Consider the following 112,198-nt stretch of genomic DNA (forward strand, 5'->3'; position numbering starts at 1 on the left):
CGATCAGGCCACCCACGATGATCACCGATGAAATAGCGTTCGTCACCGCCATCAGCGGCGTGTGCAGCGCAGGCGTGACAGACCACACCACGTAATAGCCGACGAAACATGCCAGCACGAAGACTGACAGGATTGAGATGAAGTCCATTATGCCTCTCCCGTCAGGCGTTCGTTGACGACCTTGCCACCTTGCGTCAGTCGCACGGCATTGCCGATTTCATCGTCAAGAATGGGCCTGCCGGCCTCCTTGTCCCAGAACGCGGAAAGAAAGTTGAAGTGATTGCGGCTGAACAGCGCTGATGCGTCTGCCGCCAGATGTGCCGGCGTGTTGGAAAAGCCCATGATCTTCACGCCGTGTTTCTCCACGATCTGATCGGCCACGGACCCTTCCACATTGCCGCCCTGCGCCACCGCCAAATCGAAGATCACGCTGCCCGGTTTCATCGTGGCGATCTGCGCGTCGCTGATCAGGCGCGGTGCTGCGCGGCCAGGGATCAGCGCCGTGGTAATGACGATATCCTGCTTGGCGATATGCGCGGAAACCAGCTCTGCCTGGGCTTTCTGGTATTCCTCGCTCATTTCGGTGGCATAGCCGCCACTGCCCTCGCCCTCGATCCCGGCAACGCTTTCCACGAAGATCGGCTTTGCGCCAAGCGACTTGATCTGTTCCTTCGTGGCGCTGCGCACGTCGGTTGCGGAAACCTGCGCGCCCACGCGCTTTGCCGTGGCAATCGCCTGCAGGCCCGCCACGCCCACGCCCATGACGAAGGCTTTTGCCGCCTGCACCGTGCCGGCGGCGGTCATCATCATGGGAAATGCCTTGCCAAAGACATTGGCGGCGGAAACAACCGCCTTGTATCCGGCGAGGTTGGACTGGCTGGAAAGCACATCCATGCTCTGCGCGCGGGTGATGCGGGGCATGAACTCCATGGACAGGGCCTCGAACCCGGCCTTGGCATAGGCATCGACCCTGTCCTTCGCCATGAAGGGATCGAACAGCGCAGCCACCCATGCCCCCGGTTTCGCCCCGGCCAGATCGGCCACGTCAGGCGCCTGAATGCCCAGCAGAATGTCGGCACCTTTCACTACGGACGCGCGGTCGCCCACTTCAGCGCCTGCCTCCCGATAGGCTTCATCATCGATGGAGGCATTGGCCCCGGCGCCACTCTCCACTGCCAGTGAAGCGCCCAGACCAATGAACTTCTTCACCGTTTCCGGGGTCGCCGCAACGCGGGTTTCCCCAGGCGCATGTTCCTTGAGCACAGCAAGTCGCATATTTCGGTCCTTTGGGAGACACCCCTCGGCCTGCTCGGCAGCCATGCCGCCAAGCATCCGTGATTAAGCCAAAATATTGGCCAAAAATACAGGAGTGCGGGCGAAGATCGCCGCTAACGTGGATGGCGACCGCCGCATCGGCAGCGGTCGCCCATGCCGCGGATTTAGTTGATCGTTGCGAGAAGCTCGTCGATCTCTTTCTTGGCTGCATCCTTACAAGCCTGCTTCAGCTCAAGGAACGATGTTCCTTCTGCAGAAATGTAGTGGATGCGGTCTGCGGGGATGCCGCAGATTTCGAAAACCGCCGTCATGTTGGTTTTCATCGTGTCGAGGTGCGCCAGCGGGGAGCCCGTGAACGGGATGCCATAGGCGGCGGTGATGAAGATGCGTTTCTCTGGCGAGAGCAGAGGCACGATTTCACCGTGGTCATCCTGGCCGAAGAACACTTCCTTGCGCACGATGCTGTCCATCCAGGACTTGTAGCTGGCAGGCGGGCCGAAGTTGTACATCGGCACAGTCACCAACAGGACATCGGAATCGATATATTCCTGCGTCAGCTCTTCTGCAAATTCCAGGGTCTCGTGCTGATCTTCGGTAAGCTCACCTTTCGCGGCAGCGAAGTGGGCCTTGATCAGATCATCCTTCGGGATTGGCGGCGGATTCACGCCCAGGTCACGGCGAACCACCGTGTAATCGGGGAATTTCTTCAGCCACTGCTGTTCCAGATGGTCACCAACGTCGCGGGAATGCGATCCCTTAGAGCGGGGGCTGGTATCAAGTCTCAGTAACGTCGGCATAACATCTCCACTGTTTTTTACGTGAGGCCCATAATCGCAATTTTCTCGTCGGCCCTGCGGAGTGTTCTCCGCCAGCACCAGAACCTCATTGCCTTACGGTATAGTTCATCGTCGTATTCTGCAACATAGTTAGCAAGCGTACGTTACTCTTGGCAACCCTATGTGGCTTGAACAATCACGCTGTGGACAGGAACATTCGGCTGCAAAGATCAAAAAGGTTCAAATTCGCGGGGAACCCTGCCCGCGCCCGTGGCTCAGAGCGTGACGACGATCTTCCCGAACAGGTCGGGCGCATCCAGGGTTTCGTAAGCTGACTTGATATCGTCCACACCAAACCGCTTGTAGATCGGCGGGCGAATATCATTCGCTTCGATCGCAGCCTTCATGTCGCGGTACATGTCCAGGCTGCCCACGGCCACGCCGCGGATGTTTGCGCCCTTGCCGTGCAGCAGCATGACATCGAGGCCTTCCGCCGGGCCTGCCAGCATGCCGACAAGAGCGATCTCGCCGCCGAACCCAACAGCCATCAGCGATTGCGCCATGGTGCCAAGGCCGCCCAGCTCGACGATCTTGTCCACCCCGCCCGTGGCTTGCAGAACCTGTGCGCCCCATTCGGCATTCTCGCGGTAATTGATCACCTCGCTTGCGCCCAGTTTCCTGATGTCATCCGCCTTGGCGTCATGCCCCGTGGTGGCGATCACCTGCGCCCCGGCGGTGCGCGCGAAAAGCAGGGAGAACAACGATACGCCGCCGCTGCCCATCACCAGCACCTTACTCGTCTCGTCAATCGGGTGGCCGCTGCGGACCGCGTTCCACGCCGTCACCCCGGCGCAAGGCAATGTCGCGGCTTCCTCAAAATCATAGCCTTCGGGCATGGCCACCACGCGTTCGGCGGGCAGCACGACATATTCGGCCAGCATGCCGTCCTCATGAAACGCGCCAAGCCCAGCGCCGATTTCCGGATTGGCCGGGCCGCTGACCCAATTGGCGAAGAATAGCGAAGCCACGCGGTCCCCCACCTGCCAATCAGTGACACCGGGGCCGACGGCATCGATTTCTCCCGCACCATCGGACAATGGCACCACATCGCGATCGGGCAGGCGGCCAAGCGCACCCGCCATCACCAGCTGATCACGCCGGTTCAGCGACACGGCGCGAACCCGCATGCGAACTTCGCCCTGCTGCGGTTCAGGTATATCCACGGTCTCCTCTACGAGACCGTCCATTCCCGTGACTCCCTGCTTTAGCACCCAGCGTCGCATATCCACTCCTGATCTCTATCTGAAAAACTTCTTGGCGCGCCCCTGGCGTTCTGCGGTTATGGCAGCTGGATGTAATTGTAGGACGGGTCCGTCTCGTCCCGGCTTCCGCGCGCGATCCCGGCAGTCCATTCATCCACCTGGGCATTGGTCAGCACGTCCGGCACGCGGTAGCTATCCAGCACGGAGAAGCGATGGCCGATCTTCCAGCGCCCATCACGGCGTTCCCACCGATCGAAATACCGGCCAAGCACCAGCATCTCTCGCGGGCCATCCGCATCGGTAAAGCGGACCCGGCAATCCACGCCCGCCTCGCTGGTGGCGCGGTCGCCGTCGATATCGATCAGCACGTTGAAGATGATGTGCCGCGTGCTCTCGAAATCGGCGGCATGCTGCGTCGCAATGCCTTGCAGGAAATCGCCGCAGGGCACTTCACCGGGGCCGTAATTGATTGTGGCATCGGCATGGAAGGCCGATTGCATCGTGGCGAGATCAACCCGGTCCGCACCGCGCGCCCAGCGATAGATCCCCTCGGTAATCTCCTGCTTCGCCAAGAGCTGATCAACATTCGAATCCACATCGCCCAGCAGCACCATTTTTCTCCCGATTACATGCCATAGGTGTCCCTCCTCAGACGGAGGGATCTTGCACCGGGATGCATAAGGCCTGGGGTAGTTGGCTGGCTTGGATATTCCATTTGCACGGTGCAAATCGTGCTGAAACATCATGGCCCTTGCGCCGGATCAGATCATCCGGTCCAGCCCTGACCAGTATCGTTCGCGCAGCTGCTTTTTCAGCAGTTTTCCCATCGGGCTGCGCGGGAGGCTGTCCCCGAAATCGATCGAATGCGGGCGGTTATAGGCAGACAGGTTGTGGCGGCAGAATTCCATGATCTCATCCGCCACCGCGGCATCGCGGGTGACATGAGGGTGGAGCTGGATGACGGCCTTGATCCGTTCGCCCAAATCTTCGTCAGGCACACCGATGACCGCGGCATCTTCCACTGCGGGATGGCGCAGCAGCGCGTTTTCTATTTCCTGCGGATAGACGTTCACACCGCCCACGATGATCATGTGGCTTTCACGGTCCGTCAGGTAGAGATAGCCGTCCTCGTCCAGATAGCCGATATCGCCCAGAGAGGCGTAGCCATCCTCATCATAAAGCGCGGCCGATTTCGCGGCGTCACCATGATAGGCGATTTTCAGCCCATTGGTCATCATGATGCGCCCCGCCTGCCCCTGCGGCAAAGTGCGCCCGTCTTCATCCACGATCTTCAGCCGACATCCCTTTGCCGGTCTTCCCACCGATCCGACATGATCCAGCCATTCGGCAGAGGTGATGAAGGTGTGGCCGAAAGCCTCGGTCCCGGCATAAAGTTCGTCAATCACCGGGCCCCACCAATCGATCATGGCCTGCTTTAAGGGAACGGGGCACGGCGCTGCTGCATGGATGGCGTGGCGCAGAGACTTCGTGTCGACCGCATTCCTGATGTCATCCGGCAGGGCGAGCATTCGGCTGAACATGGTGGGCACGAAGAAGCCGTGGGTCACACCGTGTTCCTCTATCGCGCGTAACGTCGCTTCAGGTGAAAATCGGCTGAGGCCGATCACCGTGCCGCCGGCGCGCAGAACGGACATCATGAAGCGGTTTGGGCCCGCGTGATAGAAGGGGCCGGGGTTGAGGAAGACGGTATCCGGGCCAAGGCCGTACTGCTTTTGCAGCATCGCAAAGCGTTGCGGCGGTTCGTGTGGCGGCGCATCGGGAATGCTGGTGCGAACGCCCTTCGGTCTGCCCGTGGTGCCGGAGGAATAGAGCATGGACGGCCCGCGTCGCCGCTGGCCCTGCAAAGGCTGCGCCGAGCACTCGCGCGCGATTGCGTCAAGATCGCGAAATGGGGGCTCACTCCCGCCGATCATGAACAGCGCAGGGCCGTTATCGAGCAAGGCGGCGGCTTGGCCGGCAAGATCGCGCAGGCCGAAGCTGGCGACAAGCATCCGCGCACCGCTATCGCGCACGATATAGGCGGCGTCATCCGCAGTCAGATGCGTTGAAATGCAGACATAGCGCATGCCGCTGTTCTTCGCGGCCCACATCAGTTCCGGATAGGCACAGCTGTTTTCCAGCAAGAAGGCGACGGTGTCCCCCTCCCTCAACCCCGCATCGGCGAATGCGTGGGCGAGGCGATTGGATTGGTCCACCAGCTGCCGGTAATCGGTGGCCTGGCCAAGATCCGCCATTACCATCGCACGCTTGCGGGGCGTGTGCTGCGCGACCGTCGCGGGGTGATAATCTGTCATAGCAGCGGGTCACTCTCCTGAACGTATGGTGCGACAGTTGCGATGGCAGCGGCAGATATACCGCCGGAGTGCATCAGCCAAATCAGCAATTCCGGGCGACAGAAACGTCTCTCAAAGAAACTAATTGAAAATTATGTATGCTGCCATACTTTATTAATGTGTACCTTATCAATCCCAGGGTGTTATGGTAGCACCCTGCTTGAGAACAATAATGAGGACGTCCGATGGAATACGATTATCGCACCGGCTTCGTGGCCTATCCCGATGCAGAGCCCGGCAGCCCCGCGGCAAAGGCCGACTTCGTCGACATGGGCACCGGACCCATCGATCCCTCACGCTACTGGACGAAGGAAGAGGCGGATCTGGAATGGGACAATATGTGGACCAAGGCCTGGTGGTTTGCCGGCCTGGCTCACGACATTCCGGAAGTGGGCGATTATTTCAAGGTCGATCACGGGCGCGAATCGTTCATCGTCGTTCGAACTGGCGAAGGCCCGGATGATATTGCCGCGCATTACAACGTCTGCCCGCACCGCGGAAACCGCATTGCGCACAGCGATTTCGGATCGGTATCAGACGACGGATGCTTCCGCTGTGATTTCCATGGCTGGCGGTTCGGCATCGATGGATCGAACAAGGAAATCCGTGACGAGATCATTTTCCGGCCAGAGGTCATCGCCCATCGCCCCGGCCTGAAATCGGTGCGCTGCGGCGTATGGAACAGCCTGGTGTTCATCAGCATGGCCGAGGATGGCCCCTCGCTGCTGGAACAGCTGGACGTGATGCCGGAGCATCTGAAGAACTATCCCTTCGATAAGTACCGCGTGCTGCGAGACATCCAGGTGTGCTGGGATGCCAACTGGAAAACCGCGCTGGATGCCTTCGTGGAATTCTACCACGCCGACGATGTGCATCCGCAGGTCCTGCCGTTCTCTGAAACGCTGGAGTGCCAGTATGACCTTTATGACCAGGGCCTCAGCCGGATGGTCATCCCGCTGGGCTATGTCACGAGTCGCTTCGAAGACCGGGAAACGGTGCCGGAGGGATTGAAGATGTTCCTCGCCTTCTTCGGCGGCAATCCCGCCGATTTCGAAGGGCTTTCGGGCAAGGAGTATGACCAGGCACTGGCCAAGGTGAAGCGTGACTGGGCCAAGCGCCACGGTTACGATCATTTTGACAACCTCTCGGACGAGCAGGTGACCGATGACTGGAACTATTTCGTGTTCCCCAACATCACGCTCAACGTGTTCAGCGATGCAATCCTGATCCAGGTTTTCCGCCCGCATCCCACCGATCCGGAAAAGAGCATGTACCGCGCGATTTCCATGAACCTTCCCGTGGCCGGGACGGAGGAAATGGTGATGGACGCAGGCTCCTTCGGTCCCGAAGCGATTTCGGAGCCGGGTTGGGACGGCGCGGTTCGTCCGCCGATTGAAACGCCCACCGATATCGAGGATTTTGGATCGGTCCTGTCGCAGGATGCACGGCGCGTTCCGGAAGTGCAGAAGGGCCTGCGCTCACGCTCTTTCGACGGGTACGTGCTGTCCGAATCAGAAGTGCGCATCCGCCATTACCTGGCAGAGATTGACCGCTATATCGGGCGGCCTTCGCGCTGACCGAGAGGCTCGATGCGAATGAATTTTAGGCGGTCTTGGCTTTGTGTCGAGGCCGCCTGAATTTCATCCGGCGCCCCTCCCCACCCCAACAATGCGGATGACCTTTCGCCATGCCTGACACCACCCAGCCCAGCGCGGCGCTGATCGTGATCGCCAGCGAAGTTCTATCCGGCCGAACGACGGACAGCCACATCGCCCGGCTCGCCAAGTGGACGCGGGAACTGGGTATTGCGCTGCGCCATGCATGCGTCGTCCCGGACGATCGGCAGGAGATCGTTGCCGCCATACGCGGGGTGCGCGACACGCATGATCATATCTTCACCGCAGGCGGCCTTGGCGCCACCCATGATGATATCACCGTGCACGCCGTTGCCGAAGCGCTGGACCGGCCCATCGTCCACAACGCCGAGGTCGAAGCGCGCATGCGCGAACATTACGGAGATCGCCTTCGGGAGGCGCATCTGAAGCTGGCATTTCTTCCCAGCGGGGCAGAAATTTTCATGGCCGAAGATCGCTCGATGGGTGTGATCCGCGTGGGCCACGTCGTAATGCTGGCCGGCATACCGGACATGGCCGATGCCATGCTGGAATTGATGCGATCACACACATCCGGTGGCCCGATCACAAGGCAGCTGGTGCTGGGCACCGATCTTGCGGAAGAGGCCTTTGCCGATGATCTGGCGAATATCCAGGATCGCTTTGCCGATTGCGCCCTCGCCTCCTATCCGCTCTGGCGCAAGGGCCAGAGCGGCACGAACATCGTGCTGGAGAGCCTTGATCCAGAACAGCTAGATCAATGTGCTGCGGACCTGCGCGATTGCCTCGTCCGCCTGGGCGGCACCGCTATAGAAGGCGGGCTGGATCGCGAGGCGCGGCAGCAGGCCTAGCCGCCTAATCCTGGTCTTCGGCGAAAAGCGAGATCAATTCGAACTTCTGGATCTTGCCGGATGGCGTGCGCGGAAAGTCTTTCACCACGCGCCATTTCTTCGGCACCTTGTGGCGAGCAATCGTCTCCCGCAGTTCATCGGTAATCCGATCAATGTCGAGATCGGCACCGGCGGCAGGGCGCAGCACGGCGACCAGTTCCTCTCCCCATTTCGGATCGGGAACGCCCAGCACGGCACACTCCGCCACCTCGGCAAATTCGTTCAGCGCATCCTCGACCTCGCGCGGGTAGATGTTTTCCCCGCCGCGGATGACCATTTCCTTGAGCCTGCCGGTGACGCGGACATAGCCATCGTCATCCACGCGCCCCAGATCGCCCGTGCGCAGGAAGCCGTCCTCGTCAAACGCGCTCTGATCCGCTTCGACGTTGTCGAAATAGCCGGCCATCATGAAGGGGCTCTTGATCCGGATCTCACCGATATCGCCCGTCTCACACAGACCCGCCCCGTCCAGCGCGGCGATTTTCAGCGCGGTGTGCGGATAGGGCCTGCCCACGGTTTCGGCGATGCGCTGCTCAGGATCGCTGCGGAAGGTCTTGCACATGGCCCCGCCCGCCTCTGTCTGCCCGAACATCACCTGCACATCGGCGCCCAGCTTCTGCTTTGCCATGCGCACGAAATCGGGCGCGATCACGGTGCCGCCGGTCAGCAGCAGTTCCAGCGCGGAGAGATCCGTTTTCGCAAAATCCTCATGCTCTATCATCGCGATCAGCATGGTCGGCACCACTGGCAGCATTGCGATGCGGTTCTCCTGGCACAGCTTCAGCGTGATGCCGCCATCGAATGCACGCAGGATCACCGATGTGCTGACCATGGCGATGCAGCCCAGCGTCATGGTGACAGACCCGCCAACATGGAACATCGGCAGCGTGTGCAGCCAAGCTGAACCTTCCGACAGTTCATACCGCTGGGAGCCAAGCGCCGCGTTGTTAACGATGCCCCTGTGGCGCAGGCGAACGGCCTTTGGCTTGCCCGTCGTGCCGGAAGTGTAAAGGATCAGCGCAACATCATCGGGCCGCGCATGGTTCAGCGGTTCATCGCCCCCCTGCCCCGCTTGCAAATGCGATTCGAAATCGCTGATCGGCAGCACGTGCTGCAAATGCGGGAGGTCCGGGCGAAGCTCGTCCACAATGGCAATCAGGTCTACGCCGCGATGTTCCTTGTCCATGATGACGCCCACTGCTTTCGAGTGGGAAAGCAGGTAGGAAATTTCTGTCGATCGAAGCGCAGGATTGGCCGTGACGAGGATCAGCCCGGCCTGCGCAGCCGCCAGTTGATAGATGGCCCATTGCGCGCTGTTCGCCCCCCAGATCGCCACGTGATCGCCGGGGCTGAAAATGGTGAGCAGGTAATTGGCGAGCTGGTGGCTATCATGCAGCAATTGCGCATAGGTCCAGCTGAGGTCTTCTTCGCCTTCCGACTGCGCAGGTTGGAGGATGGCGACCCTTTCCGGTGCCTGTTCTGCCGCGTGCTCCAGAAGATTGCCAACGGTCCAATCGTGAAGGTCCAGACTTTCGTCGGCCGTAATGAAGGATTCCATACCTCTCCGCCCATACCCAATGTTGCAGCGGCAATTTGATGCGCCGCCTTTATAGTACGCTTGCAAACTAACAAGCGATGCAGTGATGGTCAAATTAGAACATGCGGAGCAGGTGCTAAGCCGCCAAGTGAGAGTGGCAGCAGCGCTGACGCACCCACACACCGCGCGGTTTTCGGATATGTGAAGACCGGGACGCTGTGAAAAACTGCGCATTTTCGCCCCTTGTAAATTCTCTCAATCCATATAATACGCTAGCACACAATATGGTTGAGAACGGTGGAGCGGGATGGATTTCTCCCTTAGTGAAGAACAAGAGGCAATCCGCGACGGAGTGAAGCGGGTCACCGATTCCTTCGACGATGAATACTGGAGTCGGTGCGATCAGGAAAAGACGTTCCCGACCGAGTTTCACAAGGCCATGGCCGATGGCGGGTGGCTGGGCATCACCATGCCGGAGGAACTGGGCGGCGCCAATCTGGGCGTGACCGAGGCCGCGATCATGATGAACACCGTCTCGCGCAGCGCGGGCGGCTATTCCGCGGCAAGCACCATCCACCTCAACCTGTTCGGTCCGCACGCCGTGGTCGTGTTCGGTAATGACGAGCAGAAGGAGCGGATGCTCGAGCCGCTTATCGCGGGCACGGACCGCGCCTGTTTCGGCGTGACGGAGCCTGATGCCGGGCTAGACACCACCAGCATCACCACCTTTGCAACCAAGGTGCCCGGCGGTTACCGCGTGACCGGCCGCAAGATCTGGACCTCCTCCGGGCAAGTGGCCAACAAGATCGTGCTGCTCACGCGCACCACGCCAAAGGATCAGTGCAAGAAGCCGACCGACGGCATGACACTGTTCTACACCGATCTCGACAAGTCGCAGATCGAGGTGCGCCGCATCCCCAAGATGGGCCGCAATGCGGTGGATTCGAACGCCACCTTCATCGATGATTACTTCATCCCGGACGAGGATCGGATCGGAGAAGAAGGCAAGGGTTTCCATTACATCCTGCACAGCCTCAACCCGGAACGCATCCTTGTGGGGATCGAAGCGGTTGGCCTGGGCCAGGGCGCGCTGGAGCGTGCCGCGCAATATGCCCGCGAACGCAAGGTCTTTGGCCGTTACATCGGTGCCAATCAGGGCATTCAGCATCCGCTGGCGGAAAGCTGGGCGCAGCTGGAATCGGCCTATTGGATGATCATGCGCGCCGCCAGCCTCTATGATCAGGGCAAGCCGTGCGGGGCGGAGGCCAATGCGGGCAAGTTCCTTGGCGGGCGTGCTGCATTCGATTCCTGCACGCGCGCCGTGATGACTTTTGGCGGCATGGGCTATTCCACGGAATATCAGGTGGAGCGCCTGTTCCGCGAATCCATCCTCCTTCGCATCGCCCCGATTACGGAGCAGCTGATTTTGTCCTTCATCGCGGAAAAGGTACTCGACCTTCCGAAGTCTTACTGAAGAGAGACATATGACCGAATATGGTATCACCGGCTACGGCGCCTATGTTCCCCGCCTGCGCCTGGAACGCGCCGCAATCGCAGCCGCGCACAAGTGGATGGCGCCCAATCTGCGGGGGCTGGCGAAGGGAGAGCGCGCCTTCTGTTCATGGGATGAAGACAGCATCACCATGGCGGTGGAAGCCGCAAGGGATGCGCTGGGCACGGATTCGCGCGAAGGCATCGGCGCGCTGACGCTGGCATCCACCACCCTGCCCTACGCCGATTTGCAGAACAGCGTGATCGCCATCGGCGCGCTGGCCCTTGGCCACCTTGTCAGCGGCACCGATGTTGCCGGATCGCAGCGCGCCGGGCTTTCCGGCCTTGCCCGCGCGATGGAAATGAGCGGATCGAACCAGCTGATGCTGGCGGCGGACCGTCCCCGTGCGAAACCCGCTGGCACGCTGGAAATGGCATACGGCGCTGGCGCAGCGGCGTTTCGCCTGGGCAGCGAGGGCGTAATCGCCCGCAAGATCGGCAGCGCCACAATTGCAGAGCAATTCATCGATCACTTCCGCTCTGCCGATCATGACCACGATTATTTCTGGGAAGAGCGTTGGATCCGTGACGAGGGCTACGCCAAGATCATCCCGCGCGTCGTCAGCGCCGCGCTGGATCAGGCGGGCATTGCGGCAGGCGATCTCTCCACGCTCGTCATGGCCTCCCCCCTGAAGGGCAGTGCCGAGATGATTGCGCGCAAGATCGGCTTTGACGGCAAGGTGTCGGATTCGCTGAATGACGATGTCGGCTACGCCGGCACCGCCCACCCCCTGCTAATGCTGGCGAGCGAGCTGGAACAGGCAAAGCCGGGTGACCGCATTCTGGTGATCGCCTTCGGCCAGGGTGCCGAGGCGCTGATCCTGGAAGTGACGGACGCGATTGCAGACTTCAAACCGCAGCGCGGTTTTTCAGGCGCGGTTGCGGACAAGGTTTCTACCACCGATTACCTGCGCATGCTGTCCTTCTACGGAGAGCTGGATGCCGAGTGGGGCATGCGGTCCGAGAAGACCGGCAAGGCCGCGCTCACCAATCTTTATCGCGAGGCCGATCAGCTTTCGGCATTTGTCGCGGGCAAATGCGGATCATGCGGCACTGTGCAGTTTCCGCAGCTTGCCTATTGTGTGAACCCGGAATGCAAGGCGCCCGCTGCGGGTTTCACGCAAGTGTCGCTGAGCGATGAGCCGGCCAAGGTGCTGACCTTCACGCCGGACTGGCTTTCTTACTATCCATCACCCCCGCTCTACGTCGGCTTTGTGCAGTTCGACATCGGCGCGCGTCTGCTGATGGAGATCGTGGATGTCGGCCCCGATGGGCTGGACGAGGGAACGCCGCTGCGCATGGCCTATCGCATCAAGGAGCCGGACACGCAGCGCGGCTTTAACCGCTATTTCTGGAAAGCGACCCCGGTCGCGACGGGAGCCTGACATGGCCAAGGGTATCAAGGACAAGGTCGCCATTCTGGGCATGGGTTGCTCAAAATTCGGTGAACATTGGGACAAGGGCACAGAAGACCTGATGTCCGAAGCGTTTGAGGAAGCATTGGCCGACGCGGGCATCGAACGCGATCAGATCGACGCTGCATGGTATGGCTCTGCGCTCGACAATGTGAATGTCGGCAACTCCGCCATTCCCGCCTCCACCGCGCTGCGGCTGGATGGCATTCCGGTCACGCGGCTGGAGAACATGTGCGCCACCGGCACCGAAGCCCTGCGCGGTGCGGCCTATGCCGTGGCATCGGGCGCCGTGGATATCGCGCTGGCCATCGGTGCGGAAAAACTGAAGGACACGGGCTATGGCGGCCTGCCCGCCCCGTTCAAGGGCACGTTCAACGATCTGTGGCTGCCACTTGGCTCTGCTCCTGCAGGCTTTGCCCAGCTGGCGGGCGGATATCGCCATCGCTATGGCACTTCAAAGGAAGACCTGAAGAAGGCCATCGCCCACGTTTCCTGGAAAAGTCACGTCAACGGCGTGCACAGCCCCAAGGCGCATTTCCGCAAGGAAGTGCCGATGGAGAAGATCCTCAACGCGCCGATGATCGCCGATCCGCTTGGCATCTTCGATTGCAGCGGCGTGTCCGACGGTTCGGCCTGCGCCATCGTGACAACACCGGAAATCGCCCGCGCGCTGGGCAAGAAAGATCTGGTGACGATCAAGGCGATCCAGCTTTCGATCAGTTCGGGCGTTGAATCCACCATGTCCGACTGGGATGGCAGCCATGTGCGCAACACCCGCAACGCGGCAAAACGCGCTTACGAGGAAGCGGGCATCACCGATCCGCGCAGTCAGATCAGCCTGGCGGAGGTGCATGATTGCTTCTCCATCACGGAACTGGTGACGATGGAAGACCTCGGCATTTCCGAAGATGGCGGTGCGGTGAAGGATTACCTCGACGGGTTTTATGATCGTGACGGGCCGGTGCCGTGCCAGATCGATGGCGGCCTGAAATGCTTTGGCCATCCCATCGCCGCATCGGGCCTGCGCATGGCGTATGAGAATTACCTGCAACTGCTGGGCCGTGCCGGTCCACGCCAGCTGGAATCACCGTCCATTGGCCTGTCGCATAATCTGGGCGGCGTGCCCTATCTTGGCATTGCGGCCATCTCCATCCTGGGGCTGGCATAATGGCCGGGGTATGGTTTGATGAATTGACGGTGGGGCAGACGTTTCACCACCCGATCCGGCGCACGCTGACGGAAACGGACAATGTGCTGTTCACCGCGATGACGCACAATCCCGCCCTGCTCCATCTGGACGAGGAATATTGCCGGGAACATACCGAGTTTGGCCAGCGCATCGTCAACAGCGCCTTCACGCTGGGCCTGATGGTGGGCATTTCTGTGGGTGACACCACTCTCGGCACGGCCGTAGCCAATCTTGGCTGGGACGAAGTGCGCTTTCCCAAACCGCTGTTTCATGGAGACACTTTGCGTGTGGAGACAGAGGTGCTGGAACTGCGCGAAAGCAAGTCCCGCCCGGATCAGGGCATCGTCACCTTCATGCACCGCGGCTATAACCAGCACGACGATCTCGTCGCGCAATGCAAGCGCAGCGGCCTGCAACGCAAGAAGCCGAAAGACACATGACCGGCGGCACCTTCCGATCGCTCCTTTTCGCGCCCGGCGACAGCGAGAAGAAGCTGGCAAAGGCTGCCGAGGCAGGCGCCGATGTGATGATTCTGGATCTGGAGGATTCGGTCGCGCCCGGTCGCAAGGCAGAAGGCCGCGAAATCACCGCAGCGTTTTTGCAGGCGCACGCGCCCGGTAATCGCCAGTGCCGCTACTGCGTGCGGATCAATGCGCTGGATAGCGCCGCTGCGTTGCAGGATCTGGCGGCAGTCGTGCCGTTTCAGCCCGATCTCATCATGCTGCCCAAGGCCAATGGCCCACTGGATGTCGCTCGCCTGTCAAACTATCTCGATGCGCTGGAAGCGGCGCGTGGTGGCGACGGTGTGAAAGCGGGTATCATCCCCGTCGCGACAGAGACGGCCGCCGCGCCCTTCACCCTTGGCGATTATGCCGGTGCGGGGTTGGAACGGCTGGCCGCGCTGACCTGGGGAGCGGAAGATCTTTCTACAGCGCTGGGCGCGACAACCAATCTTGGTGCGGACGGGCAATGGGCGCTGACCTTCCGGCTTGTGCGCTCGCTAACGCTGATGGCAGCGCGCGCCGCAGGGGTTGCCGCGATCGAGACTTTATATGTCGACTATCGCAATGATGATGGCCTGCGCAGCACCAGCCTGTCAGCCTATGCCGAAGGGTTCGATGGCCGCATCGCCATTCACCCTGCGCAAGTGGCGGGCATCAATGAAAGTTTCACGCCCAGCGCGTCGCAAATAGAGGAGGCCCGCCGGGTCGTCCAGGCCTTTGCCACAGCCGGAGACACCGGCACCGTGGGGCTGGACGGCAAGATGCTGGATCTGCCCCATCTGGAGCAGGCGCGGCGACTGTTGGCCAATGCGGATAAGGATCTGCCATGACTATTTCCCGTCCCTTCTTCACCGAAGAGCACGAGGCGTTTCGCGAAACTGTGCGGCGCTTTATTGAGGAAGAGATCCTTCCCCACCACGAAGCGTGGGAAGAAGCGCAGATCGTACCGCGAGAGCTGTGGCTGAAGGCGGGCGAGATGGGCCTGCTGTGCCCCAATGCGCCTGAGGAATATGGCGGCATGGGCGTGGACTGGCTGTTCAATGTCGTGATCATCGAAGAGATGGCACGAGCTGGCGCATCGGGGCCGGGATCGGGCTTCATGGTCCATTCCGAAATGGCCGCGCCCTACATCCTGGCTGGCGGATCGGACGAGTTGAAAGCCAAGTGGCTGCCCCGCATGATCGAGGGCAAAGCGATTGGCGCACTTGCGATTACGGAGCCCGGCGCGGGCAGCGATGCCAAGGCCATTCGCACCCGCGCGGTGCGCGATGGCGATGATTACGTCATCAGCGGCCAGAAAACCTATATTTCCAACGGGCAGAACGCCGATCTGTTTATCGTTGCCTGCAAGACCGATCCCGATGCAGGCGCCAAGGGCGTTTCGCTGGTGCTGGTGGATGGCAATGCGCCGGGGCTGGAGCGTGGCCGCAACCTCAAGAAGATTGGGCTGAAGGCGCAGGACACGTCGGAAATTTTCTTCAACGATGTGCGCGTGCCGGTGGCCAACAGGCTTGGCCCTGAAGGCGGCGGTTTCGGCATGATGATGTCAAAACTGGCGCAGGAGCGATTGTCACAGGCCGTGCGCAGCATCTGCGTGGCGGAAGTCTCTCTTGAGCAGACGGTGGAATACACCTCCGAACGGCAGATGTTCGGAAAGACCGTGGCCGATTTTCAGAATACGCAATTCGTGCTGGCGCAGCTGGATGCAGAGACCACCGCGCTGCGCGTATTCACGGACTGGTGCATCACGCGCTTCATGGACGGCGATCTGACGCCGGTTGAAGCGGCAAAGGCAAAATTGCTTGTCACCGATCTGCACTGCAAGGTCGTGGACCATTGCCTGCAGTTCTTCGGCGGCTATGGCTACATGCTCGAATACCCGATTGCGCGGGCTTACACCGATGCCCGCATCACCCGCATCGCCGGAGGGGCGAGCGAAGTGATGAAGCAGATCATCGGGCGCGATATTTTCAAAAAACAATAAGAAAACAAGGCGTTTTACGCTGAAGTCTCGAAATGTGTAAATATACCATATGCTAGCATACTGTTCTTATGTATGCTTTATGTGATTCGAGGGAGGGGTTCTGGTGAATCTGGCTGAACTTAAAGATTTTCGTCTGAAACCAATCGTCCACCGGTATGACGCGAAGGACAGCATGCTGTACGCGCTGGGCCTGGGATATGGCGACGATCCTACCGATCCCCGGCAGGTGCAGTTCGTGTATGAGCAGGGGCTGAAATCGGTTCCCTCGATCTGCGTCGTGCTCGCCCATCCTGGTTTCTGGATCAACACCCCCAATCTTGAGATTGACTGGGTCAAGGTGTTGCATGGCGAACAGGCCTTTACGCTTCACAGCCCCCTGCCCGCCGAAGGCGTGGTGCGCGGCGAGTATGATGTTGTGGCGGTGGAGGACAAGGGGCCGAAGGGCGCCGTGATGCACGTCACCAAACGGCTTTACGATGATGAGAGCGACGCCCTGCTTTCCGAAGTCACCAGCGTTTACATGCTGCGCGGCGATGGCGGATGCGGCGATTACGGCACCGTGCCCACCCCTCCCCAGCCGTTGCCGGACCGTGATCCGGATATGACGGTGGAGATCTCCACGCTGCCGCAGTCTGCGCTGATCTATCGCCTGTCCGGCGATCGCAATCCCATTCACGCCGATCCGGAAGCCGCCAGGAAGGCCGGTTTCGATCGCCCGATCCTGCACGGATTGTGCAGCATGGGCATCGCCACACGCGCCATTATCGATGCCGTGGCCGACGGCGACCCCGATCGCCTGAAGGCGCTTTCACTGCGCTTCAGCAAGCCGGTCTACCCCGGTGAAACCCTGCAGATTTCCATCTTTCGGGATGGCGCGGATTACCGCTTCTCAGCACGTGCCATGGAGCGGGACCTCGTTGTCCTCGACCGCGGCACCGCAGTGCTCAACAATTAGAATATAGAGGAAAAGCAATGGATAAGTCGTTGGAAGGTAGAGTCGTCATCGTCACCGGTGCCGGTGGGGGCGTGGGTGAAGGCATCGCCAAGCTGGCCGCATCGCGCGGGGCACACGTGGTGGTGAACGATCTTGGCGGCAGCCCCACGGGCGAAGGCGCCGATGCCGGACCCGCGCAGCGCGTGGCCGACGAGATCAAGGCCGACGGCGGCAGTGCCATTGCGAACACGCAATCCGTGGCCGAGTGGGACAGCGCGCATGAAATCGTGCAGTCCGCCATCGATGAATTCGGCCGTCTCGATTGTGTCGTCAACAATGCCGGCGTCTTGCGCGATGTGATCTTTCACAAGATGTCGAAGGAAGACTGGGACATTGTATGCCAGGTCAACCTGGACGGCCCGTTCTTCATGTCCCGCGCGGCTGCCCCGCATTTCAAGGCGCAGGAAAGCGGCTGCTTCGTGCATCTTACCTCCACCAGCGGCCTGATCGGCAATCTGGCGCAGGCCAACTATTCCGCCGCAAAGATGGGCGTCGTGGGCCTGTCGAAAAGCATCGCGCTTGATATGCAGCGTTTCAACGTGCGTTCCAACTGCATCGCGCCGTTCGCCTTCACCCGCATGGTGGGCACCATTCCCGCGAATGACGAACGCAACCGCGAACGCCTGGAAATCGCCAAGCGCATGACGCCGGACAAGATCGCACCGCTGGCCGTGGGCCTTATGCTGGACGATGCGAAGGACGTCACCGGCCAGGTCTTCGCCTCGCGCATGAACGAGGTGATGCTGTTTAGCCTCAACCGCCCCATCCGCACCGCGCAGACGAGCGATGGATGGACGCCGGAGAGCGTGGTAAGCCATGCAATCCCGGCGATGCGACCCAGTTTCTACCCGCTTGATCGTTCGTCCGACGTGTTCACCTGGGATCCGTTCTGAGACGCTTATGACCGTGCAACCAGCAGAGGGAACGCTGACCGAGCTGGTCAATGGCGTTCTCACCATCTCGCTTAATCGCCCCGATCACGGCAATTCGATACCTGCGAATACCGTGCCGGACGTGGTGCGCATGATCCGCTCTGCTGGGCAGTCCCCGGAAGTGCGCTGCGTCGTCCTGCAGGGCGTTGGCAAGCACTTCTGCACGGGCGGAGACCTGCGCGCCTATTCGCAAGAGCTGGCGGACGGACCGGAGGCGTTGCAGCGCAGCTTCAAACAGCGGCTGGACAATGTGTCCGATCTGATCATGGCGCTGGTGGCGCTGGACAGGCCCGTCATCGCGCGGTGTCGCGGCGTGGTTGCCGGCGCCGGGCTGATGTTCGCACTCACTTCGGACTGGGTGATAGCAGACGACAGCGCGACATTCATGTTCGCCCATCGCCGCGCCGGGCTTAGCCCCGATGGCGGCGTGAGCTATTTCCTGCCGCGCATCGTGGGGGAGCGCACTGCGGCGCAGCTGATCCTTGGCGGCCAGCTGGTGAAAGCGGACCGCGCGAAGGAGCTGGGCCTGGTGACGGAACTGGTTGCCGCCGATGCGCTGGACGAAACTGTCTTCCGCCTTGCAGGGGAATTGGCCGGGGCGCCGCAACTGGCCATGCGCACGGCAAAGCGGCTGATCTATTCTTCTTCCGCAGACAATCTCCAAGCGCATCTGGCGGCTGAAACGCAGGGCATTGTCGAGGCCGTTGGCCATCCCGATTTCGCAGAAGGCGTCACCGCTTTCCTGGAAAAACGACGGCCCGATTTCAGCTAGCGAAACGCGGATCGCAGCTATGGGGCTGCGAGACTATCTCGCGCCGAACCGCGTTAAACCATTCTGATTACACGGGTTTTTTAAGCCCAGCCCTTCTTGCAGCCCGCACACCGGGACGCTGCAACGCCGCCCGTTTTACATCTTTAAACTAATAGTACACTTGCATACCTTGTGTTAGCATTGTACTGAAGATTCGAGGGGTCAAGCTGTTGGCCCGATCAAAAATCGATCTGGTTGAGAGGAATGAATATGCGCGATCCATATAAGGTAGTTGTTTGGGGTCCGGGTGGTTTGGGCACTGCCTGCATCTATGAAATCGCGCAGCGCGAGGATATCGAACTGGTCGGTGTTCGCTGCTTCAATCCTGAAAAATCCGGCACGGATGCAGGAACGCTGATCGGTATCGATCCCATGGGCGTCACCGCCTCTGACGATAAGGAAGCGGTTGCCGCCATCGAGTGCGATGCCATCATCTTCACTCCGCGCGATCTTGGCAATTACAACAATGATGAAGAATTGCTGTGGCTGCTGCGTTCGGGCCGCAACATCATCACCGTGCTGCCCTATCAGCATGTGCGCCTCACCCGTGACGAGGATTTCGTCAAACAGCTGGAGGCAGCATGCGAGGAAGGCGGCTCCGTTTTCCATGCGACCGGCGTCGATCCCGATGTGATCAGCGATCGCGTGCTGGCCGGGCTGACAGGGTTCTGCAACGACATAACCCGCATCAAACTGCAGGAAAACTGGGATTTCCAGTTCACCCCGCCAGAAACCATGGCCCTGTGCGGCTTTGCCAAGACCCCGGAAGAGGCACGCGCGATGCCTGTGGCGGCAATCATCGCGGACAACTTCCTTACCCAGGTATGCCGCGGTGTCGGCCACTCCCTTGGCGTGGAATATTCGCGGGTGGAGAACACCAATGATTACATCACCACCGACAAGGAAATCGTGCAGGAAAGCATGAACATCCCCGCCGGAACGGTGGGCCGCGTAACGCACCGTTGCAAGGGCTATGTCGGCGATGCGACCGAACCGTTCTTCGAGGTTGAGGTGAACTGGCATTCCGGCGCCGACATGCTGCCCGAAGGCACGGAGCCTGATCAGTACTGGGTTATCGACATCGAAGGCCGTCCGTCGATCAAGACGACAGTCGATATCAAGGCCTCGCTGGAAACACGCTCTCGCTTCATCCCGATCGGGGATATGAATTCCGAACCCGGCTATCACGCAACCATCGCGCCCTGCCTGCAGGCATTGCCGGTTGTGGCCAATGCCAAGCCCGGTATCCTGCCGGTCACCCTGCCGCAGATGCGCTGGATGCCAGACTATCGTCAGGCCGAAGCCAACTGATCCGCCCAAGTGTGTATCGTCTGACTAGGAACAAGCTATGGTCGAGATATTGAGCAGCTGGGGGTGGGATGTAAGCTTCCCCACCGCCGTATTCATTTTTTGCAGCCTCTACGTCTTCACAGTCGTCACCATAATCTGGGTGATCGGGCTGTTCCAGAAGAACCATTCCATGATGGATGGCTATTATGGCTGGGGCTATGCCTCGGTCGGCTGGATCGCCTATCTGGCGGCGCAGCCGACTTCGGCAATTGCGGCGTTGCTGTTGATCATGTCGTCACTGCATGGCGCAAGGTTGGGCTATTACCTGTCCAGACGCTGGGTTGGCTATCGTGCCATTGGCACTGGCGATGCGCGCTATGCAGGTTTCTACAAGCAGCTTCAGCCGGGCTATTGGTGGAAGAGCTTTCTTCTGGTGATGCACCCGCAGACCATCGTGATCATGGTGATCTCGCTGCCCACGATCTATGGCATCACCACCGATCCCGATCAGTCGAAAACCATGCCGATCCTGGGCTTCGTGGGCATGGCGATCTTCGGCATCGGCCTGTATTACGAATGGCTTGCCGATGGCCAGTTGCAGGCGTTCAAGGCTGACAAGATCAACAAGGGTCGCTTCGATTCCGAAGGACGCTGGATCATCTCCGGCACGCCCGCCGATGTCGGCACCAATGCCGGAACGGGCAAGCGCTATCTGGAAACCGGCGTATGGGCCTTGACGCGCCACCCCAACTATTTCGGCAACACCACCGTTTGGTGGGGCCTGTGGCTGACGTGCTATGCATATCATCCCGATCTGTGGTGGACCGTGGCCGGCCCTGCCTTCAACACGCTGATGTTGACCAAGATCCTTGGCACGGCCTTCCAGGACAAGTTCATGGGCGATCGCCCGGAGTACAAGGAACTGATGTCCAAGCGGGGAGGCTTCTTCCCCCGCTTCTGGTAACAGGAGATATTGGCGCGAACGCATTGTATGCATAGTTATCATTCGCTATTGGGTGTAATTCCCACTGATCGGAATTGATATGACTGCTACTGAAACCGAGAAATCTGCCTCGAAACGCGTTCGCGCCACTGCTCCTAATCTTCGCATTGGCTTTCTGGTCCATGATGTTTCCCGCATGCGACGAACTCTGTTCGATCAGGAAGTGAAACAACTTGGTATTACTAGGGCGCAGTGGTGGGCGCTGGCCAACCTTTCCCGTCACGAACAGGAAGGCATGATCCAGAGCGATCTGGCTCGCCTGCTGGATGTCGGCAAGGTGACTGTCGGCGGTTTGATTGATCGCCTGGAAGACAGCGGCCATGTCGTGCGCCAGGCCGATGAGCATGATCGCCGGATCAAGCGCATCTTCATCACCGAACTTGGTGATGAGGTGATTGAGCGCATGGCTGAAGTCGGGCGGAAGCTGAACAGTGTTATCATGCGCGGCATCACGCTGGACAATATTCACATCGCGGAAGACGTGATGCAATCCATGAAGGATAATCTGCGCGCTGCCCTGTCATCCGATGGCGCTGACAGCGGCACGTCGGAAGACATTCTGCTGGAGAAGGAATAACCGGGCTGCGGTTGCACGCTGTGCGCCGCGCCTTCATCTGAAACTCAACGGCCTGCGCGTTTTCATGACGCGCAGGCCGTTTGATTCTCAAGTCTTAAAGCTGCATCCCGCCATCCACGGCGAGGGATTGGCCGGTCACATAACGCGCCTTGTCCGACAGCAGGAAGGATATGGCATTCGCAATATCCTCCGCCTCGCCAAAGCGTTTCAGCGGCAGGCCATTACGCAGGCCGTCGACGAATTTCTCCAGGCCCGGCTTGCCCAGCAACTCTGCCCCCAGCCCTGCGTCAATAAAGCCGGGACCAACGCAATTGGCGCGAATGCCAAAGCGCCCTTCTTCCAGCGCAACGCCTCTGAACAGCATCTCGATCGCCGCCTTCGGTGCTGCGGAACAGATATCGCGCGATGGCACGCGCTCAACAGCCGCAGTGATCACTGCGACCATGGAGCCGCCCTTGTCACGCAAGTGCGGCAGCGTGGCCCACACGAGGTTGAAGGCCCCGTTCACATCGGCATCAAATACCGATTTCCACTCCTGCGGCGTGATGGCGCTGATAAATTTCAGGGGCAGATGCGGCCCCGCGGCATAAACCAGCGAATCGATCCCGCCGTGCGTTGCTGCCGCCGTATCGACAAAATCCTTCACGGCATCGGCGTCTGAGTGATCCATCTGATGGCAGCTGGCGCTGACGCCCAGCCCCTCAAGCTCTTCTTTCAGCGCCTGGGCAACATCCCCCTTGGACCGATAGGTGAAGGCTACGGGCCGCCCCTCTGCCGCCAGCACCTTGCAAATTTCGCGGCCAATGCCCCCTGCCCCCCCTGCGATCAAGGTGGCGCCAACTGTCTTCTTCGTCATCCTGCTTCCCTTTGCATGTCTTGCGTAATCAACCACAACCGGGGTTGCCGGAAGCGTATAAGCAGTTATAGTACGCCTGCGAACGAAAAAGGGAAGAGGGATGGCTCAAGGCAAATTCGAAATAGAGCAGCGGGACGCCATCCTGATTGCCACGATCAACCGGCCGGAGAAGCTCAATGCCTTCGATCTCGAGATCTGGGAAGGCCTGTGGGCGGCCACGCGGCAATTGGCATCGGACGATTCTGTCCAGGTCCTGCTGGTGAAGGCGGAAGGCAAATATTTCTCCTCCGGCATCGATCTTACCAGCGAACTGGCGCCCGCGGCAGACCTTACCGACCCTTCCAAATTCCGGCAGTGGTATCGCGCGGGCACCGGCAGCCTGCACGCGCTGGGCGATGAATGGGAAGCCATCGGCAAGCCTATCGTCGTCGCGCACCAGGGCCCATGCCTTGGCGGTGCGCTTGAGCTTTCACTGTGCGCGGACTTTCGCCTCGCATCGCGCGATGCCCGCTATGGCCTGCCTGAAATCGCCTTTGGCGGCATTCCGGGATCTGGCGGCACAAGCCGCCTTGTACGCCTTGCCGGGCCGCACTGGGCGCGCTGGTTGAACCTGGCCAACAAGCAGGTGGATGCAGAGCTGGCGCGCACCATCGGCATTGTGCACGACATCTACGATCCCGAAAATTTCACCGCAGAGGTGGATAGCTTCTGCGATGCCATGGCCGCCATCCCGCCCGAAGCCTTTGCCGCGGGCAAGCTGGCCATCGAACTGTCCGCCGATCTCGACAAGGCGCAGGCGCGCAATGTGGAGCGTCTGGCGGTGAGCGCCCTGATCGGCGGCAAGGAACTGCGCGAGATGATGAGCGCGATGAAAAAGCGCCTTTCGGGCGAGCGTTGAGGATTTCATGACCGACCAATCCGAGAACATCTTCGGCAATCTTGAGGAGCTGGAGGTCAAGCTATCGCGCACCAAAAGCTGGGGCGGTATCGAGACCGAGAACAGCTATGGCCCCGCCGATACCAGCGATGCCGACTATGCGGAGAAGCTGGGCGATCCGGGCACCTTCCCCTTCACTCGCGGCGCCTACCCCAAGATGTATCGCAGCCGGATGTGGACCCTGCGCAACATCGTTGGCTACGGCGCGCCGGAAGATACGCGCGACGGGCTGGAAAAGGTGCTGGCGTCCGGCGGCACGGGCATCAACATCGTGGTTGATCCGCTCACCACGCAAAGCATCGATCCCGATCACCCATCCTTCGGCCCGGAAGTTGGCTTGGAAGGATGCTCTCTGCCGACGGCGAATGACATTGATCGGCTGCTGGACGGGGTGGACCTCAGCAAGATTGACACCGCCTGGCACTGGGCCGCGATGGCATATCCGATGGTGGCGGCAGTCCATGTAAAGCGCGGGCAACCGCTTGAAACTCTTCAGGGCTCCAGCATGCCCGATATGCTGCAGGAAACCCTTTCTGGCTGGGGCGAACGGCTGGTGCCCACGGTGCTGGGCCACAAGACCACCGTGGATGAGATTGAATACAGCGTGCAAAACAGCCCGCGCTGGGCGCTGGGCATGCCGCAGGCCTACGACTTGCGCGAACGCGGCCTGACGCCTGCGGGCGAAATTGCGCTGGGCATGGCGTTCATAAACAAGACGCTGGAAGACCTGGTGGAACGCGGCCTGCATGTTGATCAGATCGCGCCATCGCTGGCGTGGGTCTCCACATCAGACATCGATTTCTTCGAAGAGGTGGCGAAATTCCGTGCGCTCAGGCGTTTCTGGGCGACCACCATGAAAGACCGCTTCGGTGCCCAGGACGTGCGATCGATGCGGCTCCGCGTGGCGTGCCACACCTCCGGCAAATCGCTGGTGTACAAGCAGCCGCTGAACAACCTCACCCGCACGGCGATAGAAGGTTTTGCCGCCCTGTGCGGCGGGGTCCAGTCATTGGAAGTGTGCACGTTTGACGAACCGGTGGGCGTGCCAACGCACGAGGCGCGCGACCTTGCCATTCGTCAGCAGCAGATCCTTGCCAATGAAGTGGGCGCGGCCCGCGTGGCCGATCCGCTGGGCGGCAGCTGGTATGTCGAGGCGTTGACCGATGCGGTGGAAACAGAGGCCAAGGCCATGCTGGACCAGATCGAGAAGATCGGGCTGCTGAAGGCAATTTCTGACGGCACGATCGAACAGATGATGGACGATCACAATCTGAAAATTCAGCGAGAATTGGATGACGGAGAGCGGATCGTGGTGGGCGGCAACCGCTTCATGCCGGAGGAGGAGCCTGCCCCGCAGCGCTTCACTTTCGACAGGACGAACACCGAAAATCACATCCGCCGCTTTATCGCGCTGAAGGGATCACGCGATCAGGATCGTTGGCGCGATGCGCTGCGCACCGTTCACAGCGTCGCCAAATCGGGCGGCAATCCGATCGGCCCGATGATTGATGCCTTTGTGGCCGATGCCAGTGTTGGCGAAGTCTGGGGCTCCATCCGGGTCGCCCATGGCCTCTCCTACGATCCATACGATACACTGGAAGCACCACTCGATTATGCAGACTGAAACAGAAATCCAATCCGGCGGGGGCCAGCCCGTTCGCTGCCTGCTGGGGATGCTGGGCACCGATGTCCATTCCAAGGGCATCCGAACCATTGCGCAATTGCTGCGCGATGCCGGGATCGAGGTGATCTATCTGGGCGAACACAACAGCGTGAAAGGCATGGCCAGCGCCGCGGTGGACGAGGATGCAGACCTTGTTGGCCTGAGTTTTTCTTCCGCCGCATATGTCACCTACACCCGCCAATTGGTGGAAGAGATGAAGCGTATCGGCGCGCAGGATATCCCCATCATGCTGGGCGGCATCATCCACCCGGATGATCATGCTGAACTGCGCGAAATGGGCGTGCGCGGCATTTTTGGCGCTGGGTCCACCACCGAAGAAATCGTGGAATTCGTGCGATCCATGGGCAGGAGCCAGTAGCCCGGCATGGGCGAGCTGGCAGACAGTATTCTCGCAGGTGATCGCAGGGCAGCCGGCAGGCTGATCTCCCAGGCAGAGCGCCGGGATCCGCAGGCGGTGGAAGACCTTGGCATCCTTTACCGGCATGGCGGGCATGCCCGCACCATCGGCATCACCGGCCCGCCGGGCGCTGGGAAAAGCACGGTGGCAGATGCGCTGATCACGCGCTTCCGCAAGCTTGGCCAGACCGTTGCCATCATCGCCGTCGATCCCAGCAGCCCCATTTCCAGTGGCGCCGTATTGGGAGACAGGGTGCGCATGATGCGCCATTGCGATGATGAAGGCGTGCTGGTGCGATCAATGGCAACGCGCGGCGCGCTGGGCGGCCTCTCCGCTGCCACGGGCGACGCGATCACTGTTTTCGATGCTATGGGCTTTGACATCATCATTATCGAGACAGTCGGCGTGGGCCAGAGCGAGACCGATATCGTCGGCCATAGCGAAGCGGTGATCCTGCTGCAGACGGCATTGGGCGGGGACGGTGTTCAGGCGATCAAGGCCGGCGTTCTGGAAATTGCCGACCTGATCGTGGTCAACAAGAAATCGACATCAGGATCGGACAAGATGGCGCGCTTCCTGCGCGAAAGCCTGCATGATCGCCCCATGCGCGCCGATGGCTGGGATGTTCCGGTTCTGCTGACAGAGGCATCGGAAGATATCGGCATCGACAAGCTTACCGATACGCTGGTGCAGCGCTTCTATCACAATTCCACGCAGGATCGCGTTTCCGTAACGCGGCGGCGGCAGGTGGCCGCACACCTGACGGCGCTGGCCGATGTGGAGGTTCGCAGCTTGACGAAGAGGCTGGTTGCAGGGGATGCGACGCCAGAGGCATGGCAGGCCGTGCTGGAAAGGCGATCCGATCCCTGGACGCTTTCCGCCCAGCTATTCGAGAAGTTGAGATGACCGATTACGTGCGCGTCTGCGAAACAGGCGAGATACCCAATGGCAGCCATCGCGCCTTCGATGTGGGGGACATTTCCGTGCTGATCCTGCGGGTGAACCGCGAATTTCACGCGGTGCGCAATCGCTGCACCCATCTGGATTTTCCGCTGGAGGGCGGACGGCAGATGGGGTGCGAAATCATCTGCCGAAAGCACGGCGCGCGTTTCGATACGAGCAACGGCCGAGCCTTGACGGGCCCGGCCGTGGATCGCCTGGCGGTCTATCCCACCCGCATCGTGGAAGGGTGGATAGAAGTTGCCGTGCCCCGGCCCGCCGCCGATTGATCAATCAGTCGATAGTGCCCAGCACATCACCGACCTGATAGGTTTCGCCGGGCTCTGCCTTGATGTGCAGCGTGCCCGATGCGGGGCTTTCTACTTCCTGCGTCGATTTGTCGCTCTCGATCGAATAAAGCGGCTCGCCCTCTTTCACGGTGGCGCCATCGGCACAAAGCCATTCGGCAAAAACCGCCTCGTTCATGGAAAAACCGATCTTGGGTAACAGAATTTCATAAGCCATCGACTTGTCTCCTTAGTCCACCGGATCGAGCGACAGCATCGATCGTACTTCCGCCGCGATGCCCTGCGCATTGGGCGCAAAGGCATCTTCCAGCGGTTTTGAAAATGGCACGGCGCAAAACGCCCCGCCGAGCCGTTTTACAGGCGCCTTCAGATCACCAAAAAGCGCTTCGTTCACGACGGCGGCAATCTCGCTGCCAACGCCGAAGGGCTTCGTCGCCTCATGCACGGTGAGCAGTCGGCCGGTTTTCTTCACAGAGGCGATCACCGTGTCCTGATCCCAGGGCGCAATGGTGCGCAGGTCGATCACCTCCGTGTCCACCCCGTCCTCTGCCAAGGCTTCCGCAGCGGCCAGGGCCTCGTTTGCCATGCGGGAATAGCTGACGATGGTGAGGTCCTTGCCCTCCCGCGCGATCCGGGCCTTGCCCAGAGGGATACGCTCCCCACGGGTCGGGGCAGGGCCCGGCGTCCAGTAACTCGGCATGTTTTCGATAAACAGCACGGGATCGGGATCGTCGATGGAGGAAAGGAGCAGGCCGTAAGCCTCTGCCGCATTGGCCGGTGCCACCACCTTGATGCCGGCGGTGTGGGCGAACCAGGCCTCCAGATAATCGCTGTGCTGGCCGCCAACGGAAAAGCCCGCGCCCGTCATCGTGCGGATCACGATGGGCACATGCGTCTGCCCGCCTGACATGAAGCGCAGCTTTGCCGCGTGATTCACGATCATGTCCATCGCCACGGTGGTGAAGTTCATCAGCATGATCTCTGCCACGGGTTTGTAACCCACCAGCGAGGCACCGATCGCTGCGCCCATGATCGCCTGCTCGGAGATCGGGGTGGAGCGCACGCGTTTTCCATATTTGGTGGACAGCCCCTTGGTGACGCCCATCACGCCGCCCTCTTCATTGTCGGCCAGGTCTTCACCCAGCATCACGACCTTGGGGTCCTCCGCCATTGCATCGTCCAGCGCCAGGTTCAGAGCCTGCGCAATCGTCATCTTCTCAGTCATCGGACCCTCACGCCAGTTCGGTGGCAAAGACATCGCGCCGGAGTTCGTCCAGCGTCGGGAAATCGGAATCGAGCGCGAAAGCAATCGCCTCGTCCAGCTGCGCAGTGATGTCGGCGCTGATCTTGTCGGCGTCCGCTTCACTCAGCACGCCATCGGAAATCAGGCGGGCACGCAGGCGAGCGACCGGATCGGCATCAATGGCCTTCTGCCGCTCTTCCTTGTCCATGTAATGGCCGTCATCACCCAGAAGGTGGCCGTTGAAGCGGTAGGTCATCGCCTCGATCAGCGTCGGCCCCTCACCCGCCTTGGCGCGATCGATGGCGATCTTGGCCGCGCCGTACATGGCTTCGGGATCGTTACCGTCAACGGTGATGCCAGGCATGGCATAGCTTGCCGCGCGGTCCCCGATGCGATCCACCGCCGTGCTGTTGGCAAAGGTGGTATGTTCGGCATAGCGGTTGTTCTGACACACGAACACCACGGGCAATTTCCACAATGCCGCCAGGTTCAGCGATTCATGGAATGCGCCGATATTGGCCGCGCCATCACCGAAATTGGCGATGGTAACGCGGTCATCCCCGGACAATTGGGAAGCCCATGCAAGGCCATTGGCAATCGGCATGCTGCTGCCCACCACGCCGGTGGTAACCATCACGCCTGTTTCCGGGTGGGTGATATGCATCGGCCCGCCCTTTCCCTTGCACGTGCCGGTTACACGGCCAGCGAGTTCCGCCCACAAAAGCTTGGGCGGCACACCCTTGGCCAGCATGTCATGCGTGCCGCGATAGATGGTGCAAATGTAGTCCTCCTCCGTCAGATTGACGGAGATCGCAGAGGGGATCACCTCCTGCCCGCGCGGACTATAATAGGGCATCACGATCCGACCGGTCTTCACGACCTTGTGGGCTCGTTCGTCATTCAGGCGGATCAGTTCCATCTTCTCGTACATGCGTACAAGTGTCGCCGAATCCGGGATGGGATAATTGCTCATCAGTCCTCTCTCGGTGTGTAACGCCGGCTCGGTTCTCGGCCCGCCTTGTTATTTGGCACTAAGCATATTTTTTGCTAGCGTACAAGTTTCCAGTTGCACTATGCACTGACCCGATTGGAGAGGCTGATGTTCCGCGAAGGCGAGCGCGTGTTTATGGTGGGTGCCGCCGGCGAACCGACCTGTTTGGTGGACAATGCCCTTTCCGCAGGGGTTCACCTGATTACCAGCTTCGTGCCCGGTATCAATCGCATCGATCCCGATGTGATGGCGGACAAAACGCAGGTTTCCGCCCTCTTCGCACATCCCCAAGTCATGCGCGCGCGGCCGCAGCAATTTAAGCGTTTGCCGATCAGCTATGGCCAATTCACGCGCCTGCTGCGCGATAGTTTCCCGATTGATACAGCCGTGGTGCAGCTATCCCCTCCCGATGCAGACGGGCGGTGCTCGCTTGGCCCGATGGTCGAATTTGCGCTGCTGGCCGCGCGCAATGCAAACCGCGTGATCGGCGTGCTCAACAATCGCACACCCCGCCTGCCAGGCACGCCCACCCTTTGGGCCAGCGATCTGAACGAGGTGGTGGAGGCAGACACGGCGCTGCCCAATTACGCAGTGGAGCCGGATGATGTGGCCCGCCGGATTGCAAACCTGGTGCTGGACATCATCCCGCCCCGCCCCACCATCCAGCTTGGCCTGGGCAAAATACCCAATGCGCTGACCCAGGGCCTCTCCACATTGCGCGACCTCACCTTTCATTCCGGCATGTTGTCGGATGGGATCATGCAATTGCAGAATGCTGGCGCGCTTCTGCCCGGCGCAACGCATAGCACCACGGCTCTGCTGGGGTCTGACGGGTTTTACGAATGGGCGCAGGAGCAGCCAGAAATCCGCATCGCTGGCTGCGATGAAATTCACAGCGCCCGCATTCTGGGCGGGTATGAGCGACTGGTGGCAATCAACTCCGCACTGGAAGTGGACCTTAACGGGCAGTGCGATCTTGAACACGCAGGCGGCCGCGCCATCAGCGGACCCGGCGGCGCGCCCGATTTCGCCCGCTCCGCGGCGCTCAGCGAAGGGGGATGCAGCATCATCGCCCTTCCCGCCTCCGTAAAAGATGCCTCGCGTATCGTGCCGCGCCTTTCGTCGGGCGTCGCCTCCCTTGGTCGCAGCGATGTGGATGTCGTGGTGACGGAGCACGGCCTGGCCGATCTGCGCGGGCTCGACACGCCAGCAAGACGCAAGGCGCTGATCGCGATTGCCGCCCCCGAACATCGTGCCGCGCTGGAAGCGGCCCCCTGAACATCGAATTGAGGAGAGAAACATGAAGCAATCCAACAAGGTCATCATCACCTGCGCGGTGACAGGCTCCATCCACACGCCATCCATGTCCGATGCGCTGCCGATCACGCCGGATCAGATCGCGGAACAGGCCATCGCTGCGGCAGAGGCCGGGGCCGCCATGCTGCACCTGCATGCCCGCAACCCGGAAACGGGTCAGCCGGATCAGAACCCGGAACTCTTCAAGCAATTCCTGCCGCGCATCAAACAGTCGACCGATGCAATCATCAACATCACCACCGGCGGCGGCCTCGGCATGTCTCTGGATGACAGGTTGGCAGCCGCGAAATGGGCGCAGCCTGAAATCGCTTCGATGAACATGGGGTCCGTCAACTTCAACATCTCCGCCGCGGGCGCGAAGATAGACCAGTGGCAGCATGACTGGGAAAAACCCTATCTGGACATGACGAAGGACTTCATCCTGTCCAACACCTTCGCCCAGATCGAGCGCGGCATTTCAGAACTAAGCGCGCAAGGCACGCGGTTCGAATTCGAATGTTATGATATCGCCCATCTCTACAATCTTGCCCATTTCGCAGACCGCAAGATCATAGAGCCGCCCTTCTTCATCCAGGGCGTGTTCGGCATCTTGGGCGGCATCGGTGCAGAGCCGGAAAACCTGATGCACATGAAGTCCACGGCAGATCGTCTGTTCGGCAATGATTACCACTTCTCCGCCCTGGCGGCAGGCCGCCACCAGATGTCCATGGTAACGCTGTCGGCCCTGCTGGGCGGGTCTGTCCGCGTGGGCCTGGAGGACAGCCTTTACGCAGGAAAGGGCAAGCTGGCTGCTTCCAATGCGGAGCAGGTGGCGAAAATCCGCCGCATTCTGGAGGAGTTGAGCCTGGAGATCGCAACGCCGCAGGAAGCGCGCGAGATGATGGCCACCAAGGGTGCCGATCAGGTCGCCTTCTGATAGTGATGCCAGACATGAGATCGATCCTCGTAACCGGTGCTGCAGGCGGTGTAGGCCGCGCGCTGGCGGTACGCCTGGCCGCGCGCGGTGACAGGGTGTTCGCCTGCGCGCGCTCCACCGCGCAGATTGCCGAGCTGGAGAGTGATCGCATCACGGCCATCGCCATGGATGTGTCTGACACCAAGTCCGTTGAGCAAGGCTTTGCCACGCTGGATCATCGCATCGGCGATGCTGCGCTGGATGCCGTTGTGCACTGCGCCGCGATGGCGCCGCTGGGCACGGTGGAATTCACTTCGCCAGATGATTACGCCCATGTGCACAACGTCAACACGCTGGGCGCGTTGCGCGTGTCGCAGGCGTCCTTCGCACGCATGCGGCAGGGCGGTGACAAGCGGCTGATCCTGCTGAGTTCGCTTTGGGGCCGGCTGTCCGGGCCGCTCGTCTCGAACTATGCGGCATCAAAGCACGCGCTCGAAGCCATCGTGGACTCCCTTCGGCGCGAAACGGAATCGTCCGGCATCCGCATCTCGGTTGTGGAGCCGGGCGTGATCAAGACGAAGATGTTCACCAATCAGACCGCCGAGATCCTCAACAAGATCGTAGATCTGAGCGAGGACGAGAGAGAGCACTACCTGCCGCTTTATCAAAGCTATCTGAAACTGTTTGAGCAGAGCGCGAAGACGGCGATTACCGCAGACCAGTGCGTGGACCGCGTGATCGAGGTGCTCGATGCGAAAAAGCCACGCACCCGCTACCTGGTGGGTGCGGACGCAAAGCTGCTTGTGCGTCTTGCCAGCTGGATGTCCGACAGCGCGCTGGACAAGCTGTTCTTCCGCATGACGCGCTGAAACGGCGCCGCTTTCGCAGCGCCCCCTCCCTCAGCCTGCCGAGGCGAAGGCCACCTTGGCGATGATGTTGCGCTGAATCTCGTTCGTGCCGCCAAAGATCGTCCAGCACCGACCGTAAAGATATTGATGCGCCATGGCGCTGGCCATCTCGGCCGCGCTATCCTCACCCTCACCCGTCACATCCGCGTGCAGGTCAACAGGATCATGCGTGGCGGCGTAGGGGCCTTGCAGATCGACGGCCAATTCGCTCAGCGCCTGGAGGATTTCCGTGCCGCGCACCTTCAGGATGGATGCATCCGCCCCTGCCGGACGGCCCTTGGCCCATCCTTCCACGAAGTAATGTTCCAGCGCGCGCAGCGTCTCGATCTGCACGCTGGCATCCACCATGCGCTGCGCCAGAATAGCTTTCAGTCCCGCGCTCACTGAGGGATCCTTCTGCACCTTCGCGTTCATGGCGCGCAGGCGGCCCATCAGGCGCAGCTTTGGCCCGGTGTCGGAGATGGAAAGGCGTTCGTGTGACAGCAGGAACTTGGCGATTGACCAACCGGCACCTTCTTCTCCGACGAGGTTCTCTGCCGGGACCATCACGTCATCGAAAAACACCTGGTTCGTGTGATGCTGGCCATCGATCGTCACGATCGGGCGGATGGTGATACCGGGCGTTTCCATGTCGATCAGCAGGAAGCTGATCCCGTCCTGTTTTCGGCCAGAGGAATCGGTGCGGACAAGGCAATGCATCCAGTCCGCCCAATGCGCCTCTGTCGTCCACATCTTCGATCCGTTGACGCGGTAATGATCGCCCTCGCGCACCGCCATCGTCTTCAGGCTGGCAAGGTCCGATCCGGCGCCCGGTTCGGAATAGCCCTGGCACCACCATACATCGGAAGAGATGATGCCGGGCAGATGCCGTTCCTTCTGCGCATCGGTGCCGAACTTGTTCAGCACCGGACCGATCATGGACACGCCATACGGGATGACCATCGGCGCGCCTGCCTCACCGCTCTCCTGCAGGAATGCCAGCTGCTGCACGGGGTCCCACCCCTCCCCGCCCCAGTCTTTCGACCATGAACCGAGGAACCAGCCACGATCCTGCAGGATCTTCTGCCAGCGCACGTAATCGCTTTTCTCAAGGTCGCGATACCGGCGCACTTTTTCGCGAATGTCATCGGGCAGCGACTGCGCGATGAAGTTGCGTACTTCTGCGCGAAATTCGGCGATGCTGTCATCACTCATGACCAAAACCCTCAATCTGTGCGAGGCGCGCGGCGCGCGCATCCGTTGTTCCGAATTGTGCCCTCATCGCGGCAAAACGGCGTGCATAATGGCTGACGGGCGTCTCATCGCTCACCCCCATGCCGCCGAACAATTGCACCGCCGCGTGGCCGACCGCCCGGCCACCCGCATCGCAGGCAAGGCTGGCGACGAGGATGGCGCGATTACGTTCTGCTGATGCCTTGCGACCCAGCGCGACAACCGCGGTGTGGGCCTGCGCCGCCACTTCCTCCGCCGCGATGGCCATGTCGGCGGCCATGTGCTGCAGCGCCTGGAACTGGGCCAACTTCGTGCCGAACTGTTCGCGCAAGCCTAGATACTCGAACGTATCGCGGTTCGTCGCACGCGCCAGCGAGGCTGCCTCTGCGGCAATTGCGACAAGGCCGTGGAGCAGCGCATCTTCAATCACCGCCTCCGCGTCACAATCGAGGTGATCTTTCTTTGCCACCCGCACTCCCTCGAAGTGCAGATCTGCAGAGCCTGCGGCGTCAATCTGCCGGGAGGGGGTGACAGTCAGGCCTGCCGCATCTTTCGCCAAGTCAAACAGAATGGTTCCATCCGGCCCATTCGCCGACACAATCAGACGATCGGCAACATCGGCATGGCGCACCGCAGGCTTCAGCCCGTTGAGGACAAAAACATCACCGTCTGCATCCGCCTTCATCTGCGGCGCGTTGAAGGGATCGAAGCCTTCCTGATGGGCAAATGCATAAACCACTTCACCCGCAGCCACTGCCTCTACCGAGCGCCCCGCGGCATCCAGCATACGTCCGCACAGGCCGACGCTCACCAAGATCGGTTCCACCAGCAGGCCGGGTGCCAGTGCATATTGCACCACGGCTAGGTCTTCTGGCGCGCCACCAAAGCCGCCCGCCTCTGGAGAGAGCAGCGCGGATGGCACGCCCAACTCGCAGAGCTCTTCCCACAGTGCCATGCGCCGGGGCGGGTTGGCGTGCAAATTGGCCGCCCGCGCCTCTATATCGCAGCGTTCCGAAACGAACCGGCTCAGCATTTCATGCAGCATCGTCTGCTCTTCGGAGAGCGGCAATTGCAAGGTCATGATCGTGTCTCTTTCAGGAATTGCATAGTCGTCACCAATGGGAAAAGCCCACGGACAACGGGATATCGAAATCATCGAACATGCGGATCGCGGTTGCGCGGCCGCCCAGCGTCACCGTGCCGCCCGGATGCATGGTGCAGCCCGCCAGATACAGTCCGTCCACACCCGGCACGCGGTAGTTCGAAAGTTCCGGCGTGGGCCGCGCGCCCAGCAATTGATCGGATGTCATCGCGATGCCCATGATGTCTCCCTTGCGCATGATGCGGCTGTGCCGATCGTGATCCGCCGGAGATTCGATAAGGCGCGCGGTGATGCTGGATTGATCGATATTGGTGGTGAAGGATGCGAACCAGTCGAACACCGCATCGGCCGCTTCCTGCTTCATCGCGTCCCAGCCACCCTGCACTTCGAATGGCGCAAACTGGTAAAGATACATCGCGGCCTGGCCCGCCGGTGCGCGGCTGGGATCAATGTTGCTTTGCACGTTCACCAGCGGCCCCAGATGATCCAGCGGCATCAAATTGTTACGGAAATCTTCAAACGGCTTGATGAAGGATTCCCAGTCCGCCGAAAGGCATTCCACCAGCGTAGGCTCGGCAAATTCGTCACCCTGCTTCCATTTCGGTGCCTCGGTCAGGGCGATCTGCTGATTGAGGGCGCCGAATTCGCTCAGCTTTACCGCCTTCGCGCGCGCCGCCACATCGGTAGGCACTTCGGGCACCATATCACCCAGGTCCCACGGGTGGATATTGGCCACCACTGCCTTGCTTGCGCGCATCTCCTCGCCATCTTCCAGGCGCACGCCGACACAGCGCCCGCCCTCTACGATCAGCTTGTCCACCGTGCGGTTCAGCTCAAGCTGGCCGCCGTGGTGATAGAGGCAATCCACCAGAGCCTTCGTCAGGTTTTTGGAGCCGCCCACCACCGTGCCCATCTCGAACGTGTGGGACAGGCCCAGCAACATATACATGGCAAGGCCGGTGCCGGGAGTATCCGGCCCGGTCATCATCTCACCCGCCCATTTGGCGAAGTGAATTTTCACCTGCGGCGATTCAAAGCGAGCGTTCAGGAAGTCCAGCACGCTGCCGCCCATGGCCGCAGCGATGCCCCTGCCCTTTTCGCTGGATGCGAGCAGCTTGTTGAATCCTGCCGCCGGCATTGGCGGGGCGTAGAATGCGGTGGTGAGTACCGGCAGCAACTCAAACGCTTCTTCCACCAGCTGCGCATAGGCAATGGCATCGCGTTCGCTGAACTGTCGAATGGCATCGATCGTCTTGTCGATATCGCGATACGAGATGAGTCCCGTGCCATCATCGAAGATGGAGGCGAAGGGCGCGCGGGTATAGGCCCAGCGCAGGCCGAAACGTTTCTCCAGCTCCAGCTCGTCATGCCGCACGATGGGGTTGGCAAGACAGGTCATGTAACCCATCGCGTGGGTATCATGGACGAAGCCTGGCGCGATCTCGACAGAGACTACACCGCCGCCCGCCACCGCGTTCCGCTCCAGCGCAACGACGGACATGCCCGCCTTTGCAAGGTAGCACGCGGTCGCAAGCGAATTGCTGCCCGCACCTACCACGATCACATCAATCGTCATGCATCTCACCAGTTATTTTCTTGAGCGAAGCATAGCCCAAGAACCAATTAGTTTGCAAGCGTACGAATATGCTTGCGCAAGGATTATTGCCCCGTTGGCAGGCAATTGCGCGTGCCAACGGGACGAATGAGTGCATCGCGCGATCCAAAGAAAAAGCGCTCCCGACAATGGCCGGGCGCGCTCCTTCAATCATTGGCAAAAGACGAGAATTTAGAAATTCTTCGTCACTGTCACGCCGAAGGTTTGCGGTGCTGCTTCATTGGCCGATACCGCAAGCGATGTCGTGGTGATCGTGTTGAAGTAGTACTCGTCAAACGCGTTCTTCATCCATGCCCGAACGGACCAGTCGCCCGGTTCATTTACATAGGTAACGGCGAAGTTCACCAGGTTGTAGCTTTCCTGCCGCGTCTGGTTTGAGGGATCCCAGAAGAAGCCATCGTTATAATACCAGTCTGCGTTGAACCGCAGCGTATGATCAACAGACAGTTCGGCCACATACTGCGCCCCGGCAGAAACGACGAACTCAGGCGAGCGAGCCAGTTCATTGCCGGTTACATCGAGGTTGACCGGACGGTTCACCGCGGGCGGCGGGCCAGCGGTAGGCTCCCCGATGATATTCGCAGCGAAAGCCGGGAAGGAATCGAACTCGGTATGCAGATAGGCCACATTGGCATTCACGCTGAACGCAGGCGTTACCTGCGCAATCGCGCTGACTTCTGCACCATAGGACGTTGCCGAAGCACCGTTCTGAAGGATCGTGGCGCCACCCTGCCCAGGAGCCAGCGACTGCACCTGGATATCGGTGAAGTCATAGTAGAAGAAGCTGGTGTTCACTCGCAGGTCGCCATTCAGGAAGTCTGACTTGCTGCCCACTTCGTAAGACGTCAGCTTTTCCGGATCGATCGGGCCGGGATTGCTTGGCCCTGCCGCGTTGTAAACGCCGGGCTTATACCCCTTGGAATAGGTGGCATACAGCAGCGTCGATCCAAGATCGTAATCCAGCGTTACCTTCGGCGTGAAAGCGTCCCAGCTTTCCTCCGAATCCGGATATTGCGCAATGACGGTGATCGGCCCTGTCAGTTCGCCATTCGCAATCATGCGGGTGGCATCGTAGGCAGAGAATTCCTTCTTGTCCTTGCTGTAACGCGCACCAACCGTCAGGTTCAGGGCATCGGTGATCGGAACCGTAGCCTGACCGAACACGGCCCAGGACGTGGTCTTGATATCGGTATAGCTCAGGATGGGTGTGCCGAACACGGCAAGGCCGGTGGGGTCAAACGCTCCATCTTCGTAGAAGCCGTAAACGCCCACGGTCCAGGTGATGTCGCTGCTGCTGGGCGATTGCAGCTGGAATTCCTGCGAGTAATCGTCCGTCTGGCTGTCAGCGAACACGCTGAAGATCGGCACCGGGCCACCATCGATATCCGTACCGCCCTGGAAATCCACACGGCGATAGCTGCTGATGCTGACGAAGCGGGCGAAGTCCAGATCCACGTCAGCACGCAGGATACCAAGCGTTGCCTTGGGCCGCGCGGCTCCCCTGCCGTCTGAGGAATCGAAGAACTTGTCATCCGGATCGAAATTGGGCTGCAGCGTCACAGGGTCCTGGATGTTGCGGAACACGTTGCCATCGGCCTGCGCCAGCTCGGAATGTTCCAGCGAAGCTTCCAGCCTCACCGTGTCCAGATCCAGCACCAGCTTGCCGCGTACACCCCACAGCCATTCGTCCTCCGGCGTGCCGTTCAACTGCCGCTGATCTTCAGGGATCAGGAAATCATAATAATGATCGCGCCGCTGGCCGACTGCGTAAACACCGGCATACAGATTATCGGTGATGGGCCCGGAGACATAGGCATTGCCCTCCAACCGGTCATAATTGCCGGCGGTCAGCTGAACCTGCCCCTCCAGCTCTGACGTCGGCGTGCGGGTTACCACGTTAATTGCGCCGCCCAGCGCGTTCTTGCCGTACAGCGTGCCTTGCGGGCCAAGCAGAACTTCGATGCGCTCCACACCCAGCAGCGAAACCACTGTACTGGCGTTGTTCGCAAGATAGACGCCGTCGATATAGGTCGCGACGCTGGGATCGGAGTTGATCGAGGCGATGTCACTACCGATGCCGCGCAGATATGGGGTCGCGAAGCCGGACTGGTTGCCGTAGTTCAGCGAGGGAATGCTCAATTGCAGGTCCTGCGTCGTGATGACCTGCTTTTCGCTCAGCGCCTCACCTGTGATAGCGGTCACAGCGATCGGAACATCCTGCAGACGCTCGGAACGACGCTGCGCCGTCACGATGATATCCTGGATTGCACCGCCGCTCTGCGTGGCCTGCTGATCGGCGGGCTGCGCCGCCGTATCCGTGGAAGCCTGCGCATAGGCAGTCCCACTGACCGTAGTGAGAAAACATGCCAACGCGGCACGATGCAATTTATGTAAAACCTTGCACTTAGACATTTCTGCCCTCCCATCCTCTCAGAATTTTTTCTGATTACTTTTTGCAGTACTTATAAAATCGGCAGTCATGGCGGGCCAATTAAAGCAACTCGCCGCACTGCTGCTTCATCGCGCCGATCAATTGCCAAGAGCAACGCTGTCGCGATCAAAGCGATATTTCAGATCGTTTCGTCGATACCTTCCTCTTCAGACCCTGCGTATCCCCACACACATGCCGCATCGCCTATTGTATAATGCAGCATATCGTCTGCTAGCATACTATCTACTACGCAACAATAGTGAAATAAAAATTCGCCGCCGGTTTGAACAGTCCGCCGCGGCATTCACACGCCTTGCGGCGACCGGGCGTTCGACCACGTAAAAAAGGCGCCGGACATCGCACAGTCCGGCACCAAAGGTATTGCTGAGAAATGAGTTGAAGCGGCCGCGTCAGTGCTATGCCGAAACCGCAGGCACTGCACAGTGGAACTGCCCCGCCGTCACAGATCGCAGCGAGTCATCCGCATGGGTCCCCGCCGGCCCTGGCACTTGCGACAGCACCGGCGCAGCTATTCATGCTATTTCGAAAGTTCGAGGATAATCGCGGAGAAATCCAGATCGCCGTGATCCTCGGCAAAGGCTTCGTACAGTTCGCGGGCGCGCTGCCCCATCTGCGTGTCGACACCGGCAGTCTCAGCCGCGGCCATCGCCAGCTTCAGATCCTTCAGCATCAGGCCGGTGGCAAAGCCGCCCTTGTAATCATTGTCCGCAGGCGATTGCGGACCTACCCCCGGCAGCGGGCAATAGCTTGTCATGGACCAGCACTGGCCGGATGAGACGCTGGAAATGTCATAGAAGGTTTGCGGGTCCAGCCCCAGCTTCTTCGCCGTGGCAAATGCCTCGCAAGTGCCGATCATGTGAATGCCCAGCAGCATGTTGTTGCAGATCTTGGCGGCTTGCCCATTGCCCGCGTCGCCTGCATGGATCACGTTCTTGCCCATCGCATCCAGGATAGGTTGCGCACGCGAGAATGCCGTTTGCGAGCCGCCAACCATGAAGGTGAGCGTGCCGCCAGCAGCCGCGGCGATCCCGCCGGATACCGGCGCATCCACCATGTCATAACCCGCATCCTGCGCCATCGCGATCACCTCTCTTGCGGTGGCAACATCGATGGTGGAGCAATCGAGCAGCACCGCGCCCGCTGGCGCACCACCGATCACGTCATCGGAATAGACCGACTTCACGATGGCGCCATTGGGCAACATGGAGACGACAGCCTCCACCCCTTCCACCGCTTCCTTCGCGGTGCCAAAAACGGTGCAGCCACTTTCCTTGGCCGCATTCAGCGCATCTTCGGAAAGATCGAATGCGCGCACATCATGCCCCGCCTTTACGAGGTTTGCGGCCATGCCGCCGCCCATATTGCCAAGGCCGATGAATGCGATTTTCATATTAACGTCCCTTCCATTCGCCATCGCGTTTCTCGATGAACGCGGCCATTCCTTCGGCCTTGTCTTCCGTTGCCGCCAGGATCTGGAACAGGCGCCGTTCGTGCAAAATGCCCTGATCGAGAAATGTCTCGAAAGCCGCGTTGACCATTTCCTTGTTCACCTTGGCTGCCATCGGAGGCATCGCGGCGATTGCTGCAGCGGTTTTCACCGCATCTTCCAGCAGTTGGTCATGCGGCACCACGCGGGCCACCAGCCCGCTGCGCTCGGCCTCTTCGGCGTCCATCATCCGGCCCGTCAGGCACATTTCCATGGCCTTCGCCTTGCCCACCGCGCGCGTCAGGCGCTGCGATCCGCCCATGCCCGGCGCAACGCCCAGCTTGATCTCCGGCTGGCCGAACTTCGCCTTTTCGGAAGCAAGGATGAAGTCCGCCATCATCGCCACTTCACACCCGCCTCCCAACGCGAAACCATTGACCGCCGCGATCCAGGGTTTGCGCGTCGTGCGCACCAGGTTGCTGGTCCAGCGGGCAAAGAAATCCTCGTTGTAAAACTCGGCAGCGGGCTTGTCGGCCATCTCCTTGATATCGGCGCCGGCAGCAAATGCCTTGTCGCCTGAGCCGGTGAGGACGAGGCAGCCTTGCGTATCGTCCTTTTCGAAAGCGGCAAATGCGGCGATCAGATCTTCCAGCACCTGCGTGTTGAGCGCATTCAGCGCCTGCGGGCGATTGATGGTGACCAGCGTAACCTTGTCGCGGCTTTCTACGGTGATGGTGTCATAGCTCATAGCGGTTTCCATTCTTCATCAGCGGGCAGCGGCGCGAAAATTGCGTCCAGCATTTCGTCCGTCACGCCTTCTGGCGTGGCCGGGTTCCAGGCCGGGTCATTGGATTTGTCGACGATCACGGCGCGCACCCCCTCGGCAAAATCCGGACGGGTGAGCACGCGAGACGCGGCGCGATATTCATTGCGCATTTCCTGCGCAAAATCGGTGAAGCCCTCGGCCGCGGCAAGTTCATGCAGAGAAACCTTGCACGCCTGCGGGCTCTTGCTTCTCAGCGTGGCCAGTTCCTTTGCCGCCCAATCGCTCTCATCCGCTTCCAGGCTGGCGAGAATATCTTCAAATCGATCGGAGGCGAAATGCCTGGCAATGCGATCCGCATTTGCTGCGATGCGCGCTTCGGGCGGTGTGGCGGACAGTTCGGAGAGGATGCCGCCAGCCCGCGCCGGGTTTTCGATAATCCGCGCCTTTGCCTCGGCAAGCTTGTCACTCGGCAGGTAATGCGTCGCGATCCCGGCCCAGACACATTCCGCCCCATCGAGCCGCGCCCCGGTAAGTGCGATAAACTGGCCAAGGCGGCTGCCAAGCCGCGCCAGATACCAGCCACCGCCCACATCCGGGAACAGGCCAATGCCCGTTTCAGGCATGGCAAAACGCGTGTTTTCAGTAGCGATGCGGAACTTTGCGGGCATGGCAATGCCAACGCCGCCGCCCATGGTGATGCCGTCCATGAAGGCCACCACGGGCTTTTCATAGGTGAACATCTGGTGGTTCAGCCGATACTCGTCATAAAAGAACTTTCGGCCCGACACGCCGCCATCGTTCAGTGCCGAATGGCGCAGCAGATTGATATCACCACCGGCGCAGAACCCGCGCCCCTCCGCATGATCAAGGATTACCGCTTCCACGGCATTGTCTGCTGACCATTGAGTGAGAGCCGCGCTCATCGCGTGACACATATCGATCGTCAGCGCGTGAATTGCCTTGGGCCGGTTAAGCGACAAATGCCCCACGGCACCGTGTGTGTGAATCAGCACATCGTCCGTCATGGCCGCAGCATCTCCCGCCCGATAATCATGCGCATCACCTGGTTGGTGCCCTCCAGAATGGAGTGCACGCGCAGATCGCGCCAGAAGCGTTCGATGGGGTAGTCTTTCAGATAGCCATAGCCGCCCAGCAGCTGCAGCGCGTTGTTTACAACATTGCTACCGCTGTCGGTGGCAAGGCGCTTGGCCATGGCGGAGAACTTGCTCTTGTCAGGCGCGCCGCCCGTTACCTTGGCGGCGGCGAGGTACAGCAGCGCGCGCGCTGCCTCCAGCTCTGTGGCCATGTCGGCTAGCATGAACTGCGTGTTCTGGAACTCGGCAATAGGCTGGCCGAACTGCTGGCGATCCTTGGTGTAGGCCACCGCTTCGTCCAGGCATCGCTGCGCCCCGCCAAGTGAACAGGCCCCGATGTTCAGCCGTCCGCCGTCCAGCCCGGCCATGGCGAACTTGAAACCGTCGCCCTCGTCACCGATGCGATTGGCCACTGGCACGCGCGCATCCTCGAAGATCAGCTGCGCTGTCGGGCTGGCGTTCCAGCCCAGCTTCTTTTCCGGCGCGCCGAAGCTGAGGCCGGGGGTATCCTTGTCCACCACGATGGCAGAGATGCCCCGGCTCTTGTGCTCGCCCGTGCGCACCATCACCACATAGACATCGTTCACCCCGCCGCCGGAGATGAACTGCTTGGTGCCGCTCAGCACATAGTGATCGCCGTCCAGCTTTGCCGAGGTCTTCAGCGCTGCCGCATCGGAGCCGGAGCCCGGCTCGGTCAGCGCATAGCTGGCGAGCTTTTCCATGGTGACCAAATCGGGAAGGTAGCGATCCTTCAGATCCTGACCGCCGTAAGTGTCGATCATCCAGGCGGCCATATTGTGGATGGAAATAAAGGCGCTGGTGGTGGGACAGCCATAGGCCATCGCCTCCATGATCAGCGCAGCCTCCAGCCTGCCCAGCGCAATGCCGCCCGAAGCCTCCGACACGTAAATCGCGCCGAAGCCCAGCTCTCCGGTCTGCTTTATCACGTCCACCGGGAAGTGGTGCTTCTCATCCCACTCGGCTGCGTGCGGCGTGATGTTGTCCGCAGTGAAGCGCCGCGCCATCTCCTGGATGGCGAGCTGGTCTTCGGTGAGGGCAAACTGGCTGTCCATCGCCTTAGCCCATAGTGGGGATGACGAAGGCGTTGGAGCCGTCTCCACCACCATCGGGCCAGCGCTGGGTTACCTTCTTGTTCTTCGTCCAGAACCGCAGGCCTTCCATGCCGTACTGATCAATATCGCCAAAGCCGGAACGCTTCCATCCGCCAAAGCTGTGGTAGCTGACCGGCACGGGGATCGGCACGTTGATACCCACCATGCCCACGTTCACGCGGTTGGCGAATTCGCGCGCGGCGTGCCCGTTGCGGGTGAAGATTGCCACGCCATTGCCATACTGGTGTTCGCTGGGAAGCCGCACGGCATCCTCGAAATCCTTGGCGCGCACGATTTGCAGCACGGGCCCGAAGATTTCTTCCTGATAGCTTTTCATTTCCGGCGTGACGCGGTCGATCAGGGTCGGGCCTACAAAGAAGCCGTTCTCATGACCTTGCAGGGTGAAGCCGCGACCGTCGATCACGATTTCGCCGCCCTCGTCCTCTGCCGTGGTGATCCATTCCTCAACCCGTGCCTTGTGCTCTGGCGTCACTACGGGGCCGTAATGAGCATCGGGATCGTTGGACACGCCGACGCGCAGCGCATTGATCGCCGGGATCAGCTTCTCGCGCAGCCTGTCCGCCGTGTCCTCGCCCACTGGCACCACCACGGGCAGCGCCATGCAGCGTTCGCCCGCAGAGCCGAAGGCTGCGCCGGCAAGATCGTTCACCACCTGATCCAGATCAGCGTCAGGCATCACGATGCCGTGGTTCTTCGCGCCGCCAAACGCCTGCACGCGCTTCGCATTCGCGGTGCCGCGTGAATAGATATATTGCGCGATGTCGGATGATCCGACGAAGCTGATCGCGGGGATTTCGGGATGGTCGAGAATGGCGTCCACCATCTCCTTGTCGCCATGGATAACCTGCAGCAGTCCCTCTGGCGCGCCGGCCTCCACGAACAGTTCGGCAAGGCGAATGGGGACGGAGGGATCGCGCTCGCTGGGCTTCAGGATGAAGGCATTGCCCGCCGCGATGGCCATGCCGAACATCCACATCGGGATCATCGCAGGAAAGTTGAACGGGGTGATGCCCGCGCACACGCCAAGCGGTTGGCGCATGGAATAGACGTCGATACCGGGGCCCGCGCCCTGCGTATATTCGCCCTTCAGCGCCTGCGGAATGCTGCATGCGAATTCGATGACTTCAAGGCCGCGCTGCACATCGCCCTTGGCATCGTCGATCACCTTGCCATGCTCGCTCGAAAGCAGCTCAGCGAGGCTCTGCATATTCGCCTCGATCAGTTCCTTGAACTTGAACATCACGCGGGCGCGGCGCTGCGGATTGGTGGCCGCCCATTCCGGCTGCACCTTCTTGGCTGCCTGAACTGCGCGATCCAGCAGGGCGCTGTCGCCCAGCCCCACTTCGGCCTGAATCTCACCCGTCGAAGGGTTCCAGATTTTGTGGGTACGCGCGGGCTTACCCGCATCAACACCGGTGGCGATGAAATGATTGATCTGTCGCACTATGGCCTCTCCATTGTTTGGGGGAGAGGTTAGAACTGATTTTTTTACACACAACAGCAAAGAATGCAGCTATAACCTGCAATTATGCAGCATATGGACTGGAACGATCTCAGGGCCTTTATCGCGGTGGCCCAATCGGGCAGCCTGGCCAACGCGGGGCGCGTGATGGGCACCGATCCCACCACTGTAGGTCGGCGGATTAAGCGGCTTGAAAACGATCTCGGCATCATCGCCTTCGAACGCACCCGCAACGGGCAGGTCATTACCGAGGCCGGGGAAGCCTTGCTGGCAAAAGCGGAATCCATGGCGGCCGCGGTCCGCCGGATCGAGGAGACGACCGATCCATCCAAGGGCATCTCGGGCAGCTTGAGGATCAGCGTTTCCGAAGGATTCGGCAGCCAGTTCCTGACGCGGCACCTGTCTCAACTCAGCAATGCCCACCCCAATTTGACGATAGACCTTATTGCCAACAGTGGCTTTCTAAGCCCGTCCCGGCGCGAGGCCGATATCTCTGTAATGCTGTCCAGGCCGCGCAGCGGGCCGGTGATATGCCAGCAGCTTGCCGATTACCGGCTAGGCCTGTTTGCCAGCGGCGATTATCTGGAACGGTACGGCACGCCCACATCCGCCACCCAATTGGCGCAGCATCACGTGCTGGTGGGATATGTGCCCGATCTAATCTACGCCCCGGAACTGAATTACCTGGACGAGATCCAGCCCGGCCTGACAGCCAGCATTCGCTCACCCAGCATCGTGGCGCAGCAGCGCCTGCTGTCGGAAGGCGTGGGCATTGGCGTGCTGCCTTGCTTCATGGCGGAAACCAAGCCGGAACTTGTGCGCATCGTACCGGAACAATCGATCATCCGCCGCTTCTGGATCGTGACACATCGCGATACGCATAATCTTGCCAAGGTGAAGCTGGTGCGCCGATGGCTGGTCAATTGCGTGCGCGGCAGTAAGGACGCGTTGATGCCCGATCAGTGACGGAGTTGCGGGAGCGCCCGCTGGGCTGCACCGACTCAACAAGACTGAAATTTTGAGGATGGTAGCGGAGGAGGGACTCGAACCCCCGACACCAGGATTATGATTCCCGTGCTCTAACCACCTGAGCTACTCCGCCATCCGGCATCGCCAACCGGCCACATGGGCGGAGGCGAGGCGCGCCATTTAGGTGGGCTTTGCGATGCGGTCAACCTGCCATTTTGCACTTACCGGAATCAATTTGATTACGCCTGCGCGCCCGCGTTCTTTGATGCTTTCGGCGCAAGCCCTTGGCGTTCTCTCACCGCGCGGATTCCGGCCAGCTAATGCCGCACGAATTGGTCGCTCACTTCGCGCCTACCTAGCGTCGCCTGGCCCCGTTTCCGCGGAAAGCAAAACGCCCCAATTCTTCCCACGGGCCGCCGCGATAGGCGTGCAATTGCAGCCCCGTGAAAGCGAAATCGCGCGGCTCCACGCGCGGCGCCAGATCGGCCTGCAAGGCCTTGGCAGCCTCAATGCTCACCTTGTTCTGCACGGTGACATGCAGGCGCGGCTTGTGCTCGTCCTGCGGGGTCAGCATGCCGTGGAAGCGATCCGCCAGATCCTGCCAGATGGCGATCATCGCCTCGCTCTCCAGCTTCAGGGCCGTGCCCTTCCCCAGCTTCATGATACCGACAAGGCGCGCCGGGACCGGCGGGTTATCGCGCGCAAGATCCTTCAGGCAATCGCGCAATTCGCCTTCGCAACTGGGCGGCAGGGCGTGGAACAGCGTGACATGCGCCTTCAGGTAATTGCGCTCAGGCGGGAAGTGATCGACGCGAAGCTGGTTCGCCCAACTGAACAGGTCCGGCGGCATTTCCGCCGTGACGATCAGCGGCGCCGGTCCACCCTCACCTGTCACATTTCTCCCCGCTCGCGGCGCAGCGCGAACCACCGTTCAACGGCTTCATTATGCTCTGCCAGCGTGTCGTTGAACTCGTGCCCGCCCGAGCCATCGGCAACCATGAAGATCGCATCCGTCTCGGCAGGATTGAGCACGGCCTCTATACTGGCGCGGCCCGGATTGGTGATCGGACCGGCAGGCAGCCCCGCCATCTGATAGGTGTTGTAATCGTTGATATCCGCGATTTCGGACTGGCGGATACGGCGGCCCAGCGGGCGACCCTTCGTGATCGGATAGATGATGGTCGGATCGGCCTGCAGGAAAATGCCCTGCCGCACGCGGTTGGAATAAAGGCCCGCCACCATGCGCCGTTCTTCCGGAACGCCGGTTTCTTTTTCGACAATAGAGGCCAGCGTCACGGCTTCTTCCGGGGTCTTCGCCACTGTGCGATCGCTGCGCTGCGGCCAGAGTTCGGCAATGGTATCGTCCATGGCGCGCTGCATCCGGGCCAGCACGGCCACGCGCTCCTCCCCGCGTTCGAAATCATAGCTTTCGGGGAGGACGCTGCCCTCTTCCGGCACCGGAATGTCGCCCACCAGCAATTCTTCTGCCATCAGCAGATCATGCACGATGGCGGACGGCGTTCCTTCGGGAATGGTGACGAACCGGCGGATTACGTCTCCGTGCTGAAGGTGATCCAGAATGCCGGCATTGCTGATGCCCTCAGCCAGCAAGAACTCACCTGCCTTGATGGGATCGCCGCTGCCCAGCACCTTTGCGCGCAGCAGGAAGCCGTCGGCAGAGGCGATGTGCCCCTCCTCCTCCAGCTTGGCCGCAACGGAGGTTAGCGAAGCGCCGGAGGGGACGATGAAAGCCGTCTCCTCGTCCACCTGCGATCCGCCGTACCAACCCAGCGCAAACCAGCCACCCACGGCCGCCACCGCCAGGATTCCCAGCGCCACCACGACCGCGAGCAGTTTTTTCATGTCAGTCCTCGACGCGCTTCATCACCAGCGAGGCATTGGTGCCACCAAAGCCAAAGCTGTTGTTGAGCACTGCGTTCACTTCCCGCTTTTTCGCGGTCAGCGGCACCAAGTCAACGTCCTCTGTCCCCTCATCGGGGTTATGCAGGTTGAGCGTGGGAGGCACGATCTGATCGCGCATGGCGAGGATGCAGAAAATGCTCTCCACCGCGCCTGCGCCGCCCAGAAGGTGACCGATGGCCGATTTGGTGCTGCTCATCGAAGCACCGCCAAGATCATCGCCCAGCACGCGCTTCACCGCTGCCAGCTCGATGGTGTCCGCCATGGTGGATGTGCCGTGCGCGTTGACATAATCGATATCCGATGCGTCGAGCCCGGATTTTCGAATGGCCATGCGCATCGCGTTTTCCGCGCCCTTGCCTTCAGGGTGCGGCGCGGTGACGTGATAGGCATCGCCGGACAGGCCATAGCCCACCACTTCGGCGTAGATCTTCGCGCCGCGTGCCTTGGCGTGTTCGTATTCTTCCAGCACAACGACGCCTGCGCCTTCGCCCATCACGAAACCGTCGCGGTCCTTGTCGTAAGGGCGGCTGGCTTCGGTGGGGCGGTCGTTCATGCTGCAATTGAGCGCGCGTGCCTGCGCAAAACCGGCAACGCCCAGCGGGTTGATTGTGCTTTCCGCACCGCCTGCCAGCATGATGTCAGCATCGTCATCCCTGATCATGCGCGCTGCATCACCAATGGAGTGGGCGCCGGTGGAGCATGCGGTAACGACAGCGTGGTTCGGACCCATCAGGCCATAGGCAATCGATACCTGTCCGGAGATGAGATTGATCAGGCGGCCGTGAACGAAGTGGGGAGAAACCCGGCCCGGCCCGCGCTTGTGCAGATTGACCGATTCCAGCTCTATGCCCGGCAGCCCGCCAATGCCCGAACCGATCGAGCAGCCAGCGCGTAGCTTCGTCTCTTCATCCAATTCGGTGAGGCCGGCATCTTCCAGCGCTTGGCCAGCGGCGTCGATGCCATAGACGATGAACGGATCGACCTGGCGCTGGATCTTGCTGTCCACGCGCTTGTTCGGATCGAAACCCCATTCATGATCGGCGGGCTTTACCTCGCCCGCGATCAGACATTTCTGCCCCTCGGTATCGAAGCGGGTGATCGTGCCGATTCCGCTTTCGCCCGCGATAAGGTTTTTCCAGACCGTTTCGACATCGGCTCCCAAGGGGGTGACAAGGCCCAGTCCCGTAACGACGACACGCCGCATAAATCTTCTCCAATCAAGAAAGGCCCAGCCTCAACGGCCGAGCCTTCCAACCCCGTCCGCGTCCGGGGAGACCATTCGCGAACGAGGCCAGTGGTCGTTTAAGAGACGTGCTCTTCAATGTACTTGTTAGCGTCGCCGACCGTGTTGATCTTTTCGGCAGCATCGTCCGGGATTTCCACGCCGAACTCTTCTTCGAACGCCATGACCAGCTCGACGATGTCGAGGCTGTCGGCGCCCAGGTCGTCGATGAAGCTGGCTTCCGGAGTCACCTTCTCTTCTTCAACGCCGAGATGCTCGACAACGATCTTTTTAACGCGTGCAGCGATATCGCTCATGTATGCTCTCTCACTTAGGGTTTTGAATAATGCATTCGCCCTAATGAACGCTGGCTAGCAAAGCAAGTGCCGGAAATCTCCCGTGCGGCAGGTATTTTCCGGCGGCGCGCGGAAACCGCCACCCGCCCTCGTCCATTTAGCCCGTATGATACTGGAAAAGATAAAGACGCCCGGCCTCTCGCACCTGTCCTACATCGTGGGCTCCGGCGGCAAGGCTGCCGTGATCGATCCGCGGCGCGATTGCGAGATCTACGTCGAAAAAGCGCGCGCCGAAGGGCTGACGATTACCCATATTCTGGAGACCCATCGGAACGAGGATCTGGTGTCGGGCTCTCCCGTCCTCGCCGAATGGACGGGCGCAACGGTTCTCCACGGGCCAAACGCCGGCGGCGATGTGGCCTTCGCCAAAACCGCACGCGAAGGCGACACGGTAGAGATCGGCCAGTTGAAGATCGAGGTGCTGGAAACACCCGGCCACACGGACGACAGCCTTTCCTTCGTGCTGCATGACACCGCCTATCCCGATGGACCGGTGGGCGTGTTCACAGGCGATGCCCTGTTCGTTGGCGATGTGGGCCGGACGGATTTCTATCCCGACCGCGCGCGTGAGGTGGCCGGCGCCCTTTATGATAGCCTGCAAAAGCTCCTGGAGCTGGGCGATCAGACGCTGCTTTATCCCGCGCATGGCGCAGGCTCCGTTTGCGGATCCGGCATGGCGGAGCGGGAGTTTTCCACGATTGGCCATGAACGGCGAAACAATCCGCGCCTCCAGATCAAGAGCCGGGACGAGTTTATCGAGGCCAAGCTGGCCGAAGTGCATTAGCAGCCGCCCTATTTCCGCCTGATGGAACGGCTGAATGTCGAGGGCGGTAATGCCCCACCGAGGGTGATGCGCCCGCGCATGCTGAGCCTGAAACAGCTTGAAGATTGCGGCGCAGATCACCTTATCGACGTGCGCGAACCCGGCGCGTGGTGCGCAGCACATCTGCTGGGCAGCTATTGCATCCCTGTGTCAATGATCCCCGCCTTTGCCGGGTGGTTCGTCGGCGAAGGGGAAAGCGTGGCGTTGGTGGCGGCAGACGAGGACGCGCTCGAAACCGCGAAGACCCATCTCGCTCGTATCGGGCTCGACAATATCGTTGGTGCTTACACCGGAGTGATCCCCGCAGCCGCACAGGGCCGTGATCTTGGACAGGTTCCGATGATCAAGACGCAAGAGGTAAAGCGCAGGATCGAAGCCGCAGACAATGGCTGGACCCTGATCGACGTGCGCGCCGCAGATGAACGGGAACAAGCGAAGATCGATGGCTCGACCCACATCTATGCCGGTCATCTGAACGAGAAATGGCAGGATCTCGATCCGCTGGCTTCCTATACGCTGATGTGCGCCAGCGGCATGCGCGCCACCGTTGCCGCCAGCTGGCTGTCCAGCAAGGGGTTTGCCAATGTTGATGTATATCTGGGTTCGATGGGCGCTTGGAATGCCAATCAAGGTTGAGCGGATAGTGCCTTGCGCCCTTCACAAAGCGACGACGTGTTTCTTTTGTACGACAACCGCGTGAACCTATCGCCGCCTGCTCCGTTGGTTAGGTAAGAAACTGATCAAAGGAGATTTTTTATGTCTGCCAATTCCGTGCTCAAGACCCTTACCGACACCGCTTTCGATTCGGTCGAGGGCTATCGCAAGGCTGCAGAAAAGGCCAACAGCCCTCAGCTCAAACAGGCTCTGAACCGTCGCCTTGAACAGCGCGAACAGACCGTCGGCAAGTTGAATGCTGAAATCTCGCGCCAGGGTGGTGAGCTTATCACCAAGGGCACCGTCACCGGTGCAGCGCATCGCACCTGGATGAGCATCGCCGACGCCTTTGAAAACGGTGACGAAGCCGCCGCAGAGCGCGTTGAAGAAGGTGAAGATTACCTGAAGGGTAAATTCGAAAGCGCGCTGGAAGACGACGATCTCGATCCGCAGTCACGCGCCGTGATCCAGCAGTGCTATGCCGAGATCAGCGAAGGCGAGCGCTTTGGCGATATGATTGACAAACAGTTCGACTAAGCCGGACTGACATAACAACCTTGAGTAGGGCGCGATTTCCAATCGGGAATCGCGCCCTTTCTCATGCGATCAGCTGTCTTTCGGCGTCACGTCGTTGTTGGCTGCATTGCTATTCATATCGGTTTTCTCCGCAGCAGAGGCAGCCTTGCTGGCCTCCACGGCTTCACCCGACAGACGAATGTGGACATCGCGCAACTGCCGCGCGCTAACGGCCGATGGTGCTCCCATCATCAGGTCCTGCGCGCGCTGGTTGAGCGGGAAGGCGATCACTTCGCGAATATTCGGCTCATCCGCCAGCAGCATCACGATCCGGTCAATCCCCGGTGCCGAGCCACCATGCGGCGGTGCGCCCAGCTTGAATGCCTCGATCATGCCGGAGAAGTTGGCGTCCACCTCTTCCTGCGAGTATCCGGCAATCTCGAACGCCTTGTACATGATATCCGGGCGATGGTTACGGATCGCGCCACTGGAAAGCTCGTAACCGTTGCAGACGATGTCATACTGCCACGCCTTGATATCCAGCGGGTCCTGCGTTTCCAGCGCCTCCATCTCGCCCTGCGGCATGGAGAACGGGTTGTGGCTGAAATCGACCTTTTTCAGCTCCTCATCATATTCGAACATGGGGAAATCCACGATCCAGCAGAACTTGAAGCAGCCCTGCTCTATGATCTCCAGCTTCTCACCCGTGCGTGTGCGGGCAGCACCGGCCAGCTTTACCGCGTCTTTTTCCTTGCCGGCGGCAAAGAACAGGCCGTCATTCTCGCCGAGGCCAAGCTCGTCATACAGCTTGGCCATTTCTTCCGGGCCGTGGTTCTTGGCGATGGGGCCGCCAAATTCGCCGCCCTTGCGAGTAACATAGCCAAGGCCGGAGAAGCCTTCCTTGCGCGCCCAGTCGTTCATCTCGTCGAAGAACTTACGGCTTTTTTCATTGGTGTTTGGCGCAGGGATAGCCCGCACCACGCCGCCGCCGCCCACGATCTTTTCAAAGATGCCGAAGCCCGACTTTTCGAAGTGATGGCTGACATCAGAGATGATGATTGGGTTGCGCAGGTCGGGCTTGTCCGTGCCGTATTTCAGCATCGATTCGGCATAGGGAATGCGCGGAAATTCGCCCGCTGGCGTCACGCTCTTGCCGCCGGAGAATTCTTCGAACACACCGGCCAGCACGGGCTCGATCGCCTGGAACACGTCTTCCTGCGTCACAAAGCTCATTTCGAAATCGAGCTGGTAGAATTCGGGTGAGCGATCAGCGCGAAGGTCTTCGTCGCGGAAGCACGGCGCAATCTGGAAATACCGATCGAAGCCAGCCACCATCAGCAGCTGCTTGAACATCTGCGGCGCCTGCGGCAGCGCGTAGAAGCGGCCCGGATGCAGGCGGCTGGGCACCAGATAATCGCGCGCGCCTTCCGGGCTGGATGCGCCAAGGATCGGCGTCTGGAATTCAGAGAAGCCCTGGTCCGTCATGCGGCGGCGCAGCGAGGTAATCACCTGGTTGCGCAGCATGATATTGTTGTGCACCCGCTCCCGGCGAAGGTCGATAAAGCGATATTTCAGGCGCGTATCTTCGGGATAATCTTCGCCCGAATTCACGATCAGCGGCAATTCGTTGGCGTGGCTCTGCACGGTGACAGAGCGGGCAAACACCTCGATCTCACCAGTCGGCAGGTTCTTGTTCACCGCCTCCGCATCGCGGGCCTTCACCTCGCCATCGATGGTGATGACGCTTTCCAGCTTCAGCGAATCCAGCAGTTGCAGGGCGGGCGAATCCTCGTCTGCCACCACCTGCGTGATGCCGTAATGATCGCGCAGATCGACGAACAAAACGCCGCCATGATCGCGCTTGCGGTGGATCCAGCCGGACAGGCGAACGGTATCGCCGACATTTTCTTTCGTCAGCTGTGCGCAGTTGTGGGTACGATAGGCGTGCATGGGGACTCTTTTCATTTGGCAGGTTATGGCGCTAAAGGCGCGCGGACGATGCGCTGACATACGCCACTTTGTATGCGCGCGCTAACAGGCGAAGCAGGGCCTTTTGTCAAGGTGACACCACCTTGCACGGGCAATCCGGCAACGCCGCAGGGCGGTGAACCGCCCAGACAGAAAAGAAGACGAATGCAAATCCATCCCCTGATTACCAAGACCGAAGAGCTGGCCGAACTTTGCGAGAGGCTGGCAAAACACGATTTCGTGTGCGTCGACACCGAATTCATGCGCGAAAACACCTATTACCCGCTGCTATGCCTGATCCAGATCGGCAACGAGGAAGAGGCCGCCGCCATCGATCCGCTGGCCAAGGGCATGGACATGACCCCGTTGCTGGACCTGATGTGCGATAATGAGGACGTGCTGAAGATCTTCCACGCTGGCGGGCAGGACGTGGAAATCATCTACAACCTCACCGGCAAGACGCCCCACCCCATCTTCGACACGCAGATTGCGATGATGGCGATCAGCCAGTCCGAACAGATCGGCTATGCCAACCTTGTTGAAAGCTGGTTGAACAAGACGATCGACAAGGGCGCCCGCTTCACCGACTGGAGCCGCCGCCCGCTGACCGAACGGCAGATCGAATACGCCATCGGCGATGTGACATACCTCGCCAAGATTTTCCCCAAGATCCTGAACCGCCTGGTAAAAACGGATCGCGGCCACTGGCTGAATGCGGAGATGGAAAAGCTGGCCGATCCGTCCAATTACGCCAATGATCTGGACGTTGCGTGGAAACGCATCCGCTCTCCCGGTCGCAATCCCGCTGTGCTGGGCCGTCTGAAAGCCCTTGCCGCGTGGCGCGAGAAAGAGGCGCAGGACAAGGATATTCCGCGCGGCCGCATTATCCGCGACGAAACGCTGGCCGATCTCGCCAGCCATCCGCCGAAGAAGCAGGCAGACCTTGCCAAGGTCCGCGGCCTTTCCAACGCCTGGAAAGAGAATGACATCGGCAAGCGCCTGATGCGCGTCCTCGAAACTGCCGAACCGATGGACAAGAGCGAGATGCCGGAAAAGGCCAAGCGCGGTGCTCCGCTGGGCAAGGAAGGCGCATTGGTTGCCGACCTTTTGAAGCTGCTGCTGAAAATCCGCTCTCGCGAAATTGACGTGGCATCGCGCCTGCTCACCCGGTCTGACGAGATGGAAGCACTGGCCGCTGGTCTGCGCAATCTGCCCATCCTTGAAGGCTGGCGCTACGAGGTATTCGGCAAGGATGCGCTGGATCTGGTGGAGGGCAAGCTGGCCTTCGCTGTCGAGAAGGGTCGCCTGAAGATGACCCATATCGATGATGTGCCAGCATCGGCCGCGACTGGCGATGCTGAGCAAACAGAAACCAGCGCAGATACAGCCGCCGAGTGAGCACTTACCTCCCCACGATCAAGCAGCTGCAATATCTCGTCGCGCTGCACGAGCAGCAGCATTTCGGCCGCGCGGCGGAGGCGAGCTTCGTTTCGCAGTCCACCCTGTCTGCCGGTATTCGCGAGCTGGAATCGCTGCTGGGCGTAACGCTGGTGGAGCGTAGCCGCCGTGTCGTGCGGTTCACCCCGCTGGGCAATGCGGTGGTGGCCAAGGCGCACCGCGTGCTGCGAGAGACAGAAGAGCTGGCAGAGATCGTGCAGGCCGCCGGAAAGCCTCTGTCGGGCGAATTGCGCATGAGCGTGATCCCCACGATCGCCCCATTCCTGCTGCCGCGCATACTGCCACGGCTGCGCCAGGAACGCCCGCAGTTGAAGCTGTTCCTGCGTGAGGAGACAAGCGACCAAGCACTGGAATCGCTGCACCATGGGCGTGCCGATTGCGTGCTGCTGGCCCTGCCCTATGCCACTGGCGAGGTGGACAGCGCGAAGATCTGCGAAGACGAATTGTTCGTCGCCTTCCCTAAGAACGATCCCCGCGATCCCCCGGCAGAAATCGCGCCTGCCATGATCGACGAAGGTCGGCTGCTGATGCTGGAAGACGGGCATTGCCTGAAAGAGCACGCGCTGGCCGCCTGCAACCGCCCGGAACTGCGCGCCAGTGCCACGATGATCGGCACCAGCCTGCACACGCTGGTGCAGATGGTGGACAATGGTCTGGGACTTACGATGCTTCCCAAGATGGCCATCGATGCGGGCATCCTGCACGAGACGGACGTCGTCGCGCGCCCCCTCAAAGGTTCGCACACCAGCCGCGAAATTGCGCTGGTGTGGCGCGCCAACAGTCCGCGTAGCGATGAGTTTCGCCTGCTGGCAGAGGAGTTGCGCGCTGGCTGATCCTGTGCGCAAGTTCCCAAAAAGACTGCGCAAACCGGCGGAAATATCGGCGTGCTGAATCGTTGCATGAGCATGATCAGAACCACAGCCGCGCTATTATCCTCCACCATCCTCCTTACCGCATGCGGCACTGCCGATGACCCGCAGCCGCCCTATGGCGTGGAATGGGGTGACGAGATTCGCGAGGCGAAGGTGAAAACCGCGGTGGCCGCAACGCCCACCCCCACCCCAACGCCAACACCCGATCCGCAAGTGGTGGAGGCGCGCGATGCGTTGTCTGCCACGTTTGATCGCATCGGGCAGGAATTTGGCGGTTCCTTGGGTATTGCCGTGGTGGATGTGGATACCGGCTGGAGCACCGGGTTCAATCAGAATGCCCTTCTGCCGCAGCAAAGCGTCAGCAAGACATGGGTCACGCTGACAGCACTCGAAATGGCCGAGAAGGGTCAGCTTGATCTGGACAGTCCGATCCGCGTCAGCCGCGAAGATCTGACCTTGTTTCACCAGCCGATCCGCAAGGAGATCTTGCGAATGGGCGCTGTGGAAACAACCATCGGCGAACTGATCGAGCGCGCGATCCAGAAAAGTGACAACACGGCGAATAACGCCATCCTGCAACGCGTTGGCGGCCCCGCCGCCGTGCGCGCAATGCTGGCCCGCAACGGGCTGGAGGGCATTCGCTTCGGACCGGGCGAAAAGCCGATGCAAAGTGCCATCGCCGGGCTGGAATGGCGAGACAGCTATTCATACGAAAACAACTTCTTCGATGCGCGGGACAAGGTGCCCGATGCAAAGCGCAGGCTCGCGTTTGAAAACTATCTGGCCGATCCGGTGGACGGTGCCACCCCTATCGGCATCGCGCGCGCGCTGGCCAGGATAGAGCGCGGCGAGGTCCTGTCTGAAAAGAGGGCCGAAGAATTCCTCACCATCATGTCCAACACCAGCAGCGGCCCGCGTCGCCTGAAGGGCGGCCGCGCCGATGGCTGGGTCATTTCGCACAAGACGGGCACGGGGCAATTCTGGAACGGCCAGCAATCAGGATATAACGACGTTGGCGTGCTATTTGCGCCGGACTCGTCTGCCTATGCCGTGGCCGTGATGATCGGCGTGACGGAGCGCCCGACGATCCAGCGTATGGACATGATGCAATCGGTAACGCGCGCAGTCATCGCCTTTCACGAGGCACTTGCGGCTGCGAGCGAGGTTAAGAGCGGCTCAGAGACGGACGACAGTTAAGAGCCTGCCCTGCCTTCAGTCCATGTGTTTCAGGCCAACGCGCAGGTAATCCCAGCCGGTAATGACCGTCAGGATAGCAGCGCCCCACAGGGTGATAAGGCCCACGGTGTGCGGCACGTTGGCATCGATTGCGCCCACATCCACAGTCCAGCCCGGCAGGCCCTGCCCCAGTATCAGTGATCCCAATGCGATCAGCTGAAATGTCGTCTTCCATTTCGCCAGCTTGCTCACCGGCATGCTGACCTGCAATCCGCCAAGAAATTCCCGCAAGCCCGATACGGCGATCTCGCGGATCAGGATGATGAGGCCTGCAATCACGTGCGCATCGCCCACATAGGGGCCGCGCAATATGCCCTGTGCCGCCAGCACCAGGATGACGGTGGCCACCATGATCTTGTCCGCAATGGGATCAAGAAAGATGCCCAGCTTGCTGACCGCGCCGCTGGATCTTGCCAGCATGCCATCGAAATAGTCGGTAATGCCCATCGCGGTGTAGAGCGCGAAGGCGAGCAGGAAGCCAAGCTCCCACCCCGGCCACCACAGCAGGAAGCCAAGCAGCGGCAAGGCGCAGATGCGGCTAAGGGTGAGGATATTGGGCAAGGTCCACATGGTGGAACTGCCCCTAGCCGCTATTCGCTTCAGGAAAAAGTAGGCTTGGTGCTGCTATTCGACGGAAAAGTGGTTAAGCCCCTGCCCACCAGCCCGATCGGCGCCGCACGAAGGCCTTATGTTCACCTCCACCCACCTGCTCAAGCAACGCCGGTTCGTCCCGCTGTTCTGCACCCAGCTGCTGAATGCTTTCAACGATAATCTCTACAAGACGACGATGGTGCTGTTCGTCGTCTACAGCGTATATAACTCCGCCGATAGCGAGACGGTGTTCTCCGGCGTGGCATCGGCCGTGTTCATCCTGCCGTTCTTCCTGCTTTCCGCCATTGCCGGCCAATTGGCAGATTTGCGCGACAAGGCCGCAATCATTCGCAAGGTGAAGGCCGCGGAAATCGGCATCATGGCCGTGGGTGCATTCGGCCTGTATCTCACCTGGGAAGGCATAGCGGTGGAGGCGGTGGCTATCCCGCTGCTGATGCTGGCACTGTTTGCCATGGGCGTGCATTCCACCTTCTTTGGCCCCATCAAATACGCAATCCTGCCACAGCATCTGAAAAAGGAAGAGGTGCTTGCTGGCACCGGGCTTGTGGAGGCAGGCACCTATATCGCCATCATGACAGGCACGATCCTGGCAGGCTTCTTGGCCGACCACGTGGAGATCGCGGCGATCGCCATCATGGGTTTTGCCGTCATCGGCTATTTCACCAGCCGCCAGGTGCCCCCCGCCCCGCCTACGGGGGAGCCGGAGAAGATCGACTACAACCCGTTCACTTCATCGTGGAAGATGATCCGCGAATGCACCGCCAATCGGGAGGTGTTTTACGCCATCCTGGCCATCAGCTTTTTCTGGACCATCGGCAGCGTGCTGTTCATCCAGTTTCCGCCGTTGGCAAAGAACGTTCTGCTGGCAGACCCCACGGTGGCCAGCCTGTTCCTGGTGTTCTTTTCCATTGGCGTGGCGCTGGGTTCGGTGGCGGTAAACCTGCTGCTGAAGGGCGTGGTTTCTGCGCGCTATTCGCCGATCTCGGTTCTGTTGATGGCCGTGATGGTCGCGATATTCTATTTCGTGTGCAAGGCGTGGAACGCGGGCCTCCGCGATACGCAGCTGATGGATGTCGCCACGTTCCTGTCCTACCCCATGGCATGGGCCGTGCTGGGCAGCCTGCTGCTGATCGCAATTTTCGGCGGCATGTTCGTGGTGCCGCTCTACGCCTTTCTCACCACCAAGGTTGCGCCTTCGCAGGCCAGCCGCGCGGTGGCGGCGAACAATATCGTGAATTCTGGCGCGATGGTGTTCGGGTCGCTGCTGGCGCTGGGCCTCAGCGCGGTGGGCGTGCCATTGGCAGAGCAGGTTCTGCTGAGTGCCGGCATGTGCCTTGTATCGGTGTGGCTGGGCGCGCGCCTTTACAAGGCAGAAAAGGACGCGGCATTGATGGCGAGCGAGCCCGCCGCCACTATGTGATCAGGCGAAAAAGGTGATGGTGGCGATAAAGCCCGCCGCATAGGTTGCCGCGACGCTCTCCAGATCATGCCGGGAAAGGCCCAGCGCAATCCGTTTGCGCCATGGCGCCATCGGTTCAACCTCATTGGCGCGCGCCAGTGCATGTGGCGGCAGGGAGGCCCGGAAAGGGTGGCGGGCCGACTCGGTCGTTAGAACAAGGGAGCGTCTCATGATGCCGTCTTAACGATATGGTAACTATTTGGCTCCCCACCCTGTGGACATGTGCCTGCACGGGACGGTTGGTAACTTCGGCAACTGGTTGCGGCGCAAACGGCCGGGGGCTACCGCAGCAGCTATGACCAAGACCGCTGCACGCCTGCTTGTCGATTGCCTTGTCGAACAGGGCGCCAGCCGCGCCTTCACAGTTCCGGGCGAGAGTTTCCTTCCGGTTCTGGATGCGCTTTCCGATTGTGACGCGATCCAAACCATTACCTGCAGACAGGAAGGCGGCGTTGCCTTCATGGCCTGCGCCGATGGCGCGATGAGCGCCGCAAGCACAATGCAGCCCGGCATCGCCTTCGTCACCCGCGGCCCCGGTGCCACCAACGCCAGCATCGGTGTGCATGTGGCCATGCAGGACAGCCAGCCGATGATCCTGTTCATCGGCGATGTCGATCGTGCCATGCGCGACCGGGAGGGGTTTCAGGAAATAGACTTTCCCGCCTTTTTTGCACCGATCGCCAAATGGTCTGCCCGCATAGACGATGCCAGCCGCATTCCGGAATATATCGCGCGCGCATGGTCCACCGCCATATCGGGCCGTCCCGGCCCCGTGGTCCTCGCCCTACCGGAAGATATGCTGCACGAGGAAGGTATCGAGGCGCCTGTTCGCCCCGCCCTAGTGCGCCCCGCACAGGCGCCCTGCCCCGATGTTATGGCAACCATGATGCAGATGATCGGCGATGCCGCAGCCCCGATAGCCATCGTGGGCGGCGCGGGATGGAACGCGCGTACGCGCCATTACTTCACCGGGTTTGCAGAACGTATCGGCCTGCCTGTGGCCACCGCGTTCCGCCGACAGGATGCCTTGCCGCCCGAATCGAAGGTTTATGCAGGCAATTTGGGCTATGGGCCCAACCCCAAGCTGACAGCGCGAATCAGGGATGCCGACCTAGTGTTGGTGGTGGGCGCGCGCCTGGGTGAAGCGACCACCGATGGCTACAGCCTCATCACGCCCGATCATCCCGATCAGCAGATGATCCACGTCCACCCTGACCCGAACGAACTGAACAGAGTGTATCGCGCAGACCTTGCCATCTGTGCCGATACTGCGGAATTCGCCGAAAGCGCCGCCCTGTGGGACGATAGCGACGTGATCGATTTCGATTGCGGTGCGCAGGCACATGCCGATTGGCTGGAATGGAACACGCCGCGCGATGAAGCCAAGTTCGATCTGGATCTTGCCCTCGTCATGGCAAGCTGCCGACGTCTGCTGCCCAATGATGCGATTATCTGTAACGGCGCCGGAAACTTTGCCGGCTGGTGGCATCGTTACTGGCCTTACGCTGGCTTCCCGTCCCAGCTTGCCCCCACGGCAGGGGCGATGGGATATGGCGTGCCCGCCGCAGTGGCCGCCGCCTTGCGCTGTCCGGAACGCTGCGTGGTTGCGGCGGCGGGCGATGGTGATTTCCTGATGAACGGGCAGGAGCTTGCCACCGCAGCGCAATATGGCCTGGATCTGCTGGTGATCATTTTCGACAATTCCACCTACGGCACGATCCGCATGCATCAGGAGCGGGAATATCCCGGCCGTGAGGCGTCTACTCATCTGGCCAATCCTGATTTTGCCAAGATGGCGGAAAGCTTCGGCGGATGGGGCGTAACCGTGCGCGACAATGCGGAATTTGATGCCGCGCTGGAACAGGCCATGTCACGCAAAGGCATTCGCCTGCTGCACTGCCTTACCGATATTGAACAACTCAACGCCGCGGGTGCGACCGTCAGCTCCCTTCGCAGGAACTGACGCCAAAGAAAAAGGCCGCCCCAAACGGAGCGGCCTTTTTCGTATAAGCGCTGATCCTCGGATCAGATGTCGTTGCCAAGCTTGCCTTCGATTTCGCCCTTGAACTGTTGGGCTTCGCCCTTCTTTTCCTGGGCACGGCCTTCGGCGCGAGTTTCGGGATTGCCCGATTCCTGCTTTACGTTACCGACGGCTTCGTTGACGTTGCCCTTAACCTTTTCGGTGAATTCACCCATGATGATCTCCTTTGTCTGGTCGGGCTTCGCACCATCGCTTGCCCTTTGACCATACAACGGGTGGACTCAGTTAATCGTTCCCGCTTAACCTTCTGACATCTCAAGAATAATATCCCACTCTTCTGGCCGTATTTCAGCAACGGACAGGCGCGACAGGCGGACCAATTCTATACCTTCAAGCGTTGGTTCGGCCTTGATCGCTTTCAGCGTCACAAAATGCTTCAGCGGGCGCACCGGCTTTATTTTCACGGTTGGCCATTTGCCTTCCGGATCGGTGGGATCGATGAGGCCCGCCTCGCTCACTTTGGCAATGCCGACGATCTCCAGCCCCTTGTTCGAATGGTAGAAGAACACAGGGTCTCCCACCTTCATCGCCTTCATATTGTTGGCCGCGCGATGATTTCGCACGCCATCCCAGGTGGTTTCGCCATCCTCCACCAGCTGATCCCACGAATATTTGAAGGGTTCCGATTTCATGAGCCAGTGATTGAGCAATGTTCTCTCCTGTGTGCGGTGAAGCTGCGTCCTAGCGATACGCAGCCAGCGGAGCAATTAACCCGATATTGAATATGTTGCGCAATAAACGCCCTAGCTGAGACAGGGACTATCGCGTTTGAAAAAGGCGCCAGACAACAGGGCCACGCCCGCCGACAAGAAGATTCGCAATGCCGAGCGCGACATGATCGCGCTTGGCATCGCCATTGCGGCTATCATCCTGTTCGTTGGAACTGGCGGCTCCCTTATGCCGCAAATCGTGAAAGCCTGGTTCTTTGGCGGCAAGAGCCCCGATCTGCTGCTGACCAATGCCGTGCTCCTCAACATTGCCCTGCTGATTTTCGGCTGGCGTCGCTACAAGGATCTTCACGCAGAAGTACAGGTGCGCCGCGAGGCTGAAGAGCGCGCGCGTGAACTGGCAGAACGCGATCCGCTGACGGGCAGCTTGAACCGGCGCAGCGGCCCGCCCGCGCTTGAGGCGCTGCGCACAGAACTGGCAGGCACTCATCGAGAGATCGCGGTGATGATGATCGATCTCGACAACTTCAAGCAGATCAACGATCTGAACGGCCACCAGTTGGGTGACCGTGTGTTGACCACGATAGCCCGCCGCATTGCCGATTCGCTGCCCAGGGAGGGCGTGATGGCCCGCATCGGCGGAGACGAATTCGTCTGCGGCATTCCTTTTGAAAGCACGGCGCGTGACAAGGTGGACAATCTGGTCGCCAATATGATCCGCAGCACGTCTGCCCCGATTGAATCCAATCACATGTCCGTGGAGGCCACAGTTTCCATCGGCATCGCAGAATCGGGCGGACAATATGCCCGTGGCGGCAATATGAATGCAGAGGCGCTGATCCACCGCGCCGATATCGCCATGTATCACGCAAAGAAACGTGGCCGAAATCGCTACTACTGGTTCGAACCGCAGATGGAGGACGAACTGCGGTTCCGCAACGAACTGGAAGCAGGCATTCGCCAGGGCATTCCTGCCGGTGAATTCGTGCCTTATTACGAACAGCAGATCGATCTTGCGACGGGCAAGCTTTCGGGTTTCGAGATGCTGGCGCGCTGGGAAAGCCCGCGGTACGGCACCGTCAGCCCTGAAATTTTCATCCCCATCGCCGAAGAGATCGAACTGATCGGCGAAATGTCCGAAATGCTGATCCGGCAGGCGCTGGAAGATGCGAAGGACTGGGATCCCAGCCTCACGCTTTCGGTGAATATCTCTCCCATCCAGCTGCGCGATCCTTGGTTTGCACAAAAACTGCTGCACCTGCTGGTGGAAAGTGGTTTTCCGCCCACGCGCATGGAAATAGAGATCACCGAAAGATGCCTGCATGAAAACATGGGCGCGGTGCGATCGATCGTCACCAGCCTGAAGAACCAGGGCATTCACATCAGCCTGGATGATTTCGGCACCGGCCATTCCAGCCTGTCGCAATTGCAATCCCTCCCATTCGATCGGCTGAAGATCGATCGCAGCTTCGTGTCCGAACTTGCCGGTGAGGGCGATGGGAAAGCCTTGGTGGAGGCGATCGTCTCCTTGGGCAAAGGCCTCTCGTTGCCGGTCACCGCCGAAGGGGTGGAGAACAGCGAAGTGCTGAACCAGTTGCAGGGCATGGGAGATATGACGGGGCAAGGCTATCTGTACGGCAAGCCCGAAAACGCCGCCGCCACGCGCAGACGGCTGGCCGCGATCAACATGCTCAACAAGGATTTTCCCGCACCGCTTTCCGCCCCGCTTTCCGGCCCACTCTCGGACAAGGCCACTTTATCCTCGGATCGACGCCAGGCAGGCTGATCCCCTTCCTCGCACCATTGCGAACTGGGACAACCCGCCCTAGGTGGCGCTGATGCGTATTGCTTTCACCAAGATGCACGGTCTCGGCAACGATTTCGTCGTGCTCGACACGCGCGAAAATGCCATGCCTGCCATGGGCGCCGACACGGTGCGCGCACTGGCCGATCGCACGCGTGGCATCGGTTGCGATCAGTTGATCGTGCTGGAGAATGATGCGCAGGCCACCGTGCGCATGCGCATCTACAATGCCGATGGAGGCGAAGTGGAGGCTTGCGGCAATGCCGCGCGCGCCATTGGCCTGCTGCTGAAAGAACGCGCCACCATCGCCACCGCAGGCGGCCTGATCGCCACCCAGCCCGATGCAAAGGGCATCGCTGTCGATATGGGAGAGCCTCGCTTCGATTGGGACGCCATTCCCCTCGCCTACCCGATGGATACCGCAGCCATGCCCGTGGGCTGGGATGTGCTGGAGCGGCCACTGGCGGTGAACGTGGGCAATCCGCATGTGATATTCTTCGTGGACGATGCCGATGCCGTGCCGCTGGAAACGCTGGGCGCGCAGATCGAAACCGATCCTCTGTTTCCCGATCGGATCAATGTAAATGTCGCCAGCGTAGCTGACCGTCAAACGCTTCACCTGCGCGTGTGGGAACGCGGCGTCGGCCTGACCAGAGCCTGCGGCACCGGTGCCTGCGCAACGGCGGTTGCTGCCATGCGGAGCGGGCTGACAGAGCGCGAGGTGACCGTACATCTGCCCGGCGGCCCGCTTTTCATCACCTGGGGTGAAGACAACCGCATCACCATGACAGGCCCCGCGACAGAGGCATTTCGCGGAAGTTTCGATTGGGGCGATTACGCGTGAGCCAGACTGACGTCGTGACGCCAGAAGTAATCTCGCTAGGCTGCCGCCTGAATATCGCCGAGAGTGAGCGTATCCGCAACCTGATCGCCGCCGAGGGTGACGTCGTGGTGGTGAACAGCTGTGCCGTGACGACAGAGGCGGTGCGTCAGACGCGCCAGGCCATCCGCCGCGCCCGCCGCGCAAGGCCGGATGCGCGATTGCTAGTCACCGGATGCGCCGCGGATATAGAGCGGGATCAGCTTGCCGCCATGCCCGAAGTGGATGGGCTGGTGCCGAACACGCAGAAACTGGATGCTCGCGCGTGGAATGTGGGCGAGACTGCACAGCCCGCCCCCATCAGCCACACCCGCGCCTTCATCGCCGTGCAAAACGGCTGCGATCATGCCTGCACCTTCTGCGTAATCCCACAAGGCCGCGGGCCAAGCCGTTCGCTAAGCGTGCCGCAGGTTCTGCACGAGGTTGAGCGTCATCTCGATAAGGGCGCACCCGAAATCGTGCTGACGGGGGTGGATGTCACCAGCTGGGGGCATGACCTGCCCGGAAAACCGCCGCTGGGCGATCTGGTGCTGGCCATCCTCGATGAATTTCCGCAATTGCAGCGGCTGCGCATGTCTTCGCTGGACGGGGCGGAAATCGATCCGCTGCTGTTCGAACTGTTCGCGGGCGAGGCACGGATAATGCCGCACCTGCACCTGTCGATGCAGCACGGGGCAGACCTGATCCTGAAACGCATGAAGCGCCGCCATCTGCGCCGCGATGCAGTGGACCTTGTGCAGCGGCTGAAAGCGCGACGTCCCGATCTCACCGTCGGAGCAGACCTGATCGCCGGTTTCCCGACGGAGAGCGAGGCGCATCATGCCGACAATTGCTCCATCATCGCAGAGCTTCCCATCGTGCACGGCCATATCTTTCCCTACTCGCCCCGCCCCAACACGCCCGCAGCGCGCATGCCGCAGCTGGACAAGGCCGTTATCAAGGCCCGCGCCGCCCAATTGCGCAGCGCCGTGGCGAAGGTGCGTGCCGCATGGCTGGATAGTCTTGTGGGCCAAACGCAGCGCGTGCTTACGGAAAGCGACGGAACGGGCTATGCCGAAAACTTCGCACGGGTGGCCCTGCCCAATGGCACGGCAAGAGGGACGATCCTTTCCGTCACCCCGCAATCACATGAGGAAGGCCTGCTAAAGTGAGCGAAACCAGCTGGTCTGAAAAACTGTTCGGAGGTTTTCGCAAAACCTCGGATCGTCTGTCCGAAAACCTGACGGGCGTTGTCGGCACGGCAAAGCTGGACGATGCCACGCTGGACGATGTCGAAGATGCGCTGATCATGACGGATCTTGGCCCCAGCGCTGCGGCTCGCATTCGTGCAAAGCTGGCAGAGAAGCGCTTCGGCCTCTCCATCACGGAGCGTGAGCTGAAGGAAGCGGTGGCCGAAGAAATCGCCGCCATCCTGCGCCCCGTGGCCGTGCCGCTGGAAGTCACCGCATTTCCGCGCCCGCAAGTGATCCTGGTGATCGGCGTGAACGGCAGCGGCAAGACCACCACGATCGCCAAGCTGGGCCATTGGCTGCAGGAAGACGATTACGAAGTGATGCTGGCCGCAGGCGACACCTTCCGCGCGGCCGCGATCGGTCAGCTGAAAGTGTGGGCAGAACGGATCGGCGCGCCAATCGTGACGGGCCCGGAAGGCGGCGATCCTGCCAGCATCGTGTTCGACGCGGTGAAGAAGGCCACCGATATCGGCACCGATGCGCTGATCGTGGACACCGCGGGCCGATTGCAGAACAAGCGCGAATTGATGGATGAACTGGCCAAGATCCGAAAGGTGCTGGGCCGCTTGAATCCAGAGGCCCCGCATGACGTGATCCTGGTGCTGGATGCCACCAATGGGCAGAACGCCTTGGGCCAGATCGAGATTTTCAAGGAGGTGGCAGGCGTCACCGGCCTTATCATGACGAAGCTGGACGGTACGGCGCGCGGCGGCGTGCTGGTGGCAGCGGCAGAACAATATGGACTGCCAATCCATGCCATCGGCGTGGGCGAAACGCTGGACGATCTGCGCCCCTTCGATCCAGACCTTGTGGCGCGCGTAATCGCCGGAGTTGCCTGATGACCACCGAAGCCCCCAAGCAAGCGACCACCAGCAGCAAGCCCAAATCAGGCTGGCTGAATGTCGCCGTGGATTACGGCCCGCTGCTCGTCTTCTTCCTGGTGTACAAATATTATTCTCCGGCAAACGCTGGAGAGGACACGGGCGGCGAGATCTTCGCTGTGATCCGGGGCACCGGCGCCTTCATCATCGCAGCCATCGCCGCGCTGGCCATCAGCAAGTGGCGCCTCGGCAAAATCAGCCCGATGCTGTGGCTGTCGACGGCGATGATCGTGGGTTTCGGCGCGCTGACCATCTATTTCCAGGATGAACGTTTCATCCAGTGGAAGCCGACGCTGGTCTATGAGCTTTTCAGCATCGTCCTGCTGATCGGATATGCCAAGGGCAAATCCATGCTGAAAATCCTGCTGGAAGCTGCATTTGAAGGGCTTTCCGATGAAGGCTGGCTGAAACTCTCGCGCAACTGGGGCATTTTCTTCCAGGTGCTGGCCGTGCTCAACCTCGTGCTGGCCTATGCCGTCAGCTTTGAGACATGGCTGGCGGCAAAGCTCTGGCTGTTCCTGCCTTTGACCTTCGTCTTCACCTTCACGCAGGTGCCCATGCTGCTGCGGCACGGGCTGAGCGTGGATGACAAGGACGAGGTGGTGAAAGATCCGCCGCGCACGGAATAGCCGGTCAGGCTATCCCCTCTGCCGGCACGCGCACGGCAGAGCGCCTGCAGTACCAGCGCAACGCGAGGCCGATGGCCAAGAGGGCAAATACCCACAGCCCGACCTCAAGGCCCGATCCGTAGATCGCCAGTCCGGTGAAGGCGATGCCGATCGCCATGACCGGCCAACGGGCAACTGTCCTGTTCTCCTTTATCGCCGCGACAATCGCGAGAAAATAGAAGACAAGAATGCCCCCCGTGGTCAAAAGCGCGAGAAAGGTGAACATCGCCGATAGCCCGCGCGAGGTGTTGCCGATGATGAAGAGCGCCACGATCACGCTTTGCACGATCACGCCCCAGTAACGCACGCCATCCCTGCTGGTGCGGGCGAAAAGCTGCGGCATCTCGTTGCGCAAGGCCATTGAATATGTGCAGTCCGCGCCGATCAGCACCAGGCCATTGGCGCAGCCCGTCACGCTGACGAGGATGCACAGAGCCACCAGTCCGCCCGCAACCGGGCCAAGCACGGTGGCCAGCGCATCGGAGACGGGCGAGGTTGAGCTGGCAATATCCTGCCAGGGTATCAACAGCATCAAGCCCAGGCTCACCAGCAGATAAAGCACCAGCACCAGCGATGTCCCCCCGATCAGCGCGATGGGAATGTTCCGTTCTGGATTGCGGATCTTGTTGACCGGTACACTGGCTGTCTCAAATCCCAGAAAGGCGAACAACGTCAGCGCCACAGCACCGGAAATTCCGTCAATCTCTACAGGTGCAGGTGCCATTGGCTGCACCGGCTTCGATCCCAGCATGAACCACGTCAGCGCGCCTATCACCAACAGCAGCGGAATGATCTTGATCGCCACGGACAGCACCTGCATCCGGCCGGCGGAACGCGTGCCGATGAGGTTGATTGCGGTGATGAGGCCGAGCAGGATGAAGGCCATCACCACGCCAGAACTGGTCGAAGGCTCCTCAAACAGGAAGTCTGCCAGGATTGAACCGCCTGCGATCACCAGTGCGGCGATGGAGGCAAAGCCCGCCGCCCAGTAGGAAAACATGGCAAGGAACCCGGGCACTTCGCCCGTGATCCTTTCGATATTATGCTGGATGCCCTCACCCGTGCCATCCATTAGGAAACGGAAAGTGATTGCAAGGCACAGCGCGCCCAGGCCACTGATCAACCAGCCTATCACCATGTTCCAGCCCAGCGGGGCCAAGGCCGATGGCTGGAAATAGATACCACTGCCGATCATCGTGCCGATGACAAGCGATATGCTCATCATCAGCCCAAGCGGCCTTTGCGCTTTGCCTGTTTCCATCGATGCCCCCCATGCCGGGCGTTGGAAAACGCACCGGACGCAGGGAGGCTATGTTAACGAGAGGCTTCGGTCAAATCTCGACCTGGCTGCCCAGCTCAACCACGCGGTTTGTGGGCAGGCGGAAAAATTCCATCGGCGTGGCCGCGTTGCGCATCATCCATGCAAACAGCTTCTCTCTCCAAACCAACATACCGGGATTTTCCGCTGTCAGCAGTGTTTGGCGGCTGAGGAAGAAGCTGGTCTTCATCATATCGAAGGGTCCGCCGCACATCTCGTGCCGCTGTAACGCGGCGGGAACATCGGTTTCCTGCATGAAGCCATAGTTCAGAACCACGCGGAAGAAACCGTCGCCCAGCTCCTCTATATGGCATCGCTCATCTTCGCCGACGTAAGGCACGTCCGCGATGTTGACGGTCAGCACGACGACGCGTTCATGCAGCACCTTGTTGTGCTTGATATTGTGCAGCAGCGCGGACGGGGTGCCCTTGCTGCCGGAATTCATGAAGATCGCCGTACCCGGCACGCGCGCCGTGCTGCCGCGGGCGGACTTGGCAAAGATATCCAGCGGCAGCCCGGCCTCCGTCATGCGTTGGCGCATCAACTGGCGGCCCTTGGCCCACGTGGTCAGCAAGGTGAAGGCAATGGCCCCCACCAGCAGCGGGAACCAGCCACCATCGGGCACCTTGGTCAAGTTCGCGGCGAAGTAGGCACCGTCAACGATCAGGAACAGCAGCACCACGGGTATCGCGATCCATTTCTTCCATTTCCACACGCCGATGAACAGCACGCCCATCAACAGCGTATCGATCGTCACCGCACCCGTCACCGCGATGCCATATGCGCTGGCGAGATTGGAAGAGTTCTGGAACGTCAAAACCAGCAGGATCACGGCGCACATCAGCGCCCAGTTGATCACCGGAATGTAGATCTGGCCGGAATGCTCGTCACTCGTATGGCGGATCGAAAGGCGCGGAATGAAGCCCAGCTGGATGGCCTGGTGGGTGATGGAAAACGCGCCCGAAATCACTGCCTGGCTGGCGATGAAGGTGGCACAGGTTGCCAGGATAACCAGCGGGAGGCGATATGCCTCCGGCGCCAGGAAGAAGAACGGGTTCAGAATAGCCTCCTCCGCCGCCGCATCGGGCAGGCCGATGATCATCGCACCCTGCCCAAAATAATTGAGCAGCAGGCACGGCATGACAAAGCCGAACCACGAAAGCTTCATCGGGCCGCGGCCGAAATGGCCCATATCCGAATACAGCGCCTCTGCACCCGTAACGGCCAGCACGACTGAGCCGAGCGCGAGGAAGGCAAACCACTTGTCGGTGATGAAGAACTGTATCGCGTAATACGGGTTCAGGGCGGCCAGAATTTCCGGTGACCCGAAGATCTGCACAATGCCGAGAACCGCGATGGTGGTGAAATAGATGATCATCACCGGCGCAAACAGCGCCCCCACCTTTTCCGTCCCGCGTTTTTGCAGGACGAACAGCCCCACCAGCAGCACCAGCGCGATGGGTATCACGAATTGATCGAGGCGATGATCCACCACGGTCAAACCCTCCACAGAGGAGAGCACCGAAATCGCAGGCGTAATCATCGAGTCGCCATAAAACAGCGCAGTGGCGAACACGCCCAGAAGCACGACCAGCCAGCTGTAACTGGATTTGCCGACGCTGCGGGAAAGCAGCGCCACCAGGGCCAGGCTGCCGCCCTGCCCGTTGTTATCGGCGCGCATCAGGATGGTGACGTACTGGATCGCCACGACCAGCGTCATCGACCAGAAAATCAGGCTGACCACGCCGAATATGTGCAGATCGTCAATCGGCAGATCATGCGCCCCGCGAAAGGTTTCGCGGAAAGCGTAAAGTGGAGATGTACCAATATCGCCGAAAACGATGCCGATTGCACCGGCGGCGAGTTTCAGCTTGGCAGTATCCCGGTCTTGTCCGGTGGCGCTCATCTGATTTTTCAACCCATCCGACCAATGGTGTACGGCAAAGCGGGCGCGTTAGCAGCAGTGCGGGCAGGCTGCAACATGATGCAGCGCAGCATTATTGCGCGTCTTGTGGCGGAACAGAAACTTGTTCCGGCGCGGCGGGTGCAGGAATGGGTTGCTGCCCTGCCTGCAATGCCACCAGCAGCGAATCGAGTCGGGCAAGGCGGTTCTCCAGCCCTTCGCGCCCCTCCGCATCCTCTGCACCGTTCTGCAATGTCTCCAGCCACACCTGCCGCGCCTCCAGCAGCCGCCCTTGCCGCACCAGCGATACGCCCAGGAAATAGCCCGGGGCAAGATTGGCAGGCTTCAGGTTCGATGCCTGCTGAAAGGCGTAAACCGACGCAGGCGTCAGGGCTCCATCGGCATGCTCCGCCAACGCGATACCTTGCGCCAGCCAGGCCTCGAAATCCTTGGGATCTGCGCGGGTTATACCGGCCAGCATCTGCGCCGCTTCTGCATAACGACCGCGCCGCGCCCAGGCATCGGCGGTAATCAGGATGTTGCTGCCGGACTTGTCCGCCTGGCTGACAAATTCCTGCCGGGCATCAACCACGTTGATTTCCTGCGATTGCGCCGTGTTTGATGCCGACGTGGGGGAGGATGGCATATCGGGGCTGGCCTGCAGGGCATATCCTGCCAGCCCAAACCCCAGCGCGGCGGCAAGGCTGGTCCACAATCCGCGCGCAAGGCCAAAGCCAAAGGCTGCGATGGCAAAGGCGATCAGCGCCAGAACGATAACGGCAATCCACGTCATGCGGCATCATCCACGGCATCATCGCCCTTGCGCCTGCCAATGCGCCGCATCAGCACCGTTCCTGCCAGCACCAGCAGCACGATGGGCAAGACGAACAGCGGCCACGTGGTGGCGCTCACCTGCGGTTCGTAGCTAACGTAATCGCCATAGCGGGAAATCAGCCATTCGCGCACCTGGTCCGGGCTTTCACCCGCCGCGATGCGCGTACGCACCTGGTGGCGCATATCGCCTGCCATGGGGGCGTCACTGTCCGCGATGGACTGGCTCTGGCATTTCAGACAGCGCAACGTGTGCATCAGCTCTCGCGCCTGTTCTTCCAGCGCGGGATCGTCCAGCTGGGTATAGGCGTAGGGCGCGGGCGGCATGCGATCCTGCGCGGAGACAGGTTGGATGAACGCCAGCGCTGCCAGCATGGGTATCAGCCAGCGAATCATGATCCCGCCTTTCGCAATTCTTCCAGCAGCATCGGCACATCGTCTGCACGAATGTCTCCGATATGCTGATAGGTGATCACGCCATTGCCATCGATCACGAAGGTTTCCGGCACGCCGGAGGATCCGATGGCCAGCTGCACTTCGGAAATGTCATCCTTCCCAATGCGGGTGAAAGGATTGCCATAGGCGGCAAGGAACCGGTCAACGTCTTCCGTCCGGTCACGAATGGCGACGGCGACGATATTGGCGCCTGCCCTTTCCAGCGCATCCAGCTGCGGCGCTTCTGCCGCGCAAGGGATGCACCAGCTGGCAAAAACATTCAGCAGCTTTGGCTCACCATCGGCCAGATCGGCGCGCGAAAGACCAGGTCGGCTTTCCACGGCGGGCGGCAGATCGAAAGCGGGCATCGGCTGTCCCACCATTGCCGACTCGACGAAATCGTCCTTGGGTTGCGACAGCTGGTAGGCAAACAGGCCAAACAACGCGGCGGCAAAGCCCACGACGATCCAGAGCGTGTAACGCAGGCGTTTCATGATGCTGCCAACTCCGCCTCATCGGCGCGGCGTCGATCTTCACGTAGTTCGGCAGAGCGGCGGCGCACATCGCCGATCACGCGGCCCAGCAGAGCCAGCATACCGCCAAATGCAATCAGCAATCCGCCATACCAGATGTAAGTGACAAACGGCTTCCACCACAGGCGCAGCTGCCAGCGCCCATCATCGGCCATATTGCCAAGCGCGACATACAGCTGCCCATTCCAGCGGGTGAGCAGCGCCACCTCGCTCGTCTCGCCCTGCGGCGCCCAGAAGCTGCGCGCTTGCGGATGCGCATCGCGCACGGGGCCGCCTTCATAGGAAACCAGCAGATCGCCCTGCATAGCGGTCCAGTTAGGACCGGCGACGGGGCTGACTGACGTCATCCTTGCTTCCCACGGACCAATCTCGATCACGTCACCGGGCGATGCGGCCACCAGTCGCTCCTGCTGGAAAGCCGTGTCTGCCGCCACTCCGAACAGCGCCACTGCCACACCGAAATGGGCAACGCACATGCCCCAGATCGGCAATGGCGTGCGCAGGATGTTGCGCCCGCGCAGAGGCATGAAGCTGGCAATCGCTATGCCCACGGACATCGCTAGGCCTAACAAGGGCAGAATGCCGATCTCTGTCAGCGCCAGCACCAATGCCAGCACTGCGATCGTCACCACGGCGATGATGATGACCGGCAACCGGATGCGGCGAAACGAATCCGTGCGCCAGCGCAGCAGCGGCCCGACGGCGAGAATAGCCAGCATCGGCAGGAAGAATATCGCGCTGACAGGATTGAAATAAGGAGGACCCACGGAAACCCGCACGTCAAAAGCCTCCGTCAACAAGGGATACAGCGTGCCCAGCAGCACGATTCCCAGGATGGAGGACAGCGCCACGTTGTTCACCACCAGCGCGCCCTCACGGCTGAACAGCGCAAACCGCTCCCCTTCCGCAATCGTGCTGGCGCGCAAGGCAAATAGCACCAGTGCGCCGCCGATATACAGCGCCAACAGGATCAGGATGAAGCTTCCGCGCTCAGGATCGACGGCAAAGGCGTGAACCGAGGTAAGGATGCCGGACCGTACAAGGAAGGTGCCCAGCATACTCATGGAAAAGGCGATCACGCCCAGCATGATCGTCCAGGTACGCAAGGCATCGCGCGCGGCCAGCACGCTGGCTGAATGCAGCAGCGCGGTTGCCGCCAGCCATGGCATCAGGCTGGCATTCTCCACCGGATCCCAGAACCACCAGCCGCCCCAGCCCAGCTCGTAATAAGCCCAGTAGGACCCGGCCGCGATGCCAATGGTCAGGAAAATCCAGGAGCCCAGCACCCACGGGCGCATCACGCGGGCAAATTCCGGCGTCACATTGCGCGTCAGCAGCGCACCCACCGCAAAGCTGAAGGCCACCGACAGGCCGACATAGCCGATATAGAGCGTGGGCGGATGGAACGATACGCCCATATCCTGCAACAGCGGGTTCAACCCATTGCCATCGGCGGGCACGGGCGAAAGCCGCTTGAACGGGTTGGAGGACAGCAGGATGAACAGGTAGAAACCCACGGCCACAAAGGCCTGCGCGCCCAGCGTTGCCATCATCATGCGGCTGGGCAAGCGATGTTCGATCAGCGCGATCAGGCCGCCTGCCAGTGCCATCACGGTAATCCACAACAGCATGGACCCTTCGTGATTGGCCCATGCGCCAGACAGCTTGAACGCCAGCGGCTTCATCGAATGTGAGTGGGTGGCAACCAGTTCCACGGAAAGGTCGGTAACGGCAAAGGCATATACCAGCGCGCCGAAAGATACCGCGCACAGCAGCGCCTGCAGCATGGCAGCGGGGCGCACCAGCGGCGTCAGCTCACTGCCCTGCTCCCGCGCGCCAAGAAAACCGCCCAGCAATTGCAGCACGGCAAGGGCAGCACCAAGCCACAGGGCAGCAAGACCGATCTCGGCAATCATTCGCCGGCGCCCGCCACGCTTTCCTGCAGCTCTTCGCGAAGTTCCGCAGTGCTCATGCCCTCCAGCTCTCGCGGCATGTAATTCTCGTCATGCTTGGCCAGCAAATTATCGGCCACGAAGGTGCCGTCTGCGCCCATGCTGCCTTCGGCAACCACGCCCGATCCTTCCACGAACAGGGCGGGCACGATACCGGCGTATGTCACGGGCACGCGGGCCACGCCGTCCTGCACCACGAATTCCACCGTCACACCATCTGCCGCCGTTGTGATGGAGCCGTTTTCCACCATGCCGCCAAGGCGGATGGCCTGCCCCGGCGCGGGCGGACTGGCGGCGATATCGGCGGGCACATAGAAATAGCTGGCCTGGTTGCGCAGGGCATAGGCCGCCAGCAGGCCGGCGCCCACCAGTGCCACCAGTGCGACAATCACCAGCACCAGCCTCTGATGCTTGGGCTTCAGCCCGCGATCCGTCTTGGCATTCATTTCCTGCGTGACTCCTCGCGCCGTTTTTCCGCCCGGCGCATGGCCAGAAGGCTGGAGGCCACCAGCACCAGCGTGCCCACCAGGGTGACGCCCACCGCCGCATAGACGAACAGCCATTGGTCCAGCGCTTCTCTCAACGCACTATATCCTCTGCCTGCAACGCCTTCCGGCGCAGCCGCGCCTCTGCCTGCATATCGGCAAGAATGGCACGCATCCGGGTCAGCACCACGCCGCCAAACAACAGAGAGAAGCCCAGGGTGGCAATCAACAGCGGCCAGAGAAATACCGGATCGATCGAACTTTCGCCCATGGTGATGCTGGGTGGCTGGTGCAGACTGTTCCACCACACGACTGAACGATTGATGATCGGAATATTGATCGCGCCCACCAGGCCGAAGATGGCGGCAATGCGGCTGGATTGCCCTTCCCGCGCCAGCGAGGACGACAGGGCGATATAACCAAAATACAGGAACAATAGCACCAGCATGGAAGTGAGTCGCCCGTCCCACACCCACCACGTGCCCCAGGTAGGGCGACCCCAGATGGAGCCGGTGATGAGGCACAATGCAGTAAAGGCTGCGCCGGGCACCGCAGCAGCGCGCGCGGCAATGGCGGCCAGCGGATGCCGCCACACCAGTTCCATCAGGCTGGCAATGGCAATGGCAGACCATCCGCCCATGCCCAGCCATGCGGCGGGAACATGCACGAACAGGATACGCACCGTATCGCCCATCAGCCGATCGGGCGGAACCTGCGTCAGCCCCCAGGCGACGGCCCCGAACGACAGCAGCAGGCCACTCACCAGAAGCGGCGCGGTAAGCCACTTGGCGATTCTCAGGAAACGGGCGGGATTGGCAAAACCGTGCATGTTGTGGACAAAGTCACTCTCTTGCGCGGCCTTTTACAGCCCTCGCTCACACGGACAAGGAAAACCGGACCTTTTCGCCCGCTTCCCTTCAGCTATCCTCAGGCGCGACCGATCAATCTTTGCGCCATGGCATCGGCCACTTCATTTGACGGTCTGCCAGTGCTGTCGCTCTCGTTCCAGATCTCGGCCAGACGTGCGGGGATCTGCGCGATGCGCTTGCGCACCTCATTGATGTCACAAGGGGTGCCCTCGCGCCGGCAAAGATATTCATAGCTGACGTTGATGATGCCGCCCGCGTTGATCACATAATCCGGCGCATACAGGATGCCGCGGTCATGCAATTGCTGGCCATGCTCTGGCCGGGCGAGCTGATTGTTCGCGCCGCCTGCAACGATGGCGCAATCGAGTCGCGCAATGCCTTCATCATCAAGGATGGCGCCAAGGGCATTGGGGCTGAACACATCGCATTCCACGCCCATCACCTGATCGGCAGCCACGGCCTTTCCGCCCAGCTCATGCGCCATGGTCTCGGCCCGCTTGTCGTCGATGTCGGACAGGGTGAGCCTTGCGCCGTCCTTGGCCAGCAATCGCGCCACGCCGCCGCCAACAGAGCCGCAGCCCTGCACGGCAACGCGCACGCCCTGCATCGAATCCTTGCCCATCTTGTGCGCAACGGCGGCCTTGATGCCGTGATAGATGCCCATGGCGGTGAACGGGCCGGGATCGCCGCCTGCATCACCTTCTTCGGCGGGCAGGCCGCAGACATGCTGCGTGCGCGTGGCGATGGTGACCATGTCGGCCTCCGTCGCGCCAACGTCTTCTGCGGTGACATAGCGGCCATCCAGTGCCTCCACCGCTGCGCCAAAGGCGTGCAGCATGGCTTCGGTTTTCTTGCCGTTCTTGTCGAGGAGGACAACGGCCTTGCCACCGCCCATCGGCAATCCGGCCATGGCGTTCTTGTAACTCATGCCGCGGGACAGGCGCAGCGCATCGCGCATCGCATCGGCGGGATCTTCGTAATGCCAGAAACGCGTGCCGCCCGCTGCCGGGCCAAGGTGGGTGGAATGCAGAGCGATGATGGCGGTAAGGCCCGATGCGCGATCATGCACGACCTCAACTCGCTCGTGCTCGTCCCAGTCGGGTTCACTCCAGAATGCCGGCATTGGCCGTCCCCTCTCTCAATCCACAAGTGGCAGGGATGCTGGAGAAAAATGGGGCGATCGACGGGGTTTGAACCCGCGACCTCCGGTACCACAAACCGGCGCTCTAACCAACTGAGCTACGATCGCCACAACAACCAGGCACACATGCCGAAAGGCGGCCTGTTAGGGGTATGCGCCGGTCGGTCAAGCCGCATTCGGCGCGGGCGCGAGCCTGTTGCACAACTCATCGTCCAAGCAAAGTGAAAAGTGCTTCAAAATCGCCCAGACGCAAGAAAATTTCGCAGGTTGAATGGGGGCCATGCGCGGTTAAACAGGAAATCATGACGACTCCGGGCGAGACCACTCCAGAAATCCTCCTTCAGGACCAGCGGGTTCGCCGCGTTCCCACCCCTCGCCTCTCCCTGCTGGATTGCCCGCGCTTCCTGTCGCCTGAATTATGCGCCGACCTGATCGGCCTGATCGACAAGGACCGCCGCCCCTCCACTATCGCCGATGCCAATGGCGATGATTATTTCCGCACCAGCGAAACCTGCGATCTGGATGCGAGTGAGCGGGCGGTGCAGACTCTGGAGGATCTGCTGTACGAGCTGAACGGTATCGATCGCGATCACGGGGAGCCCGTGCAAGGGCAGCGATACGACGTGGGGCAGGAGTTCAAGCCGCACACCGATTATTTCGAGCCGAACGGAGCGGACTTCGACAAATTCTGCAGCGTCGCCGGGAATCGCACCTGGACCTTCATGGTTTATCTGAACGCGGTGGAGGCAGGCGGCGGCACGCGGTTCAAGGTGATCGGAAAAACCTTTCAGCCCGAAACCGGCAAATTGGTGTGTTGGGACAACAAGCGGCCCGATGGCAGCTGCAATGCCGCCACGCTTCACCACGGTATGAAAGTGCGCAAGGGCGTGAAATACGTCATCACGAAATGGTATCGCGAAAGGCCGTGGGGATGAGTGTGAAGCGCAAGGGAAGCTGCCATTGCGGCACTGTGAGGTTCGAAGCGGATTTCCCGGACGATCGGCTTGTCCCCTCCCGCTGCAATTGCTCCATCTGCGCGATGAAGGGTTCGGTTGCCGTCTATGTCCCTACTGCCGCGCTGACGGTGACCGCGGGCGAGGAATCGCTATCCTGCTACAGCTTCAACACCATGGCGGCGAAGCATCACTTCTGCGCGAAATGCGGCATCCACTGCTTCCACCAGGCCCGATCGGACCCGGACAAATTCGCTATTAACGCAGCGACACTTGAAGGCGTGTTGCCTTACGAAGACTTTGCCGAGGTGCCCGTGTTCAACGGGCAGAGGCATGTCGATGATTTCGGCGGAGAGCGAACGCAGGCCGGGTGGCTGCGTTTTGAGGCAACGCCGGGCAAGGTATGGCCCAAAGGCGTGATCTGACCCTGACGCGAAAAGGGCGGCCCGATCGGACCGCCCTTCCCTGATTTCATGCCCTGACTTCAAGGCAAGTTGCGAGGGCGCGCTTACTTCTTCTTGAGCGAGAGACCACCGAAACGCTTGTTGAACTGAGCAACGCGGCCGCCATCCTGCAGGCGCTGCGGGCCGCCGGTCCATGCCGGGTGGCTGGTGGGGTCGATCTCGAGGTTCATCGTATCGCCTTCCGAACCCCAGGTGGAGCGCGTCTGGAATTCGGTACCATCCGTCATCTTGACGGTGATCATGTGGTATTCGGGGTGAATATCTGCCTTCATGGCCTTGGTCTCCATAGCTTCGGAACGGTTCCGACCGATCCAGCTGTTGGGTGGGAAAGCGCGCCGGATAGTGGGGATTGGCGCAGGTTGCAACCTGTTTGTTCTTCCGATCCCGCCTGCGCCGGACAGGAACTTAAATCAGGCAATCATCGCCGTGATGCTGGTTTCGCAAGTCACCTTGCCATCTACGCTCGCCTTGCAATCGAACTTGCAAACCTTGCTGCGCTGCTGCGTGAACGTGCTTTCCAGCGTGAGCAGGCAGCCGGGCGTTACAGGCGCGCGGAACTTCGCGTTCTCGATAGCCATGAAGTAAACCAGCTTGCCGGTGCCTGCCAGTTCCAGCGTCTCGATCCCCAAAATGCCGCTGGCCTGTGCCAGCGCCTCTATCTGCAGGACGCCCGGCATGATCGGACGGCCGGGGAAATGGCCCTGGAAGAACTGTTCGTTCATGGTCACGCCCTTGATGGCCGTGATCCGATCGCCCTTCACCAGCTCGCTGACGCGGTCCACCAGCAGGAGTGGATAACGATGCGGCAGAGCCTCAAGGATACGGACGACGTCGTAGTCTTGCGTTTCACTCATGGCCCTGCCCCTTCGTTTTGTGTCTTAGCGCCCGGTGGATGCAGGAGCAGCCGTGCCCTGAGCCGCGGTTGCCTGCTGCTGGCGTGCAGCGATCATCAGGATCTGCTGAATCTGCTGGAACAGGCCCACTGCGGCTTCGCTGGGCTGCCAGTCAGCTGGCGGGGTAACCTGCACGCTGGGCACGCGGGTGTTCAGCGCGGTCACGATGCTGTTGGTCACGTCGGCCGCCTCTGGCGCGTAGACGATCGATTCGGGCGTCAGCACGAACTGGATGTTCTGATCGCTGATCACCTGCTGCAAAGCGGCGGAATACTGCTGCGCCACCTGCTGCACCACGTAAACGCGGGCACGGTTGATCGGCTGCTGCAGAGTGGCGATTTCTTGGTCGATCGCCTGGATCTGCTGAACGCTGGTGTTGTTCGGATCCTGCGTGGCGGCCTGCTCGGCCTGATCCAGCTGACCGTCACCATTGGTGTCGAACGTCAAGACCAGTTGCTGGCGCTGCTGCGTGCGCTGCTCGATGGTGGTGCGCTGCGCCTGATACTGCGTGGCAATCTGCTGGTACCCGGTCTGGAATGCCTGCGAATTGGCCACTGCGAAGCCGATATCGGCGGTGGCAATGCCGTTCACCTGAGCGACGGCGGGAATGGCGAAGCTGGCACCGGCAACGGCACATGCGGCGCCCAGCGCCGACTTTGCGAAAATGTTCATTAGAATTGCGTTCCTACGTTGAAGGAGAATGTTTTGGTTTCGTCCCCGCGCTCCGATAGCAGATCGTAAGCGACATCAATCCTGAACGGACCGAATGGGGAGTTCCAGTTCACGCCGATACCGGCGGTAACGCGCGGCTTGGGCGTGTCGCCGAGGAATTCCTCGGTGAAGGGAGGCAGGCGCTGCCCGATCGGCTGATTGGCCGAACCATCAGGTGCCAGAGGGTTGACGGTCTGGACCACGACGGGCTGACCGTCAGCGTTCAAGCTTTCCTGAAGGAATAGGGGATTACCGTCGCCGTCACGCTGCGCGATGAACAGGCCATCGGGAAGCGGGCTTTGCGTCAGCTGCGGCGTATCGACACCGAACACCGAGCCTACATCGACGAAGATCGAGGGACGCAGGCCGAGCTCGCGCGCGCCGGAACCCAGCGGAATTTCCACTTCGGCGCGGGCGAGGTAGAATGCCTCGCCGCCCAGCGCGTCATCCTGGTTACGGTCATCGCCAAGCGGAACGAGAATCTGATTACCGTCCTCATCCGGCTGATAAAAGCGGCGGACGACGCGGGGGCCAACGCCGCGAATATCAAATCCGCGGATCTGGCCTTCACCAAGGAAGAACCGGTCCGTCAGCAACACATCGTCACCAAGGCCGTTGATATAACCGCCTTCCACTGAGAGCGAGCCGATGAAGCCTGCACCAAGCGACCAGTATTTCGACGCGTTCACACGGGCGCGAACGTATCGCGTATCGCCACCTGCACCGGCAAACTGCACGGTGGTGACAACCCGCTCACCACTCGTCGGGCGGATATTGCTGTTGAGCGTGCTGTAATTCAGCGTCAGGCCAAGGATGGATTGCAGGCGATTGCCAAGGGCATCACAAAGATAGCGGCCAGCCAGCAATGGCTCACACTGGCTAACCCCGTCACCGTCGAAATCGGCAAAGAACTGTCGCTCTGCCACGGTCACTTCCTGGTAGTTCAGCGTATAGCTGCCCAGCAGGCTCATATACTCGGTCAGCGGAACGCCCACGCGCAGGGAAATACCCGTCGTGGTTTGTTCATAGGTGGCATTATCGCGGTCGAAATAGCCGTTGTTGTAATCCTGGCGATAGATGTCAAAGCCAAGAGCAATATCGCGGTCGAACACCTTCGGCTCGGTGAAGCTGATATTGGCGGAGCGCGAATAACGCGAATAGTTGATGCCAAGGCCGATGGTCTGGCCACGCCCGCGGAAGTTGTTCTGCTGGATGGACCCGTTGAAGATGAAGCTCTCCAGCGAGGAGAAGCCTGCCGAAAGCGACAGCTGGCCGGTCGGCTCTTCCTGCACATTGGCCTGCAGGATGATGCGATCGGGGCTGCTGCCCTCCACCTGCTCAACCTCGAAATTCTCCTGGAAATAGCCCAGCGAATTGATGCGAGCTGATGAACGCGCCACTTGCAGCGTGCTGAAGGCGTCGCCTTCCGCGATGCGGAATTCGCGACGGATCACCTTGTCCTGCGTCAGCGTGTTGCCGTTGATCTCGATGGCTTCCACGTAAACGCGCGGAGCGTCCGAAACCGTGAAGGTCACGTCCATCGTGCGGGTTTCGGGGTTGCGCTGGATGCGCGGGCGCACATCGGCAAAGGCATAGCCGAAGGCACCGGCAGTTTCGGTCAGACGTTCAATCGTCTGGTCGACCTGCTCTGCATTGTACCAGTCGCCCGTCTTCATGGAGAGGCCGGCCGACAGGCGTTCGGAGGAGAAATCGCGCAGCTGGCTGACGACTTCGACATCGCCGAATTCGTAGCGGTCGCCCTCTTCCACCACATAGGTGATGATGAAGTCGCGCTTGTCCGGCGTCAGTTCTGCCACGGCGGATACGACGCGGAAATCGGCATAGCCTTCCGTCAGATAGAACTGGCGCAGCTTCTGCTGGTCGAACGCCAGGCGATCGGGGTCATAGCTGGTGTTGGAGCTGAACAGCGCGAACAGGCTGTCTTCGCGCGTGACCATCTCGTCACGCAGGTCACCGTCGGAGAACACCTCGTTACCGATGATGTTGATGCGGCGAACCTTGGACTTGGGACCTTCGGAAATCTCGAAGATCACGTCCACGCGGTTCTGATCCAGCATCACCATCTGCGGTTCTACCGTGGCGGCAAAGCGGCCCTGGCGCTTGTACAGCTCGATAATGCGGGCCACGTCGGCACGCACGCGGCTGCGGGTGAAGATCTGGCGCGGCGAGAGGTTGATCTCGGGGATGATCTTCTCGTTATCGATCCGGCGGTTGCCCTCCAGGATGATACGGTTGATGATCGGGTTTTCCTCTACCGCGATCACCACATTGCCGTTGTTGTTGGCGATGGAGAAATCGGAGAAGAGTTCCGTGTTGGCCAGATCGATCAGCGCCTGGTCGGCTGCGGCAGGCGTATAGACCATGCCGGGGCGAAGCTGGATGTAGGAAACGATCGTCTCCGGCTCCAGCCGCTGCGCACCTGACACGGCGATGGAGCGGATGACATCGCCCTGTTCCTGCGGCGCGGGTGCAGGCGTCTGCTGACTGACATCGACCCGCTGCTGCGCCGGTGCCTGAGAAGTAGGCGCCGGATCGCTGTCCAGCGTCTCCATCGCATCTTCAAGAGCCTGCTCTTCCTGCGGCGTAACGTCGCCATCCTGCGCCAGCGCGTGGGCTGGCAATCCGGCAAGCATGGTGCAACCCAGAAGGGTGGCCACATAATGCTGGGAAATTATCGTCCTGGCTTTGGAACCCATTATCCGTCCACTCTTTGTCGACATTAGCGCACTGGCGAAATTGCAAGCCGCGTTTCCGCCTTGGGCGGGTATCAGCTTAACCATCTCTCACGCGAAACGCGCCCTTGCCCGATGCCAGTCTGGCAATCAAGCGAAGTTGCCCCGTTACGCGTGATTAAGGTCGTCCTTTCCCCACCTAAAACTGTTCAGCCTAGCTGCCGAAAAACGGCAGTTTGGCTAAATCGATCACAGTCACGAACAGCATCAGTGCCAGCACGAGGGCCATGCCGGTGCGAAACGCCCATTCCTGACTGCGCGGGCTGGCTGGCTTGCGACGGATCGCTTCGACCGCATAGAAAGCCAGATGCCCACCGTCGAGCGCGGGGATTGGCAGCAGGTTAATGAATGCCAAATTAAGCGAGATGAGCGCGGCGAAGCTGGTGAATTCCAGCCAGCCCAGGCTCAACTGCTCGCCAGAGACCTTGGCAATGGTGATCGGCCCGCCCAGCTCTTTTACGGAGCGTTCGCCGGTGAAAATCTGGCTGATTCCCGTCACCATCAGGTCCACCGTTTCGATGCATTCCTGCCACGCCATGCCGATGGCTGCGATGGGACCAACCGGTTCAAAAACGCGTTCGCCCAGATTTCCCTGAACGCCGATCCGGCCAATCACGGTCTTGTTGCCGAACTGGTCGCTCACTTCCACACGGTCTGCCACCACGGGAACGGTGAAGGTGGAGCCATCGCGTTCGATGGTGATATCCAGTTCGCGCCCCGGATACAGCATGATGGACTGGGATATGTCGCGGAAGTCACGAGTTTCCTCGCCCTCAACGGCAACGATCCGGTCACCCAGTTGCACGCCAGCCTCTCTCGCGGGCGAATCCTCGGCAAATGCCGCAACAACGGTTTCTTCTGCGGGGTCTGCGGCAACGGGATTGCCGAAGATCATGAAGAAAGCGGCAAAAATACCGATGGCGATCAACACGTTGGCCGCCGGACCTGCCGCCACGATCAGGGCGCGCTGCCACAGCGTTGCAGCCTGGAAGTCACCCTTGCGCACGGGCGCCTCTGCATTGGGCTGGCTGGCGGGGTTCATATCGCCCTGGAACTGCACATAGCCACCCAGCGGGAGCGCCGACAGCTTCCAGCGGGTGCCGCGCTTATCCGTAAAACCGGCGATTTCCTTGCCGAAACCAACCGAGAAAGCCTCCGCCCCGACGCCGAACATGCGGCCGACCAGATAATGGCCAAGCTCGTGCAGAACCACCAGGGGGCCAAGCATCAGCAGAAAGCCAAGGGGGTAAACCCAGAATGGCAGCGTTTCGAACATGGGTCAGGCGATCTCCAGCATCTCTCCGGCGCGCACCCTCGCCTCTGCATCAACGGCTAGCACTTCGTCGAGCGAGTTGGGCGCAGGCGGCGCGTAATTATCGAGGGTTCTGGCAACAATTGCCGAAATTTGCGTGAACTTTAGCTGACCGGCGAGAAAAGCGGCTACCGCCACCTCGTTCGCGGCGTTGAGAACGGCGGGCGCCCCGCCCCCTGCATGGGCCGCCTCGCGCGCCAGTTTCGTGGCGGGGAAGCGCTCCTCATCAGGTGCGAAAAAGCTTAAGTTTCCGATGGTTGCAAGGTCCAGTGGCTTGCAATTGGTATCCATCCGCGCAGGGTATGCCAGAGTGGAAGCAATGGGCACGCGCATGTCACTGGGGCCAAGCTGCGCCAGCGTGGAGCCGTCGCGGTATTCCACCATGGAGTGAATGACGCTTTGCGGATGGACGATGATGCGCAGACGATCCAGCCGAACGGGGAAGAGGTGGAATGCCTCGATAAATTCCAGCCCCTTGTTCATCATCGTGGCCGAATCGACGCTGATCTTGGCACCCATGTCCCAATTGGGGTGGGCAACGGCCTGGGAAGGGGTGGCAGCGTCCAGTTCTGCCATGGTCTTGGTGCGGAACGGCCCGCCGCTGGCCGTCAGCGTGATCCAGCGCACATCATCCAGCTTGCCGCCTTCCAGACACTGGAAAATCGCGTTGTGTTCGGAATCGACCGGCAGCAGAACCGTGCCGTGTTTCTCGACAAGGCGCGTCATCACATCGCCTGCAGAAACCAGCGCTTCCTTATTGGCGAGCGCGACAGTGTTGCCCTGCTCTATCGCTGCCATGGTGGGTGCAAGGCCCGCGCAGCCAACGATGGCGGCGACGGTAATGTCCGCCGGGCGCGATGCTGCATCGCACAGCGCCTGCGCGCCGCCAGCGGCCTCTATCGACGTGCCGGACAAATGCTGCCGCAATTCGGGCAGGCAGGCTTCCTCGCCAACAACCGCGATTTGCGCATCGAATTCGATGGCCAGCTTTGCCAGCTTTTCTGCCGAGCAATTCGCCGTCAGCGCGACGACTTGCCAATTGGCGCGATCGTTACGGATCAGGTCGAGCGTGGAATCGCCGATGGAGCCGGTGGCGCCGAGGAGGGAAATGGTGCGGGTCATCAAAGGGAGAATACCATCAAACTGCCCACAACGATAACCACGGGAATCAAGCCGTCTATCCTGTCAAAAACGCCGCCATGGCCGGGGATGAGATTGGACGAATCCTTCATCGCGGCCTTGCGCTTCAGCCAGCTTTCAAAGAAATCGCCAGCCTGCGCCACCACCGCCAGCAGCGGGGCAAAAAGGAGGAGCGAGGGCATGGCGTCCGGCCCGGCAAACGGCGGCCAGTTCAGCGCGAGCGGAAGGCCGACAGCCAGCGTGGCGCCCACGGCACCGCCAAACAATCCGGCCCAGGTTTTTGAAGGACTGATGCGCGGCGCAATCTTTGGGCCGCCGATGCTTCTGCCGAAGAAATAGGCGAATGTATCGACCATGATGACCACGCCGATCAGCAGCAGCAATACCGGCATGGAATTGATCTGCATCAGCAGCCACACGGCATATCCGATATACACCGCGCCAAGGGTGATGCCGACGATCCTGCCCAGCGCATTGCGCGTTCCGCGCCAGATCAGCCGCACCAGTTCGGCAAAGCAGATGAGCCCGATAGCCGCAAAAAACAGATCGCGGATCAATCCGCCCGCAAAAATCGCCGATCCCGCCACCACCAGCATCACCAGACCGCTGGCTGCGCGCTTGGGCAAATCGCTGGTCCGTACCGACAGTGGCACGGTGGCATAGCGTTTCGCCAATGCCCTTATCTTGTCGCGGCGTCGCTCTGGGGTGAGGTTGTCAACGTCCTCCAAAGCGGCGCTCCCGTCGGGCAAATTCCTCGCAGGCCTGGCGCAAATGATCTTCGCCAAAATCTGGCCATAGCACGTCCATGAAGAGCATTTCGGCATAGGCTGATTGCCACAGCAGGAAGTTTGACAGGCGCACCTCTCCGCTGGTGCGGATCAGCAGATCGAGCGGGGGCAGATCGCTGGTGTAGAGATGGCGATCCATCGCCTCCGGCGTTACTTCGCCCTCTTCTGCCGCAAGCCGCGCGGCGCGGGCGATTTCCTGCTGCGCACCGTAATTCAGAGCGACGGCCAGCGTGCGCTCGCCATGCTTCGTGCGCTCCAGCGCATCTTCCAGCTTTTCGACAATATCGGGCGCAAAGGCCTTGTAATCGCCGATGATTTTCAGCGTCAGGCCGTTCCTGATGAAAGCGTCCAGTTCCTTCTCGATAAACCTGCGCATCAGGTTCATAAGGTCGGATATCTCACTCTCGTCACGCTTCCAGTTCTCGGATGAGAAGGCGTAGAGCGTAAGGCATTCCAGCCCCAGGGTCTTCGCCGCCTCCACCGTGCGGCGCACCGCTTCCCCGCCCTGTTTATGACCAAGCGCGCGCGGAAACCCGCGCTTCTTCGCCCAGCGGCCATTGCCGTCCATGATGATCGCTACGTGGCGGGGAAGGTTGGAATCAGATGTCACGGTCAAGATCCGTCTGTGCCAGGCGGGCGCATGTCCCGCCCGCGCACCTACTGCGTCATGATTTCCTTTTCCTTGGCATCTGCTGCCGTATCCGCATCCGCAACAGCCTTGTCGGTCATCTTCTGGACTTCATCTTCCAGACGCTTGCGATCGTCCTCGGAGATTTCCTTTTTCTTCTCGTCTTCCTTCAACGCCTCGTTCGCGTCGCGGCGCACATTGCGGATGGCGATCTTGGCTTTCTCGGCATAGGTGCCCGCCAGCTTCGCCAGTTCCTTGCGGCGTTCCTCGTTCAGGTCCGGCATGGGCAGGCGCACGTTCTGGCCATCGCTCATGGGGTTGAGACCCAGATTGGCCTTGGAAATACCCTTTTCCACGGCGCTGACATTGGCCTTGTCCCACACCTGCACGCTCAGCATGCGCGGCTCTGGTGCAGAAACGGTGGCCACCTGGTTCAGCGGCATCATGGAGCCATAGACTTCCACCACCACGGGATCCAGCAGCGCGGTGTTGGCGCGCCCTGTGCGCAGGCCCGAAAGATCACCCTTCAGGCTTTCGATTGCGCCCTGCATGCGGCGTTCCACATCGGCCTTGTCATACTTCATGTTCAGTCATCCTTCCTGACGATCGTCTGCACGCCCTCGCCCGCCAGCACGCGCGCGACATTGCCCTTTTCGCGGATCGAGAAGACCACGATGGGAATATCGTTTTCGCGGCACAGCGAGACTGCGGCGGCATCCATGACCTTGAGGTTATCACTCAAGACCTTGGAATAGGTAATTGTTTCGTGACGCTCTGCATCATCGAAACGCTTGGGGTCCTTGTTATAAACCCCGTCGACGCTGGTGCCTTTCAGCAGCGCGTCGCACTTCATTTCCGCAGCACGCAGCGCGGCGCCGGTGTCGGTGGTGAAGAAGGGGTTGCCGGTTCCGGCCGCAAAAATGACGATGCGGCCCTTTTCCAGGTGACGCTCCGCCCGGCGGCGAATGTAGGGCTCGCACACGGCGTTCATCGGGATGGCGCTCTGCACGCGGGTGGCAACGCCGATCTTTTCCAATGCGGACTGCATGGCCAGCGCGTTCATCACGGTAGCCAGCATGCCCATGTAATCGCCCGTGGTCCGCTCCAGCCCCTTGGCCGCGCCGGCTATGCCGCGGAAGATATTGCCGCCGCCGATCACCAGGCAGACTTCCAGCCCGCTGTCCTTCGCCTGCTTCACTTCCTCCGCAAGGCGCGCGACATATTCAGGGTCAATCCCGAAGCCCTCGTTGCCCATCAGCACCTCTCCTGAAAGTTTCAGCAGGATACGCTTGGAGTCGGGCAGCAGCATGGTGGGATAGTTTCCTCTGGAAGCGGGGTTGGCAGGCTTCCTAGAGCGAGCGGGTGAAACTGCCAAGGGTTCCGATGCGCTTTTGCGCGAAGGGGAGCGGCGCCGTGGCCCATGGAGCCTTGTGGCCGCGGATTTCAAAGCGCCCTGCCCCGGCTTAGTCCACCAGATTGGCTGGCGTATAGCATTCGATCACAAGGCTGATCGGGAGCGAGTCCGCTCGCCTCAGCACAGCGCGATGCGACAGCACCGTATCAGGAGGACAGCTTTCGGAAGCACCGACCACAGCCGCCAGGCGTTCGCGCGTAAAATTCAACTCTTCGACGACCTTGCCGAACGGCGTATCGGTGGTGTCCAACTGCGCGTTCATGGCAGGGGTCAGCCGGGCCGGAACATAGAAGTTATGCGCGACTGACATAACCACGCCGCCGCAAAGCAACTCCACATGGCGATAGCCAAGCGGATCGTCGGGACCGACTTCAAGCAAACGGCGAATTTCGGCAGTGGGTTGCGCAGCCTCCCCGCCAGCGTGCGAAACGCGGATCACGGCAGGGTCGGCCATATCACGACGATCGCACCACTCTGCCAGCGCGCGCGTGGCGCTGTCATGGCTTGCGAGGACATTCTCGAATTCATCGAACCGCGTCGATTGCGTGGAGATGCATGCCGACAGCGTGAAGGCACATCCGGCAGCGATTCCTGCGCGAAGGATGAGCAGGAGCCTTCCACGGATTGAGCTAGGCATTTGACGCATCATTGATTGCCCCCGGATCGAAAGCACTGGCAAGCGACCAATGCCGGAAACGAAATCAGCCGCCGAACGCGAAGTCCGACGGCTGATTGCATTGCATTGGTGAAAGCGATCAGCCGCCAACGGCAGCCGCAACTTCTGCTGCGAAGTCGCTTTCTTCCTTTTCGATGCCTTCACCCAGCTGGAAGCGGACATAGTCCGTCAGGGTGATTTCCTTGCCGGCTTCCTTGCCGGCAGCAGCCACGACGTCAGCGATGGGCGTCTTGTTGTCCATCACGAACAGCTGGCTGAGGAGAGCGTTCTCCTTGGCGTATTTTTTGATCGCACCGTCGACCATCTTTTCCTGCACGTTCTCAGGCTTGCCGCTTTCTGCAGCCTTTTCCGCGGCGATCTTGCGCTCACGCTCGATCACTTCGGCGTCCAGGCCTTCTGCGGTCAGCGCCAGCGGGAAAGCGGCGGCGATGTGCATGGCCAGCTGCTTGCCCAGGGGCTCCAGAACGTCAGCACCAGCTTCGGATTCCAGAGCGACCAGCACGCCGATCTTGCCGAGGTTGGGAGCCTGTGCGTTGTGCATGTAGGGAACGACCACGCCGTTTGACACAGAAACGCTCTTCATGCGGCGAACCTGCTGGTTCTCACCGATGGTGGCGACATTGTCGGTCAGCTTGTCAGAAACGGTGCCGCCGTCGGGGTAGGACGCGGCCTTCAGCGCGTCCACGTCATCGCTGTCCATGCCGAGCGCGACCTGCGTGGTCTTGCGCACGAAATCCTGGAACTGCTCGTTCTTGGCGACGAAGTCGGTTTCGGAGTTCACTTCGACGGCAACGCCCTTGGTGCCTTCAACGGCCACGCCGACAAGGCCCTCTGCCGCGGTGCGGCTGGACTTCTTCTGCGCGGTGGCCAGGCCCTTGGCGCGCAGTGCGTCGATTGCAGCTTCGATATCGCCATCGGCAGCTTCAAGCGCCTTCTTGGCGTCCATCATGCCCGCGCCGGTCTTCTCGCGCAGGGCTTTCACGTCGGATGCGGAAAATGCAGCCATGTGGGTTTCCTTCAGATTGAATTTGGAGGCCGGTCCATCAAGCGAATGACGAACCGGCCTGGTAAGTTTAGAATGTGACGTGCAGATTTCGCCGCGCGATCACACGAATGATCAGGCTTCGGCCTTGGCTTCTGCAGCCGGAGCTTCGGCAGCAGGAGCAGCCTCGGCAACAGCGGCTTCAGCCGGAGGGGCATCCATCGCGCCGATGTCAGCGCCGGAGTCCACAACGCCTTCGGTCGAACCGGTGCTGGCGGCCTTGGCCACTGCATCGCAATAAAGGCGCACAGCGCGGCTGGCGTCGTCATTGCCGGGGATCGGGAAAGCGATGCCGGAAGGATCGACATTGGTGTCGAGCACGCCGATCACGGGGATGCCGAGAACGCCGGCTTCCTTGATGGCAAGGTCTTCCTTGTTGGCGTCGATCACGAACATCACGTCCGGAATGCCGCCCATGTCGCGGATGCCACCAAGCGAGAGTTCCAGCTTGTCACGCTCACGCGTCAGCTGAAGGACTTCCTTCTTGGTGATCAGCGAAGTGTCGCCGGCCAGCTGCTCTTCCAGAGCCTTCAGGCGCTTGATCGACTGCGAAATCGTCTTCCAGTTGGTGAGCATGCCGCCCAGCCAGCGGTGGTTGACGAAGTGCTGGCCGCACGAACGCGCTGCCTGTGCAATCGGCTCCTGCGCCTGGCGCTTGGTGCCGACGAACAGAACCTTGCCGCCTGCACGCACGGTGGAGGAGACGAAGTCCAGAGCGCGCGCCATCAGGGGCACAGTCTGCGACAGGTCGATGATGTGAACACCGTTGCGGCTGCCGAAGATATACGGCTTCATGCGCGGGTTCCAGCGGTGGGTCTGGTGGCCGAAGTGTGCGCCGGCCTCGATCAATTCCTGCATCGTGACGGTAGGAGCCGCCATAAGTAAATTCCTTTCCGGTTGAGCCTCTGGAAGACGGGGAACCGGCCCTTGGGAGATGTCTTGCGACTTTGGCCCGCGGGCGGCACCGGTATGTCAGTGCCTTCCATGTGGATTTGCCTGGGCGGGCGGAAACGGGAATCGCTTCTGCCGTACAGACGGTCGCGCCACTAGCCGAGGTGGACGGGGAAATCCAGTCTCAAATTATCTGGACCGCCCACAGGTAGACACAAGCGGAACACATGCAGAACAAACTGCTTGACCCAGCGGAACGAAAGTGGAACAAAGAACGCAACAGGAACAAAACCCGCATTCAGAGAGTTGGGCTTGATACTATGACAATAGCAATCGCCATTTCGGTGTTCTTCGGCCTTGTAGCAGCGGTGTCGCTGCTATCCTGCCATGCTTCCATCCGCTACGGCCTGCTGCGCTGGCGCGAGATACGCCGCGAACTGGCCGTTATTGATCGCGTGGTCGAGACAGCGCCTCGTCCACTTCGTCAACCGCAAGAGGCTTTCTCTCTGCTGGCCGCGTGATCTCCGCATCCCCATCGGTTGAAGCAGAGGCATTTTTCGCCCGCTTCACCTTGGAATAGCCGGCCACAGACCAGGCGATCAGCCCCATATAGACGACGCCGATCAGCACCAGCGTCCACCACGTTTCGATCAGCAAACCGCCCACCAGCAAACCTGCCAGCGCGATGAAGGCCAGCTTGAAATCGCCGGACGGGCTGACCGATTTCCAGCTTGGCGTGGCAAGATTGGACACCATCAGCACGGCAATGGCGATAACCCACGGCCCCACCAGCCACGGATCGCGGAACAATTGCTCTCCCGTTGCCAGCCACAGATACATCGGCATGAAGGCAAAGCCTGCGCCCATGGGGGCAGGAACGCCGGTGAGATAACCGGCAGACTTGTGCGGTTGATCCTCCACATCGATCTGCGCGTTGAAGCGCGCCAGGCGCAGCGCGCAGCAGATGGCGTAGGCCAAAGCCGCCAGCCAACCAAAGCGCGGCAGTTCCTCCAAAGACCAGATATACAATACCAGCGCCGGAGCGATGCCGAAGCTGGCCGAATCGGAAAGGCTGTCCAACTCCGCTCCAAAGCGCGATTGCGCCTTCAGCAGCCGCGCAATGCGCCCGTCCATCATATCCAGAATGCCCGCCAGGATCATGGCGAACACCGATTGCTCCCAATGCCCGCCAATGGCGAACAGGATGCTGGTGAGGCCGGAACACAGCGCCGCAGCGGTGATGGCGTTGGGCAGCACCGCACGCAGCGAAAGCCCCTTCCCCGCGCGGGAGCGAGTTACATGTTCATCCTCGCTGGCTTTCGGGCCAAGCCATGCAGGCCCAGCCGGGGCCGTCTGGTTGCTGTCGAAATCCTGCGTGTCGTCTTCACCTGGCCTCATTGGCTCACTCCTTCGAGCAGGCCAGCCGTTCCAATTTCGGCCAGCACGGTTTCGCCTGCAATCACGCGCTGCCCCAGCAGCACCTTGGGTTCTGTTCCGACGGGCAAATACACATCCACCCGGCTGCCAAAGCGGATCAGGCCCACCCGCTGTCCGGCGGCCACGATATCGCCCGGCTTGATGAATGGCACGATGCGCCGCGCAACAAGGCCGGCGATCTGGGTGAAGCCGATGGTTTTGCCATCAGTACTTTGGATCAGCACATGCTGCCGCTCGTTTTCTTCACTCGCCTTGTCCAGATCCGCATTCATGAAACGGCCGGGCATATAGACGATGCGCCGGATCGTTCCGGCAATCGGAGAGCGATTGATATGGACATCGAACACCGACATGAAAATGGAGATGCGCATCACCGGCTCTGTCCCCAGGCCAGGGCCGCCATCTTCCGTCGCATGCTGCATTTCGGCGGGCGGCGGCACCAGCGCGATCAAGGATACAAGCCCATCGGCAGGTGACACCAGCAGGCGATCGCCCTGCGGCACGACGCGTTCGGGATCGCGGAAGAAGGCAAACACGCCAGCGGAAAGGGCCAGCAGGGGCCAGCCCAGCAATTCCCAATCGAAAATCAGCAGCACCACCAGGGCGATAGCCACCGCGATAATGCCGTATTTGCGGCCTTCGGGATGGATCGGGGGAAGCCCCCATTCCGCATCACCGCGACCACGATTGTCTCTAAGTTCTCCGGACATCGCGCTTCCCTATTCGTTCGCAGCCTTGGCGACAAGCAATACAGACCTTTGTTCGCGCTGGCCTTATCGCAGGGCGCACCCCATCTGGTTGCATATGTCACAGAACGACGATGAAAAGAACTCGCGCGTGGTTCCCGGCACACGCCGCGGAAGGCTGGGCCAATTCGGGCGACTTGCAGGTGGGCTGGCGGGCGGCATGCTGTCCGAAGGGGCGCGGCGATTGGCAGGCGGAGAGCGCCCGCGCATGCAGGAGCTACTACTGACGCCTGCCAATATCGGCCGCGTGGCAGACCGGCTGTCCCACCTTCGCGGTGCGGCCATGAAACTGGGGCAGATGGTGTCGATGGATGCGGGCGATATCCTGCCGCCGGAACTTTCCCAGATCATGGCCCGCCTGCGAGAGAACGCGCACGCCATGCCGCCAAAGCAGCTGGAGGCGGTTCTGGCGCAGGACTGGGGACAGGGATGGCGGCGCAATTTCCGCTATTTCAACCCGCGTCCGCTGGCCGCGGCATCCATCGGCCAGGTTCACCGCGCCACCACGCGCGACGGGCGCGATCTTGCGATCAAGGTACAATATCCCGGCGTGCGCGAATCCATCAATGCCGATGTAGACAATGTCGCCACCCTGCTGCGCGTATCTGGCCTGCTACCTCAGCAGCTGGATATCACCCCCCTGCTGAGCGCCGCGAAGGATCAGTTGCGGGAGGAAGCGGATTACCAGCGAGAGGCGCAGCAATTGTCTGCCTATGCCAAGCTGCTGCAAGGAAACGATGATTACATCGTGCCGGGCCTGCACGAAGACCTGACGACGACCAATGTGCTGGCGATGGATTTCGTACCGGGTCGCCCCATCGAATCGCTGGAGGAAGAGCCGCAGGACGTGCGTGACGCCATGATGGAACGGCTGATCGACCTTGTGCTGCGCGAATTGTTCGAATTCCGCCTGATGCAGACCGATCCCAACTTCGCCAATTACCGCGTTGCCGAGGATGGCAAGCGGCTGGTGCTGCTGGATTTCGGCGCCGCGCGGCCTGTGTCTCCTGCCATATCAGACAATTACAGGCGTTTATTCCTCGCCGGTCTGGCAGAGGATCAGGACGCTATCGCCGCTGCCGCCATAGAGGCAGGCTTTATCTCGCACCATGCCGCCACGGCGCATGCGGACAGCTTCAACACCATCATCCGCGTGATCCTGGCAGAACTGGCCAAGCCCGGCCCGTTCGATTTTGGGGACAGGGCTTTCGTGCACACCATCAGGGAAGAAGGCATGGCGATGGCGCAGGATCGCGCCACGTGGCATCTTCCACCGGCGGAAATCCTGTTCGTACAGCGCAAGATCAGCGGCACCGCCCTGCTGGCGGCACGGTTGAAAGCGCGCGTGGATGTGCGCGCGATGGCAGAGGCGAAGCTGGCCGCGACGTCCTCCGCGACTTCCACCTAATCGGCAGAGAAATCGAACGGAACGCCGCTGTCGCGAAATCGGCTGGGGATGAGTTCGCGGCCCATCGGCGGGGCGGAGCGCGCGATGCAGCGCGGGCGATGGCACAGGCGGCAGGCCACGCCAATCGGCGTCGGCTCCGCGCCCTTGATGGCGCGCGCGTAGGCAAGCCGGTCCAGATGCTGTGCGGAACAGGTTAATGCCACGGCGCGTAATATGCTGCGCTCTCCAAAGCGCCCGCCCCCTGCCCGCACGGTGCGCGCGATGGAGACATAGCGTTCCCCATCGGGCAATTCGATAAGCTGCGCGTCCACCTTACCCGGTGATGCAAAAACCTCGTGAATATTCCACAGCGGGCAGGCCCCGCCGTGGCGCGCCAGTGGGAAGCCCGCCCCGTCCAAGCGCTTTGACACATTGCCAGCACGGTCCACCCGCAGGAAAAAGAAGGGCACGCCTTCCTCGCCGGGGCGCTGCAATGTGGTGAGGCGGTGGGCCACCTGTTCGAAACTGACGGAGAAGCGCGCCGTCAGCGCCTCCACATCGTAATGGAGATCCTCCGCAGCTTTGCGAAATGCGTGGTACGGCATCAGCAGCGCGGCGGCCCAGTATGATTGCAGCGCGCGGCGCACCAGCCGCTCGCTATCCTCCCCGGAAAAACGCCCCTCCGCCAGCAGCGCGTCTATCGTGACGTCCTGCTCCATGATGGCGATCTGCAAGGCTGCCTGAAAGCGCCGCCCGGCCTGATCCAGCCGTTCTGCAATATGCACGCGGCGGCGGTGGTAATCGTGCCAGCGCAATCCTCCACGCAGCAGGCCATCGTCGGACAGGCGCAGGTCCAGCCCGTGCTCGGCGGCGATATGGGCCTTCATCTGGTCAAAAGACGACAGCGTGCGGGCCGCTGCGCTGGCGCTGTCGTCCAGTGCGGGGAAGCAGTTGCGCCGGGCCGCCAGAAATGCGCGCGCCTCTGCCACGGGATCGGGCGCCGCATCGCCTGCCCCGCCCTGCTGTACCTCCCGCTTTTCCGCCAGCGCCAGCTGTTCCTCGCCAAAGGCGGTGTGCAGGCGCAGCAGCGCCTCTGCCATGCCGGGGTAGCTGGTGGCGATATCATCGATATCCAGCGGCTCTATGGCGATGTCGGAGAACATGGGATCACGCAGCGCCGATTGCAGGCGGGCGACGGTTTCATCCGCATCCTCATCCGCCAGATCTGCAACGTTGATGCGATATGTGGTGGCCAGCTTCAGCAGCATCTCTGCCGTCACGGGCCGCTGGTTACGCTCCATCAGCGCGATATAGCTGGCGGAGATATCCAGATCGGTGGCCATATTGGCCTGCGTAAGGCCCAGCTCGCGCCGCAATTTCTTGAGGCGCGGCCCGAGGTAGAGCGTTTTTGCGGCCAAGTTTACATCCCTCCGTGTCTCGAGTTTACAACTGTACACGCAAAACTTGTAAAGTTCGACAACATTACACCGGACGGCGCGACGGCGGGGATCGGGCGTGGCAGAAATGCCGCAAGCCAATCACTTCCAAGGACGCGAATTTTCCATGACCTATTTTGAAGAAATCCACCGCCAATCCTCCATCAAGCATCGCCTGGGCGGAGACTGGCAGGGTGTCGATCCCGAATTCGCAGCACGCCTGCGCACGCAGAACCGCTTCCAGACCGGGCTGGATATCGCGAAGTACACAGCCAAGATCATGCGCGCCGATATGGACGCTTATGACGCCGATCCCGCCGCCTACACGCAGTCGCTGGGTTGCTGGCACGGCTTCATCGGCCAGCAGAAGATGATCTCCATCAAGAAGCATTTCGGCAGCACCAAGGGCCGCTACCTCTACCTGTCAGGCTGGATGATCGCCGCCCTGCGCAGCGAATTCGGGCCCCTGCCCGATCAGTCCATGCATGAAAAAACCAGCGTGCCTGCCCTGATCGAAGAGTTGTACACCTTCTTGCGCCAGGCCGATGCCCGCGAACTGGGCGGCCTGTTCCGCGATCTGGACGAAGCCCGCGAAAATGGTGATGAGGCCGCTGCCGCCGCGGCGCAGAAGGCCATCGACAACCACGAAACGCACGTCGTGCCGATCATCGCCGATATCGATGCTGGCTTCGGCAATGCCGAGGCGACATACCTCCTCGCCCGCAAGATGATCGAGGCCGGTGCCTGCGCCCTGCAGATCGAGAACCAGGTTTCGGACGAGAAGCAGTGCGGACACCAGGACGGCAAGGTTACGGTTCCGCACGAGGACTTCCTCCAGAAGATCCGCGCCATCCGCTACGCCTTCCTTGAACTGGGCGTGCCCGAAGGCATCATCGTTGCCCGTACGGACAGCCTTGGCGCTGGCCTGACCAAGCAGATCGCCTTCACCCGCGAACCGGGCGATCTGGGTGACCAGTACAACCGCTTCCTGGATTGCGAGCCGGTGGAAGGCGTTGGCGAGAAGGGCGACGTCCTGATCAACCGCGATGGCCTGCTGGTGCGCCCCAAGCGCCTGCCGTCCAACCTGTTCCAGTTCCGCCCCGGCACCGGAGAGGACCGCTGCGTTCTCGACTGCATCACCGCTCTGCAGAACGGTGCAGACCTGCTGTGGATCGAGACAGAGAAGCCGCATGTGGAGCAGATCGCCGGCATGGTGGACCGCATCCGCGAAGTCTGCCCCAAGGCCAAGCTGGTGTACAACAACTCGCCCAGCTTCAACTGGACGCTGAACTTCCGCCAGCAGGTGTATGATGCCTGGGAAGCCGAGGGCCGCGACCTGTCGATGTACGAGCGAACCCAGCTGATGAGCCAGCATTACGACGACAGCGAACTGGCGCAGGAAGCAGACGAGAAGATCCGCACCTTCCAGCGCGATGGCGCCAAGCGGGCGGGCATCTTCCACCACCTGATCACCCTGCCCACCTATCACACCGCGGCTCTCAGCACGGATAACCTCGCCAAGCGGTACTTCGGTGAAGAAGGCATGCTGGGCTACGTCAAGCAGGTGCAGCGCGAGGAAATTCGCCAGGGCATCGCCTGCGTGAAGCATCAGAACATGGCCGGATCCGACATCGGGGACGACCACAAGGAAGCCTTCGCCGGCGAGGCCGCTTTGAAAGCCGGCGGCAAAGACAACACCATGAACCAGTTTGCCGCCTGAACCGGCAAGAACCCAAGGAGAAATACAATGGCACAACCGACAATCGCCCGCCCCGTTTTCTCGACCGAGGATTTCGGCCTGATCCGCAACGCGCTGGCAACCGCCATCCGCAACGGTGAAGACACTGCAGAAACCCGCAAGCTGGTGAACCTGCACCACCGCATGGGACGTTTCGCCCGATGACCACCACTGCCCTTCGAGAACCCTCGCAAGGCAACGACGCAGCCCCGCGCGATGGATATGTCCAGCGCGCGGGGTTGGCCGTGGCAGAGGAACTGGCGCGCTTCGTCGAGACAGAGGCGCTGCCCGGCACCGGCATCGATGCCAATCGCTTCTGGTCTGGCCTGGCGCAGTTGTGCGAGGAATTTACGCCGCAGAACCGCGCCCTGCTGCAACGGCGGGAGGGTCTGCAACAGACCATCGACCAGTGGCACCGCGATCATCCGCAGTCCGGCGATGGCATGCCGCCACGCGAATTGCGCGAAATCGGCTATCTCGTGCCGGAACCTGCGCCTTTCACGATTGGCACCACCGGCGTAGACAGCGAAATCTCCTCCGTCGCCGGTCCGCAACTGGTTGTGCCTGCGCTGAACGCGCGCTTTGTGCTGAACGCGGTGAACGCGCGCTGGGGCAGTCTGTATGATGCGCTGTATGGAACGGACGCGCTGAACGGCACCACGCCAACCGGTTCCGGTTATGATGCAAAGCGCGGCGCGCGGGTTATTTCCTGGGCCAAGGCATTCCTTGATAAATACACCCCGCTGGCAAACGGCAGCTGGGCCGACTGGACGGGCGGTGTGCCCGTATTGTCAGATCCAGATCATCTCGTCGGCACCATCGGCGATAATCTGCTGCTGCGCCGCAATGGGCTGCATATCGAGATCGTGATCGATCCGCAGTCGGAGATCGGCCTGAACGATCCGGCAGGCATTGCCGATATTCGCCTGGAATCCGCCCTTTCCACTATCGTGGACCTGGAAGATTCTGTCGCCGCGGTGGACGCAGAGGACAAGGTTGCCGCCTATCGCAACTGGCTGGGCGCGCTGCGCGGCGATCTGGTCGCCAGCTTTACCAAGGGCGACCAGAAGGTTGTGCGCACCGCCAACCCTGATCGCACCTATCAGACGCTGGATGGCGACAGCATGGCCTTGCGCAGCCGCAGCCTGCTGCTGGTGCGCAATGTTGGCCACCTGATGACGACGCCCGCCGTGCGCCTGCCCGATGGAACAGAAGCCTACGAAGGCCTGCTGGATGCCGCCATGACGGCGCTGATCGGCATGCACGATCTGAAAGGCCTAGGCCGGCTGCGCAACAGCCTGACGGGATCGATCTACATCGTGAAGCCCAAAATGCACGGGCCGGACGAATGCGCATTCACCAATGACGTGTTCAATGCCGTGGAAGATATGCTGGGCCTGCCGCGTCACACGCTGAAAGTGGGCGTGATGGACGAGGAGCGCCGCACCAGCGCCAATCTGGCCGCCTGTATCCACGCCGTGAAGGATCGCGTGTTCTTCATCAACACCGGCTTTCTTGATCGTACGGGTGATGAAATTCACACCTCGATGCTGGCCGGGCCGATGCAGCGCAAGGCCGATATCAAGAAGGCGGAATGGATCGCCGCCTATGAGGATCGCAATGTCCAGATCGGGCTTGCCTGCGGTTTCACCGGCCGGGCACAGATCGGCAAGGGCATGTGGGCCGCGCCCGATGCGATGCAGGATATGCTGGACCAGAAGATCGGCCACCCGATGAGCGGGGCCAGCACCGCCTGGGTCCCCTCACCCACGGCGGCCACCCTGCACGCCGCACATTACCAGGCCTGCAATGTGGCAGAACGCCAGCAGCAGCGTCTGGCCGAACCCATCGTGCCGGTCGCAAAACTGCTCACCGTGCCGCTGGCAGAATCGCCGGACTGGTCTGCCGAGGAGATCGCGGCTGAGCTGGACAACAATATCCAGAGCATCCTTGGCTACATGGTTCGCTGGATCGACGCCGGTATCGGTTGTTCGAAAGTGCCCGATATCCACGATGTCGGCCTGATGGAGGATCGCGCCACGCTGCGTATCTCCAGCCAGCATATTGCCAACTGGCTGCAACACGGCATCATCGATCATGCAATAGTGGACGAGGCGCTGCACCGCATGGCGGCAAAGGTGGATGCGCAGAACGCAGGCGATCCGTCCTACCGCCCGATGGCCGGTGAAGACCGCCAGTCCATCGCGCTGAACGCCGCAAGGGAACTGATCGTGGAAGGTGCACAGCAACCATCTGGCTACACCGAACCGGTGCTGCACCGCGCCAGGGCGCTGGCCAAGCAACGCATTTAAGAGCCGGAGAGGGAGATAGCCGTCGCAGCATGTTCTGCGGCGGCTATTTTTATGCCTGTCTTGAGGGAATGCTTCAATCGAGAGGCTCGGTGGTGGACAGGGCTGGATTCGAACCAGCGTACGCTTGCGCGGGCAGATTTACAGTCTGCTGCCTTTAACCACTCGGCCACCTGTCCACACCAGAGCCGGGAAGCAGGATTTCGCCTGCCTTGGTCTGCTCCTGCTAACAGGAGCGATCCAGCCGAGAGGCGGCTCTTTGGCGAAGCGCCGCTTGCCTGTCAATGGGCGTGCTGGCACAGGGCGCCAAAGATTGAGGAAAGCGAGACATTATGGCCAAGGGCAAGGACAAGAAAGCGCTGCGCGGCCGCGCCGGGCGCATGCAGGGTGGCCGTGGATCGGGCAGAGCTGCAAAGGGCCACGTGCGCCTGTGGGGCCGGCATGCCGTGCAGGCCGCACTGATGAACCCGCGCCGCCAGCATCGCAAGCTGTGGGCCACGCGCGAAGGCATCGATTCGCTTGATGGAGAGCTGCCCGCCGATTTCCCCCTCGAATATGCCGAGGTAACCGATCTGGCGCGGCTGGTGGCAAAGGACGCTCCGCACCAGGGGCTGGTGCTGGAATGCTATCCGCTGGAAGACCTGCTGCTGGCCGACGTGATGGATGGCGATGCGTCGCGGCCCATCGTGGTGCTGGACCAGGTGACCGATCCGCATAATGTCGGCGCGCTGCTGCGCTCGGCCGCGGCCTTCAATGCCGCTGCCATCGTCACGCAGGATCGCCATGCCCCGCCCGAAGGCGGTGTGATCGGCAAATCCGCTTCCGGCGCGCTGGAAGTGGTGCCGTGGATCCGCGTGGTGAACCTGTCGCGCGCGTTGGAGGATATGGCGGAGGCCGGATACTGGCGCCTTGGCCTTGCTGGCGAAGCGGAAGCCACCTTTGCCGAGGCTCTGCCTGCAGGACCGGTGGCGATCGTGCTGGGTGCAGAAGGCGAAGGCATGCGCCACAATGTTGCCCAGCATTGCGATGCGCTGGCCCGCCTGCCCATCAGCAGCGACATGGAAAGCCTGAATGTATCCAATGCAGGCGCCATTGCGCTATATGCCGTGGCGACACGAACAATGGGGGAATAATTGCAATGACGAAATTGAAACGCCTCGCCGCCGGTGCCGTGCTGCTGGCATCCACCGCGATGCTGTCAGGCTGCCTGTTCCAGCCGGGACGTTTCGATTCGACATTGCACATCATGGCGGATCGGCAATTCACCTTCTCCTACCAAGGAGAGATCGTGATGGCCGGCCTGACGGACCTCGCCGCGATGGCAGAGGCTTCCAGCGAGGCAGAACCCTGCACCGATGGAGACAGCGGCAAGGAAAGGACCTGTACCGAGGAAGAGCTTGCGCAGCAGGCGCGCGACGATGCGATGGCCCGCCAGATGCTGGAAGGCATGATCGGCGGTGCCAATATGACCGACGAGGAAGAAATCGCCAAGATGGCCGATATGCTGGAACGCCAGCGCGGCTGGAACAGCGTGGAATTTATCGGTGACGGCGTGTTCATGGTGGACTTCGCCATCGCCAGCGCGCTGGGCCATGATTTCGATTTCCCCACCTTCGAAGACATGCCGATGGCCAATTCCTTCGTCAGCATCCGCCTTCGTGATGACAGCAAGGCGCGCATTTCGGCACCTGGCTTTGCGCCCACCGCCGGCAACCCCATGGGCGCCATGATGGGCATGTTCGGCGCGATGGCCGCAGCGGAGGGAGACGATGCCGATAGCATCGCCATGGAACCCCGCCCCATTGACGGCACGTTCCGCATCGTCACCGACGCGCGCATCCTTGCCAATAACACCGATGAAGGGCCGGTGGCAGACCAGCGAGGACAGATGCTGGTGTGGGATATCGATGCAGGCACCACGGCCGCGCCAACGGCTCTGATCGAATTTGCCGACTGATCGATCGCCAGGCTGATCCGCACATCATCAGCGTGGCCATCAGCTTGGCCGCAAAGAAAAAGGCCGCCCAATCGGACGACCTCTTTCTTCCCGCATTGCTGCAGGAAACAGGTTCGGCGTGAATTAGTTCACGGCGTCCTTCAGACCCTTGCCAGCCTTGAACTTGGGCTGGGTGGAAGCCTTGATCGTCATCGGCTCACCCGTGCGCGGGTTACGGCCCGTGGAAGCCTTGCGCTTGGCCACGGAGAAGGTGCCAAAACCGACCAGGCGGACTTCATCACCCTTGGACAGCGTGCTGGTGATGGTGTCAAAAACAGCCTCTACCGCTTTGGTTGCATCGTTGCGCGAAAGGCCGCTTGCATCTGCTACTGCGCCGATCATTTCATTCTTATTCATGTTCTGGAGAACCCCCTCAAAAATTCATTTGCTCGAGACGAAAGATGTGAATCGCTCTGCGATGGCGGGAATTGAGCGAGTTTTGGCCGCTCTGTCAAAGGCAAAGCCGCTCCACTGGCAGCATTTTTGAGGCAGGACGTAGCTTTATCACCTCTAACTAGGCAAAAGTTACGTATTGCTACCGTTATGCGCGGCCAATGGCGCGAATCTACAAAGCCGCGATCTTGCCCTTAATGCGCTGTTGAGACGGGCAATTCGCCCCCACCCATTCCGTGGGGCTGGCTGGCAAGATCGTCAGCTTCAGTCCATTCGATGGGCGCCGGAATGGCCGTCAACGCATTGGCGAGCACCTCGTCAACATGGCTGACCGGGATGATCTTCAGCCCTTCCTTCACATTGTCAGGAATCTCGGCCAGATCCTTCTCGTTCTCTTCCGGGATCAACACCGTCTTGATGCCGCCCCGCAGCGCCGCGAGCAGCTTTTCCTTCAAGCCGCCGATGGGCAGCACGCGGCCACGCAAGGTAACCTCGCCCGTCATCGCCACTTCGGGCCGGACGGGAATGCCCGTCAGCGTGGAAACGATGGAGGTGACCATGCCGATACCGGCACTAGGGCCATCCTTTGGCACCGCGCCTTCGGGAAGGTGGATGTGGATGTTCTTGCGCTGGAAGATGCTGGGCTTGATGCCATAGGCAGGCGCCCTCGCCTTCACGAAGCTGAAGGCCGCGGCGACGGATTCGTTCATAACATCGCCCAGCTTGCCCGTGGTCTTGGCCTCACCCTTGCCGGGCGTGGTGACGCTTTCGATTGTCAGCAGTTCACCGCCCACCGATGTCCAGGCCAGCCCGGTAACAGCGCCAACCTGCGCCTCTTCCTCTGACATGCCGTGCTTGAACTTGCGCACGCCCATGAAATCACCAAGGTTTTCGGGCGTGATCGTCACGCTCTCCACCTCTTTCTCCAGGATCTTGCGCAGTGATTTGCGGCACAGCTTGGCAATCTCGCGCTCCAGCGTGCGGACACCGGCTTCGCGCGTGTAATACCGGATCAAGTCGCGCAGGCCGCCTTCGGTCAGCTCGAACTCGCCATCCTTCAGGCCGTGGTCGCTCACCTGCTTTGCAATCAGGTGACGCTGCGCGATTTCAACCTTCTCATCCTCCGTATAGCCTTCCAGCCGGATGATCTCCATCCGGTCCAGCAGTGGCTGCGGAAGGTTCAGGCTGTTCGCCGTCGTCACGAACATGATGTCCGACAGGTCGATATCCAGCTCCAGATAGTGATCCTGGAACTTGTTGTTCTGTTCGGGGTCCAGCACTTCCAGCAGGGCCGACGCGGGATCGCCGCGGAAGTCCTGTCCCAGCTTGTCAATCTCATCCAGCAGGAACAGCGGATTGCTGGTGCCCGCCTTCTTCAAATTGGAGACGATCTTGCCCGGCAGAGAGCCGATGTAAGTGCGCCGATGGCCGCGGATCTCGGCTTCATCCCGCACGCCGCCCAGCGACTGGCGGATGAACTCGCGTCCGGTCGCCTTGGCGATGGACTTGCCGAGGCTGGTCTTGCCCACGCCCGGAGGGCCGACAAGGCACAGGATCGGCCCTTTCAGCTTGTTGGTGCGCGCCTGCACGGCGAGGTATTCGACGATGCGATCCTTCACCTTTTCCAGCGCGTAGTGATCGGCATCCAGCACTTCCTGCGCCTTGCCGATATCCTTCTTCAGCTTGGATTTCTTGCCCCACGGCAGACCAAGCAACACCTCCAGGTAATTGCGCACCACGGTCGCTTCGGCGCTCATCGGCTGCATGGCGCGCAGCTTCTTCAGCTCGCCCTCAGCTTTGGCCTTGGCTTCCTTGGAAAGCTTGGTTTCCTCGATCTGCTTGGCCAACACGGCCAGCTCGTCGCCATCCTCGCCCTCGCCGCCCAGCTCGCTCTGGATCGCTTTGAGCTGTTCATTGAGGTAATATTCGCGCTGCGTCTTCTCCATCTGCCGCTTCACACGGCCACGGATCTTCTTTTCCACCTGCAGGACAGAAAGCTCGCCCTCCATCACGGAGAACACCATTTCCAGCCGCTTCAGCGCGTCGCCCTCTGCCAGCAATTGCTGCTTGGTATCCACCTTGGCCGTGAGGTTGGCTGCGATGGCATCGGCGAGCTTTCCGGCATCGTCGATCGCGTTCAATTCATCCTCAAGCTCGTCGGACATCTTCTTGTTCGACTTGGCATATTCGGTGAACTGGCCAAGCGCGCTGCGCATCATGGCGGCCACTTCGGTGCCGCTTGCGGTCACCTCTTCCACCTGCACAGTTTGCGCCATCACGAAATCATCGGACAGGCGCATCTCGCTCATCGTGGCACGATATTGCCCCTCCACCAGCACGCGCACAGTTCCATCGGGCAGTTTCAGCATCTGCAACACCTGCGCCACCACGCCCAGGTCATACAGATCCTCCGCCTCCGGATCGTCACACGCCGGATCAAGTTGGGCGACAAGGAAGATATCCTTGCCGTTTTCCATAGCCGCTTCCAGCGCCGCCACGGATTTGTCTCGCCCCACGAACAGGGGCACGACCATGCCGGGAAAAACAACGATGTCGCGCAAGGGAAGAAGGGGGAATGCAGTCATTTCAATGTCCATATCTTGGTTTGAACCAGAATATGGGCATGACCCCGCGCGGCTGCAACGTCAGTGTTGGGTTAAGGGGTGGAAATGTGGGAGTGTCTCGTTTCAAAGAAAGGCGCTGACAGAATGGCGAAACGGCACGCCGCGCTGCAACCGCGGAATTTGGCCCGCGTTCGCCCCGCCCCGCATCAGTATTTCGCTCAGTTCATCGCGTAAATGACGTTTGTGATCCAGACGCTGTCAATCGGATCGCCATTGCTATCAATCGCCGGCTCAAACTCGGCATACTTCATCAACTTCGCGCACGATGTTCTGTCGAACACCGGATTGCTCATCGGCAACTGGATTGTGCAATCGGTCGGCTTTCCTTCGGCAGAGACATTGAGTCTGACATGCACGACGGCCTGCTCCCCATTGCGCAACATTTCGTGCGGGTAATTCTGGATGATCGGACGAACCCAACGTTCCTGATTCAGCGGCCTTACCTTGCGGAGCAAAGAGCGGTGCGCTTCTGCATCGATACCCCAATGGCCGAGCAAGTCGTCCATGCACGTGCGCATGATTTTGAAGGGATCGTGCATGGGGCCCGTTTCCAGAACGATATCGTCACTGTAAGCCAGCTGAATCGCAATGCCGTCAATCTCGCTTTCGCGCGCGTTGCGTTGTTCGTCTGTCCAGACGTGGCTTACCGATTGCGCATCCCGCAATTCTTCCGCAAGCTTGCGCAGGTCTTCGGTGTACGGGGTGATATGGTCGAGAACCCCCTCGCCATAGCCGTCGATGTCGATTGCCATGGCGCGTTGATGCTCTTGTATTTGCGTATCCGGCACAAAACCCAGTCGGACACCTCGAAACTTTTTGCGGTCCATGTCGCTAGCGACGATGATCTGCATTCCGGTCTGCGGCTGGAATTGCCTGAGTTCGAGCAGGAAGCGCCTTTCGCCATCCTCGAACGTTCGCCGCAGGGCGCAACTGTCTTCAGCGAAATCGGCAATCCAGCGCGATGACGGCGGCACGCGGACCCATTCGTCATTCTCTTGCGCGGCTGCAACCGTAACCGGCGCCAAAGCCATTGCAGCAGCTGCCGCCGCAAGCGAGGAATGCCTGATTGTCATCATTAAACCCCATGCCACCCGTTGCGCCGAGTGTGGCGCAATGGGCGACAAGTGGCAAGTTTACCCCATGCCCGGCAGGTTGAACCCCGGCGGCAGGCCAAGTCCCTGCTGCATTTCCGCCATGTGTTCGCCCGCCTTGCGATCGGCCTTGTCGCGCGCGTCGTTGAAGGCGGCGGTGACGAGGTCTTCCAGGATCGACTTTTCCTCTTCCTTGAACAGGCTGTCGTCGATGGAGACACCGATAATCCGGCCACGTGCGCTGGCGCGAACCTTCACCAGTCCGCCGCCAGAAGTGCCCTCCACCTCGATCTCGTCCAGCTTCACCTGCGCATCGTTCATCTGCTGCTGGATCTTCTGTGCCGCTTCTTGCGCGGCTTTCATCATTTCTTCCATGTTTTCCATGTGCGTCATCCCTTGATTCTTGGGGGTTTGGGAAATTTCAAAGGCCCGATGGTTCGGGCAAATTGCGTCAACCGGTGCGAGACCAATCCTTGCGACCACGCACCTGTTCCACAGGCTCTACCAATTGTGCATCTGGAAAATGGGTGCGCACGGCCTCCATCATCGGATGCGATTCCAGCCGCTGCTTCTGCGCCCGGCGCAGCGCCTCGTCCTGCTCCACCAAGGTTGGCGCGCCCTCGCCTTCGGTACGCTGGATGTCCCACCGCTCTCCGGTCAGTTCCAGCAGCGCCTGCTTGATCTCCGGCACGATGTTCTCTTCAAACCCATCCGGTTGAGCGAAGACCAGCTTGCCGGGGGCCAGTTCGATCACGCGCACCTGCATCCGCAGCTTGGTGGATAGCGACATGGCGTTGTGGAGGTGAGATTTATCCACCCGCTCCACCAGTTCCAGCCAGTTCAGCGCTTGCGGCGCGCCGCCCGATGGCGCGGCATTGCTGCCGCCTCCTCCAGTGCCGCCGCTGGCAATGCCGCCCACAAGCGCCGCGTCTTTCAACTGTTTTGCCAGCTTGCCGGGATCGGGCATGTCGGCTGCATGCAGCACGCGCAGCAGCGCCATCTGCGCCGCCACCAGGGGATCGGGTGCGGTGCGTACCTCGTCATGCCCCTTGATCAGCAATTGCCACAGGCGGTGGACCTGGCCGGGGGACAGCTTCTGCGCCCACTCGCCCAGCGCCTCGCGCTCCTCCGCCGTGGAGGCATCCGCCTCCCCGCCGCCAACCTGTGTCACCGCGATACGGTGGGTGAATTCCATCAGCGCGCGGATCAGCGCGAGCGGTTCAACGCCCAGTGCATATTGCTGATCGACGGCAGCCAGCAGGCCCTGAGGATTGCCTTCCAGCAAGTGCTGGAACAGCCTGCGCTGCGCGCCCTTGTCCGCAAGGCCCAGCATATCGCGCACCTTGGCCGCGCGCACGGTGGTGCCCGCCTCGCCCGCATCCAGATCCGCATGGGCAATCGCCTGGTCAAGGATGGAAAGCCCGTCGCGCACAGAGCCTTCGGCAGCATTGGCGATCATCGCCAGCGCCTCATCCTCTGCCTCCACGCCCTCTTTCCGGCAGATGCTGGCAAAGTGATCCTGCAGCATATCGCGCGGGATGCGCCTGAGATCGAACCGTTGCGTGCGGCTGAGCACGGTGACGGGAAGCTTATCCACCTCCGTCGTGGCGAACAGGAATTTCACATGCGCCGGCGGTTCTTCCAGTGTCTTCAGCAGCGCGTTGAAGGCGTTGCGGGACAGCATGTGAACTTCGTCGATGATATAGATCTTGTAGCGCGCCGAAACGGCGGAATAACGCACCGCCTCGATAATTTCGCGCACGTCGTCCACGCCTGTGTGGCTGGCGGCGTCCATCTCGATCACGTCAATATGCCGGCCTTCTGCGATGGCCACGCAAGGCTCGCACACGCCGCAGGAATTGATCGTGGGGCCACCCTGCCCATCCGGGCCAATGCAATTGAGCGCCTTGGCGATCAGCCGCGCGGTGGAGGTTTTGCCCACCCCGCGGACGCCAGTCATCAAGAAGGCGTGGGCCAGCCGATCACGCTCTATCGCATTGCCCAGCGTGCGCACCATCGGTTCCTGCCCGATCAGTTCGCTGAAAGTCTGCGGACGGTATTTGCGCGCCAGCACGCGGTATGGCTGCGCTGCTGCGGGCTCTTCCGGCGCAGGCGTTGCTGGCACCGAAGGCTGCTCCACCGAAGGCGCCGGTGCCGGTTCCGGTGCTGGTTCTGTTGCTGGTGTTAATGCGGGCGCCGGTGCCGGTTCAGGATCGCCGAACATGGAGTTCTGGCCAGCCGCCTCCAGCTCTGTAGCGGAGGGCTTGGCGTTGTCCGCCTCGTCGTCACCCGCCCATGGGGGGGTATCCGGATTTTCCGGTGAATCACTCATGCCGACAAAGGTAGGGCTTCACGCCGCGAATGTCATCGCAACAATGTGGTGGATAAAGGAGCCGAGCGACCCGCTGCCATTTACCTGGGCTGCTACCTTCCGGTCCTGACCCGGTGAGCAAACGCGAACGTCCACCCGACTCCCGGTGGGCCATATGGCGAAGGTATCGGATTAGTTCAACAGCGAAGTGGCAATCCGCCACCCCTCGCTACAATTCCTACCTGAAGTTGTCGGCGTAGGCCTGAATCTTCAGCGTCTTGGGCGGAACCGAGTGGACGCGGGCGGAAATACCGTATTTCTCGGCATAGGCCTGCGCAGCCTCTGCCGAGGGGAATTTCAACTGCACCTGCTGGCGCGTGTCACCACTGCCGGCCCAGCCCATCAGGGGATCGGGTCGCTTGGCTTCGGCGGGGACGAAATCCAGCACCCACTGGTCAACCAGTGCCTTGCCGGATTGCATGGCGCTTTTCGGGCGCTTGTAGATACGGGCTTCCATAGTCACGGGCAGATAATTCAACCGCTGCCTTTTGAAAAGGCGTTCTTGGTCTTCAGGCTCGGTTTTTCGGCCCATGGTTCATCCGGCCAGCGATGTTTGGGGTAGCGGCCCTTCATATCCTTGCGCACATCGTCCCAGCTTCCGCGCCAGAATGCAGGCAGATCGCGGGTGGATTGAATTGGACGGCCCGCCGGGCTGGTAAGCTTCAGCAGCAGCGGCGTTGTGCCGATCATCGGATGGCGTTCCAGCCCGAACAGCGCCTGCACGCGCACCTCCACCGATGGCGCATCATCGCCTGCATAATCAATTGGGTGGGTCGATCCTGCCGGACTGGTGAAATGGCGCGGCGCGGCCTTGTCCAGCATCTGCCTTTCATCCCAGGACAGCAGGTTCAGCGCAGCTTCGGCAAAGCGCGAGGCCGGGATATCGAGATTGCGCCGCCCTTCCAGCAATGGCACCAGCCACTCGTCCGCGCGGTCTGCTAATTTGCTTTGCGAAAGCGCTTCGACCCCCGCAAAGCGCGCCCTTGCCAACAGATCCTTCGGCAGCAATGTCCCCAATTGCTCCACAGCCTTTTCCACAAGGATGTCCACAATCGCCTCAGGATCTGGATCGGGGTCCGGCCCGGTGGAAAGCGTGATTGCACCAAGTCGCCTTTCCCGCCGCGCCTCTACGCGCTTTTCGCTGGCATTCCAGCGGGCTACGGTCCGCTCTTCAATCAAATGCGCAAGGTGCTGTTCCACATCGGTGCGAGACAATTGCGCGGCGGCCGTGATCCGCGCGCCCTTGGCTTGCCCGGTTGCATCGGCAATCACCATCCATTCCGCGCGGGCCAGCGGTGATGCCGCATCCAGCATGAAGCCGCGCCCGCCTGCCGAAGCCCATTGCTCCCCCGACTGGCCGCGCCGCCGCGCAATAAAATCAGGCCGTGCGAAGGCGAGGAACAGCGCCGGGTCCTGCGCCCTGTCCTCCGCCCTTCCCTCTGGCCGGCCCACCAGCCTTTCTGCTGCCCGCGCCCACCGCTGCGCCAGCGTGCGCGAAGTATCCGCTCGCTTGCCCCGATCGGCGTTCCAGCGGGAGAGGCGCTGCAACAAATCTTCGCCGCGGCCACCCAGCCCGCGTTCCTGTGCCAGCAACACCAGCCTTGCCGCATCCTCTGCCTGACCGGCCTGAGCGCCAAACAGCACGGCAGCCCCGCCTTCGGGATCAAGCGGAAGCGCGGCAATTTTCTCCCCCCAAGGCGTGATGGCACCGGAAGCATTCAGCGCGCCCAGCTTTGCCAGCCGCTCTCTGGCGGAAGCGACTGAGGCTGCTGGCGGCATGTCCAGCCATTGCAGGCTGGCAGGATCGGCCACGCCCCACCGCGCCAGGTTGAGCACCAGTGGCGCAAGATCGGATGTCAGCATTTCCGGCGCATCGAATTCCGGCCTGCCCGCATGGCCTGCCTCTTCCCACAATCGATAGGCGACACCCGGACCCGTGCGCGCGGCGCGCCCTGCCCTTTGCGCCGCCGCGGCCTGACTGGCGCGCTGGGTAAGAAGGTGCGTCGTGCCTGCGGCCTTGTCGAACTCTGCCCGCCGCGCCAGGCCGCTGTCCACCACCACCGATACGCCTTCCAGCGTCAGCGATGTTTCGGCAATGCTGGTGGCCAGAACGATGCGGCGGTGGCCGTCGGGATCGCGGCGGATGGCAGCGCGCTGATCCTGCGGCTGCACCTGCCCGTGCAAGGGCAGGATCGGGACGCCGAAAAGCTTTTCCGCCAACCGCTCCCGCGTGCGCGCTATCTCTCCCACACCGGGAAGGAAGGCCAGGATATCGCCCTCCTCCTGCCGCCATGCCTGCAATACGGCAGAGGTCATCGCCGCCTCTATCCGTTGTTCAGGCCGAGCACCAAGCCACTCTATTCGCAGGGGAAACGCCTTTCCCTCGCTTTCTATTACAGGTGTGCCTTCGCCCATCAGGCGGGCAAATCGCGCACCATCGATCGTGGCAGACATCACGCAAATGCGCAGGTCTTCTCGCAGCACCTGCTGGCTTTCCAGCGCCAGCGCCAGGCCAAGGTCGCTATCGAGGTGCCGCTCATGCGCCTCGTCAAACAGGATCGCGGAAATGCCCTCCAGCTCCTGGTCTTCCAGCAGGCGGTTCACCAGGATCGCCTCTGTCACCACCAAGATGCGCGTGGCCTTGCTCTGCTTGCTGTCCAGCCGGGTGAGGTAGCCGACCCGCTCGCCCGGTTTCTCTCCCAGCATGGCGGCAATCCGCTCTGCCGCGGCGCGCGCGGCAACGCGGCGTGGGGATGTCAGGATGATCTGGCCGCTGCACCATGCTTCACCCAGCAGCGCGGGCGCGACCGCAGTGGTCTTGCCCGCACCCGGCGGCGCCACCAGCACCGCGCTGCTGCACGCGCGCAAGCTGCTGAGCAGATCGGGCAGGACGGCGTGGATGGGAAGGCTATCGGACACGCGCATCCCATCGCACAACTGCGCGGCCCATGCAGCCCCGAAACCGCCCCTGAAGCATGAATTGGCGCAAGGATGGTTAACTGATATACCCCGCAGCAGGGGCGCAAAACCAGATGCTTCGCAGGCCGGAATACCGGCGGCGAGCTGTAGTTTTGTTTTGAAGGGGAAAAACATGAAAAAGATGATGACGGCGCTTGCCGCAATTGCACTGCCCATGGGCCTGGTGGCCTGCGGCGATGCCGATGATACCGATGTAACGGCCGAGGCGCCGGCTTCGGACGGCACGATCAGCGGCGAATGGATGGCCGATGTGGATTCCGCACAGTTCGAGAATGACAATCGCGACTACGTCCTCTCGAACGGCACGTTTTCGTGCAACAGTTGCAACCCGCCTTATGAAGTGACGGCCAATGGCGAATGGCAGACGGTGGATCGGCCAGGCGTCGATTCGATGATGGTGGAACAGGTGGACGACAACACGGTGCGCGCCGCATTTCGCTATGGTGACAAGGATCTTGGCTCCTCCACATGGACCGTCAGCGATGACGGGCAGACATTGACGAGCGAATTCAACGATACTTCAGGCGATGAAGCCGTCACCGGAAGCGAAACATTCACCCGCACTGCAGACGGGCCCGATGGGTCTCACGCCATGTCCGGCCAGTGGGCCTTCTCCGACATCGGCGACATGAGCGATGCGGGCCTGCGCTTCTCATACAATGTGGAGGGTGATCAGTTCACCAGCTCTGGCAATGGCAGCAGCTACACGGCCACATTGGGCGGTGATCCGGTTCCGGTCGAGGGCAGCAATTCCAACGTCATGGTTGCCGTGGAGCAGACCGGAGACAATTCATATCGCGAAACCTATTCACGCGATGGTGAAGCGCTTTCGGTCGTCGAAGTTTCGGTTGATGGCGATACGCTGTCCGCAGTCAGCACCGATCAACGCGATGACAGTGTCCTGCGCTACACGGCGCAGCGCCAGTAACAGCGCTAGTAACAGCGGCGAACGCTAAGGAAATGAACCCCGGCTCTTTTCGAAGGGTCGGGGTTTTTTCTGGCTAGTAGCCGCGCGCTACGGCGAATTGGGCGGCTTCCACCATCGCCCGCCGTGCAGCAGAATCAGGGAAGATCGACAGCGCATCGCAGGCACGCTGCGCGTAATGGCGCGCACGGTCCCGCGTGGCGGTGACGCAATCGTGCTTGCGGATCAGGTCCACCGCATGGGCCAGATCCTCATCCTCGATACTGAAACCGGCGATGGCATCCTGCCAGAAGCGGCGCTCTTCCTCATTACCGCGCGCATAGGCCAGGATGACGGGCAGCGTCATCTTGCCTTCGCGGAAATCGTCCCCGCGATCCTTGCCCATTTCGGCTGCCTCGGAATCATAATCGATCGCATCGTCCACCAGCTGGAAGGCGATGCCCAGGTTCCGGCCATAGGAATCGAGCGCCAGTTCCTCTTCCTCGCTCTTTTCCGCGACAACGGCGGAAATCCGGCTGGCGGCGGCGAACAAGGCTGCGGTCTTCGCGCCGATAATGGTGAGGTAGCGTTCCTCGCTCGTCTCGATCTTGCGCTGCGCGGTCAACTGGTCAACCTCGCCCTGCGCGATGATGGCACTGGCGCCTGAAAGGATTTTCAGAACCTTCAGGCTGCCGTCTTCCACCATGAGTTCGAAAGCGC

108 protein-coding genes, 3 tRNA genes and 1 other RNA gene (1 of these 112 cut by a window edge) are annotated in these 112,198 nt (G+C 60.9%); 45 read left to right on the forward strand and 67 right to left on the reverse strand.

Going from position 1 to position 112,198, the window contains the following annotated elements:
* The 6 genes from GRF63_RS15290 to GRF63_RS15315 all read right to left on the reverse strand — a co-directional run.
* Positions 1-148, reverse strand: a 148-nt coding sequence (locus GRF63_RS15290) for a proton-translocating transhydrogenase family protein (RefSeq protein WP_202131784.1), incomplete at its 3' end; no start/stop codon positions are given.
* Positions 148-1,275 (reverse strand): NAD(P) transhydrogenase subunit alpha, encoded by a 1,128-nt coding sequence (locus GRF63_RS15295; protein ID WP_160486945.1) that lies wholly within the window; start codon positions 1,273-1,275, stop codon positions 148-150. The genes GRF63_RS15290 and GRF63_RS15295, both read right to left, overlap by 1 nt.
* Before the next feature lie 164 nt (positions 1,276-1,439).
* Positions 1,440-2,072 carry an FMN-dependent NADH-azoreductase gene (locus tag GRF63_RS15300; protein ID WP_160486946.1) on the reverse strand — a complete coding sequence of 211 codons (633 nt, stop codon included), beginning with the start codon at positions 2,070-2,072 and terminating at the stop codon, positions 1,440-1,442.
* Positions 2,073-2,326: 254 nt separating this feature from the next.
* Complete coding sequence (locus GRF63_RS15305) at positions 2,327-3,298, reverse strand: zinc-dependent alcohol dehydrogenase family protein (RefSeq protein WP_237392562.1); 972 nt, start codon at positions 3,296-3,298, stop codon at positions 2,327-2,329.
* A gap of 92 nt (positions 3,299-3,390) precedes the next feature.
* Complete coding sequence (locus GRF63_RS15310; protein ID WP_160486948.1) at positions 3,391-3,927, reverse strand: nuclear transport factor 2 family protein; 537 nt, start codon at positions 3,925-3,927, stop codon at positions 3,391-3,393.
* A 147-nt stretch (positions 3,928-4,074) separates the two neighbouring features.
* Complete coding sequence (locus GRF63_RS15315; RefSeq protein WP_160486949.1) at positions 4,075-5,628, reverse strand: AMP-binding protein; 1,554 nt, start codon at positions 5,626-5,628, stop codon at positions 4,075-4,077.
* A gap of 224 nt (positions 5,629-5,852) precedes the next feature.
* Here GRF63_RS15315 and GRF63_RS15320 point away from each other — a divergent pair, with 224 nt between their 5' ends.
* Both GRF63_RS15320 and GRF63_RS15325 read left to right on the forward strand, forming a co-directional pair.
* A complete protein-coding gene (locus tag GRF63_RS15320) occupies positions 5,853-7,244 on the forward strand; it encodes an aromatic ring-hydroxylating oxygenase subunit alpha (protein ID WP_160486950.1) in 1,392 nt (463 codons plus the stop codon).
* A 110-nt stretch (positions 7,245-7,354) separates the two neighbouring features.
* Positions 7,355-8,131, forward strand: a complete 777-nt coding sequence (locus GRF63_RS15325; RefSeq protein ID WP_160486951.1) for a competence/damage-inducible protein A — start codon at positions 7,355-7,357, stop codon at positions 8,129-8,131.
* Between the two features lie 4 nt (positions 8,132-8,135).
* Here the strand turns inward: GRF63_RS15325 and GRF63_RS15330 are convergent, their stop codons facing one another.
* Positions 8,136-9,728: a class I adenylate-forming enzyme family protein gene (locus GRF63_RS15330; RefSeq protein WP_160486952.1), complete on the reverse strand. Its 1,593-nt coding sequence runs from the start codon at positions 9,726-9,728 to the stop codon at positions 8,136-8,138.
* A gap of 286 nt (positions 9,729-10,014) precedes the next feature.
* On the opposite strand from GRF63_RS15330, the gene GRF63_RS15335 reads away from it, so the two are divergent.
* From GRF63_RS15335 to GRF63_RS15390, 12 genes are all read left to right on the forward strand, one after another.
* Positions 10,015-11,181, forward strand: a complete 1,167-nt coding sequence (locus GRF63_RS15335; protein WP_160486953.1) for an acyl-CoA dehydrogenase family protein — start codon at positions 10,015-10,017, stop codon at positions 11,179-11,181.
* A 10-nt stretch (positions 11,182-11,191) separates the two neighbouring features.
* Positions 11,192-12,643 (forward strand): 3-oxoacyl-[acyl-carrier-protein] synthase III C-terminal domain-containing protein, encoded by a 1,452-nt coding sequence (locus GRF63_RS15340; RefSeq protein WP_160486954.1) that lies wholly within the window; start codon positions 11,192-11,194, stop codon positions 12,641-12,643.
* A 1-nt stretch (position 12,644) separates the two neighbouring features.
* Complete coding sequence (locus GRF63_RS15345; protein WP_160486955.1) at positions 12,645-13,841, forward strand: acetyl-CoA acetyltransferase; 1,197 nt, start codon at positions 12,645-12,647, stop codon at positions 13,839-13,841.
* Entirely contained in the window at positions 13,841-14,302 is a 462-nt protein-coding gene (locus tag GRF63_RS15350; protein ID WP_160486956.1) for a MaoC family dehydratase, read from the forward strand. Before GRF63_RS15345 ends, GRF63_RS15350 begins: the two co-directional genes overlap by 1 nt.
* On the forward strand, positions 14,299-15,195 hold the full coding sequence (locus GRF63_RS15355; protein ID WP_160486957.1) for an HpcH/HpaI aldolase/citrate lyase family protein: 897 nt from the start codon (positions 14,299-14,301) through the stop codon (positions 15,193-15,195). The genes GRF63_RS15350 and GRF63_RS15355 overlap by 4 nt, the downstream gene beginning before the upstream one ends.
* Complete coding sequence (locus GRF63_RS15360; protein ID WP_160486958.1) at positions 15,192-16,349, forward strand: acyl-CoA dehydrogenase family protein; 1,158 nt, start codon at positions 15,192-15,194, stop codon at positions 16,347-16,349. The genes GRF63_RS15355 and GRF63_RS15360 overlap by 4 nt, the downstream gene beginning before the upstream one ends.
* Positions 16,350-16,452: 103 nt before the next feature.
* Positions 16,453-17,304 carry a MaoC/PaaZ C-terminal domain-containing protein gene (locus tag GRF63_RS15365; RefSeq protein ID WP_202131785.1) on the forward strand — a complete coding sequence of 284 codons (852 nt, stop codon included), beginning with the start codon at positions 16,453-16,455 and terminating at the stop codon, positions 17,302-17,304.
* Positions 17,305-17,321: 17 nt separating this feature from the next.
* Entirely contained in the window at positions 17,322-18,236 is a 915-nt protein-coding gene (locus GRF63_RS15370; RefSeq protein WP_160486959.1) for an SDR family NAD(P)-dependent oxidoreductase, read from the forward strand.
* Positions 18,237-18,243: 7 nt separating this feature from the next.
* Positions 18,244-19,047, forward strand: coding sequence for an enoyl-CoA hydratase/isomerase family protein (locus GRF63_RS15375; protein WP_160486960.1), 804 nt, complete (start codon positions 18,244-18,246; stop codon positions 19,045-19,047).
* A gap of 249 nt (positions 19,048-19,296) precedes the next feature.
* A complete protein-coding gene (locus tag GRF63_RS15380; protein WP_160486961.1) occupies positions 19,297-20,397 on the forward strand; it encodes an NAD(P)H-dependent amine dehydrogenase family protein in 1,101 nt (366 codons plus the stop codon).
* Between the two features lie 37 nt (positions 20,398-20,434).
* On the forward strand, positions 20,435-21,340 hold the full coding sequence (locus tag GRF63_RS15385; RefSeq protein ID WP_160486962.1) for a DUF1295 domain-containing protein: 906 nt from the start codon (positions 20,435-20,437) through the stop codon (positions 21,338-21,340).
* Positions 21,341-21,515: 175 nt separating this feature from the next.
* Positions 21,516-21,956, forward strand: a complete 441-nt coding sequence (locus GRF63_RS15390) for a MarR family winged helix-turn-helix transcriptional regulator (RefSeq protein WP_202131786.1) — start codon at positions 21,516-21,518, stop codon at positions 21,954-21,956.
* A gap of 94 nt (positions 21,957-22,050) precedes the next feature.
* On the opposite strand, the gene GRF63_RS15395 is transcribed toward GRF63_RS15390, so the two are convergent.
* A complete protein-coding gene (locus tag GRF63_RS15395) occupies positions 22,051-22,812 on the reverse strand; it encodes an SDR family NAD(P)-dependent oxidoreductase (protein WP_160486964.1) in 762 nt (253 codons plus the stop codon).
* A 100-nt stretch (positions 22,813-22,912) separates the two neighbouring features.
* On the opposite strand from GRF63_RS15395, the gene GRF63_RS15400 reads away from it, so the two are divergent.
* The 5 genes from GRF63_RS15400 to GRF63_RS15420 are packed head-to-tail and all read left to right on the forward strand — an operon-like array spanning position 22,913 to position 27,059.
* A complete protein-coding gene (locus GRF63_RS15400; RefSeq protein WP_160486965.1) occupies positions 22,913-23,710 on the forward strand; it encodes an enoyl-CoA hydratase/isomerase family protein in 798 nt (265 codons plus the stop codon).
* Positions 23,711-23,717: 7 nt separating this feature from the next.
* Positions 23,718-25,373 (forward strand): methylmalonyl-CoA mutase family protein, encoded by a 1,656-nt coding sequence (locus tag GRF63_RS15405; RefSeq protein ID WP_160486966.1) that lies wholly within the window; start codon positions 23,718-23,720, stop codon positions 25,371-25,373.
* Positions 25,363-25,791, forward strand: coding sequence for a cobalamin B12-binding domain-containing protein (locus GRF63_RS15410; protein WP_160486967.1), 429 nt, complete (start codon positions 25,363-25,365; stop codon positions 25,789-25,791). Before GRF63_RS15405 ends, GRF63_RS15410 begins: the two co-directional genes overlap by 11 nt.
* A 6-nt stretch (positions 25,792-25,797) precedes the next feature.
* Positions 25,798-26,736 carry a methylmalonyl Co-A mutase-associated GTPase MeaB gene (gene meaB, locus GRF63_RS15415; RefSeq protein ID WP_160486968.1) on the forward strand — a complete coding sequence of 313 codons (939 nt, stop codon included), beginning with the start codon at positions 25,798-25,800 and terminating at the stop codon, positions 26,734-26,736.
* The gene (locus GRF63_RS15420; protein WP_160486969.1) at positions 26,733-27,059 is read left to right on the forward strand and encodes a Rieske (2Fe-2S) protein; all 327 of its coding nucleotides are present in this window, start codon (positions 26,733-26,735) and stop codon (positions 27,057-27,059) included. Before meaB ends, GRF63_RS15420 begins: the two co-directional genes overlap by 4 nt.
* Before the next feature lie 4 nt (positions 27,060-27,063).
* Here the strand turns inward: GRF63_RS15420 and GRF63_RS15425 are convergent, their stop codons facing one another.
* From GRF63_RS15425 to GRF63_RS15435, 3 genes are read right to left on the reverse strand one after another with little or no spacing between them, the layout of a single operon-like run.
* Positions 27,064-27,294: a biotin/lipoyl-containing protein gene (locus tag GRF63_RS15425; RefSeq protein WP_160486970.1), complete on the reverse strand. Its 231-nt coding sequence runs from the start codon at positions 27,292-27,294 to the stop codon at positions 27,064-27,066.
* Between the two features lie 12 nt (positions 27,295-27,306).
* Positions 27,307-28,302 (reverse strand): alpha-ketoacid dehydrogenase subunit beta, encoded by a 996-nt coding sequence (locus tag GRF63_RS15430; protein ID WP_160486971.1) that lies wholly within the window; start codon positions 28,300-28,302, stop codon positions 27,307-27,309.
* A 7-nt stretch (positions 28,303-28,309) separates the two neighbouring features.
* The gene (locus GRF63_RS15435) at positions 28,310-29,293 is read right to left on the reverse strand and encodes a thiamine pyrophosphate-dependent dehydrogenase E1 component subunit alpha (protein WP_160486972.1); all 984 of its coding nucleotides are present in this window, start codon (positions 29,291-29,293) and stop codon (positions 28,310-28,312) included.
* A 126-nt stretch (positions 29,294-29,419) separates the two neighbouring features.
* Here GRF63_RS15435 and GRF63_RS15440 point away from each other — a divergent pair, with 126 nt between their 5' ends.
* Genes GRF63_RS15440 through GRF63_RS15450 form a run of 3 tightly spaced genes read left to right on the forward strand, consistent with a single transcriptional unit; the run spans position 29,420 to position 32,392 of the window.
* Entirely contained in the window at positions 29,420-30,589 is a 1,170-nt protein-coding gene (locus tag GRF63_RS15440) for an acetyl-CoA hydrolase/transferase family protein (protein ID WP_160486973.1), read from the forward strand.
* Positions 30,590-30,611: 22 nt separating this feature from the next.
* Positions 30,612-31,544 (forward strand): 3,5-dioxohexanoate:acetyl-CoA acetone transferase, encoded by a 933-nt coding sequence (gene kce, locus GRF63_RS15445; protein ID WP_160486974.1) that lies wholly within the window; start codon positions 30,612-30,614, stop codon positions 31,542-31,544.
* 14 nt (positions 31,545-31,558) lie between these two features.
* Positions 31,559-32,392, forward strand: coding sequence for an SDR family NAD(P)-dependent oxidoreductase (locus GRF63_RS15450; protein WP_160486975.1), 834 nt, complete (start codon positions 31,559-31,561; stop codon positions 32,390-32,392).
* 30 nt (positions 32,393-32,422) lie between these two features.
* On the opposite strand, the gene GRF63_RS15455 is transcribed toward GRF63_RS15450, so the two are convergent.
* From GRF63_RS15455 to GRF63_RS15495, 9 genes are all read right to left on the reverse strand, one after another.
* Entirely contained in the window at positions 32,423-33,625 is a 1,203-nt protein-coding gene (locus tag GRF63_RS15455; protein ID WP_160486976.1) for an acyl-CoA dehydrogenase family protein, read from the reverse strand.
* Positions 33,618-34,724 carry an acyl-CoA dehydrogenase family protein gene (locus GRF63_RS15460; RefSeq protein WP_160486977.1) on the reverse strand — a complete coding sequence of 369 codons (1,107 nt, stop codon included), beginning with the start codon at positions 34,722-34,724 and terminating at the stop codon, positions 33,618-33,620. The genes GRF63_RS15455 and GRF63_RS15460 overlap by 8 nt, the downstream gene beginning before the upstream one ends.
* Positions 34,725-34,755: 31 nt before the next feature.
* The gene (locus tag GRF63_RS15465; protein WP_160486978.1) at positions 34,756-36,321 is read right to left on the reverse strand and encodes a phytoene desaturase family protein; all 1,566 of its coding nucleotides are present in this window, start codon (positions 36,319-36,321) and stop codon (positions 34,756-34,758) included.
* Between the two features lie 210 nt (positions 36,322-36,531).
* Positions 36,532-38,730: a TonB-dependent receptor gene (locus tag GRF63_RS15470; protein WP_160486979.1), complete on the reverse strand. Its 2,199-nt coding sequence runs from the start codon at positions 38,728-38,730 to the stop codon at positions 36,532-36,534.
* A 599-nt stretch (positions 38,731-39,329) separates the two neighbouring features.
* Complete coding sequence (mmsB, locus tag GRF63_RS15475) at positions 39,330-40,226, reverse strand: 3-hydroxyisobutyrate dehydrogenase (RefSeq protein WP_474075937.1); 897 nt, start codon at positions 40,224-40,226, stop codon at positions 39,330-39,332.
* Positions 40,204-40,986, reverse strand: a complete 783-nt coding sequence (locus GRF63_RS15480) for an enoyl-CoA hydratase-related protein (protein WP_160486981.1) — start codon at positions 40,984-40,986, stop codon at positions 40,204-40,206. Before GRF63_RS15480 ends, mmsB begins: the two co-directional genes overlap by 23 nt.
* Complete coding sequence (locus GRF63_RS15485) at positions 40,983-42,029, reverse strand: enoyl-CoA hydratase/isomerase family protein (protein ID WP_160486982.1); 1,047 nt, start codon at positions 42,027-42,029, stop codon at positions 40,983-40,985. Before GRF63_RS15485 ends, GRF63_RS15480 begins: the two co-directional genes overlap by 4 nt.
* A complete protein-coding gene (locus tag GRF63_RS15490) occupies positions 42,026-43,171 on the reverse strand; it encodes an acyl-CoA dehydrogenase family protein (RefSeq protein WP_160486983.1) in 1,146 nt (381 codons plus the stop codon). Before GRF63_RS15490 ends, GRF63_RS15485 begins: the two co-directional genes overlap by 4 nt.
* A gap of 4 nt (positions 43,172-43,175) precedes the next feature.
* Positions 43,176-44,675: a CoA-acylating methylmalonate-semialdehyde dehydrogenase gene (locus tag GRF63_RS15495; protein WP_160486984.1), complete on the reverse strand. Its 1,500-nt coding sequence runs from the start codon at positions 44,673-44,675 to the stop codon at positions 43,176-43,178.
* Between the two features lie 93 nt (positions 44,676-44,768).
* On the opposite strand from GRF63_RS15495, the gene GRF63_RS15500 reads away from it, so the two are divergent.
* The gene (locus GRF63_RS15500; protein ID WP_237392563.1) at positions 44,769-45,659 is read left to right on the forward strand and encodes a LysR family transcriptional regulator; all 891 of its coding nucleotides are present in this window, start codon (positions 44,769-44,771) and stop codon (positions 45,657-45,659) included.
* A 59-nt stretch (positions 45,660-45,718) separates the two neighbouring features.
* On the opposite strand, the gene GRF63_RS15505 is transcribed toward GRF63_RS15500, so the two are convergent.
* The 5 genes from GRF63_RS15505 to GRF63_RS15525 all read right to left on the reverse strand — a co-directional run bounded on the left by GRF63_RS15505 (position 45,719) and on the right by GRF63_RS15525 (position 49,124).
* A tRNA-Met gene (locus GRF63_RS15505) sits at positions 45,719-45,795 on the reverse strand.
* A gap of 222 nt (positions 45,796-46,017) precedes the next feature.
* On the reverse strand, positions 46,018-46,557 hold the full coding sequence (locus tag GRF63_RS15510) for a 2'-5' RNA ligase family protein (RefSeq protein WP_337189697.1): 540 nt from the start codon (positions 46,555-46,557) through the stop codon (positions 46,018-46,020).
* Entirely contained in the window at positions 46,554-47,525 is a 972-nt protein-coding gene (gene mltG / locus GRF63_RS15515) for an endolytic transglycosylase MltG (RefSeq protein WP_160486986.1), read from the reverse strand. Before mltG ends, GRF63_RS15510 begins: the two co-directional genes overlap by 4 nt.
* Position 47,526: 1 nt before the next feature.
* Positions 47,527-48,789 carry a beta-ketoacyl-ACP synthase II gene (gene fabF, locus GRF63_RS15520; protein ID WP_160486987.1) on the reverse strand — a complete coding sequence of 421 codons (1,263 nt, stop codon included), beginning with the start codon at positions 48,787-48,789 and terminating at the stop codon, positions 47,527-47,529.
* A 98-nt stretch (positions 48,790-48,887) separates the two neighbouring features.
* Positions 48,888-49,124, reverse strand: coding sequence for an acyl carrier protein (locus GRF63_RS15525; protein ID WP_160486988.1), 237 nt, complete (start codon positions 49,122-49,124; stop codon positions 48,888-48,890).
* Between the two features lie 145 nt (positions 49,125-49,269).
* Between GRF63_RS15525 and GRF63_RS16615 the strand changes: the two genes are divergently transcribed.
* The 3 genes from GRF63_RS16615 to GRF63_RS15535 all read left to right on the forward strand — a co-directional run bounded on the left by GRF63_RS16615 (position 49,270) and on the right by GRF63_RS15535 (position 51,177).
* Positions 49,270-49,947, forward strand: coding sequence for an MBL fold metallo-hydrolase (locus tag GRF63_RS16615; RefSeq protein ID WP_237392564.1), 678 nt, complete (start codon positions 49,270-49,272; stop codon positions 49,945-49,947).
* 21 nt (positions 49,948-49,968) lie between these two features.
* On the forward strand, positions 49,969-50,622 hold the full coding sequence (locus GRF63_RS16620) for a rhodanese-like domain-containing protein (RefSeq protein ID WP_237392565.1): 654 nt from the start codon (positions 49,969-49,971) through the stop codon (positions 50,620-50,622).
* 120 nt (positions 50,623-50,742) lie between these two features.
* Positions 50,743-51,177, forward strand: coding sequence for a ferritin-like domain-containing protein (locus GRF63_RS15535; RefSeq protein ID WP_160486989.1), 435 nt, complete (start codon positions 50,743-50,745; stop codon positions 51,175-51,177).
* A 69-nt stretch (positions 51,178-51,246) separates the two neighbouring features.
* On the opposite strand, the gene aspS is transcribed toward GRF63_RS15535, so the two are convergent.
* Positions 51,247-53,106: an aspartate--tRNA ligase gene (gene aspS / locus GRF63_RS15540; RefSeq protein WP_160487123.1), complete on the reverse strand. Its 1,860-nt coding sequence runs from the start codon at positions 53,104-53,106 to the stop codon at positions 51,247-51,249.
* A 183-nt stretch (positions 53,107-53,289) separates the two neighbouring features.
* Between aspS and rnd the strand changes: the two genes are divergently transcribed.
* From rnd to GRF63_RS15555, 3 genes are all read left to right on the forward strand, one after another.
* Positions 53,290-54,522, forward strand: a complete 1,233-nt coding sequence (rnd, locus tag GRF63_RS15545) for a ribonuclease D (RefSeq protein ID WP_160486990.1) — start codon at positions 53,290-53,292, stop codon at positions 54,520-54,522.
* A complete protein-coding gene (locus tag GRF63_RS15550) occupies positions 54,519-55,415 on the forward strand; it encodes a LysR substrate-binding domain-containing protein (RefSeq protein WP_160486991.1) in 897 nt (298 codons plus the stop codon). Before rnd ends, GRF63_RS15550 begins: the two co-directional genes overlap by 4 nt.
* Before the next feature lie 72 nt (positions 55,416-55,487).
* Positions 55,488-56,651 (forward strand): serine hydrolase, encoded by a 1,164-nt coding sequence (locus GRF63_RS15555; protein ID WP_160486992.1) that lies wholly within the window; start codon positions 55,488-55,490, stop codon positions 56,649-56,651.
* Between the two features lie 15 nt (positions 56,652-56,666).
* Here GRF63_RS15555 and pgsA read toward each other — a convergent pair whose 3' ends face one another.
* On the reverse strand, positions 56,667-57,260 hold the full coding sequence (pgsA, locus tag GRF63_RS15560; protein ID WP_160486993.1) for a CDP-diacylglycerol--glycerol-3-phosphate 3-phosphatidyltransferase: 594 nt from the start codon (positions 57,258-57,260) through the stop codon (positions 56,667-56,669).
* Positions 57,261-57,378: 118 nt separating this feature from the next.
* Here pgsA and GRF63_RS15565 point away from each other — a divergent pair, with 118 nt between their 5' ends.
* Entirely contained in the window at positions 57,379-58,722 is a 1,344-nt protein-coding gene (locus tag GRF63_RS15565; protein WP_160486994.1) for an MFS transporter, read from the forward strand.
* On the opposite strand, the gene GRF63_RS15570 is transcribed toward GRF63_RS15565, so the two are convergent.
* Positions 58,723-58,932: a hypothetical protein gene (locus GRF63_RS15570; protein WP_160486995.1), complete on the reverse strand. Its 210-nt coding sequence runs from the start codon at positions 58,930-58,932 to the stop codon at positions 58,723-58,725.
* Between the two features lie 124 nt (positions 58,933-59,056).
* Here GRF63_RS15570 and GRF63_RS15575 point away from each other — a divergent pair, with 124 nt between their 5' ends.
* Complete coding sequence (locus tag GRF63_RS15575) at positions 59,057-60,724, forward strand: thiamine pyrophosphate-binding protein (RefSeq protein WP_160486996.1); 1,668 nt, start codon at positions 59,057-59,059, stop codon at positions 60,722-60,724.
* 62 nt (positions 60,725-60,786) lie between these two features.
* Here the strand turns inward: GRF63_RS15575 and GRF63_RS15580 are convergent, their stop codons facing one another.
* Together GRF63_RS15580 and GRF63_RS15585 are read right to left on the reverse strand one after the other, a co-directional pair.
* The gene (locus tag GRF63_RS15580) at positions 60,787-60,957 is read right to left on the reverse strand and encodes a CsbD family protein (RefSeq protein ID WP_160486997.1); all 171 of its coding nucleotides are present in this window, start codon (positions 60,955-60,957) and stop codon (positions 60,787-60,789) included.
* Positions 60,958-61,041: 84 nt separating this feature from the next.
* Positions 61,042-61,434, reverse strand: a complete 393-nt coding sequence (locus GRF63_RS15585; RefSeq protein ID WP_160487124.1) for an EVE domain-containing protein — start codon at positions 61,432-61,434, stop codon at positions 61,042-61,044.
* A 136-nt stretch (positions 61,435-61,570) separates the two neighbouring features.
* Here GRF63_RS15585 and GRF63_RS15590 point away from each other — a divergent pair, with 136 nt between their 5' ends.
* Genes GRF63_RS15590 through GRF63_RS15610 form a run of 5 tightly spaced genes read left to right on the forward strand, consistent with a single transcriptional unit; the run spans position 61,571 to position 66,896 of the window.
* Entirely contained in the window at positions 61,571-63,256 is a 1,686-nt protein-coding gene (locus GRF63_RS15590) for a putative bifunctional diguanylate cyclase/phosphodiesterase (protein ID WP_237392566.1), read from the forward strand.
* Between the two features lie 52 nt (positions 63,257-63,308).
* Positions 63,309-64,118, forward strand: coding sequence for a diaminopimelate epimerase (gene dapF, locus GRF63_RS15595; protein ID WP_160486998.1), 810 nt, complete (start codon positions 63,309-63,311; stop codon positions 64,116-64,118).
* A complete protein-coding gene (locus tag GRF63_RS15600; RefSeq protein ID WP_337189701.1) occupies positions 64,115-65,305 on the forward strand; it encodes a MiaB/RimO family radical SAM methylthiotransferase in 1,191 nt (396 codons plus the stop codon). The genes dapF and GRF63_RS15600 overlap by 4 nt, the downstream gene beginning before the upstream one ends.
* Positions 65,302-66,225: a signal recognition particle-docking protein FtsY gene (gene ftsY / locus GRF63_RS15605; RefSeq protein WP_160486999.1), complete on the forward strand. Its 924-nt coding sequence runs from the start codon at positions 65,302-65,304 to the stop codon at positions 66,223-66,225. The genes GRF63_RS15600 and ftsY overlap by 4 nt, the downstream gene beginning before the upstream one ends.
* On the forward strand, positions 66,225-66,896 hold the full coding sequence (locus tag GRF63_RS15610; protein WP_160487000.1) for an inner membrane-spanning protein YciB: 672 nt from the start codon (positions 66,225-66,227) through the stop codon (positions 66,894-66,896). Before ftsY ends, GRF63_RS15610 begins: the two co-directional genes overlap by 1 nt.
* A gap of 4 nt (positions 66,897-66,900) precedes the next feature.
* Here the strand turns inward: GRF63_RS15610 and GRF63_RS15615 are convergent, their stop codons facing one another.
* The 11 genes from GRF63_RS15615 to GRF63_RS15660 all read right to left on the reverse strand — a co-directional run bounded on the left by GRF63_RS15615 (position 66,901) and on the right by GRF63_RS15660 (position 76,510).
* Positions 66,901-68,196, reverse strand: a complete 1,296-nt coding sequence (locus GRF63_RS15615; protein ID WP_160487001.1) for an APC family permease — start codon at positions 68,194-68,196, stop codon at positions 66,901-66,903.
* Between the two features lie 70 nt (positions 68,197-68,266).
* On the reverse strand, positions 68,267-70,159 hold the full coding sequence (locus GRF63_RS15620) for a potassium transporter Kup (RefSeq protein ID WP_160487002.1): 1,893 nt from the start codon (positions 70,157-70,159) through the stop codon (positions 68,267-68,269).
* Positions 70,160-70,250: 91 nt separating this feature from the next.
* Complete coding sequence (locus tag GRF63_RS15625; RefSeq protein WP_160487003.1) at positions 70,251-70,949, reverse strand: tetratricopeptide repeat protein; 699 nt, start codon at positions 70,947-70,949, stop codon at positions 70,251-70,253.
* Positions 70,946-71,383 carry a cytochrome c-type biogenesis protein gene (locus GRF63_RS15630; protein WP_160487004.1) on the reverse strand — a complete coding sequence of 146 codons (438 nt, stop codon included), beginning with the start codon at positions 71,381-71,383 and terminating at the stop codon, positions 70,946-70,948. The genes GRF63_RS15625 and GRF63_RS15630 overlap by 4 nt, the downstream gene beginning before the upstream one ends.
* Positions 71,380-71,916 carry a redoxin family protein gene (locus GRF63_RS15635; protein WP_160487005.1) on the reverse strand — a complete coding sequence of 179 codons (537 nt, stop codon included), beginning with the start codon at positions 71,914-71,916 and terminating at the stop codon, positions 71,380-71,382. Before GRF63_RS15635 ends, GRF63_RS15630 begins: the two co-directional genes overlap by 4 nt.
* The gene (locus GRF63_RS15640) at positions 71,913-73,871 is read right to left on the reverse strand and encodes a heme lyase CcmF/NrfE family subunit (protein ID WP_160487006.1); all 1,959 of its coding nucleotides are present in this window, start codon (positions 73,869-73,871) and stop codon (positions 71,913-71,915) included. The genes GRF63_RS15635 and GRF63_RS15640 overlap by 4 nt, the downstream gene beginning before the upstream one ends.
* Complete coding sequence (gene ccmE / locus GRF63_RS15645) at positions 73,868-74,353, reverse strand: cytochrome c maturation protein CcmE (protein WP_160487007.1); 486 nt, start codon at positions 74,351-74,353, stop codon at positions 73,868-73,870. Before ccmE ends, GRF63_RS15640 begins: the two co-directional genes overlap by 4 nt.
* On the reverse strand, positions 74,350-74,490 hold the full coding sequence (locus GRF63_RS16460) for a hypothetical protein (protein ID WP_202131789.1): 141 nt from the start codon (positions 74,488-74,490) through the stop codon (positions 74,350-74,352). The genes ccmE and GRF63_RS16460 overlap by 4 nt, the downstream gene beginning before the upstream one ends.
* Entirely contained in the window at positions 74,487-75,221 is a 735-nt protein-coding gene (gene ccmC / locus GRF63_RS15650) for a heme ABC transporter permease CcmC (RefSeq protein WP_160487008.1), read from the reverse strand. The genes GRF63_RS16460 and ccmC overlap by 4 nt, the downstream gene beginning before the upstream one ends.
* Positions 75,222-75,319: 98 nt before the next feature.
* The gene (locus tag GRF63_RS15655) at positions 75,320-76,384 is read right to left on the reverse strand and encodes a Glu/Leu/Phe/Val family dehydrogenase (protein ID WP_160487009.1); all 1,065 of its coding nucleotides are present in this window, start codon (positions 76,382-76,384) and stop codon (positions 75,320-75,322) included.
* A gap of 49 nt (positions 76,385-76,433) precedes the next feature.
* Positions 76,434-76,510 (reverse strand) — tRNA-His (locus GRF63_RS15660).
* Between the two features lie 194 nt (positions 76,511-76,704).
* Here GRF63_RS15660 and GRF63_RS15665 point away from each other — a divergent pair.
* Both GRF63_RS15665 and GRF63_RS15670 read left to right on the forward strand, forming a co-directional pair.
* On the forward strand, positions 76,705-77,337 hold the full coding sequence (locus tag GRF63_RS15665; protein WP_160487010.1) for a prolyl hydroxylase family protein: 633 nt from the start codon (positions 76,705-76,707) through the stop codon (positions 77,335-77,337).
* Positions 77,334-77,780, forward strand: coding sequence for a GFA family protein (locus tag GRF63_RS15670; RefSeq protein WP_160487011.1), 447 nt, complete (start codon positions 77,334-77,336; stop codon positions 77,778-77,780). Before GRF63_RS15665 ends, GRF63_RS15670 begins: the two co-directional genes overlap by 4 nt.
* Positions 77,781-77,863: 83 nt before the next feature.
* On the opposite strand, the gene rpmE is transcribed toward GRF63_RS15670, so the two are convergent.
* The 15 genes from rpmE to GRF63_RS15745 all read right to left on the reverse strand — a co-directional run bounded on the left by rpmE (position 77,864) and on the right by GRF63_RS15745 (position 92,214).
* The gene (gene rpmE / locus GRF63_RS15675) at positions 77,864-78,091 is read right to left on the reverse strand and encodes a 50S ribosomal protein L31 (RefSeq protein ID WP_160487012.1); all 228 of its coding nucleotides are present in this window, start codon (positions 78,089-78,091) and stop codon (positions 77,864-77,866) included.
* A 138-nt stretch (positions 78,092-78,229) separates the two neighbouring features.
* Positions 78,230-78,673, reverse strand: a complete 444-nt coding sequence (gene fabZ, locus GRF63_RS15680) for a 3-hydroxyacyl-ACP dehydratase FabZ (RefSeq protein ID WP_160487013.1) — start codon at positions 78,671-78,673, stop codon at positions 78,230-78,232.
* Positions 78,674-78,697: 24 nt separating this feature from the next.
* On the reverse strand, positions 78,698-79,384 hold the full coding sequence (locus GRF63_RS15685) for an OmpH/Skp family outer membrane protein (protein ID WP_160487014.1): 687 nt from the start codon (positions 79,382-79,384) through the stop codon (positions 78,698-78,700).
* Positions 79,384-82,140 carry an outer membrane protein assembly factor BamA gene (bamA, locus tag GRF63_RS15690; protein WP_160487015.1) on the reverse strand — a complete coding sequence of 919 codons (2,757 nt, stop codon included), beginning with the start codon at positions 82,138-82,140 and terminating at the stop codon, positions 79,384-79,386. Before bamA ends, GRF63_RS15685 begins: the two co-directional genes overlap by 1 nt.
* A gap of 190 nt (positions 82,141-82,330) precedes the next feature.
* The gene (gene rseP / locus GRF63_RS15695; protein ID WP_160487016.1) at positions 82,331-83,452 is read right to left on the reverse strand and encodes an RIP metalloprotease RseP; all 1,122 of its coding nucleotides are present in this window, start codon (positions 83,450-83,452) and stop codon (positions 82,331-82,333) included.
* Between the two features lie 3 nt (positions 83,453-83,455).
* Positions 83,456-84,610, reverse strand: coding sequence for a 1-deoxy-D-xylulose-5-phosphate reductoisomerase (locus tag GRF63_RS15700; RefSeq protein WP_160487017.1), 1,155 nt, complete (start codon positions 84,608-84,610; stop codon positions 83,456-83,458).
* Positions 84,610-85,377, reverse strand: coding sequence for a phosphatidate cytidylyltransferase (locus tag GRF63_RS15705; protein WP_237392567.1), 768 nt, complete (start codon positions 85,375-85,377; stop codon positions 84,610-84,612). The genes GRF63_RS15700 and GRF63_RS15705 overlap by 1 nt, the downstream gene beginning before the upstream one ends.
* Positions 85,343-85,984, reverse strand: coding sequence for a polyprenyl diphosphate synthase (gene uppS / locus GRF63_RS15710; protein WP_202131799.1), 642 nt, complete (start codon positions 85,982-85,984; stop codon positions 85,343-85,345). Before uppS ends, GRF63_RS15705 begins: the two co-directional genes overlap by 35 nt.
* An 89-nt stretch (positions 85,985-86,073) precedes the next feature.
* Complete coding sequence (frr, locus tag GRF63_RS15715; RefSeq protein ID WP_160487019.1) at positions 86,074-86,628, reverse strand: ribosome recycling factor; 555 nt, start codon at positions 86,626-86,628, stop codon at positions 86,074-86,076.
* 2 nt (positions 86,629-86,630) lie between these two features.
* The gene (gene pyrH, locus GRF63_RS15720) at positions 86,631-87,353 is read right to left on the reverse strand and encodes a UMP kinase (RefSeq protein WP_160487020.1); all 723 of its coding nucleotides are present in this window, start codon (positions 87,351-87,353) and stop codon (positions 86,631-86,633) included.
* Positions 87,354-87,507: 154 nt separating this feature from the next.
* On the reverse strand, positions 87,508-88,224 hold the full coding sequence (locus GRF63_RS15725) for a chorismate--pyruvate lyase family protein (protein WP_160487021.1): 717 nt from the start codon (positions 88,222-88,224) through the stop codon (positions 87,508-87,510).
* A complete protein-coding gene (tsf, locus tag GRF63_RS15730) occupies positions 88,214-89,140 on the reverse strand; it encodes a translation elongation factor Ts (RefSeq protein WP_160487022.1) in 927 nt (308 codons plus the stop codon). The genes GRF63_RS15725 and tsf overlap by 11 nt, the downstream gene beginning before the upstream one ends.
* Positions 89,141-89,251: 111 nt before the next feature.
* A complete protein-coding gene (gene rpsB / locus GRF63_RS15735) occupies positions 89,252-90,055 on the reverse strand; it encodes a 30S ribosomal protein S2 (protein ID WP_160487023.1) in 804 nt (267 codons plus the stop codon).
* A 456-nt stretch (positions 90,056-90,511) separates the two neighbouring features.
* Positions 90,512-91,465 carry a CDP-alcohol phosphatidyltransferase family protein gene (locus GRF63_RS15740; RefSeq protein WP_160487024.1) on the reverse strand — a complete coding sequence of 318 codons (954 nt, stop codon included), beginning with the start codon at positions 91,463-91,465 and terminating at the stop codon, positions 90,512-90,514.
* A complete protein-coding gene (locus tag GRF63_RS15745; protein ID WP_160487025.1) occupies positions 91,462-92,214 on the reverse strand; it encodes a phosphatidylserine decarboxylase in 753 nt (250 codons plus the stop codon). The genes GRF63_RS15740 and GRF63_RS15745 overlap by 4 nt, the downstream gene beginning before the upstream one ends.
* A 94-nt stretch (positions 92,215-92,308) precedes the next feature.
* Between GRF63_RS15745 and GRF63_RS15750 the strand changes: the two genes are divergently transcribed.
* Positions 92,309-93,658 carry an ABC1 kinase family protein gene (locus GRF63_RS15750; protein ID WP_160487026.1) on the forward strand — a complete coding sequence of 450 codons (1,350 nt, stop codon included), beginning with the start codon at positions 92,309-92,311 and terminating at the stop codon, positions 93,656-93,658.
* On the opposite strand, the gene GRF63_RS15755 is transcribed toward GRF63_RS15750, so the two are convergent.
* Positions 93,655-95,055, reverse strand: coding sequence for a helix-turn-helix domain-containing protein (locus tag GRF63_RS15755; protein ID WP_160487027.1), 1,401 nt, complete (start codon positions 95,053-95,055; stop codon positions 93,655-93,657). The genes GRF63_RS15750 and GRF63_RS15755 overlap by 4 nt on opposite strands.
* A 145-nt stretch (positions 95,056-95,200) precedes the next feature.
* On the opposite strand from GRF63_RS15755, the gene GRF63_RS15760 reads away from it, so the two are divergent.
* Genes GRF63_RS15760 through GRF63_RS15765 form a run of 3 tightly spaced genes read left to right on the forward strand, consistent with a single transcriptional unit; the run spans position 95,201 to position 99,123 of the window.
* Positions 95,201-96,793 carry an isocitrate lyase gene (locus GRF63_RS15760; RefSeq protein WP_160487028.1) on the forward strand — a complete coding sequence of 531 codons (1,593 nt, stop codon included), beginning with the start codon at positions 95,201-95,203 and terminating at the stop codon, positions 96,791-96,793.
* Between the two features lie 27 nt (positions 96,794-96,820).
* A complete protein-coding gene (locus GRF63_RS16465; RefSeq protein WP_202131790.1) occupies positions 96,821-96,976 on the forward strand; it encodes a hypothetical protein in 156 nt (51 codons plus the stop codon).
* On the forward strand, positions 96,973-99,123 hold the full coding sequence (locus tag GRF63_RS15765) for a malate synthase G (RefSeq protein ID WP_160487029.1): 2,151 nt from the start codon (positions 96,973-96,975) through the stop codon (positions 99,121-99,123). The genes GRF63_RS16465 and GRF63_RS15765 overlap by 4 nt, the downstream gene beginning before the upstream one ends.
* A 90-nt stretch (positions 99,124-99,213) precedes the next feature.
* On the opposite strand, the gene GRF63_RS15770 is transcribed toward GRF63_RS15765, so the two are convergent.
* A tRNA-Tyr gene (locus GRF63_RS15770) sits at positions 99,214-99,299 on the reverse strand.
* 153 nt (positions 99,300-99,452) lie between these two features.
* On the opposite strand from GRF63_RS15770, the gene GRF63_RS15775 reads away from it, so the two are divergent.
* Together GRF63_RS15775 and GRF63_RS15780 are read left to right on the forward strand one after the other, a co-directional pair.
* On the forward strand, positions 99,453-100,253 hold the full coding sequence (locus GRF63_RS15775) for a TrmH family RNA methyltransferase (RefSeq protein WP_160487030.1): 801 nt from the start codon (positions 99,453-99,455) through the stop codon (positions 100,251-100,253).
* Between the two features lie 5 nt (positions 100,254-100,258).
* Positions 100,259-101,077: a hypothetical protein gene (locus GRF63_RS15780; protein ID WP_160487031.1), complete on the forward strand. Its 819-nt coding sequence runs from the start codon at positions 100,259-100,261 to the stop codon at positions 101,075-101,077.
* Positions 101,078-101,200: 123 nt separating this feature from the next.
* On the opposite strand, the gene GRF63_RS15785 is transcribed toward GRF63_RS15780, so the two are convergent.
* The 8 genes from GRF63_RS15785 to hrpB all read right to left on the reverse strand — a co-directional run bounded on the left by GRF63_RS15785 (position 101,201) and on the right by hrpB (position 110,520).
* Entirely contained in the window at positions 101,201-101,473 is a 273-nt protein-coding gene (locus GRF63_RS15785; RefSeq protein ID WP_160487032.1) for an HU family DNA-binding protein, read from the reverse strand.
* 230 nt (positions 101,474-101,703) lie between these two features.
* Entirely contained in the window at positions 101,704-104,094 is a 2,391-nt protein-coding gene (gene lon, locus GRF63_RS15790) for an endopeptidase La (RefSeq protein ID WP_160487033.1), read from the reverse strand.
* Positions 104,095-104,291: 197 nt separating this feature from the next.
* On the reverse strand, positions 104,292-105,209 hold the full coding sequence (locus GRF63_RS15795) for a TonB family protein (RefSeq protein WP_160487034.1): 918 nt from the start codon (positions 105,207-105,209) through the stop codon (positions 104,292-104,294).
* Positions 105,210-105,266: 57 nt separating this feature from the next.
* Positions 105,267-105,608 carry a YbaB/EbfC family nucleoid-associated protein gene (locus GRF63_RS15800; RefSeq protein ID WP_160487128.1) on the reverse strand — a complete coding sequence of 114 codons (342 nt, stop codon included), beginning with the start codon at positions 105,606-105,608 and terminating at the stop codon, positions 105,267-105,269.
* A gap of 67 nt (positions 105,609-105,675) precedes the next feature.
* Complete coding sequence (locus tag GRF63_RS15805; RefSeq protein ID WP_160487035.1) at positions 105,676-107,556, reverse strand: DNA polymerase III subunit gamma/tau; 1,881 nt, start codon at positions 107,554-107,556, stop codon at positions 105,676-105,678.
* Between the two features lie 51 nt (positions 107,557-107,607).
* Positions 107,608-107,702, reverse strand: an RNA gene (gene ffs / locus GRF63_RS15810) — signal recognition particle sRNA small type.
* A gap of 71 nt (positions 107,703-107,773) precedes the next feature.
* Entirely contained in the window at positions 107,774-108,052 is a 279-nt protein-coding gene (locus GRF63_RS15815; protein WP_160487036.1) for an ETC complex I subunit, read from the reverse strand.
* Between the two features lie 17 nt (positions 108,053-108,069).
* Positions 108,070-110,520, reverse strand: a complete 2,451-nt coding sequence (gene hrpB, locus GRF63_RS15820; RefSeq protein ID WP_160487037.1) for an ATP-dependent helicase HrpB — start codon at positions 110,518-110,520, stop codon at positions 108,070-108,072.
* 166 nt (positions 110,521-110,686) lie between these two features.
* On the opposite strand from hrpB, the gene GRF63_RS15825 reads away from it, so the two are divergent.
* On the forward strand, positions 110,687-111,502 hold the full coding sequence (locus tag GRF63_RS15825; RefSeq protein WP_160487038.1) for a hypothetical protein: 816 nt from the start codon (positions 110,687-110,689) through the stop codon (positions 111,500-111,502).
* Between the two features lie 73 nt (positions 111,503-111,575).
* Here the strand turns inward: GRF63_RS15825 and GRF63_RS15830 are convergent, their stop codons facing one another.
* Positions 111,576-112,198, reverse strand: the 3' portion of a protein-coding gene (locus GRF63_RS15830; protein ID WP_160487039.1) for a polyprenyl synthetase family protein. It continues 400 nt past the right edge of the window; 623 of the gene's 1,023 nt are visible here — the last part of the coding sequence; the start codon falls outside the window, past its right edge; it ends in the stop codon at positions 111,576-111,578.

Source organism: Aurantiacibacter rhizosphaerae, from assembly GCF_009807005.1.
Taxonomy (GTDB): Bacteria; Pseudomonadota; Alphaproteobacteria; order Sphingomonadales; family Sphingomonadaceae; genus Alteraurantiacibacter; species Alteraurantiacibacter rhizosphaerae.

Excerpts from the sequence above, each read along its gene's own strand:
- GRF63_RS15295 (WP_160486945.1), bottom strand. The coding sequence starts at position 1,275 with ATGCGACTTGCTGTGCTCAAGGAACATGCGCCTGGGGAAACCCGCGTT.
- GRF63_RS15300 (WP_160486946.1), bottom strand. The coding sequence starts at position 2,072 with ATGCCGACGTTACTGAGACTTGATACCAGCCCCCGCTCTAAGGGATCG.
- GRF63_RS15305 (WP_237392562.1), bottom strand. The coding sequence starts at position 3,298 with ATGGACGGTCTCGTAGAGGAGACCGTGGATATACCTGAACCGCAGCAG.
- GRF63_RS15310 (WP_160486948.1), bottom strand. The coding sequence starts at position 3,927 with ATGGTGCTGCTGGGCGATGTGGATTCGAATGTTGATCAGCTCTTGGCG.
- GRF63_RS15315 (WP_160486949.1), bottom strand. The coding sequence starts at position 5,628 with ATGACAGATTATCACCCCGCGACGGTCGCGCAGCACACGCCCCGCAAG.
- GRF63_RS15320 (WP_160486950.1), top strand. The coding sequence starts at position 5,853 with ATGGAATACGATTATCGCACCGGCTTCGTGGCCTATCCCGATGCAGAG.
- GRF63_RS15325 (WP_160486951.1), top strand. The coding sequence starts at position 7,355 with ATGCCTGACACCACCCAGCCCAGCGCGGCGCTGATCGTGATCGCCAGC.
- GRF63_RS15330 (WP_160486952.1), bottom strand. The coding sequence starts at position 9,728 with ATGGAATCCTTCATTACGGCCGACGAAAGTCTGGACCTTCACGATTGG.
- GRF63_RS15335 (WP_160486953.1), top strand. The coding sequence starts at position 10,015 with ATGGATTTCTCCCTTAGTGAAGAACAAGAGGCAATCCGCGACGGAGTG.
- GRF63_RS15340 (WP_160486954.1), top strand. The coding sequence starts at position 11,192 with ATGACCGAATATGGTATCACCGGCTACGGCGCCTATGTTCCCCGCCTG.
- GRF63_RS15345 (WP_160486955.1), top strand. The coding sequence starts at position 12,645 with ATGGCCAAGGGTATCAAGGACAAGGTCGCCATTCTGGGCATGGGTTGC.
- GRF63_RS15350 (WP_160486956.1), top strand. The coding sequence starts at position 13,841 with ATGGCCGGGGTATGGTTTGATGAATTGACGGTGGGGCAGACGTTTCAC.
- GRF63_RS15355 (WP_160486957.1), top strand. The coding sequence starts at position 14,299 with ATGACCGGCGGCACCTTCCGATCGCTCCTTTTCGCGCCCGGCGACAGC.
- GRF63_RS15360 (WP_160486958.1), top strand. The coding sequence starts at position 15,192 with ATGACTATTTCCCGTCCCTTCTTCACCGAAGAGCACGAGGCGTTTCGC.
- GRF63_RS15370 (WP_160486959.1), top strand. The coding sequence starts at position 17,322 with ATGGATAAGTCGTTGGAAGGTAGAGTCGTCATCGTCACCGGTGCCGGT.
- GRF63_RS15375 (WP_160486960.1), top strand. The coding sequence starts at position 18,244 with ATGACCGTGCAACCAGCAGAGGGAACGCTGACCGAGCTGGTCAATGGC.
- GRF63_RS15380 (WP_160486961.1), top strand. The coding sequence starts at position 19,297 with ATGCGCGATCCATATAAGGTAGTTGTTTGGGGTCCGGGTGGTTTGGGC.
- GRF63_RS15385 (WP_160486962.1), top strand. The coding sequence starts at position 20,435 with ATGGTCGAGATATTGAGCAGCTGGGGGTGGGATGTAAGCTTCCCCACC.
- GRF63_RS15390 (WP_202131786.1), top strand. The coding sequence starts at position 21,516 with ATGCGACGAACTCTGTTCGATCAGGAAGTGAAACAACTTGGTATTACT.
- GRF63_RS15395 (WP_160486964.1), bottom strand. The coding sequence starts at position 22,812 with ATGACGAAGAAGACAGTTGGCGCCACCTTGATCGCAGGGGGGGCAGGG.
- GRF63_RS15400 (WP_160486965.1), top strand. The coding sequence starts at position 22,913 with ATGGCTCAAGGCAAATTCGAAATAGAGCAGCGGGACGCCATCCTGATT.
- GRF63_RS15405 (WP_160486966.1), top strand. The coding sequence starts at position 23,718 with ATGACCGACCAATCCGAGAACATCTTCGGCAATCTTGAGGAGCTGGAG.
- GRF63_RS15410 (WP_160486967.1), top strand. The coding sequence starts at position 25,363 with ATGCAGACTGAAACAGAAATCCAATCCGGCGGGGGCCAGCCCGTTCGC.
- meaB (WP_160486968.1), top strand. The coding sequence starts at position 25,798 with ATGGGCGAGCTGGCAGACAGTATTCTCGCAGGTGATCGCAGGGCAGCC.
- GRF63_RS15420 (WP_160486969.1), top strand. The coding sequence starts at position 26,733 with ATGACCGATTACGTGCGCGTCTGCGAAACAGGCGAGATACCCAATGGC.
- GRF63_RS15425 (WP_160486970.1), bottom strand. The coding sequence starts at position 27,294 with ATGGCTTATGAAATTCTGTTACCCAAGATCGGTTTTTCCATGAACGAG.
- GRF63_RS15430 (WP_160486971.1), bottom strand. The coding sequence starts at position 28,302 with ATGACTGAGAAGATGACGATTGCGCAGGCTCTGAACCTGGCGCTGGAC.
- GRF63_RS15435 (WP_160486972.1), bottom strand. The coding sequence starts at position 29,293 with ATGAGCAATTATCCCATCCCGGATTCGGCGACACTTGTACGCATGTAC.
- GRF63_RS15440 (WP_160486973.1), top strand. The coding sequence starts at position 29,420 with ATGTTCCGCGAAGGCGAGCGCGTGTTTATGGTGGGTGCCGCCGGCGAA.
- kce (WP_160486974.1), top strand. The coding sequence starts at position 30,612 with ATGAAGCAATCCAACAAGGTCATCATCACCTGCGCGGTGACAGGCTCC.
- GRF63_RS15450 (WP_160486975.1), top strand. The coding sequence starts at position 31,559 with ATGAGATCGATCCTCGTAACCGGTGCTGCAGGCGGTGTAGGCCGCGCG.
- GRF63_RS15455 (WP_160486976.1), bottom strand. The coding sequence starts at position 33,625 with ATGAGTGATGACAGCATCGCCGAATTTCGCGCAGAAGTACGCAACTTC.
- GRF63_RS15460 (WP_160486977.1), bottom strand. The coding sequence starts at position 34,724 with ATGACCTTGCAATTGCCGCTCTCCGAAGAGCAGACGATGCTGCATGAA.
- GRF63_RS15465 (WP_160486978.1), bottom strand. The coding sequence starts at position 36,321 with ATGACGATTGATGTGATCGTGGTAGGTGCGGGCAGCAATTCGCTTGCG.
- mmsB (WP_474075937.1), bottom strand. The coding sequence starts at position 40,226 with ATGGCGAATGGAAGGGACGTTAATATGAAAATCGCATTCATCGGCCTT.
- GRF63_RS15480 (WP_160486981.1), bottom strand. The coding sequence starts at position 40,986 with ATGAGCTATGACACCATCACCGTAGAAAGCCGCGACAAGGTTACGCTG.
- GRF63_RS15485 (WP_160486982.1), bottom strand. The coding sequence starts at position 42,029 with ATGACGGACGATGTGCTGATTCACACACACGGTGCCGTGGGGCATTTG.
- GRF63_RS15490 (WP_160486983.1), bottom strand. The coding sequence starts at position 43,171 with ATGGACAGCCAGTTTGCCCTCACCGAAGACCAGCTCGCCATCCAGGAG.
- GRF63_RS15500 (WP_237392563.1), top strand. The coding sequence starts at position 44,769 with ATGGACTGGAACGATCTCAGGGCCTTTATCGCGGTGGCCCAATCGGGC.
- mltG (WP_160486986.1), bottom strand. The coding sequence starts at position 47,525 with ATGAAAAAACTGCTCGCGGTCGTGGTGGCGCTGGGAATCCTGGCGGTG.
- fabF (WP_160486987.1), bottom strand. The coding sequence starts at position 48,789 with ATGCGGCGTGTCGTCGTTACGGGACTGGGCCTTGTCACCCCCTTGGGA.
- GRF63_RS15525 (WP_160486988.1), bottom strand. The coding sequence starts at position 49,124 with ATGAGCGATATCGCTGCACGCGTTAAAAAGATCGTTGTCGAGCATCTC.
- GRF63_RS16615 (WP_237392564.1), top strand. The coding sequence starts at position 49,270 with ATGATACTGGAAAAGATAAAGACGCCCGGCCTCTCGCACCTGTCCTAC.
- GRF63_RS16620 (WP_237392565.1), top strand. The coding sequence starts at position 49,969 with ATGGAACGGCTGAATGTCGAGGGCGGTAATGCCCCACCGAGGGTGATG.
- GRF63_RS15535 (WP_160486989.1), top strand. The coding sequence starts at position 50,743 with ATGTCTGCCAATTCCGTGCTCAAGACCCTTACCGACACCGCTTTCGAT.
- aspS (WP_160487123.1), bottom strand. The coding sequence starts at position 53,106 with ATGCACGCCTATCGTACCCACAACTGCGCACAGCTGACGAAAGAAAAT.
- rnd (WP_160486990.1), top strand. The coding sequence starts at position 53,290 with ATGCAAATCCATCCCCTGATTACCAAGACCGAAGAGCTGGCCGAACTT.
- GRF63_RS15555 (WP_160486992.1), top strand. The coding sequence starts at position 55,488 with ATGATCAGAACCACAGCCGCGCTATTATCCTCCACCATCCTCCTTACC.
- pgsA (WP_160486993.1), bottom strand. The coding sequence starts at position 57,260 with ATGTGGACCTTGCCCAATATCCTCACCCTTAGCCGCATCTGCGCCTTG.
- GRF63_RS15565 (WP_160486994.1), top strand. The coding sequence starts at position 57,379 with ATGTTCACCTCCACCCACCTGCTCAAGCAACGCCGGTTCGTCCCGCTG.
- GRF63_RS15570 (WP_160486995.1), bottom strand. The coding sequence starts at position 58,932 with ATGAGACGCTCCCTTGTTCTAACGACCGAGTCGGCCCGCCACCCTTTC.
- GRF63_RS15575 (WP_160486996.1), top strand. The coding sequence starts at position 59,057 with ATGACCAAGACCGCTGCACGCCTGCTTGTCGATTGCCTTGTCGAACAG.
- GRF63_RS15580 (WP_160486997.1), bottom strand. The coding sequence starts at position 60,957 with ATGGGTGAATTCACCGAAAAGGTTAAGGGCAACGTCAACGAAGCCGTC.
- GRF63_RS15585 (WP_160487124.1), bottom strand. The coding sequence starts at position 61,434 with ATGAAATCGGAACCCTTCAAATATTCGTGGGATCAGCTGGTGGAGGAT.
- dapF (WP_160486998.1), top strand. The coding sequence starts at position 63,309 with ATGCGTATTGCTTTCACCAAGATGCACGGTCTCGGCAACGATTTCGTC.
- GRF63_RS15610 (WP_160487000.1), top strand. The coding sequence starts at position 66,225 with ATGACCACCGAAGCCCCCAAGCAAGCGACCACCAGCAGCAAGCCCAAA.
- GRF63_RS15615 (WP_160487001.1), bottom strand. The coding sequence starts at position 68,196 with ATGGAAACAGGCAAAGCGCAAAGGCCGCTTGGGCTGATGATGAGCATA.
- GRF63_RS15620 (WP_160487002.1), bottom strand. The coding sequence starts at position 70,159 with ATGAGCGCCACCGGACAAGACCGGGATACTGCCAAGCTGAAACTCGCC.
- GRF63_RS15625 (WP_160487003.1), bottom strand. The coding sequence starts at position 70,949 with ATGACGTGGATTGCCGTTATCGTTCTGGCGCTGATCGCCTTTGCCATC.
- GRF63_RS15630 (WP_160487004.1), bottom strand. The coding sequence starts at position 71,383 with ATGATTCGCTGGCTGATACCCATGCTGGCAGCGCTGGCGTTCATCCAA.
- GRF63_RS15635 (WP_160487005.1), bottom strand. The coding sequence starts at position 71,916 with ATGAAACGCCTGCGTTACACGCTCTGGATCGTCGTGGGCTTTGCCGCC.
- GRF63_RS15640 (WP_160487006.1), bottom strand. The coding sequence starts at position 73,871 with ATGATTGCCGAGATCGGTCTTGCTGCCCTGTGGCTTGGTGCTGCCCTT.
- ccmE (WP_160487007.1), bottom strand. The coding sequence starts at position 74,353 with ATGAATGCCAAGACGGATCGCGGGCTGAAGCCCAAGCATCAGAGGCTG.
- ccmC (WP_160487008.1), bottom strand. The coding sequence starts at position 75,221 with ATGCACGGTTTTGCCAATCCCGCCCGTTTCCTGAGAATCGCCAAGTGG.
- GRF63_RS15655 (WP_160487009.1), bottom strand. The coding sequence starts at position 76,384 with ATGCCGGCATTCTGGAGTGAACCCGACTGGGACGAGCACGAGCGAGTT.
- GRF63_RS15665 (WP_160487010.1), top strand. The coding sequence starts at position 76,705 with ATGACGACTCCGGGCGAGACCACTCCAGAAATCCTCCTTCAGGACCAG.
- GRF63_RS15670 (WP_160487011.1), top strand. The coding sequence starts at position 77,334 with ATGAGTGTGAAGCGCAAGGGAAGCTGCCATTGCGGCACTGTGAGGTTC.
- rpmE (WP_160487012.1), bottom strand. The coding sequence starts at position 78,091 with ATGAAGGCAGATATTCACCCCGAATACCACATGATCACCGTCAAGATG.
- fabZ (WP_160487013.1), bottom strand. The coding sequence starts at position 78,673 with ATGAGTGAAACGCAAGACTACGACGTCGTCCGTATCCTTGAGGCTCTG.
- GRF63_RS15685 (WP_160487014.1), bottom strand. The coding sequence starts at position 79,384 with ATGAACATTTTCGCAAAGTCGGCGCTGGGCGCCGCATGTGCCGTTGCC.
- bamA (WP_160487015.1), bottom strand. The coding sequence starts at position 82,140 with ATGGGTTCCAAAGCCAGGACGATAATTTCCCAGCATTATGTGGCCACC.
- rseP (WP_160487016.1), bottom strand. The coding sequence starts at position 83,452 with ATGTTCGAAACGCTGCCATTCTGGGTTTACCCCCTTGGCTTTCTGCTG.
- GRF63_RS15700 (WP_160487017.1), bottom strand. The coding sequence starts at position 84,610 with ATGACCCGCACCATTTCCCTCCTCGGCGCCACCGGCTCCATCGGCGAT.
- uppS (WP_202131799.1), bottom strand. The coding sequence starts at position 85,984 with ATGGACGGCAATGGCCGCTGGGCGAAGAAGCGCGGGTTTCCGCGCGCG.
- frr (WP_160487019.1), bottom strand. The coding sequence starts at position 86,628 with ATGAAGTATGACAAGGCCGATGTGGAACGCCGCATGCAGGGCGCAATC.
- pyrH (WP_160487020.1), bottom strand. The coding sequence starts at position 87,353 with ATGCTGCTGCCCGACTCCAAGCGTATCCTGCTGAAACTTTCAGGAGAG.
- tsf (WP_160487022.1), bottom strand. The coding sequence starts at position 89,140 with ATGGCTGCATTTTCCGCATCCGACGTGAAAGCCCTGCGCGAGAAGACC.
- rpsB (WP_160487023.1), bottom strand. The coding sequence starts at position 90,055 with ATGGCGGCTCCTACCGTCACGATGCAGGAATTGATCGAGGCCGGCGCA.
- GRF63_RS15740 (WP_160487024.1), bottom strand. The coding sequence starts at position 91,465 with ATGAGGCCAGGTGAAGACGACACGCAGGATTTCGACAGCAACCAGACG.
- GRF63_RS15745 (WP_160487025.1), bottom strand. The coding sequence starts at position 92,214 with ATGTCCGGAGAACTTAGAGACAATCGTGGTCGCGGTGATGCGGAATGG.
- GRF63_RS15750 (WP_160487026.1), top strand. The coding sequence starts at position 92,309 with ATGTCACAGAACGACGATGAAAAGAACTCGCGCGTGGTTCCCGGCACA.
- GRF63_RS15760 (WP_160487028.1), top strand. The coding sequence starts at position 95,201 with ATGACCTATTTTGAAGAAATCCACCGCCAATCCTCCATCAAGCATCGC.
- GRF63_RS16465 (WP_202131790.1), top strand. The coding sequence starts at position 96,821 with ATGGCACAACCGACAATCGCCCGCCCCGTTTTCTCGACCGAGGATTTC.
- GRF63_RS15765 (WP_160487029.1), top strand. The coding sequence starts at position 96,973 with ATGACCACCACTGCCCTTCGAGAACCCTCGCAAGGCAACGACGCAGCC.
- GRF63_RS15775 (WP_160487030.1), top strand. The coding sequence starts at position 99,453 with ATGGCCAAGGGCAAGGACAAGAAAGCGCTGCGCGGCCGCGCCGGGCGC.
- GRF63_RS15780 (WP_160487031.1), top strand. The coding sequence starts at position 100,259 with ATGACGAAATTGAAACGCCTCGCCGCCGGTGCCGTGCTGCTGGCATCC.
- GRF63_RS15785 (WP_160487032.1), bottom strand. The coding sequence starts at position 101,473 with ATGAATAAGAATGAAATGATCGGCGCAGTAGCAGATGCAAGCGGCCTT.
- lon (WP_160487033.1), bottom strand. The coding sequence starts at position 104,094 with ATGACTGCATTCCCCCTTCTTCCCTTGCGCGACATCGTTGTTTTTCCC.
- GRF63_RS15795 (WP_160487034.1), bottom strand. The coding sequence starts at position 105,209 with ATGATGACAATCAGGCATTCCTCGCTTGCGGCGGCAGCTGCTGCAATG.
- GRF63_RS15800 (WP_160487128.1), bottom strand. The coding sequence starts at position 105,608 with ATGGAAAACATGGAAGAAATGATGAAAGCCGCGCAAGAAGCGGCACAG.
- GRF63_RS15805 (WP_160487035.1), bottom strand. The coding sequence starts at position 107,556 with ATGAGTGATTCACCGGAAAATCCGGATACCCCCCCATGGGCGGGTGAC.
- GRF63_RS15815 (WP_160487036.1), bottom strand. The coding sequence starts at position 108,052 with ATGGAAGCCCGTATCTACAAGCGCCCGAAAAGCGCCATGCAATCCGGC.
- hrpB (WP_160487037.1), bottom strand. The coding sequence starts at position 110,520 with ATGCGCGTGTCCGATAGCCTTCCCATCCACGCCGTCCTGCCCGATCTG.
- GRF63_RS15825 (WP_160487038.1), top strand. The coding sequence starts at position 110,687 with ATGAAAAAGATGATGACGGCGCTTGCCGCAATTGCACTGCCCATGGGC.